Below are 115,343 nucleotides of genomic sequence, written 5' to 3' on the forward strand. Positions count from 1 at the left end.
CACGCCGACAACCCGGTCGACTGGTGGCCCTGGTGCGACGAGGCGTTCGCCGAGGCCCGCCGGCGCGACGTCCCGGTGCTCATCTCGGTCGGCTACGCCGCCTGCCACTGGTGCCACGTGATGGCCCACGAGTCGTTCGAGGACGAGACGGTCGGCGCGCTGGTCAACGCCGGCTTCGTGGCGATCAAGGTGGACCGTGAGGAACGCCCCGACGTCGACGCCGTCTACATGACCGCCACCCAGGCGATGACCGGCCAGGGCGGGTGGCCGATGACGGTCTTCGCCACCCCCGACGGCACCCCGTTCTTCTGCGGCACCTATTTCCCGAAGCCCAACTTCGTCCGGCTGCTGGAATCGGTAGGCACCGCGTGGCGGGAGCAGCGGGAGGCCGTACTGCGGCAGGGCGCCGCGGTGGTCGAGGCCATCGGCGGCGCCCAGGCCGTCGGCGGCCCCACCGCCCCGCTCACCGCCGGACTGCTCGACGCCGCCGCCGACCAGCTCGCCGCCGAGTACGACGAGACCAACGCCGGCTTCGGGGGCGCACCGAAGTTCCCCCCGCACATGAACCTGCTCTTCCTGCTCCGGCACCACCAACGCACCGGCTCGACGCGCAGCCTGGAGATCGTCCGGCACACCGCCGAGGCGATGGCCCGGGGCGGCCTGCACGACCAGCTCGCCGGCGGGTTCGCCCGCTACTCGGTGGACGCCCACTGGACGGTGCCGCACTTCGAGAAGATGCTCTACGACAACGCCCTGCTGCTGCGGGTCTACACCCAGCTGTGGCGGCTCACCGGCGACCCGCTGGCCCGCCGGGTGGCCCGGGACACCGCCCGGTTCCTCGCCGACGAACTGCACCGCCCCGGCGGCGGTTTCGCCTCCGCGCTCGACGCCGACACCGACGGGGTGGAGGGCCTCACCTACGTCTGGACCCCCGCGCAGCTCGTCGCGGCGCTCGGCGAGGACGACGGCCGCTGGGCCGCCGACCTGTTCGACGTCACCGAGGTCGGCACCTTCGAACCCCGCCCGGCCGCCGGCTCGGACGCGGCCGGGCACGGCACCGCCGGCACCAGCGTGCTGCGGCTGGCCCGGGACGTCGACGACGCCGACCCGGAGATCAGGGACCGCTGGCGCAGCGTGGTGGGCCGGCTGCTGGCCGCCCGGGACACCCGCCCCCAACCGGCCCGCGACGACAAGGTGGTGGCCGCCTGGAACGGCCTGGCGATCACCGCGCTCGTCGAGTTCCTCCAGGTCGTCGCCGTCCGGGTGACCTCCGACGACGAGGACGCCAACCTGATGGACGGGATCGCCATCGTCGCCGACGGGGCGCTGCGCGACGCCGCCACCCACCTGGCCGACGTGCACCTGGTCGACGGCCGGCTGCGGCGGGCTTCCCGGGACGGCGTCGTCGGCGAGCCGGCCGGCGTGCTGGAGGACTACGGCTGCGTCGCCGAGGCGTTCTGCGCGCTGCACCAGCTCACCGGCGAGGGACGCTGGCTGGAACTGGCCGGTGGCCTGCTCGACGTCGCGCTGGCCCGGTTCGCCGCCCCCGACGGCGGCTTCTACGACACCGCCGACGACGCCGAACGCCTGGTCGCCCGGCCGGCCGACCCGACCGACAACGCCACCCCGTCGGGCCGGTCGGCGGTCGCGGCGGCGCTGACCGCGTACGCGGCGTTGAGCGGGGAGAGCCGCTACCGGGAGGCGGCCGAGGCGGCCCTGTCCACGGTCGCGCCGATCGTCGGCCGGCACGCCCGGTTCACCGGGTACGCGGCCACCACGGGCGAGGCGCTGCTCTCCGGGCCGTACGAGATCGCGGTGGTCACCGACGACCCGGCCGGGGACCCGCTGGTCGCCGCCGCGCACCGGCACGCCCCACCCGGCGCGGTGGTGGTCGCCGGCCGGCCCGACCAGCCCGGCGTGCCGCTGCTCGCCGACCGCCCGCTGGTCGACGGGCGGCCCACCGCGTACGTCTGCCGGGGGTTCGTCTGCCAGCGGCCGGTGACCTCGGTCGACGACCTGGTCGCCCAGCTCGGCTGAGCCCGCCCGGAGTCCTCCGGCTCCCGACGGCCTCCGGCGGCCGGGCCGGCGGTCGGGCGTGGCCGTCCGACCGCCGGGGGTGGCCCTCGGGTCGGCCGGCGGGCCGGCCCGGTTAGGCTGGCGGCGCTATGGACTCCCGTACCGGTCTGCCCGTCGTCGGCATGGTGGGTGGCGGCCAACTGGCCCGGATGACCCACCAGGCCGCCATCGCCCTCGGCCAGTCACTGCGTGTGCTGGCGCTCGCCCCCGACGACGGCGCCGCGCTCGTCGCCGCCGACGTGCAGTACGGCGACCACACCGACGTCGCCGCGCTGCGTACCTTCGCCAAGGGCTGTGACGTGGTCACCTTCGACCACGAGCACGTCCCGACCGAGCACATCCGCACCCTCGCCGCCGAGGGCGTGAAGCTGTTCCCACCCGCCGACGCGTTGCTGCACGCCCAGGACAAGCGGGTGATGCGGGAACGGCTCGGCACGCTGGGCGCCCCCAACCCGGCCTGGCGGCCGGTGGACGACCCGGCCGACCTGCTCGCCTTCGGCGCGGAGCACGGCTGGCCGGTGGTGCTCAAGGCGGCCCGGGGCGGCTACGACGGGCGCGGTGTGTGGCTGGTCGACGACGCCGGGCAGGCCGCCGAGCTGGCCGCGACCCTGCTCGCCGGCGGCACCCCGCTGCTCGTCGAGGAGCGGGTGCCGCTGCGCCGGGAGCTGGCGGTGCAGGTGGCCCGCTCGCCGTTCGGGCAGGTCGCCGTCTATCCGGTGGTGGAGACCGTGCAGCGGGACGGGATCTGCGTCGAGGTGCTCGCCCCCGCGCCCGACCTGGTGGAGGAACTGGCCGTCGCCGCCCAGCAGCTCGCCATCGACCTGGCCACCGCGCTCGGTGTGGTCGGCCTGCTGGCGGTGGAGCTGTTCCAGACCGACGCCGGGCTCGTCGTCAACGAGCTGGCGATGCGCCCGCACAACTCCGGGCACTGGACCATCGAGGGGGCCCGGACCTCCCAGTTCGAGCAGCACCTGCGGGCGGTGCTCGACTACCCGATGGGGGACACCTCGCTCGCCGCCCCGGTGGTGGTGATGGCGAACGTGCTCGGCGGCGAGCCGGGCGGGATCTCCCTCGACGAGCGGCTGCACCACCTTTTCGCCGCCGAACCGGGTGCCCGGGTCCACCTGTACGGCAAGCAGGTCCGACCCGGCCGCAAGATCGGGCACGTCACGGTGCTCGGCGACGACCTGGACGACGTACGGGCGCGGGCGGCGCGGGCCGCCCGCTGGCTGCGGGAGGGGCACGGGTGAGCACCGTCGGGCTGATCATGGGCAGCGACTCGGACTGGCCGGTGATGAAGGCCGCCGCCGCCACCCTGGACGAGTTCGACGTCCCGTACGAGGTGGCGGTGATCTCCGCGCACCGCACCCCGGTCAAGATGATCGAGTACGGCCGGGACGCCGCCGACCGGGGACTGAAGGTCATCATCGCCGGGGCGGGCGGGGCCGCCGCGCTGCCCGGCATGGTCGCCTCCGTCACCCCGCTGCCGGTGATCGGTGTGCCGGTGCCGCTGAAGCACCTGGACGGGATGGACTCGCTGCTGTCCATCGTGCAGATGCCGGCGGGGATTCCGGTGGCCACCGTGTCGATCGGCAACGCCCGCAACGCCGGCCTGCTCGCGGTCCGCATCCTGGCCGCGACCGACCCGGCCCTGCGCGCCCGGATGACCGCCTTCCAGGCCGACCTGGAGGAGCTGGTCGCCGAGAAGGACGCCGCCCTCCGCGCCTCCCTGACCTGACCCTGGGGCGGGACCGCCCCCGGAGGCGGGCTGCCCGCGCAATGTGGCCGATGTTGCGGTATCCGACCCCGTCGTCACCGCAACGTCGCCCCAAGCGGGTCGATCACCGTGGCCCGCCCTGGGCCGTTCCGACCGGCACATGACCGCCCGGCCCGCGCCCGGCCGGGGTGCACCCGCCCACGATCACCCGGCCGGGAAGTGCACGTCCACGACCACCCGGCCCACTGAGCCCGACCACGTCCGACCCCGCCGTGACCCTCCGATTCATCTCATGGAGCGCAGGGCGGTCTGTAGCCGGTCCTGGGCGCGGCGGCGGCGTTCGTTGCTCGCCCCGAGCACCAGCAGCACCAGGCCGACCGGGATGAGCACCAGCCACGGGCCGAGGCTGAACAGGGCGTGCACCGCCGCGATCGCGGTCACCGCCGCGCCGACGATGACCGGGGCCTGCTGCCGGCTGGTCGAGCCGTACACCAGGACCGCGACCGCGCCGAGCAGCAGCAGCACCTGGCGCAGCATGCTGGAGTCGGTGGCCAGCACGATCGCCAGCGTCGGCACGAACGCCGCGATCAGCGCCGGGCCGTACGCCACCCAGCTCGACAGGTCGGGGCGGTCGCGTAGTTCGAGGATGCCGACCAGCAGGGCGAGCGCCGCGAACGGCAACGTGTACGCCTCGGGCAGCGCCACGTCGGCGACCAGCATCATGATCCACCAGGCGACGATCTCGCAGGCGACCACCGCCCAGAACAGGATCCGCCGTTCCACCGGTCGTCGCCCCGGTCGGATCGCGGCCACACCCAGCACGGCACCCCAGGCGGCGAGCAGGGCGGCGATGTGCCGGGGCGAGTCGAACGCCAACGCCAGGGCGATGAGCGCGGCGGCGTACCCGCTCCACTCGACCGTGGCGGCCTCCCGTTGCGCCTCGGGTCGCCGTAGCCGGGGCAGCGTCGCGGCGAAGACCTGCAACGCCGCGCCCACCGCGAGCACCCCGAACGCCGACCAGACGGCGGGGAAGCCGGCCACCAGACCGGCGGTGAGCACGAAGAGCTGCGCCATCAGCGAGGCGAACAGCCAGCCGAGGATGCGGGCCCGCCCGGTGGTGCCGAAGAGCGCGGCGACCACCCCGACGCCGACCGCGCCACCCAGGGTGAACAGGGTCAGCCCCTCGCTGGCGAGGCTGCCGGCGAGCCCCGCACCGCCACCGGCCAGCCCGATGACGAAGACCAGTACCCGGGCCAGCCGCAGCGACCGGGCCCGCTCGGCCAGCGGGGGCGGCGGGGTCAACGCGAGACCCAGCATCGAGATGGTGAAGACGGCGAGAGCGGCCAGGGCGTTCTGCGGCCACGCCATGCCCAGCGCGATCGGGGTGATCAGCAGCGTCACCGCGAGACCGGGCAGCACCACCGGCACCGCCCGGGACCGGCGGCCACCGGCCAGACCGATGGCGGCCAGCGCGGCGGTGCCGGTGAGCAGCAGCGCGGTGAGCACGTGCGTCGGGTCCACCAGTTCCGGTGGCGGGGTCCGCAGCTGCGGCGGCGGCCCCTGCCAGACGTGGGCGAGCATCCGGTGCGGCTCGACCAGCGCCACGAACAGCAGCGGCGCGAGGGACACCAGGGCCAGCACGGTGGGCACGGCCGCGGCGGCCAGCGCCCCGGCGGCCGGGTCGATCCGCCAGCGTCGCTGCGTACCGTCGTCAGGCAGCCGGCGCAGCGCACCGTCCAGCAGGACCGCCCAGCGGCGGGTCGGCTGGGCGGACCCGACCGGTGGCACGGTCGCCGCCCTGACCAGTTCGGCGAGGACGCCGAGCAGCGCCGCCGCGGCGGCGAACACCCCGGAGGGTAGGTCGACGAAGATGGCGGCGACGGCGCTGACGGTCGCCCCACCGGCGACCGCCGCGCTCGCGTACGGCAGATACTGCGGGACCTGCCGGCGGACGGCGGCCACCGCGGCGAGCCCGAAGCTGGACGCGGCCAGCGCGGCGGTCAGCACCACCTGTGCCCCGTGGCCGAACTCGGCGGCCAGCGCGGCCACCGCGCCGGGGAGCGCGAGCAGCGCGGCGGCCGTCGCCAGGCCACCGATCTGCACCAGGTGCGGCGGCATCCCCTCGGTCTCGACGTCCTCGACCAGCGAGGGGGCCAGGGAACGGGCCATCGCCGCGACGGTCAGGCCGATCAGCGCGATGCCGCCCAGGGCGAGCGCGGTGGTCCACGGGCGGACCAACCCGGCCCCGGCGGCGTGCAGCGCGACCACCCCGGCGACGGTGGCCCGGGACAGCCCGGCGCGGGGGTCGGCGGAGGCCACTGCGGCCGTGCCGAAGACGGTGGCGACGGTCAGCCCCACCAGGACGGGGGACCACCACGGCAGGTCGAAGGCGGCCGGGACGCCGACGGTGGCCAGCACCACGCCGATCCCTGCCACGTCGTACTTCCACGGGGTGGGGAGCAGGATCGCGGCGGCCAGCGCGAGCAGCGCCAGCGCGACGGGGGCCTGCCAGGTCGATCCGCCGGTCGGCGCGGCCGGCCAACCGGTGAGGTCGCCCGCCCAGATCGGACCCGGGGTGGCGAGCACGCCCACCCCGCCGCGCAGCGCCGACCAGCCGGCCAGCACCCCGATCAGGGCGGCGCCGACGGCGATGCCGAGCACCGGCCCGCGTCGCCACTCCTCGGGCATCGCCCGCGCGGCGACGGCGACCACCAGCACCAGCACGGCGGCGACCGCGAGCTGCCCGCCGGGCGAGATGACCGCCGTGATCCGGGCGAGGGTGGCGATCAGCGCCGTGGTGACGGCGGCGGCGGCCAGGTCGGCACCGTCGAACGCCAGATCCGACGGGCGACGCGCGTCGATCCGGCCGGCGAAGAGCAGCAGCAGGGTGGCGACCAGCACCAGCCCGCCGAGCCAGGCATCGGCGGCCGTGCGGCCCGGGGCGAAGAAGGCGGCCCCGATCACCGCCAGCGCGCCCAGCCCGGTGCCGACGGCGTGCGGCAGGCTCAGGTGCCGCTGCGACACCTGCATCACCGCCGCGTAGCCGAGGGTGACGCAGACGGCGAGGAAACCCGCCGCCAGGATCGGCACCGTCAGCTCCCGCTGCACCGCCGGGGTGAGCACCGGCCCGGACGGCTCGGTGGCCGCGACGAACGCGGCGACCGCGCCGGGCAGCGCGAACGCCGCGCCGCCGGCCGCCCAGCCGGAGAGGACGTCGGCGGCGGCCGGGGCGATCCGTACCCGGGGCGCGAGCGCCACCAGTACGCCCGCCAGCATCAACGTCGCCAGGGTGGCGGCGGTCAGCGCCGGTCGGCTCAACGCGGCACCGGCCCCGAGGAACCCGACCACGGTGGCGGCTCCGGCGTGCACCACGGCCGCCCGGGTGGTGTCGGCCCAGAGCCCGGCGACGCCGATCGCGACCGCCGCCAGCACCATCGGCCAGGGTGCCGCCGCCCAGCCCAGCCCCAGCGAGGCGGGCACCGCCAGCGCGGTCAGCCCCGCGCCGACCACCGCGAACTCGCGGCGGATCTCCGGCGGCAGGGCGAGCACCGCCGCGATGGTGAGCAGCAGGGCGCTGGCGGCGAGCTGCCCGGCGGCCGGGCCGGCCGCCGCCGCCACCTCGCCGGGGAACGCGGCCAGGTCGGCCCGCCAGGCGGGCAGCGCCGCCTCGACCGGTGCCAGCCCGGCCCGCAGGGCGCCGCCGGCCACCACCAGGCCGCTGACGGTCAGTGCCGCGGCGGAGGCGAGCTGCGGCCCCCGCCGGGCGGCTTCCGGTACGGCCCGCACGGCCAGCCCGGTCAGCGTGATGACCGCGGCGATCAGCAGCAGTGCCCGGCCCGGGAAGGCCACCGAGGCGATCCGGCCCAGCGCGCCGATCACGGCCAGGGTGAGGATGCCGGCGCCCACGTCGGGCAACGGTGGGCGGCGCAGCAGCAGGGTGCCGGCCAGGCCCACCGCCGCGGCGAGCAGCAGCGCCGCGCCGGCAGCGGTGGCCGCCGGTACGGTCTGCGCCCGCAGCAGGGCGGTGACCGCGTACGCCAGGGCGAGGGCCACCGCCACCCCGTGCAGCAGCCAGGTCATCTGGGGCAGCCACGGCACCGGCCGGGGGACGCCGCCCGGGGTGGCCGCCGTGCCGTCGAGCACCTCGCCCGACTCCTCGGGTGCCCCCTCCGGCCGGCCGTCCGGGGCGACCCGCTGCCGGGGTGGCCCGGTGGGCCGGTCGGCGGTGGACTCCGGCGGGGCCGGCCGTTCCCGCATGATGCCGGAGCGGACCAGCGCGAGGTCGAGCACGGCCACCACGGTGAGCACCACCGCCCAGCCGGTCGCGCCGCTGATCCAGCCGTAGACGAGCAGCGGCACCACGGGTTGGGCGGCCAGCACCGCCGCGAACCGGGGTGCCCGCAGGCCGGTGCCCAGGGCGTAGGCGAGGGCGACGCCGGTGGTCAGCGCGAAGATCACCCCGGAGAAGACGGCCCCGGACGCGCCGATCCGGTCGACCGCCCACAGCGCGTACCCGGCCAGCGGCACCAGCAGCAGGCCGACCGTGGCGATCGTCTCGGCGGTGGAGGTCAGCCCCCGCCGGGCCAGCACCGGCGGGGCGAGCAGCAGCAGGACGGTGGCGACCAGCAGGATGCCGAGCCGGGCGAGGGCGTCCATCGAGCTGGTCGCGACGGCGGCGAAGACCACTGCGGCGACGGCCAGCACCAGCGCGCCCAGCCCGAGCGGGATGTTCTGCACCTCACGGGAGGAGGCCTCGGCCGGGTGTTCCGGGTTGTCCGCGCCCAGCCAGGTGGCGGTCCGGTACGGCGGTGGGAGCGGTGGTTCGTCGGGGCCGGCCGGCCCGGCGGGGGCGCCCTGCCGGGGCACCCGGGGCGGTGCCCCGGTGGTGGCGGTGGGCGGTCGCCGGTCCGCCTTGCGGCGCAGCACCCGGCGCGGCCGGGTGGCCTGCTTGATGCGTTCCTCACCGGCGTGGGCGAGGATGTCCCGCTGGAAGAGGGCGGCCTGCATCTTGGCGGCGATCTGCCGCTGCTCCCGGGCGATCTCGGCGTCGCGGGCCTTCATCTCGGCGATGGAGCGTTCGATCTCGGCGAGGTGATCGCGCCACTGCGGTTGCTCGGCCCCGCAGTTGGGGCAGCGGGCCGCCGGCTTGATCTGCCGCCCGCACGAGGAGCACTGGAAGCTCTCCACGACATCCCTCCACCCGGCCGGACGCACTGTGGACGCCGCCCCCACGCAGCATGCCCTGCGCGGGCGTGGATTTCGACACCTGCCGCTCCGTTAGGGGTACAAAAAACGCGCCGGCGCGGGAGGACCACCTCCCGCGCCGGCGCGTCGCGGTGTCGTCAGGGGCGGCCCATGCCCCGGTACTCCCAGCCGGCCTGGGTCCACAGTGCCGCGTCGAGGCAGTTGCGGCCGTCGACGACGCGTCGGCCGGCGGCCAGCTCGCCGAGGGCCACCGGGTCGGCGTTGCGGAAGTCGGCCCACTCGGTGAGTACGCAGACCAGGTCGGCCCCGGAGACGGCGTCGTTCATGCTGGGCTCGTAGACCAGCTCGGGGGCGATTCGGCGGGCGTTCTCGGCGCCCTGCGGGTCGTACACGTGCACGTCGGCGCCGGCCTTGGCGAGCAGCGCGGCGACCGCGAGCGCCGGGGCGTCGCGGACGTCGTCGGTGTTGGGTTTGAAGGTCGCGCCGAGCACCGCGATCCGGGTGCCGGAGAAGTCCGGGCCGGCCGGGCCGGAGCGGCGGCCGAGCAGGTCGGAGGCGAGCTGGAGGACCCGGGTGCGGCGACGCAGGTTGATCAGGTCGACCTCGTGCAGGAAGCGCAGCGCCTCGCCGGCGCCCAGCTCCTGGGCGCGGGCCTGGAAGGCGCGGATGTCCTTGGGCAGGCACGCGCCGCCGAAGCCGAGGCCGGCCTGGAGGAACCGGTTGCCGATCCGGGGGTCGTAGCCGATGGCGCGGGCGAGCTGGGTGACGTCGCCGCCGCTGGCCTCGCAGACCTCGGCCATCGCGTTGATGAAGGAGATCTTGGTGGCCAGGAAGGCGTTCGCGGCGACCTTGACCAGTTCGGCGGTGGCGAAGTCGGTGACCACCAGCGGGACCTCGCGGTCCTCGGTGGCGGCCAGGTCGAAGACGCCCTTGTGGGCGGCGTAGAGCATGGCGTTGGCCCACTCGCTCTTGACGCCGACCACGATCCGGTTGGGGCGCAGCACGTCGTCGACGGCGAAGCCCTCCTGGAGGAACTCGGGGCTCCAGGCCACCTCGACGGCCAGGTCGGTCGGGGTGTGCTTGCCGACGAGCTGCTCCACCCACTCGGCGGTGCCGACCGGCACGGTGGACTTGCCGACGATCAGCGCCTTGCGGGTCAGCTGCTGGGCCAGGGCGGTCACCGACGCCTCGACGTACGACAGGTCGGCGCCCATGCCGTCGGCCCGCTGCGGGGTGCCGACGCAGATGAAGTGCACGTCGCCGAACTCGGCGGTCTCGGCGATGTCGGTCGAGAACCGCAGCCGGCCGGCGGCCAGGTTGCGCCGTAGCAGCTCGTCGAGGCCCGGTTCGTGGATCGGCACCTCGCCCGCGTTCAGCTTGGCGATCTTGTCGGCGTCGACGTCGAAGCCGAGCACCTCGTAGCCCAGCTCGGCGTAGCAGATGGCGTACGTCGCGCCGAGGTAGCCGGTACCCAGGAAGGTCACCCGGGGACGCGGCGCACCCGAGGGGGGCGTCACCGGGGAGATGGTCGGCGCCGGCTGGATGTTCGGGTACGGGATCGTCACGCCTGTCTTCTCCGCTCGCACTGGCGGCGCTTCACTGCGTCGCAATCGGCTGCGGCGCCTGGCCGGGCACCGATGGAAAACCTGTCGTTCGGTCAGCGTAGTTGTGCGCTGTCGACGCCTGCCCGGCACGATCCTACCGGCCGGTAACGTGGTGGGGGGCCACGATGGCTATCCTTCAGTCTGCGGCAGTCGGCGGCCTGAAGACGGCACACAGACTGCGCATGATAGCGGTGAAAGGGGAGGGCCGACATGGCCGCAGAACAGACGTTCGACGTCTACCGGTTGCCCGAGGAGCACGACGCGGTCCGCGAGGCGGTCCGCGAGGTCTGTGCCGCCAAGGTGGCCCCGTACGCGGCCGAGGCCGACGAGACCGGGGAGTTCCCCACCTCGTCGTACGACGCGCTGCGTGCCGCCGATTTCCACGCCCCGCACATCCCCGTCGAGTACGGCGGCGCGGGCGCGGACGCCCTGGCCACCGCGATCGTCATCGAGGAGGTGGCCCGCGCCTGCGCGTCGTCGTCGTTGATCCCGGCGGTGAACAAGCTGGGCACGATGCCGTTGCTGCTGGCGGGTTCGGAGGAGTTGAAGCAGCGCTATCTGACTCCGGTGGCGGCGGGTGAGGCGATGTTCTCGTACTGCCTGTCCGAGCCCGAGGCCGGCAGCGACGCGGCCTCGATGACCACCCGGGCGGTACGTGACGGGGACCACTGGGTCCTCAACGGCGTGAAACGGTGGATCACCAACGCCGGGGTGTCGCAGTTCTACACCGTGTTCGCGGTGACCGACCCGACCGCCCGGTCCCGGGGCATCTCCGCGTTCGTCGTCGAGAAGTCCGACCCCGGCGTCAGCTTCGGCGCACCCGAGAAGAAACTCGGCATCAAGGGCTCCCCCACCCGCGAGGTCTACCTCGACAACGTCCGTATCCCCGCCGACCGGATCATCGGCGAGCCCGGCACCGGCTTCGGCACCGCGATGCGCACCCTCGACCACACCCGCGTCACCATCGCCGCCCAGGCCATCGGCATCGCCCAGGGCGCCCTCGACTACGCCAAGGGCTACGTGCGGGAGCGCAAGCAGTTCGGCAAGGCCGTCGCCGAGTTCCAGGGCGTCCAGTTCATGCTCGCCGACATGGGCATGAAACTCGAAGCCGCCCGACAACTGACGTACGCCGCGGCCGGGAAGTCCGAACGCGGCGACGCCGACCTCACCTACTTCGGCGCCGCCGCCAAGTGCTTCGCCTCCGACGCCGCCATGGAGATCACCACCGACGCCGTCCAACTCCTCGGCGGCTACGGCTACACCCGTGACTACCCCGTCGAACGCATGATGCGCGACGCCAAGATCACCCAAATCTACGAAGGCACCAACCAGGTCCAACGCATCGTCATGGCCCGCCAACTCCTCAAGGACTGACCGGCTGTCCCATGGCCCTTCCGGTCCGGACGCCTGCTGCGCAACTGGTCGCGCCGGACGGAAGCCGGGCCGTCCTGACAGCGACCCTGCCTTGGTCATCGGGGCGCGGGTGGGCCGGTCGGGCCGGCCCACCCGGCGGCGTCAACGGTTGTCGGTGCTGTTCTCCGGCTTCGCCCCGTAGCGCGGCGGCGCGGACCACGGCGACTCGCTGCTGGTCCGCCGGGGCAGCGGCTCGGTGGGGGTGTCCAGATCGGGGTAGCCCAGGGTGAGCGGGGCGGTGTCCGGCTCGCTGCGGGCCGGTGGGGGCGGCGGCCAGTCGCTCGTGGCGAAACTGGGCGGTGGCGGGGTGTCGTCGTCGGCCGGGGCCGCTTCCACGCCGGTCGCCGGCTGCGGCCAGCGCCGCCACCGCTGGGCGCTGAACACGGCCATCAGCAGCAGCAGACCGATCAGGAACAGGGTGCCGTCCTGCACCGGCTGGCGCAGCGGCAGTGGATCGCCGAGCACCTTCCAGTCGCCGGGAATCCGGTCGAGCACGGTGAACGGTGCGATGAACATCCCGACGTACGGGGTGACCAGCAGCAGCCCGGCGACGAGCGGGCCGACCGGCGAGGTGCGCAGGGTGCCGACCAGGCCGAGCAGGATGCCGGCGACGCCGAGGTAGACGGCCGGCTCGATCAGGTTGGCCGTGCTGTACGTGCCGATCTCCACCCAGCGGTCCACGGTCCGGCCCGACCCGTCCTGCCCGAGAGTGATCAACACCCACGTGACGGGCGCCACCACCAACCCGGCGAGGAAGCTCCAGAGATGTCGCATTGGCGCACCGTACCGTTTCTGCCATGACCGAGCACCCCACCACCCCTGCCGGCAAGCCGACGTCGTACTCCCGGGTCACGCTGAGTCGCATCATGACCGCTGTCGATGTCAATCTGTACGGGACCGTGCACGGTGGGGTGTTGATGAAGTTCGTCGACGACGTGGCCGGAGCGGCGGCGGCCCGGCACAGCGGCGGTACGGCGGTGACCGCCTCGATCGACGAGATCGTCTTCTCCGAACCCGTCCGGGTGGGCGATCTCGTGCACGCCCACGCCCAGGTCAACTGGACCGGCAACACTTCGATGGAGGTGGGCGTGAAGGTGGTCGCCGAGCGGTGGGACTCGGCCGAGGACGAGCCGGTCCGGGTGGCCACCGCGTACCTGGTGTTCGTCGGGGTGGACGTGGGCGGCGCGCCCCGGGCGGTCCGTCCGGTGCTGCCGGAGACCGCCGAGGACGAGCGCCGCTACAAGGAGGCCGAGATCCGCCGCGCCCACCGCCTCGCCAAACGCCGCGCGATCCAAGCCCACCGCGCCTCCTGACCCCTCGCACTCCCACCCGCTCCCCGGCCCGACCCGTCCGCACTCTCGCCCGGCCCCACCCTCCTGCCCGGCCCCGCTTTCGCCCCGCCCTGCTCCGCCCCACCTCTCGCCCGCCCTGCCCGCTCTAGCCCCGGTGATCAAGAGGTTTACGTCAGTCTCCGAGGCGAGATTGACGCTAACTTCTTGATCACCGGGGTGTGGTGCGGTGATCAAGAGGTTTGCGTCAACTTCGGGCTGAAAGCTGACCGGAATCTCTTGATCACCGAGCCCTGCCCAGTCCAGCCCGACCTCGGCACGCGCCCGGGTCGGGGTCGGGCCCGGGGGCTGTGTGTGCAGGTGGGGACGGATTGTGTGCGCGGGGCACGTTTCCGTGTCGGGCCCCGGTGTGGATGATGGCGCTGCGAGGTAGGCAAGATGGCGGCATGGCCGGGCACAGTGCCGTGTGGGCCTCAGGGAGGGTGGAGCGGTGGGTGACGTGCTGTGGACGCCGCCGGCGGACGTACGCGAACGGTCCCGGATCGGGGGCTACCTGCGGTGGCTGCGGGAGCACCGGGGGCTGGACTTCGCCGACTACGACGCGCTGTGGCAGTGGTCGGTCACCGACCTGGACGCCTTCTGGCGTTCGATCTGGGACCACTTCGCGGTGGTGGCGCACACCCCGCCGACGGCGACCCTGGGCGACGCGGCGATGCCCGGCGCCACCTGGTTCCCCGGCGCGACGCTCAACTACGCCGAGAACGTGCTGCGGATGCCCGGCCGGGCCGACGACGACCCGGTGGTGGTCGCGCACTCCCAGACCCGCCCGCCGGTCACCCTGACCGCCGCCGAGCTGCGGGAGCAGGTCCGCCGGGTGGCGGCCGGGCTGCGTCGGCTCGGCGTCGTCGCCGGGGACCGGGTGGCCGCGTACGCGCCGAACGTCCCCGAGACGTACGTGCTCCTGCTGGCGACCAGCAGCCTGGGGGCGATCTTCTCGTCCTGCGCCCCGGAGTTCGGCACCCGTAGTGTCGTCGACCGCTGGCAGCAGATCGCCCCGAAGGTCCTGGTGGCCGTGGACGGCTACCGGTACGGCGACAAGCCGGTCGACCGGCGGGCCGAGGTTGCCGCCATCCGGGCCGCCCTGCCGTCACTGACCCACACCGTCCACGTGCCCTACCTCCACCCCGGCTCCGCCGACGTACCGCAGGGGGGCCTGAGCTGGGCCGAGCTGGCGGCGGAGACCGACGAGCCGCTGGCCTTCACCCCGGTCCCGTTCGACCACCCGCTCTACGTGCTCTACTCCTCGGGCACCACCGGCCTGCCGAAGCCGATCGTGCACGGCCACGGCGGCATCCTGCTGGAACATCTCAAGATGCTGGCCCTGCACCACGATCTCGGTCCGGCCGACCGGTTCTTCTGGTTCACCACCACCGGCTGGATGATGTGGAACTTCCTGGTCTCCGGGCCGGCCGTCGGGGCGACGATCGTGTTGTTCGACGGCAACCCCGGTCATCCCGACCTGGGTGCGCTGTGGCGGCTGGCCGAGGAGACCGGCACCACCTACTTCGGCACGTCCGCGCCGTTCCTGCTGGCCTGCCGCAAGGCCGGCCTGGTACCGGAGGACGTCGCCGACCTGTCCGCGCTGCGCGGGGTCGGTTCCACCGGCGCACCGCTGCCCGCCGAGGGTTTCACCTGGGTGTACGACACCGTCGGCACCGACCTTCAGCTCCAGTCGCTGTCCGGCGGGACGGATGTCTGCACCGGTTTCGTCGGCGGGGTGCCGCTGCTGCCGGTACATGCCGGGGAGATCACCTGCCGGGCGCTCGGCGCGAAGGTGGAGGCCCGCTCGGCCGACGGCACCCCGGTCCTCGGCGAACTGGGCGAGTTGGTGATCACCGCGCCGATGCCGAGCATGCCGGTGGGGTTCTGGAACGACCCGGACGGCAGCCGCTACGCCGAGGCGTACTTCGACGTCTATCCCGGGGTGTGGCGGCACGGCGACTGGATCACCATCAACGAGCGGGGCGGCTGCGTGATCACCGGCCGCTCCGACGCCACCCTCAACCGGGGCGGCGTACGGCTCGGCACGGCCGAGTTCTACTCGGTGGTCGAGGGCCTCGACGAGGTGGTCGACTCGGTCGTGGTGCACCTGGAGGACGACGAGGGCGGCGCGGGGGAGCTGCTGCTGTTCGTGGTGCTCGCCGAGGGCCTGGAACTCGACGACGCGCTGCGGAAGAAGATCGCCCGGGAGTTGCGTACGGCGCTGTCGCCCCGGCACATCCCCGACGAGATCCACCAGGTCAGGGCGGTCCCGCGCACCCTGTCGTCCAAGAAGCTGGAGGTGCCGGTCAAGAAGATCCTCACCGGCACCCCGGTCGAGTCGGCCGCCGCGAAGGGCGCCCTGGCCAACCCCGAATCCCTGACCGCCTTCGCCGCTTTCGCCCAGACCCGCCCCACCCCGTAACCCCACCCGCCGCCCTGCTCCCACCCCACCGGCCCTCGCCTGCCCCGGCGATCTCGCCTGCCCCGGTGATCAAGAGCTTTACGTCACCCCACCCGCTGTCCCTGCCCCAAACCTCTTGATCACCGCACCTCAGCCCCGCCGGTGCCCGGTGATCAAGAGGTTTGCGTCATCCCATCCACGAATGTTGACGTAAACCTCTTGATCACCGGGGCCAGCGCGGCCGGGGCGAGGCGGGGCCAGCGCGGGGCGGGGCCAGCGCGGGCGGGGCGGGGCCAGGCCGATCCAGCCAGCCTCACAGGCAGGGCAGGGTGTGGGTGGTGCGTTCGGTGTCGGCGCGGCCGGCGAGGCGGGACGGGTCGGCGTTGCCGGTCAGCACGACCGTCGCCCGGCGGAGCAGCGGGGCGAGCAGCCAGTCGCGCGGGTCGGGGTGGACCGCCGCGTCGACGAGCAGCCGGTCGCCGGGGGAGATGCCGAGGGCCGTCGCGCGGGCGTCCGCCTCGGCCAGCAGGTCCGCGTCGGCCGGACCACCCTGGGTGGACGGCGTGAAGTGGTCACCGTGGGTGCGTACCTCGACCACGTAGTCGGCGAACCCGGCGGGGACCTCGCGCAGCGGGGCGGCGAACGGGGCGAGCGCCAGCGCGTAGCGGTCGCCCGCCGGCCAGGCGTCCACCTCGGCCACCCGGTCGGCGGCGGCGAAGAGCACGTCCACGGCACCCGGCTCGTCACGCACCGTCAACCCGGCGGACCAGCAGCCGAGCAGCACCGCGGCGGTCTGCCAGTGCGGCGGCAGCAGCACCCCGGCCGGGTCGCCGGGGCTCAGCGCCAGCTCGTCGACGAGCAGGTTGGCGGTCTTGGCCACCCAGTTCGCCAGGGTCGCGCCGGAGAGTTCGGTGCGTTCGCCGGTGGCGTCGTCGTACCAGGTCAGCAGGGGGCGGGCGGGGTCGGCCGCGATCGCGGCGGCGAACACCCGGGCAATGTTGTCGGCCATCGGCGCGAACGATACGCCCCTGCCGTCCGTATCCGATGGCGATGACAAGTCGGCGTACGGTCGGGTCGGAGTCAGCGTCCGCGCCGCGCTCCGGCGTAGGCTTGCCCGGAGTGTTGTTCCCCACAGACCCGCCACTGCAAGGAGTCGCCCCGTGACCGCCGGTCGCCCGCCCCGCGTGCTCATCGACGCCACGAGTGTCCCCGCCGACCGAGGCGGCGTCGGTAGATACGTCGATGGCCTGCTCGGGGCCCTCGGCACAGTGTGCGGGGAGACTGTCGACCTGGTCGTGGTGAGCCTCCGCACCGACCTGGAGCGCTACGCCCGGATGCTGCCCGGGGCCGAGGTGATCCCCGCCCCGGCCGCCGTCGCCCACCGCCCGGCCCGGCTCGCCTGGGAGCAGACCGGCCTGCCGCTGCTCGCCCAGCAGGTTGGTGCCGAGGTGCTGCACTCGCCGTTCTACACCTGCCCGCTGCGTGCCGGCTGCCCGGTCACGGTGACCGTGCACGATGCGACGTTCTTCACCGAGCCGGAGCACTACGACAAGTCCCGTCGGACGTTCTTCCGCAGTGCGATCAAGACGTCGCTGCGCCGGGCCAACCGGGTGATCGTGCCGAGCAAGGCCACCCGCGACGAGTTGATCCGGCTGCTCGACGCCGACCCGACCCGGATCGACGTGGCCTACCACGGGGTCGACCAGCAGGCCTTCCACGCCCCGGGCGAGGAGGAGAAGGCCCGGGTGCGGGCCCGGCTCGGGCTCGGCGGCAGCAGCTACGTCGCCTTCCTCGGGGCCAAGGAGCCGCGCAAGAACGTACCCAACCTGATCCGGGGTTGGGCGCGGGCGGTGGCCGACCGGGAGGACCCGCCGGCCCTGGTGGTCGCCGGCGGCCAGGGGCACGACGACGACATCGACCGGGCGGTGGCCGAGGTCCCCTCGCACCTGCGGCTGCTGCGCCCCGGCTACCTGCGCTACGCCGACCTGCCCGGCTTCCTCGGCGGCGCGCTGGTCGCCGCCTACCCGTCGTACGGTGAGGGGTTCGGTCTGCCGATCCTGGAGGCGATGGCCTGCGCCGCGCCGGTGCTCACCACGCCCCGGTTGTCGCTGCCCGAGGTGGGCGGTGACGCGGTCGCCTACACCAGCGAGGACCCGGACCAGATCGCCACCGACCTGGCCGCCCTGCTCGACGACGAGCAGCGCCGGTTGTCGCTGGCCAAGGCGGGCTTCGACCGGGCCAAGGAGTTCACCTGGGCGTCCAGCGCCGAGGTGCACATCGCCGCGTGGAGCCGGGCCCGTTCCTGAGTGGTCGCTGACGGTACGGCCGAGCCGCCATCCGACCTGGGACGGTTCGGGCATGATGTGCTGATGCTCTACGCCGTCATCCCGGCGGGTGGCAGCGGCACGAGGTTGTGGCCGCTGTCCCGCGCGGGGCACCCCAAGTTCCTCCACCCGCTCACCGGCACCGACGCGTCGCTGCTCCAGGCGACCGTCGACCGGCTGACGCCGTTGACCACACCGGAGCGTGTCCTGGTGGTCACCGGCGTCGCCCACGCGGCGGCGGTGGCCCGGCAACTGCGCGGGGTGCCTGAGGAGAACATCCTGGTGGAGCCGTCCCCCCGGGACTCCTGCGCGGCGATCGCGTTGGCGGCGGCGGTGATCGCCCGGCGCGACGGGTCGGCGGTGATGGGTTCGTTCGCCGCCGACCACCTGATCCGGGACCCGGCCGCCTGGGTGCGGACCGTCCGGGCGGCGGTCCGGGGGGCCGAGCAGGGTCTGCTGATGACGGTGGGGATCACCCCGACCCGGGCCGAGACCGGCTACGGCTACCTGGAGACCGGGGAGCCGACCGGTGACGGCCCGCTGCGCCCGGTGACCGAGTTCAAGGAGAAGCCGGCCGCGCCGGTCGCCGAGGCGTACCTGCGTTCGGGTCGGCACCTGTGGAACGCCAGCATGTTCGTCTGGCGGGTGGACGTCTTCCTCGCCGAGCTGGCCCGCCAGCAGCCGGACCTGCACGCCGGGGTGACCGCGATCGCGGCGGCCTGGGGCGGCCCCGAGCAGGACGACGTCCTCGGCACGGTCTGGCCGACGCTGCCGAAGATCTCCGTCGACTACGCGGTGATGGAGGGCGCGGCCACCGCCGGCCGGGTCGCCACCGTGCCGGGCGACTTCGGCTGGAACGACGTCGGCGACTTCCACACCCTCGGCGAGGTGCTGCCGGCCGACCCGGACGGCAACGTGGTGCTGGGGGCCGACGCCAAGCCGGGGGTGCTGCTGCACGACGCCCACGACCTGGTGGTGGTGCCGCAGTCGGGTCGGCTGGTGGCCGCTCTCGGGGTCCGTGACCTGATCGTGGTGGACACCCCCGACGCGGTGCTGGTGTGCCCCCGTGACCGGGCGCAGGACGTCAAGGCCCTGGTGGACGAACTGAAGGCCCGGGGCGAGGACGGACTGGTCTGAACCACCTGACGGCCTGACCCCCGCCCGGCGGCGGTACGCTCCGACCGCCGGGCGGCCCGGCCCCAGGCGGGGGCCTGAGCGCGGTCGGCGGGCCGGGGACGCGCGCCGTCGGGCCGGAGCGTCGTCGGCGGGGAGCCGGTCGGCGCGGTCAGCGGGGCCGGCGCGCGTGGACGGCCAGGGCCGGCGCGACGAGCTTGGCGGTCCCGCCGGCGAGCGGCTCCGGCAGCCGGTCGGTCGGGAACCAGCCGAGCGCCTCCGACTCGTCGCTGACCTGCTCGACCGCGTCCGGCGGGGCGAAGACCGCGAACCGGACGTCGTGGTGCAGCGAACCGCCCTGGCAGCGCACCGGGTGGATGTCCACGTCGATCGGTACGGGGTCGATGACCAGCCCGGGAATGCCGGACTCCTCGGTGGCCTCGCGTAGCGCCGCCCCGGCCAGCGTCGCGTCGCCCGGTTCGCAGTGCCCGCCCAACTGCACCCAGCGGTGCAGCTTTCCGTGCAGGCAGAGCAGCACCCGCTCCCCGGCGGCGTCGAGGATCAGCGCGCTGGCGGTGAGGTGACCCGGCAGGTGGTGACGGGTCAGCGCGACCGGGCCGTCGGCGAGCAGGTCGAGGGTGCGGTCCCGGGCCCCGGCGGCGGCCGGCCCGGTCGGCGTCCACCCGGTCAGCACCGCCACCGCGTCCGCGTGCAGCGGCGCGTTCCCGCCGGCACCGCCCGGCCCGGCGGGGTGGGGTGGGGTGGTCGCGGCGGCCGGGGGAGGGGCGGGGAATGCGTCGGGCATTCCGACACTCTACGAGCGCGCGCTCCGTACCCTGGCGCGGTGAGCCTGAGACTTCTGGAGTTCGTGGTCGCCGGCAACGAGGCCAGCGATCTGTTGCCGGTCCACTCCCGGTCCCTGCTGCGGGCGCACGACGCCGTACGTGGCTTCTGGACGGTGCTCGACGAGGGGCCGGTGGAACACTGCCTGGCCCTGCTGCTGGAACGTACCGACGGCGAGTGGGTCGCCCACCACGTGCCGGCCGACGCCGGAGCCGAGAACGGCCGCACCGAGGACGGTGAGGCGCTGGCCGCCCACGACGGCTGGGTGTACGTCTTCGGGTCGCACTTCGGTTCCAAGGCCGGCCCGCTGCGCCCCCGCCGGGCGTTCGTGGCCCGCTTCCGCGAGGACGACGCGGCCACGGGGACGCTGCCGGTGCAGGTGGTCCGCAACCGGTTCCGGGTGCACCGGGCGGTCAACGACGCACTGGTGAAGGCGGCGTTCACCCCGTTGCCGCCGGGTGACCGGGTGCGCCGGCGGTTCATCGGGGAGACGGTGGCCCGGGGCACCGCACGGGCCAAGTCCTGGGTACGCCGGCTGGCCGACGACGACCTGCCGCTGAACGTGGAGGCGGCGGCGTTCACCCCGGAGGGGACGGTGCTGCTGGGGCTGCGCTTCCCGGTGACCGTGGACGGGGAACCGGTCCTGGTGGAGCTGGCCGGGGTGCCGGAGATGTTCACCCCGGGCGGCGGCTGGCCGCGTGCCGGTCGGGCGTACGTGCTGACCGGGGTGACCCCGCCCGGTGCGCTTGTCGGCTTCCGCGCGGTCACCCCGACCGCCGACGGCGGGTACGCGGCGGTGGTCGGCTCGATCGACGCGCTGGGCAAGGGATCGGTGCTGCTGGACGACCACCCCACGGGCGGCGAGGTCACCTCGCGGCACGTCCGGTTCCGCTGGGAGCCGACCGACGACGGCCGGATCGCCGGCGAGGTGGTGGCCGAGCTGGCGCCGTTCCGGCATGTCGAGGGGGTGGCCGAGAGGGACGGACGCCGCTTCTACGTGACCGACGAGGACCACCGGGTGGCGCTCTGGATCGGCTGACCCCACCCGCTACAGGGGCGGTGGGGCCCGGGTGACACCTCTGCGGAACCAGGGCCGCAGACCCTCGTAGTGCCTCCCGGGCGCCACCTTTCGCGGGCCCCGGCCCGCCCGACCGGCAGCGGGAAGAACCCCGCGTGTCGTACCGGGCAGTAGGAGCATGCCAACCGGCGGGACGGGCGTCGAGGTCTTTCAGTCCACGCTTAAAAGTGGAGATAAATGCCGCCCGGTACAGTTCAGTGGGTCGGCGGGCCTCCCCCTGCCCCGCCCCAGGAGCGCTCCATGCTGACCATCCACTTCTCCCGGGAGGACATCCTCCGGACCCGGGTCGCCCCCGCCGCCGACCCGGTCTGGGAGCTGGTCCTCAGCCTGCACCTGCTCCAGGGGCGGACCCGCGACCCGCTGATGGCGCGCTGGCGTCAGGGGGTCGCCGCCGGGTTGCGCCGGGACACCGCCGCCGACCAGTTCCGGCTGCTGTTCGCGCTGAACCCGCCCCGGGGCTACTTCCCCGACTTCCTCACCCCCTACCAGAGCCTCGACGGTTTCGAGGCGGGCCTGGACGCCGTCCGGTCCACCCCGACCGAGCTGCTGCGCCGCGACCTGAACCTGCTGGCCGAGGCGAACCCGCTGCCGTCGTCGGCCGCCGCGCTGGCCCGGGGTGAGCCGGAGGTGCTACGCCACCTGACCGAGTCGATGACGCAGTACCGGTCGGTGGCGATCGACCCGTACTGGGGGCGGATCAGGGCCGCCGTGGAGGCCGACCGCGCGGTCCGGGCCCGGGCGTTGCTCGACGGTGGCGCGGAGGGGCTGCTGGCGAGCCTGCGGCCGGGCATGCGCTGGGACTCCGGCGTACTCCAGGTCGTGGACTATCCGAATCGGCGGGAGTTGCACCTGGACGGCCGGGGGCTGCTGCTGGTGCCGTCGTTCTTCTGCGCGCGTACCCCGGTCGCGCTGCTCGATCCGGCGCTGCCGCCGGTGCTGGTCTACCCGGCCGACCGGCTCGGCGGGTTGGACCCGCCACCGGGGGAGGGCGGCCGGCCCGCCGGGGACGGCGGCCGGGAGGCGCTGGCGGCGCTGCTGGGCCGCACCCGGGCGGCGGTGCTCGAAGCCAGCGACGACGGCGCGACCACCGGCGAGGTGGCCCGCCGGCTGCACATCTCGGCCGCTGCGGCCAGCCAGCACACCGCCGTGCTACGCAACGCCGGGCTGCTGGTCAGCCGGCGGGACCGCAACACGGTCCTGCACACCCTGACCCCCCTCGGCCGGGCCATCCTCGACGCCTGACCGCCCCCCGGTCAGGCGGCCGGGCGGCCGGAAGGCTCAATGGTGCGGAAACTGCGGTATCCCGTGGAGCGGATACCGCAGTTTCGCCGACCGCGACCCGATCACCGCCGGCCGGGCCGGCTGGTCACAGGGCCAGGCAGGCGCTGGCGATGCTGCCGGTCGGCGGCGGCAGCAGGGTGGACGGGACGCCCTCGGCGGCCAGCGCGATCCGCAGCCGGTGCAGGTCGGCACCGAAGCGCACCAGGTCGGGCTGGTCGACCGGGGTGGGTGCCGCGCCGAGCACCAGCCCGGTCGCCCCGGCCGGCCAGCCGTCGACGGTCGCCGCGAGACCGTCGCGTACCTCGTCGTCGGTGACATGGGTGAAGGTGGTGCCGGGGGCGACCACCTCGGCCACCGCGGCGATCGCCCGGTCGACGGCCGCCGGGTCGACCGGTGCCTCGCCGGGGCCGTCGGCAAGCGTCGCGGCGGCGCGCAGCCCGGCCGCCATCGCCTCGGCGGTGCCGAGCGAGAACAGGTCCAGTGCGCTCTCCCGCACCAGGGCGGCGGCTCCGACCCCGTCGTCGACCAGCCGGACCGCCGCCGGCCCGGCACCGTCGGCGGGCGGGGACGGTTCCGGCAGGTAGCCGCGCACCACCGCCACCGGCACCTGGTCGCACTTGCCCTTGATCAGTTCGCCCGCGCCGGCCAGTTCGTCGACCACCGCCATCTGGGTCAGTTGCAGCTCGTTGCCGTACGGGTCGACCTCGCCCCGGTGGTCCCGGATGGCGGCCATCCCGGCGACCCCGAGCGCCACGTCGGTCAGCCCGTTGCGCCAGGGCCGGCCCATCGTGTCGCTGATGATCACCGCGACGTCGATCCGGTAGCGGTCCCGCAGGGCGGCGCGCAGCGCGCGGGCCGACGCGTCCGGGTCGACCGGGAGCAGCACCAGCCGGGTCTTGTCGACGTTCGACGCGTCGATCCCGGCGGAGGCCATCACGAAGCCGTGGTGGGTCTGCACGATCCGGGTCTGTCCCCGGGTCGCCACCACCCGGGCGGTCTCGGCGGCCAGCACCTCGTCCCGGGCGGCGAGCCGTTCCGGCCCGTCGGCCGGCACGTCCACCAGCCGGCCCTCCGCCTTCGACACGATCTTGCTGGTGACCACCAGCACGTCGCCGTCGCGCAGCCACGGCGCGGCCGTGCCGATCAGCACCGCCAGGTCGTCGCCCTCGGTCACGTCGCCGATGCCCGGCACCGGCAGGATCTCCAGTCTCACACCAGCTCCAGCGCGGCCCGGACCATCGCCGTGGTCGCCGCCTCGTCGGTCATCCGCAGCGGGACCGCGCGGACGGTCACCCCGGGCACCGTCACCCCGTCGTCCTCGGGCGCGACCAGCCAGCCGTCGAGCAGGCCGCCCTCGCTGCGCCCGCCGTAGAGCCGGCCCACCCCGGCCGCGCTGCACTCGACGTCGAGGACCTCCAGGCAGCGGTCGGCCATCCCGCGTACCGGCGCGCCGCCGATGATCGGGGACACCCCGACGACCGGGGCGGGGCCGGTGGCGACGGCGTCACGCAGCCCGGGGACCGCCAGCACCGGCGCGATGCTCACCACCGGGTTGCTCGGCGCGACCAGCACCACGTCGGCGGCGGCCAGCGCCTCGGTCACCCCGGGGGCCGGCTTGGCGCTGTCCGCGCCGACGAAGACGAACCGGTCGGTGGGCACGCCCGCCCGGTACCGGACCCACCACTCCTGGAAGTGGATGGCCCGCCGGTCGCCGTCCAGGTCGACCACCGCGTGCGTCTCCAGCCGGTCGTCGGTGGCCGGCAGCAGCCGTACGCCGGGCTGCCAGCGGGCGGCCAGCGCCTCGGTGACCTGCGACAGCGGATACCCCGTGTTGATCATGGTGGTGCGCACCAGGTGGGTGGCGACGTCCTTGTCACCGAGGTTGAACCAGCCGGGCTCGGCACCGTACGCCGCCAGCTCCTGCCGGATGGTCCAGCTCTCGCCGACCCGCCCCCACCCGCGTTCCGGGTCGGCGCCACCACCCAGGGTGTACAGGACGCTGTCCAGGTCGGGGCAGACCTTGAGGCCGTGCAGGTAGAGGTCGTCGCCGACGTTGACCACGGCGGTCACCTCGGCGCCCACCTCACGGGCGTACGCCCGGACGCCGAGCAGGAATCGGGCACCCCCGATTCCGCCGGTCAGAACCACGATGCGCATGTCGTCCATCCTCCCGTACGGGACGTGTCCCGCCGCCGGGCGGCCCGGGAGACTAGGCTCACGTCGGCCTCTGTCCGTTTCGCCCCCGAGGGAGAGTTCGTGACCAGCCCCGCCGAGCCCGCGTCGCACGACGCGTCGCAGGCCCGCCAGATCACCGCACCCCTGCGCGAACTCGCCGCGCTCGTCCTGCTCGGCGCGAACGCCGTGCTGCTCTTCGTCGGGTTCGTCCGGCTGCTCGTGCCGACGTCGGACTACAGCACCTTCTCGGGGCGGGCGGGGAGCGAGTTCTTCGCCTTCGTCGGCGTCGAGTCGACGGTGCTGCCGCTGCTGGCCGTGCTGCTGGTCACCCACCTCGCGCCGGTGTCCGGCCGGGCCCGGCAGTTCACCCAGCTCGCCATCGGCGAGTACGCCTTCGCCGCCCTGTTCGGCGTGTTGACCTTCCTGATCTGGCTGGTCGGCCGGCTGGCCGAGGCGGAGGTGCTGGACGCCCTGCTCGGCATGCTGACCCGGGCCGCCTGGTTCGCGCTGTTCGGGGTGGCCGCCTTCGTGGTCTACCGGATCTGGCGCACCCTCTACCACGTGCCGAAGCCGAAGCCGCAGCCCGGCGTCTACGGGCAGCCGCAGCCCGGCTGGCCGCAGCAGCAGGGCGGCTACCCGGGCGCCGGCTACCCGGGTCAGCCCGGTGCCGGGCAGTACGGCCAGCCCGGCTTCGCCCCGCCGCCGCAGTCGGCCCCGCCGTTCGGCACCCCGCAGTCCGCCCCGCCGTTCGGTGCCCCGCAGCCGGGCCCGTCGTTCGGTGCGCCGCAGTCCGGGCCGCCGGTGGTCCCGCCGTTCGGGCAGCCCCCGTCGGCCGACCCGACCCAGGCGATCCCGCGGCAGCCGGGCGAGCCGGCCACCGGTCCGGCGGACACCGACGGCGACCGCACCCGGACCTTCCGCAACGACGACCCGAACACCCCGCACTGAGCAACCCGGCCGGGTCGGTCGACGCGCCGCGGCGCGCTGTGCCGACCCGGCCGGCACAGCGCCGGGCGGGGAGATGTCACACCCGGCTCGCGTGCCTGCCGGATCGCCGCCGGAAGCGCCTAGGCTGGGCGGATGGTTGACCGCACCGATTCCGGCCCGACCCCGGCGGCTGTGCGTCGGGCGCTGCGCCGGGCCGCCACCGGGCGGGCGCTCGACGTCGACGAGGCCACCGCGCTGCTGACCGCCCGGGGTCCCGAACTGGACGAGCTGCTCCGGATCGCCGGGGAGGTCCGGGACGCCGGGCTGCGCGACGCCGGCCGGCCGGGCGTGGTGACGTACTCGAAGAAGGTCTTCATTCCGTTGACCCGGCTGTGCCGGGACCGGTGCCACTACTGCACCTTCGCCACCGTGCCGCACCGGCTGCCGGCGGCCTTCCTGGAAACCGACGAGGTGCTGGCGATCGCCCGGCAGGGCGCGGCGCTGGGCTGCAAGGAGGCCCTGTTCACCCTCGGCGACCGGCCGGAGGAGCGCTGGCCGGCGGCCCGCGCCTGGCTCGACGAGCGGGGCTACGACTCCACGGTGGACTACCTACGGGCCTGCGCGGTGGCGGTGCTGGAGGAGACCGGCCTGCTGCCGCACCTCAACCCGGGGGTGCTCTCCTGGTCGGAGCTGCAACGGCTCAAGCCGGTCGCGCCGAGCATGGGGATGATGCTGGAGACCACCGCCACCCGGCTCTGGTCGGAGCCGGGCGGCCCGCACTTCGGCTCGCCGGACAAGGAGCCGGCGGTCCGGCTGCGGGTGCTCGACGACGCCGGCCGGGTCGGGGTGCCGTTCACCACCGGCATCCTGATCGGCATCGGCGAGACGGCGGCCGAGCGGGTCGACGCGCTGTTCGCGATCCGCCGCGCGCACCGGGAGTACGGCCACCTCCAGGAGGTGATCGTGCAGAACTTCCGCGCCAAGCCGGACACCGCGATGGGCGGCCTGCCCGACGCCGAGCTGCACGATTTGGCGGCCACCGTGGCGGTGGCCCGGCTGCTGCTCGGCCCGAAGGCCCGGCTCCAGGCCCCGCCCAACCTGATCGAGGACGAGTACGACCTGCTGCTGCGGGCCGGCATCGACGACTGGGGCGGCGTCTCCCCGCTCACCCCGGACCACGTCAACCCGGAGCGGCCGTGGCCGCAGCTCGACGAGCTGGCCCGGCAGACCGAGAAGTCGGGCTTCACCCTGCGCGAGCGGCTGACCATCTACCCGGAGTACGTCCTGGCGGGCGACCCGTGGCTCGATCCCCGGCTGTCGCCGCACGTCGCCGCCCTCGCCGACCCGGCGACCGGGCTGGCCGTCGAGGCGGCCCGGCCGGTGGGCCGCCCGTGGCAGGAGCCGGAGGAGGTCTTCGGCGGCGGCCGGGTGGATCTGCACGCCACCATCGACACCACCGGCCGTACCGACGACCGGCGGGGCGACTTCGACAGCGTCTACGGTGACTGGGCGGAGGTCGCCGGCAAGGTGAGCCCCGCCGCGTCGGCCGGGCCGGCGGTGGTCGGCGACGGCGATCTGCGGGCGGGGCTGCGGCTGGCGGCCGACGATCCGGCGGCGCTGCTGGAGCCCCGGCACGAGGCGTCGGCGCTGGCGCTGTTCGGTGCGGACGGCCCGGCCCTGGACGCGCTGTGCCGGCTCGCCGACGACGTGCGGCGGGACACCGTCGGCGACGACGTCACCTACGTGGTCAACCGCAACATCAACTTCAGCAACGTCTGCTACGTGGGCTGCCGGTTCTGCGCGTTCGCCCAGCGGGAACGGGACGCCGACGCGTTCCGGCTGTCGGTGGAGCAGGTGGCCGACCGGGCCGAGGAGGCGTGGGCGGCCGGCGCGGGCGAGGTCTGCCTCCAGGGCGGCATCGACCCGAAACTGCCGGTGACCGGGTACGCCGACATCGTCCGGGCGATCAAGGCCCGGGTGCCCGGCATGCACGTGCACGCCTTCTCCCCGATGGAGATCGTCACCGCCGCCGCCAAGGCGGGTGTGCCGGTGCGGGAGTGGCTGTCGATGCTGCGCGAGGCCGGCCTGGACACCATCCCGGGCACCGCCGCCGAGATCCTCGACGACGACGTGCGCTGGGTGCTCACCAAGGGCAAACTGCCGGCCGCCGCCTGGGTCGAGGTGGTCTCGACCGCGCACGAGCTGGGCATCCGCTCCAGCTCCACGATGATGTACGGCCACGTCGACCACCCCGGGCAGTGGCTGGCGCACTTCCGGGTGCTGGCCGGGGTGCAGGACCGTACCGGCGGCTTCACCGAGTTCGTGGCGCTGCCGTTCGTGCACACCAACGCGCCGATCTACCTGGCCGGCATCGCCCGCCCCGGCCCGACCTGGCGGGAGAACCGGGTGGTGCACGCGATGTCCCGGCTGCTGCTGCACGGGCGGATCGACAACATCCAGTGCTCCTGGGTGAAGCTCGGCGACGAGGGCACCGTGGCGATGCTGCGGGGCGGCTGCAACGACCTGGGCGGCACCCTGATGGAGGAGACGATCTCCCGGATGGCGGGGTCGGGCAACGGGTCGGCGCGTACCGAGGAGCAGTTGCGGGCGATCGCCGCCGCCGCCGGACGCCCGGCGCGCAAACGGACGACGGCGTACGGTCATCCGTCGCGATGACATCGAACCTTTCGCGCGTGCGGGCCGTACCAGTGTTCGCCGGCGGCGGTTGAGGCGAGGGCCGCCGCCGGCGACCTCGCGCTCCACACCGCGCGCGCTCACGCGCCGCCGGAGGAAAGGTTCCCCATGACGAGCGAAGTGCGGAAGCGTTCCTGGCCGCGACTGACCCGCCGGCAGACACTGACCGCTGCGGCGAGTGCCACGCTGGGTGCGGCGGCCCTGACGGTCACCGGTGTGTCGGTGGCGCAGAACTCCCCGGCGGCGGCCGGCGCGGAGGGCCCGATCGTGGTCCACCTGCGGGACGCCAGGTCCGGGACGATGGACGTCTTCGTCGGTTCGTCCCGGATCGAGGTACGCGACCGGGGGCTGGCCGACCGGTTGCGTCGCGCCGCCGGGCGCGGCTGACCTGTCCGCCGTCCCGGCGGGCCGCCCCGTCCGCCGTCAGCGGGCGGCCTGACCCGTCCGTTTCCGCCGCGCGGCGCCGACCTGCCGCGTTCCTTCCCCTTCACCGCCAGGCGCAGGCTCCCGCGCCCGGTTCGTCATGCCCTGATTCCTCATGATCCCGCAAAGGTTGGTCCGCCATGTCGTCCCACCGCGAAGCGCCGGAAATAAGCAAGGACCCGGTCGCCGACAGTTCCGACCTCTACGCCTTCGTCAGCCCCGACCGGTCCGACTCGGTGACGTTGATCGCCAACTACGTGCCGTTGCAGCTCCCCTCGGGCGGCCCGAACTTCTTCGAGTTCGGCGACGACGTGCGGTACGAGATCCATATCGACAACGACGGTGACGGCCATCCCGACGTGACCTACCGGTTCGAATTCCGTACCGAGATCACGAACCAGAACAGTTTTCTCTACAACACCGGCCCGATCGACTCGCTGGACAGCAAGAACTGGAACCGGCGGCAGTTCTACCGGTTGACCCGGGTGACCGACGGCAAGGAGCACGTGCTCGCGCACAAGCTGCCCTGCCCGCCGTGCAACGTCGGGCCGCTGTCCATCCCCAAGTACAACGACCTGGTCCGGCAGGCGACGTTCAAGCTGTCGACCGGGGAGAAGGTGTTCGCCGGGCAGCGCGCGGACGGCTTCTTCGTCGACCTGGGCGCGATCTTCGACCTGGGCACGCTGCGCCCGTTCCAGCAGTTGCACGTGGCCGGCAAGAAGCTGTTCAAGGCCGAGGGCGAGCCGGTCAACGCGGTGGACCGGATGAACGTGCACAGCATCGCGGTGCAGGTGCCGCTGAGCAAGGTGCGCCGCCGGGCCAACCGGTACGGCGTGGGTGACCGGGCCTCGACGATCGGGGTGTGGACGACCGCCTCCCGGCAGCAGGTGAAGGTGCTCGGCGACAAGGTCGCGGCGGACGCGGCGGTCGGCCCGTGGACCCAGGTGTCCCGGCTGGGCAACCCGCTGTTCAACGAGGTCATCGTGCCGATGTCCAAGAAGGACCTGTGGAACACGCTGCCCCCGACCGAGGACAAGCGGTTCGCCCGGTTCGTCGAGCAGCCGGAACTGGCGGCGCTGCTGCCGGTGCTCTATCCGGGGGTGTTCCCCAACCTGGACGCGCTGAACAAGTCCAAGAAGCCCCGGGCCGACCTGCTCGCCATCCTGTTGACCGGTATCCCGTCCGGGCTGATCGACGGCTTCACCAACCTCACCGGTGACGTGCAGGCCGACATGCTGCGGTTGAACACGGCGATCAAGCCGAGCAGCAAGCCCAACCAGTTCGGTCTGCTCGGTGGGGACCTGGCCGGTTTCCCCAACGGCCGGCGGGTGGTCGACGACGTGGTGAGCATCGCGTTGCGGGCGGTGGCCGGGGTGACCGTGCCGCTGGTGGACAAGAAGTTCAAGCCGGACGCGGCGGCCGGCGCGGTGACCCCCGGGTTGAGCGCCGCCGACGTGACCGCGCCGTTCCTGCGGGACTTCCCCTTCCTCGGTACGCCGTACGACGGGTTCAACAACCCGCCCGCGGCGAACTCCTGACCGGACGGAGCGCGGCGTGAACGGACACCACCATCATCACCACCAGTACGGGCCGACGGAGAGTGGCACCGTGATGCTCGACGTCGGCGGGGAGATGGGTGCCCTGATCATCTACACCGGACGTGACCTGCACGGCCGGGAGATCGAGATCAGCCGGGTCGACCAGGACGGCACGGTGCGGACGCACTCGGCCGTCCGGGAGCGGATCGTCCGGGACGGGGTGTTCCACAGTGCCGTCTACCCCGATCTGACGGCGGGTCTCTATACCGTCTGGTGGGACGAGGAGACGCCCGCCGGAACGATCTCCGTCAACGGTGGGGCGATCGCCGAATTCGTCTGGCCGAGCAGCCCACCCCGGTCGACCTGAGCGCCGCGCCAGGCGTACCGACCCGAGCGCCCCGTCCACATTGTGGACGGGGCGCTGTCGGCATTTCCGGCTGGACGGGCGGTCCGGGGCCAACCGCGTTAACCTGTCCCCCACCATGCTCATGATCTTGGCGAGAGGGTCGGACGGGGCGTCCGGCGGCGTTCCCGGGTGTCGTCCGGGGTGGCGACGCCACGGCAGAAATCTGGGGCAACTCGCCGGAGAGGGCGTTACTCGCCCGGGGTCTGAATCGATAGGGCAGGTTGCGAGGGCCGGGTGGTCCGGTGACCGTCCGGCGGCGTGTCGGGAGGGCGACTCCATTATCAAGTTCGGCTTGACGGCGCACGCATTACACGCGTGTAATTTCGATGGGGTTGTTCGCGCGGAACGCAACAAATAGGGACCGGACGGACAAGCACGCCTTTCGCGTGGGGGGTTGCAGCGGCGGTGACGTCGGTGCGCGACAAGGAGGCATCTGATGGACGGCCAGCTTGAGGTGGCCGACCTGCTCGGAAACGCGCCGGAGTGGCAGGAGCGGGCACTGTGCTCGCAGACCGACCCGGAAGCGTTCTTTCCCGAGAAGGGCGGCTCGACCCGCGAGGCGAAGCGGATCTGTTCGCGGTGCGAGGTCAAGACGGAATGCCTCGAATACGCTCTCGGGCACGACGAGCGGTTCGGGATCTGGGGTGGGCTCTCCGAGCGGGAGCGGCGCAAGCTCAAGCGGCGGGCCGCCTGAGTCGACGGGTCGGGCCGGGGCGGTGGGGGCCGCCCGGCTCACGCCCGACGGGGGTCGCGGGGGTGACCGACGTCGGGCCGGTGGCCGGCCAAGGGGGGCCGGCCACATCCACGGGGGAGCGGCCGGTCCGCCGGTCAGGCCAGTTCGTCCGGGTCGACCCCGAGCAGGTTCGCCACCTGCTCGATGATCACGTCATGAACCAGGTCGGCCAGGTCCTCGCGGTCCATCGCGCGGAACTCCAGCGGCCGGCGGTAGAGCACGATCCGGGGCGGCACCTCCTGCCGGCCGGGCCGGCCGGGCAGCAGCCGGGCCAGCGGCACCTCGCCGTCCTCCAGCACGTCGGAGTCGTAGACGTTGAGATCCGGGGGGACGTCCTCGACGGCGAACTCGACGCCGGCCAGTTCCTTGGCGAACCGGCGTTCCAGCGTCTCCACCGTGTCCAGCACCAGGTCGTCGAAGATCTCGGCCTTGGTCCGGGCCAGCGGCACGGTCGCCGGCACCAGCCGCCCGCGCAGGCCACGTCCGTGGCGGTCGCGGTGGTTGCGCCGGCCGGAGCCGGGGCGGCGGTGTTCCGGGCTCGTCATGAGCCAAAGGGTAGCCCTCGGCCCGCCCCGGCCCGTGGCGGCGCGCGTCGACGGGCGCGGCGGGAGCACCAGGTGCGAATTGTGATCACGGTGACGGGCGTGTCGCAAAGCGAACCGGTGCGCCGGACCCGGTAATGGGGATACCCTGCCGCACGTGAGGTCACCACGGCGCTGCTCCCGTAACGGCTGCCCCCGGCAAGCGGTCGCCACATTGACCTATGTCTACAACGAGTCGACGGCGGTGGTGGGCCCGCTGGCGGCGTTCGCCGAGCCGCACACGTACGACCTGTGTGAGCAGCACGCGCGGAGCCTGACCGCCCCCCGGGGCTGGGACGTCGTCCGGCACGAGGGCGAGTTCGAACCGCCGCCGCCCACCACCGACGACCTGGTCGCCCTGGCCGAAGCCGTCCGCGAGGCGGCCCGCCCGGTCGCCCCCCGCCCGCCCCAGGACGACCACGACCCCCACCACCCCAACCCCCAGACCCCTCCCACCGGCCGCCGAGGCCACCTCCGCGTAATCCCCCCAACCACTAACCCCCCCCGCCTCCCTCCCTCCCTGCCCCGCCTCCCCGCCCGGATCTCCCCGGTGATCAAGAGGTTTGCGTCATGGTTGATCTTCAGACTGACGCAAACCTCTTGATCACCGGGCGTCAGCGGCGGGTGTGAGCGGGCGGCGGGGGCGGGGAGGGGGAGGGGTCAGTGGCCCAGGAGGGGGAGAGGGCGGTGGCGCGGCGGGCGGGGCGGCCGGTGCGGCGTTCGACCCCGTCGGCCGAGGACATCACCCGCAGACCGGCGTTGATCGCCAGCCAGCGCAGCGGTTCCGGCTCCCAGCGGGGGGAACGGTGGCCCACCCACGGCAACGCCGTCAGCTCCGACTCCACGCCCCGGACCAGGTCGGCGAGGGTACGGCCGGCCAGGTTGCTCGTCCCCACCCCGTCGCCGACGTAGCCGCCGGCCCAGGCCAACCCGGTCGACCGGTCCAGCCCGACCGAGGCGGACCAGTCCCGGGCCACCCCGAGCGGGCCGCCCCAGGCGTCGTCGACCGGCACGTCCGGCCCGAGCACCGGGAAGAGTTCCCCGAGCGTCCGGCGCAGCGCGGCGAAGACCCGGGGCTCCCGGTCGTAGCCGGGGGAGACCCGGGAGCCGAAATGGTACGGGGCACCCCGCCCGCCGAAGGCGAGCCGCCCGTCGGCCGTGCGCTGGCCGTACACGACGAGGTGCCGGTAGTCGGAGAAGGTCTCCCGGTCGGCCAGCCCGATCCGCTCCCACGTGCGCGCTGGCAGCGGCGCGGTCACCACCATCAGCGAGTACACCGGGGCGACGGTGCGCCGGTGGCCGGGCAGCGCCGGGGTGTACGCCTCGGTGGCCCGCACGACCACCTCCGCCCGTACCGTGCCGTGCGGGGTGACCACCGCGCCGGGCCGGATCGCGGTGACCGGGGAACGCTCGTGCAGCCGCACCCCGAGCCGGCACACGGCACGGGCCAGGCCCCGGACCAGCTTCGCCGGGTGCAGGGCCGCGCAGTGCGGGGTGTACGTGCCGCCGCGTACCCCCTCGGCGGCGCACCGGGCGGCGGCCCCGGCGGCGTCGAGCAGCACCAGGTCGTCGGGGTCGAGCCCGTGCTCCCGGGCCTCGGCGACGGCGGTACGGGCCCGGCCGAGCTGCACCTCGGTCCGGGCCAGCAGCACCGTCCCGCCGTGCCGCCAGTCGCAGTCGATCCCCTCGGCGGCGACCACCCGACCGACCTCGGCGACGGTGTCCCGCATGGCCCGCTGCATCGCCAGCGCTGGCTCCCGGCCGTGCCGCCGGGCCAGCGCCGGCAGCGCGGTGGGGAACAGCGCCGAGCACCAGCCGCCGTTGCGCCCGGACGCGCCGTAGCCGGCGATCTCCGCCTCCAATACGACGATCCGCAGCGTCGGATCGGCGCGGGCGAGGTAGTACGCCGTCCACAGCCCGGTGTAGCCGGCACCGACGACCACCACGTCGGCGTCGGTGTCGCCGGGCAACGCCGGACGCGGGGTCAACGGTTCGTCCACCGTGGACAGCCAGTGGGACAGTTCCTGGTAGCGCATGTGCGGCTCCGGGGGAAGCACCGGTGGTCTACAGGCGGGACCACGCCTCGGTGAGGACGGCGCGCAGGATCTGCTCCATCTCGTCGAACTGCTCCTGCCCGGCGGTCAGCGGCGGGGCGAGCTGGACCACCGGGTCACCCCGGTCGTCGGCCCGGCAGTAGAGCCCGGCCGCGAACAGCGCCGAGGACAGGAAGCCGCGCAGCAGCCGCTCCGACTCGGCCTCGTCGAAGGTCGCCTTCGTCGCCTTGTCCTTGACCAGTTCGATGCCGTAGAAGTAGCCGTCACCCCGGACGTCGCCGACGATCGGCAGGTCGGTGAGCTTCTCCAGGGTGGCCCGGAAGGCGCCCTCGTTGGCCCGGACGTGGCCGATCAGGTCCTCCCGGGCGAACACCTCCAGGTTGGCCAGGGCCACCGCGCAGGACACCGGGTGACCGCCGAAGGTCACCCCGTGGGCGAACATGCCGGTCTCGGTGAGGAACGGCTCCATCAGCCGGTCGCTGGCGATCATCGCGCCCAGCGGGGCGTAGCCGGAGGTGATGCCCTTGGCGGTGGTGACGATGTCGGGCTGGTAGCCGTACCGGGCGGCACCGAAGTACTCGCCGAGCCGGCCCCACGAGCAGATCACCTCGTCGGAGACGAGCAGCACGTCGTAGGCGTCGCAGATCTCGCGTACCCGCTGGAAGTAGCCGGGCGGCGGCGGGAAACAGCCGCCGGAGTTCTGCACCGGCTCCAGGAACACCGCCGCCACGGTGTCCGGCCCCTCCCGTTCGATGGCCCGGCGGATCTCGTCGGCGGCCCAGACGCCGAACGCCTCCGGCGAGTCGCCGTGCTCGGGGGCCCGGTAGAAATTGGTGTTCGGCACCTTGATCCCGCCGGGCACCAACGGCTCGAAGTCGCTCTTGATGCCGGGCAGGCCGGTGATCGACAGCGCGCCCATCGAGGTGCCGTGGTAGGCGAGGTACCGGCTGACCACCTTGTGCTTGTTCGGCCTGCCGACGCGCTTGAAGTAGGCGCGGGCCAGCTTCCACGCCGCCTCGACGGCCTCCGAGCCGCCGGTGGTGAAGAAGACCCGGTTGAGGTCGCCGGGCGTCAGCGAGGCGATCTTCTCGGCCAGCTCGACGGCCTTCGGGTGGGCGTACGACCAGAGCGGGAAGTACGCCAGCTCACCTGCCTGCTTCGCGGCGGCCTCGGCCAGCTCGGTACGCCCGTGCCCGGCGTTGACGACGAACAGCCCGGCGAGCCCGTCCAGGTAGCGGCGACCCTGCGCGTCCCAGACGTACGTGCCCTCGCCGCGCACGATGGTCGGCACCTCCCCGGCGGAGTAGCTGGCCATCCGGGTGAAGTGCATCCAGAGGTGGTCGGTGGCGTCGGCAGCCATTGTCAGCCCCATCGGGTCTCGGGCCGGTCAGGAGGGGGAACCGGCCGCTCTGCCCTCGGTTATCCCACAGTCCAACCGCGAAATGCAAGCCTTATTCGGGTCAGGGGCGACGGATTCGGCGGGTGTGTGGGGGTGGCGCAACGGATTCCGCACTCGCTGGATCTCGTGGCTGGTCGGGTCGGGAGGCGTGATCGACTCACTTTCGGCCCCGTGGCGGGGTCCGGGTGCGGGGATGCCGCTACCTCGGCCCACGGGAGTGGACCAACGGGCTCAGGCCGTACCCCAGCTGTAGGTCTGCTTGCGGAGCTTGAGGTAGACGAACGCCTCGGTGGCGAGCACCCCGGGCACCGAGCGCAGCCGTTGCAGGATCTCCAGCAGGTGGGCGTCGTTGCGGCAGACCACCTCGGCGAGCAGGTCGAACGAGCCGGCGGTGATCACCACGTAGTCGATCTCATCGAACCCGGCCAGCCGGTCGGCGACGGCCTCCAGGTCGCCGTCGGTCCGCAGGCCGATCATGGCCTGCCGGGGGAAGCCGAGCTGGAGCGGGTCGGTCACCGCGACGATCTGCATCACCCCGGCGTCGAGCAGTCGCTGCACCCGCTGGCGGACCGCCGCCTCGGAGAGCCCGACCGCCTTGCCGATCGTCGCGTACGGCCGGCGGCCGTCCTCCTGCAACTGTTCGATGATCTGCTTCGCCACGTCGTCCAACAGCGCGTGGCTGGCACCCTCACGCACCGCGACGCGTCGCCCGCCGGTGCCGTGCTCCTGCTGCCGGATCGTCATCGATCGCTCCCCATGTCCGTTTCCCCGGGTCGAGCCTAGTGGCACCCGCGCAGTCTGGCGTAATTCGTCGTCACAGCCTATTCCAGCAACGGAATCCCTTGTGGGGCCGGTGACCTCATGCCAGGATCAGTCGTCTCAGGCACCCGACCCCTCCCGCCGGCGCCGCACCCCCGTCCCCGCCGCCGACGGACGACCCCCTAGGAGTCGTCACATGCGTACTCCCCTCCGGCCCCTCACCCGGCGTGGACTGCTCACCGGCACCCTCGGATCGGCCGCCCTGCTCGCCACGGGCGGCAGCCTCACCGGCTGCGGCACCAAGGCGGCCACCCAGACGGAAGCCGGCTGCAAGAGCGACGACCTGTCCGCCACGGAGAAGACCCTCGCCTTCTCCAACTGGCCGCAGTACATGGACGTGGACGACAAGGACGCCGCCAAGCGCCCCAGCCTGGACGCGTTCGTCGCCGCCAGCGGCATCCAGGTCACCTACACCGAGGACATCAACGACAACAACGAGTTCTTCGGCAAGGTGCAGAACCAGTTGGCCGGCTGTCAGAGCACCGGGCGGGACATCATCGTCCTCACCGACTGGATGGCCGCCCGGATGATCCGGCTCGGCTGGATTCAGAAACTCGACCCGGCCAAGCTGCCGAACGTGGCCGCCAACCTGCTGCCGTCGCTGCGCGGACGCTCCTTCGACCAGGAGAACCGGGTCGCCATCCCGTGGCAGTCCGGCCTCGCCGGGCTGGCCTACAACGGCAGCGTCACCGGGGAGATCCGCACCGTCGACGAGCTGCTCACCCGATCGGACCTCAAGGGCAAGGTGACCGCCCTGTCGGAGATGCGGGACACCATGGGCCTGCTGCTCCAGTCCAACGGGCACGACCCGTCGAACTTCACCGCCGCCCAGTTCGACGACGCCCTCGCCAAACTGCGCCGGGCCGTCGAGTCGAAGCACATCCGCCGGTTCACCGGCAACGACTACGCCCCCGACCTGGCCAAGGGCGACATCGCCGCGTGCGTCGGCTGGTCCGGCGACGTGATCCAGTTGGCGGGCGACAACCCCAGGGTCAAGTTCGTCGCGCCGGACTCGGGGGTGATGCTGTTCAGCGACAACATGCTGGTGCCGAACAGGGCCACCCACCGGGGCAACGCCGAAGAGCTGATCAACTACTACTACCAGCCGGCGGTGGCGGCGAAGCTCGCCGCGTACGTCAACTACATCTGCCCGGTCAAGGGCGCCCAGGCCGAGATGGAGAAGACCGACCCGGAGCTGGCCGCCAACCCGCTGATCTTCCCGGACGACGCCCTGCTGGCGAAGTCCAAGGTCTTCATGGCCCTGGACGAGAAACAGGAAAAGGAGTACGAGTCCAAGTTCCAGCAGGTCATCGGGGCGTGATCGGGATGGCGAACGAGGCGCCCGCCGGTGACCTGCGGCTGGCCGACCTGACCAAACGGTTCGGCATCTTCACCGCCGTCGACGACCTCAGCCTGACCGTCCCGCAGGGGTCCTTCTTCGCCCTGCTCGGGGCGTCCGGCTGCGGCAAGACGACCACCCTGCGGATGATCGCCGGGCTGGAGGAGCCGACCAGCGGGCAGGTGCTGCTGGGCGACCGGGACATCAGCCGGCTGCGGCCGTACAAGCGGCCGGTCAACACGGTCTTCCAGAGCTACGCGCTCTTCCCGCACCTGGACATCGCCGAGAACGTGGCCTTCGGGCTGCGGCGGCGGGGCATCCGCAAGGTCGACGACCAGGTCCGGCGGATGCTGTCCCTGGTCCAGCTCGACGGCTACGGCCGCCGTCGCCCGGCCCAGCTCTCCGGCGGCCAGCAGCAGCGGGTCGCGCTGGCCCGCGCCCTGATCAACCACCCGCAGGTGCTGCTGCTCGACGAGCCGCTCGGCGCGCTCGACCTGAAGCTGCGCCGGCAGATGCAGATCGAGCTGAAACGCATCCAGACCGAGGTCGGCATCACCTTCGTGCACGTCACCCACGACCAGGAGGAGGCCATGACGATGGCCGACACGGTCGCGGTGATGAACGCCGGGCGGATCGAGCAGCTCGGCGCACCGGCCGAACTCTACGAGTACCCGGCCACCGCCTTCGTGGCGAACTTCCTCGGCCAGTCCAACCTGCTCGCCGCCGAGGCCGCCGGCCCGGCCGGGTCCGAGGTGCCGGTCACCGCGCACGGCGCGCGCTTCTCGGTGCCCGTCGACCGCGCCCGCGCCGACCGGGGCCCCGTCTACCTGGGGGTACGCCCCGAGAAGCTGCACCTGGCTGAGGCCGCCGACCAGGTGCCCGCCGGCCACCAGCAGGTCGCGGGGGTGATCACCGACGCCTCGTACGTGGGGGTGAGCACCCAGTACCTGATCCGGACCGGGTGGGGCAGTGAGCTGTCCGCGTTCGCGGCGAACAGCGGCGTCGGCGGGCAGCACCCGGTCGGCGCGTCGGTGGTGGCGCACTGGGACCCCCGGCACGCCTTCCTGCTGCCCCGCGAGCCGGGCCAGGACGACCGCACCACCCCGCTGCTCGACGAACCGGTCAAGGTGCCGTCGTGACCGCACTGGCGCAGCTGGGCGGCGGGACACCGGCGACCGGGGCACCGCCACCGGCCCGGCCCGGTCGGCACCGGCTGCTGCCGTACCTGCTGCTGTTGCCGGGGGCGGCCTGGCTGCTGCTGTTCTTCGCCGTGCCGCTGGTGCAGCTCGCCGCCGCCAGCCTCTACGACCCGACCGGTTCGCTCTCCACCGGGTACGTGCTGACCTGGGCGTTCGGCAACTATCCGGAGGCGTTGCAGGCGTACGCGCCGCAGTTCGCCAGGTCGTTCGGCTACGCCGGGGCGGCGCTGGTGCTGGCCCTGCTGCTGGGCTACCCGCTGGCGTACGCGATCGCGCAGAAGGCCGGCCGGTGGAAGAACCTGCTGCTGGTGTGCGTGGTCGCCCCGATGTTCATCAGTTTCCTGGTGCGCACCCTGGCCTGGAAGACCATCCTGTCGGACAACGGCGCACTGGTCGGGCTGCTACGCGACGTACACCTGCTCGGCCCGGACGGGCGGCTGCTCGCCACCCCCGTCGCGGTGGTGCTCGGGTTGACGTACAACTTCCTGCCGTTCCTGGTGCTACCGCTGTACGCGAGCCTGGAACGGCTCGACTACCGGCTGCTGGAGGCGGCCAGCGACCTGTACGCCAGCCCGCTGCACGCCTTCCGGAAGGTCACCCTGCCGCTGTCGATGCCCGGCCTGATCGCCGGCACCCTGCTCTTCTTCATCCCGGCGACCGGCGACTACATCAACGCCGAACTGCTCGGCACCCCCAACGAGTACATGATCGGCAACGTCATCGACTCGGCGTTCCTGGTCCGGCTGGACTACCCGCAGGGTGCCGCCCTGTCGTTCCTGCTCATGGCGGCGATCCTCGCGGTGGTCTTCGTCTACCTGCGCAAGGCCGGCACGGAGGATGTCCTGTGAGCGCGAGGAGTGCAGCGCAGCGGAGCCCCGCAGTCGCGAACGAAGGTGGGTTCCTGTGAGCGCGAGGAGTGCAGCGCAGCGGAGCCCCGCAGTCGCGAACGAAGGCAGGCTGCCATGAGGGTGTCGCGGTGGTTGGCCGACCGGTGGGTGATGATCGTCGCCCTGCTGGTGCTCGGCTACCTGTTCCTGCCGATCGCCGTGGTCGCCGGCCTCTCCCTCAACCGGCCGTCCAGCCGGCTGTCGTACGACTTCAACGAGTTCACCCTGGACAACTGGCGGCAGCCCTGCGCCACCCCCGAGATGTGCGACGCGGTGGTCCGCAGCGTGCAGATCGGTTTCCTCGCCACCGTCGGGTCCACCGTGATCGGCACGCTGATGGCGTTCGCCCTGGTCCGGCACCGGTTCCGGGGACGCGGCGGGATCAACCTGCTGATCTTCCTACCGATGGCGACGCCGGAGCTGGTGCTGGGCACGTCGCTGCTCGCCCTGTTCGTCTCCGCCGGGGTGCCGCAGGGTTTCTGGACCGTCGTCATCGCGCACGTGATGTTCTGCGTGTCGTTCGTGGTGGTGACGGTCAAGGCCCGGCTCGCCGGGATGGACCGGCGGCTGGAGGAGGCCGCGATGGACCTCTACGCCAGCGAGTGGCAGACGTTCCGGCGGATCACCCTGCCCCTGGTGCTCCCCGGCATCGTCGCCGCCGCCCTGCTGGCCTTCTCGCTCAGCTTCGACGACTTCATCGTGACGAACTTCAACGCCGGCACCACCGTCACCTTCCCCATGTACGTCTGGGGTGCCGCCCAGCGGGGCATCCCACCGCAGGTCAACGTGATCGGCACGGCGATGTTCGGCATCGCCCTGCTGCTCGTCGGGCTGAGCACGCTGCGCGGTCGACGGGCCCGACGGGCCGCGCTCCCGGTCGCCGACACGACCGCCCGACGGGCGACAGGCCCGTCGTGATCCTCCCGCATACCGGCCGGGCGCTCGTCGAGGCGACGCCCGGCCGGTACGCGCACCACCGCCCCGACCCTCCCCGTCCGGCCGCCGACATCCACCTCACCCGCTGGTCGCCGGCCCGCGCCGACGCGCACGACGACCGGCGTCAGCACTGGCTCCGTACGTTCGATCGTCTTGGTTTGGGGTTCGATTCCTGATGCGTATCCTGCTCGTCGGTGCCGGCGGGGTCGGCTCCGCCGCCGTCGCCATCGCCGCCCGCCGTTCCTTCTTCGACACCGTCGTCGTCGCCGACTACGACCCGACCCGGGCCGAGCGGGCCGTCGCCGGACACGGGGACCGGTTCGTCGCCGCCCGGGTCGACGCCGCCTCGGCGGACGCGGTCGCCGCGCTCTGCCGGGAACACCGGATCACCCACGTGCTCAACGCCGTCGACCCGCGTTTCGTCATGCCGATCTTCGACGGGGCGTTCGCCGCCGGGGCGGACTACCTGGACATGGCGATGTCGCTGTCCCACCCGCACCCGGCCCGGCCGTACGCCGAGACCGGGGTGAAGCTCGGTGACGCGCAGTTCGCCGCCGCCACCACCTGGGCGCGCGCCGGCCGGTTGGCGCTGTGCGGGATCGGCATCGAACCGGGCCTGTCCGACGTGTTCGCCCGGTACGCCGCCGACGAGCTGTTCGCCGACATCGACGAGATCGGCATCCGTGACGGCGCGAACCTCACCGTCGACGGCTACGACTTCGCCCCGTCGTTCTCCATCTGGACCACCATCGAGGAGTGCCTCAACCCGCCGGTGATCTGGGAGCGGGACCGGGGCTGGTTCACCACCGAACCGTTCAGCGAACCGGAGGTCTTCGACTTCCCGGCCGGCATCGGCCCGGTCGAGTGCGTCAACGTCGAGCACGAGGAGGTGCTGCTGATCCCGCGCTGGGTCCGGGCCCGGCGGGTCACCTTCAAGTACGGCCTCGGCAACGAGTTCATCGAGGTGCTCCGGGCCCTGCACAAGGTCGGCCTCGACTCGACCACCCCGGTGTCGGTGCGCGGCGTGCAGGTCTCCCCCCGCGACGTGGTCGCCGCCAGCCTGCCCGACCCGGCCACCCTCGGCGACCGGATGCGCGGCAAGACCTGCGCCGGCACGTACGTCACCGGCACCGGCGTCGACGGCCGGCCCCGGAAGGTCTACCTCTACCACGTCGTCGACAACGAATGGTCCATGCGGGAGTACGGCCACCAGGCGGTGGTCTGGCAGACCGCCGTCAACCCGGTGGTGGCGCTGGAACTGCTCGCCACCGGTGGCTGGTCCGGGGTCGGGGTGCTCGGCCCGGAGGCGCTGCCGCCCCGCCCGTTCCTCGACCTGCTCACCACCTACGGCTCCCCCTGGGCCATGGAAGAACGCTGACCCCCCGCCCCGCCCCACCCCGCGCGCCCCCGCCCCGCCCGTCGCTCGCGCCCCCGCGCCCGTGGGTCTGTCAAACGAACGGCTCTGTCTCACATTCGGTGGTGACCGAGGGTGGTCGATGTCGTTGAGACCATGTGTGCAAGATCGATGATCTTATGAAGATGGCGTTCTCGGGGTTGTCCCCGCTGGTGATCGATGACGTCACGGACGAGGGCGAGCAGATTCTGGTGCGGGCTCGGACCCCTGAGACGCCTGTGGCCTGTCCGGGCTGCGATGCGGTGACGGGCCGGGTGCACGGGTATCACCAGCGGACTCTCGCGGACGTGTCGGTCGATGCCCGGCCGGTGGTGCTGCGGGTACGCGTGCGCCGTCTGGTCTGCCCGACGCGGGGCTGCCGCCGCACGTTCCGCGAACAGCTTCCGGGTGTTCTGGAGCGTTACCAGCGCCGCACACCCCGACTGATCTCCCAGGTCGCTGCGGTGGTGCGCCATCTGGCCGGCCGGGGCGGCGCTCGCCTGATGTCGGTCCTGGCGATGGTCGTCATGTCCCGACACACCGCCCTGCGGTCGCTGCTACGCATTCCGCTGCCCGAACGGAGAGTTCCCCGCGTGCTCGGGGTCGACGACTTCGCGCTGTGCCGTCGCCAGCGTTACGCCACCGTCCTGATCGACGCGGTCACCCGCCAGCGCGTCGACGTGCTGCCCGACCGCAAGGCCCACACGTTGGAGACGTGGCTGCGGGAGCATCCCGGTGTCGAGGTGGTGTGCCGGGACTCCTCCGGCGCCTACGCCGAGGCGATCCGCCGTGCCCTGCCCGCAGCGGTGCAGGTCGCCGACCGTTGGCATCTGTGGCACAACCTCGCCGAGGCCGTCCGCAAAGAGGTCACCGCGCACAGTATGTGCTGGGCCGCCGCCGGCCTGCCGCCCCAGGAGGGTAAGCGGGCGGTGACCACCCGGCAGCGGTGGCAGCAGGTCCACGACCTGCTCGACAAAAGAGTCGGCCTGCTCGAATGCGCCCGCCGGCTCAACCTCGGCCTCAACACCGTCAAACGCTACGCCCGGATCAGCGAACCCGAACGCCTGGTTCGCGCACCGCAGTACCGACCTACCCTCGTCGACCCCTACCGCGAGCACCTACAGCGCCGCCGCCAACAAGATCCCGCCATCGGCGCCACCCAACTCCTGACCGAGATCAGAGAACTCGGCTACACCGGCAGCCTCAACCTGCTCTACCGCTACATCACCCAAGGCCGGGTTGAAGCCGACCGCCCAGCTCTGTCGCCCAGGCGTCTGACCCGCTACCTCCTCACCGACCCTGACCAGCTCACAGAACACCAACGGACGCTCGTCGACGCCCTCACCGCCGCCTGTCCACAGATGACCGCGCTGACCGGCTTCATCGGCTCGTTCGCCGCGCTCCTCACGCCAGCAGCCGGCAACGACGACCGTCTCGACTCGTGGATCGCCGAGGTCAAGGCCACCGACCTGCCCTACCTGCACACCTTCACCCGCGGCCTCGGCCTGGACCGCGCCGCTGTCAACGCCGCCCTGACCCATCCCTTCCACAACGGCGGCACCGAAGGCGTCAACACCAGAACCAAACTGATCAAGCGACAAATGTACGGACGCGCCGGGTTCGACCTTCTGCGACACCGCATCCTGCTCGGCTGACCGGCACGCACCGTCACCACCGAATGTGAGGCAGAGCCGTTCGTTTTACAGTCCCTCGCCCGTCGATCATGGAGTTGTGGTGGGCGATTGGTTGGGTTCCACGACTTTTGCGGGGCACCACAACTCCATGATCGACGGGGTGGAGCGGGGTGGGGTGGGGTGGGGGCTGTGGATGGGGTGGGGGGTGTGGGTGGGGCGGGGTGGGGGTTGTCCACAGGGGGTGGTGGGGAGGTGGGGTGGTGGGCAGGGTTGGTGGGTGTGGCGGGGCGGCTGATTCGGTACTCGGAGTTGTTGTCGGCTGGATGGAGTCGGGAGGGGGTTCGGCGGGCGGTCGGTGCGGGGGAACTCCGCCGGTGGTCGCGGGGGGTCTACGGGCCGGGGGGCAGCCGGCCGCCGGGGAGTGTGCGGCCGGCGGGGAGTGGGCGGCGTCCGAGGGGTGTGGGTGGGGCGGCTGGTGAGGAGGGCGTCCGATGGCAGGCGCTCCTGCGTCGGCTTCCGGAGGGGGCGGTCGTCGGCTTCCATTCGGGTGCTCGACTGCACGGGTTCGGTGCCGTACCCAGCGAGGATCTCCACGTGATCGTGCCGGCCGGTGCGAGGGTGCCGCAGGTCCGGGGAGTCGTGGTGCATCAGGCGGTGCTTGCCGTACCTGAGCCGGTGTTGCTGGCCGGCCTGCCGTGCGCACCTGCGGATCGATGTGCGGTGGACCTGGCCCGGACGGTCGCCCGGCTGGACGCACTGCCACTTCTCGACCTGTGCCTGCGGGTCGGAGCCTGCCGCCCCGAGGAGTTGGCTGCCGAGCTCGCCCGACACGCGCGGTTGCGGGGCGTCGACCAGGCGCGGCAGCTGGTGCGGCTCGCCGACCCCCGGTCGGAGTGCCGGCAGGAGAGCCAACTCCGGCTTGTCCTGATCGACGGTGGGCTGCCGACACCGGAACCGCAGATCTGGGTGTCGGACGACGAGGGTTTCCGGCGCTACCGACTGGACCTCGGGTACCGACGGTCCCGGGTCGGCATCGAGTACGACGGGCTGTCCCATCTCGACCGCGACCGTCTGAACCACGACCGTGCCCGGATGAACTGGCTGGCGGCCCGCGGCTGGCGCATGCGCCACTTCACCGCCCGCGACCTCTACCACCGCCCCTCCCTCATCACCACCCAGATAGCCGCCCTCCTCCGCCCCTGACCCACCCCGACTAGTCGATCATGGAGTTGTGGCGGGGGAAAATCAGCATCAAAGGGTCGGAAAGGCCACCACAACTCCTTGATCGACAGCGGAAGTGGGGGATGGGGGCGGGTTGGGTTGAACGGGGGGCGGGTTCGGGCCGTACCAGGCAGTGCAGGTAACGACGACGACGGGAGACGTGGTGAAGGTGCAGCGCAAGCACGTACTGGCGGCGGGGGTGGCGGTGGTCGCCACGGCGGTGGTCGCGGTGGGGACCGGGTTCGGGTTCGCCGACACCACGTCCGCCCGGCCGAGCCTCTGCTCCGGCCCGGTCACCTTCTCCGCCGAGGCCGGCGCGCCCGCCGTGACGAGTGACCGGTTCCCGGTGGGGACACGGTTGCGGGTGACGAACCTGGACAACGGGAAGGTGGCGACGCTGTCGGTGAGCGGGCCGTCGGGCAGTTGCGTGCTGCTCAACGCCGCCGCGATGGAGCTGCTCCGGGAGCCCGGCAAGAACGTGATCCGACGCAACGTGGTCGAGCGGGTCGGTGCCGACGCGCCGGCCGCCCCCGCTCCCGGCGAGACCCGGCCCGGCGCCGCCCAGCCCCCGGCGGCCCAGCCCCCGGCGACCGGCGTGGCGGCCCGGCCCGCCGCGTGCAGCGGCTCGGTCACCTTCTCCGCCGAGGCCGGCGCACCCGCCGTGACGAGTGACCGGTTCCCGGTGGGGACACGGTTGCGGGTGACGAATCTGGACAACGGGAAGGTGGCGACGCTGTCGGTGAGCGGGCCGTCGGGCAGTTGCGTGCTGCTCAACGCCGCCGCGATGGAGCTGCTCCGGGAGCCCGGCAAGAACGTGATCCGACGCAACCTCGTCGAGCTGGTGCGCTGACCGCACCGGGCCGGATGGCACCCCGGGCAGGCCCCGGGTCGACGGTGCCCGTGGTGTGCCACGGTCGGGGCGGTGGACGTCAGCCGAAGGCGGCGTCCAGGATGTCCAGCCCACGGGCCAGCTCGTCGTCGGAGATCACCAGCGGCGGCAGGAACCGCAGCACGTTGCCGTAGGTGCCGCAGGTGAGGGTGAGCAGGCCGGCGGCGTGGCAGGCCGCCGAGATTGCGCCGGCGGCGGCCGGGTCGGGGACCAGGCCGCCCGGCCGGACCAGCTCCACGGCCAGCATCGCGCCCCGGCCGCGTACCTCGGCGATCCGGGGGTCGCGGGCGGCGACGGCCCGCAGCCGGTCGGCGAGCACCGACCCGATCCGCCGTGCGGCGGCGGCCAGGTCCAGCTCCCGCATCGTCGCGATGCTGGCCAGGGCCGCCGCGCAGGCGATCGGGTTGCCGCCGTAGGTGCCGCCGAGACCGCCGACGTGCACCGCGTCCATCAACTCCGCCCGGCCGGTCACCGCCGCCAGCGGCAAGCCCCCGGCGATGCCCTTGGCCAGGGTGACCAGATCCGGCACCACGCCCTCGTGCTCGCAGGCGAACCAGTCACCGGTGCGGCAGAAACCGGTCTGGATCTCGTCGGCGACGAACACCGCCCCGGCCGCCGTCGCCCACTCGCGCAGCGCCGGCAGGAAACCCGTCGCCGGTACGACGAAACCGCCCTCGCCCTGGATCGGCTCGATCAGCAGCGCGGCCACGTTCTCCGCCCCGACCTGCTTGTCGACCAGATCGAGCGCCCGCGCCGCCGCCTGCGCCCCGGACAACCCGCCGTCACGCAGCGGGTACGACATCGGCACCCGGTGGATCTCCCCGGCGAACGGCCCGAACCGGTGCTTGTACGGCATGTTTTTCGCGGTCAACGCCATGGTCAGGTTGGTCCGGCCGTGGTAGGCGTGCTCGAAGACCACCACCGCCTGCCGTCCGGTGGCGTGCCGGGCGATCTTCACCGCGTTCTCCACCGCCTCGGCACCCGAGTTGAACAGCGCCGACCGCTTCGCGAACGCACCCGGGGTCAGCGCGTTGAGCTGCTCGCAGACCGCCACGTACGACTCGTACGGCGCGACCATGAAACAGGTGTGGGTGAACCGTTCGACCTGGGCCCGTACCGCCTCGACGACGCGCGGGGCGGCGTTGCCGACGCTGGTGACCGCGATGCCGGCGGCGAAGTCGATCCACTCCCGCCCCTCGACGTCGACGATGGTGCCGCCGCTGGCGGTGTCCACGTACGAGTGGATCACGCTGCCGACGCCCCGGGCCACGGCGGCACCCCGCCGCCGGTGCAGCTCCGCGCTGGAAACCATGGGGATCAGCCCTCGATGTGGTGCATGACGTGCTTGATCCGGGTGTAGTCCTCCAGGCTGTAGACCGACAGGTCCTTGCCGTGACCGGAGTGCTTGAAACCGCCGTGCGGCATCTCCGAGACGAACGGGATGTGGGTGTTCACCCAGACACAGCCGAAGTCGAGCCGGCGGGTCATCCGCATCGCCCGGCCGTGGTCGCGGGTCCAGACCGAGGCGGACAGGCCGTAGTCGACGCCGTTGGCCCAGCGCACCGCCTCGTCCTCGTCGGTGAACCGCTGCACCGTGATGACCGGGCCGAACACCTCCTGCTGGATGATCTCGTCGGCCTGGCGTACCCCGGAGACCACGGTGGGGGAGTAGAAGTAGCCGCGCCCGCCCACCCGCGCCCCACCGGTGTGCAGGTCGGCGTGGTCGGGCAGCCGGTCGACGAAGCCGCTGACCCGGGCGAGCTGGTTGGCGTTGTTCAGCGGGCCGTAGAGCACGTCGGCGTCGTCCGGGGCGCCGGTGCGGGTGTTGCGGGCCTGCTCGGTGAGGGCCGCCACGAAGTCGTCGTGCACGCCGGGGCCGGCCAGCACCCGGGTCGCGGCGGTGCAGTCCTGGCCGGCGTTGAAGTAGCCGCCCGTCGCGATCGCCTCGGCCGCCGCCGCGACGTCGGCGTCGTCGAAGACCACCACCGGGGCCTTGCCGCCCAGCTCCAGGTGGGTCCGCTTGAGATCCGGGGCGGCGGCGGACGCGACCTCCATGCCCGCCCGGGTCGAGCCGGTGATCGACACCAGCTGCGGGGTCGGATGCGCCACCAGGGTACGGCCGGTGTCCCGGTCGCCGCAGACCACGTTGAACACCCCCGGCGGGAAGAACTCGGCGGCGATCTCGGCCAGCAGCAGCGTCGACACCGGCGTGGTGTCCGACGGCTTCAACACCACCGTGTTGCCGGCCGCCAACGCCGGGGCGATCTTCCACACCGCCATCATCAGCGGGTAGTTCCACGGGGTGACCTGCGCGCAGACGCCGATCGGCTCGCGCCGCACGTACGAGGTGTGCCCCGCCAGGTACTCCCCGGCCGAGCGGCCCTCCAGCAGCCGGGCCGCCCCGGCGAAGAAGCGGAACTGGTCCACCGCCGGCGGCAGCTCCTCCTCGGCGGTGAGCTGGCGCGGCTTGCCGGTGTTGCGTACCTCCGCGTCGACCAGTTCGGCCGCCCGGGACTCCACCGCGTCGGCGAGCTTCAACATCGCCCGCTGCCGTTCGGCCGGGGTGGTGTCCCGCCAGGTCTCGAAGGCGGTGGCGGCGGCCCGCATCGCCGCGTCCACGTCGGCCGGGCCGGAGACGGGTGCCTGGGCGAAGACGTCACCGGTGCAGGGGTCGATCAGGTCGGCGTGACCGCCGTCCACCGGGTCGACGTACGCGCCGTCGACGAAGTTGCGTAGCTGCTGCTGGTCGCTCATGGTGAGGTCTCTCCAGGGGTGGCTGGGAGTGGAGTCAGCGGACGTATTCGCAGTCTGACTGCCATCTTGGCTACTGAATTCGCGGCAGACAAGGGCTTGGGCGACTGTTTCCGTGCGAGTGCCTGTCGTCTACGCTGCCGACGTGGAGCCGAGAGCGTTCTGGGTCGCCGGTCGGGCCGTGCACGGCGACGACGAGGTGACCGTCACCCACCCGTACGACGGTCGGGCGGTCGGGCGCACCAGTTGGGCCACGCCCGACCAGGTCGAGGAGGCCGTCGCCGCGGCGGCCCGGGTGGCGGCGCGGGCCGCGGCCCTGCCCGCGCACGTGCGGGCGGCGGCCCTGGACCACGTGTCCCGGGAACTCGCCGCGCGGGCCGCCGAGGTGGCCGACCTGATCACCGCCGAGAACGGCAAACCCGTCACCTGGGCGCGGGCCGAGGTGGGCCGGGCGGTGTCCACGTTCCGCTGGGCGGCCGAGGAGGCCCGGCGGTTCTCCGGCGAGTTGCAGCGGCTCGACACCGACCCCGCCGCGACCGGCCGGATCGCCCTGGTCCGACGGGTGCCCCGGGGGCCGGTGCTCGGCATCACCCCGTTCAACTTCCCGCTCAACCTGGTCGCCCACAAGGTCGCCCCGGCCCTCGCGGTCGGTGCGCCGATCATCGTGAAGCCGGCCCCGGCGACCCCGCTGTCCGCGCTGCTGCTCGGCGGGATCCTGGCCGGCACGGACCTGCCGGCCGGCATGGTGTCGGTGCTGCCGCTGCCCAACGACCGCACCGCCGCCCTGGTCGACGACCCCCGGCTGCCGGTGGTGTCGTTCACCGGCTCCGGGTCGGTCGGCGCGCAGATCCGTGGCCGGGTGCCCCAGAAACACGTCACCCTGGAACTCGGCGGCAACGCGGCGGCGGTGATCTGCGCCGACTGGGCCACCGACGACGACCTGGACTTCGCCGCGCAGCGGATCGCCACCTTCGGCAACTACCAGGCCGGACAGTCCTGCATCGCCGTGCAGCGGGTGTTCGTGCACGAGCGGCACCACGACCGTTTCCTGCCCCGGCTGGTCGCCGCCGTGCGGTCGCTGCGCACCGGCGACCCGGCCGCCGAGCAGACCGACGTCGGGCCGCTGGTCTCCGTCGAGGCCGCCCAGCGGGTCGAGGCGTGGGTGGACGAGGCCGTCGCCGCCGGGGCCACCGTCGAGGTCGGTGGCCGCCGCGCCGGGGCCAGCTACCCGCCCACCGTGCTGACCGGGGTGCCGCCGTCGGCGAAGGTCTGCGCGGAGGAGGTCTTCGGGCCGGTGCTGGTGGTGGCCCCGGTGGACAGCGACGACGCCGCGTTCGCCGCCGTCAACGACTCGGCGTACGGGTTGCAGGCCGGGGTGTTCACCCACCGGCTCGACGTGGCGTTCACCGCCGCCCGGGTGCTGGAGGTGGGCGGGGTGATCGTCGGCGACGTGCCGTCGTACCGGGCCGACCAGATGCCGTACGGGGGCGTCAAGGGCAGCGGGGTCGGCCGGGAGGGCGTGCGGTCGGCGATGGACGACTACACCGAGCCGAGGGTGCTGGTGCTGACCGGGATGCCACTGTAGGCCCCGGAGAGGTGGGGAGAGCGGGCGTGGCGGTGAACCGGGTCGAGCCGGTCGGGTGGCCGGAGCACGGGGACGCCGGGTCGCCGGGGTTGACGGTCGCCGGGGCGGTGGCCGTACAGGACCGGTTACGGCCCCGGGTGGACCTGGTCGGGCCGGGCCCCCGCCGGCCCGCGACGGTCGCCGGCCTCGACGTGGCGTACGCGCCCGACGGTGACCTGCTCGCCGCGGCGGTGACCGTGCTCGACACCGCGACGCTGGAGGTGGTGGACCACGCGGTCAGCGTGGGCCGGCCCGCGTTCGGGTACGTGCCGGGGCTGTTCGCCTTCCGTGAGCTGCCCGCCCTGCTGGCCGCCCTGGACCGGCTGACCACCCGCCCCGAGCTGCTGGTCTGCGACGGGCACGGGGTGGCCCATCCGCGCCGTTTCGGGTTGGCCTGCCACCTGGGCGTGGTGACCGGGCTCCCCGCGATCGGGGTGGGCAAGACCCCGCTGGTCGGCGGGTGGACCGGGCCGGGCCCGTACCGGGGGGACACCGCCGCGCTGGTCGACGCCGGTGAGGTCGTCGGCCGGGTGCTGCGTACCCGGGACGGGGTGAAGCCGGTGTTCGTCAGCGTCGGGCACCGGATGGGACTGGACAACGCCGTCGCGCAGGTGCTCGCGTTGACCCCGCGGTACCGGCTGCCGGAGACCACCCGTACCGCCGACCGGCTCTGCCGCGCGACCCTCGCCGCCGCCGCCACCGGCCGGGCCCGCGCCGCCGGCTGAGGGGCGCGGGCCCGGCCGGACCTGGGCGGGGGTCGGGTCGAGGGGTAATGCTGCCCACATGCGGGGCGCTCTGTCACCGGGTGCCCTGTCGCGCTGGTAGTAACCTGGCCGGCGGCCCCCGCCGGGGCGGAGGGGGAGGTGGGAGATGTCCGTGCGTCGGCAGGTGGCGCGGGTGGTGACCGTCGGTGCGCTGCTCGGTGGCCTGGTGACGGTCGGCGCGCTCCCCGCCCACGCGGACGAGGACCGGGTGCGGGTGCGTGCTCCGGGCGGCTTCTCCGCCGGCGGCTCCCCGGGCGGGATCGCGATCGAGGTGCGCAAACGCACCGACGGGTGCGTGCTGCTGCGGACCGGGCTGGGGCTGAGCCTGGCCGGGGTCGGCGCGGACCAGGTGCGGGTGGAGGTGAACGTCGGGGGGCGATGGTCCACTGTGCCCGTCTCCGGTGGCGGTGGCGTGCTCCAGGTCTCCCGTACCTCGTCGGCGGGTCCGCCGTTGTGCAAGGGAAAGAGCAGCACGGTCCGCTACCGGGTGGCGTTCCTCGCCGGGGCGCCGGCGGGCCGGCTGGATGTGGTCGGTGAGGCGACGACCGCGGTCGGCCGGCTGATCGGCCGGGGCGCCGACACGTCCCGGGTCGGCGGCCGGGCCGCCGGCTCCCCGACGCCGGCTCCCACCCCGACCAGGAAGCCCACGCCCACCCCCGACGCGACCACGCCGGCGCCCGCGCCGACGACGGCGGTCGCCGGGGCCGCGCTCGCCGCCCCGGCGGCCGGCCCGACCGGCACCGCCGCCGCAGAGACCTCCGGAGGATCCATGACCATGTTTGCCGGCATCGCCCTGGTGATCCTGGGTGCCGGGCTCATCGCCCTGCTGATCTTCCGGTCCCGCGCCGACCGGGCCGCGGTCGACCCGGGCCGGGCCGCCGACCCGGTCGACCTCCCGGTCCTGCCGCAACCCCGCAACCCCGGCCCGACCACCTACCGCTCCGGGGGCACGGCGGCGGCCCCGGCCCCCTCCGGCCAGGTGTACGGGCAGCCGCAGCCGTCCGCGCCCGCCCGCCCCGGCGGCCTGTACGGGGCGCCGGCCGCCTACCCGACGGTGACGCCCACCCCGCGCCCGGCCGGCGGGGTGTACGGCAGCCGCCCGGCCTCCGCCCCGCCCGCCCAGAGCGGTCCGGTCTCCGCGCCGCCCGCCCCGGCCGCCGCCCCGCCCGCGCCGACCCCGCCGGTCTCCGCCCCGCCCGCCCCGGGCCGGCCGGCGTCACCACCCGCCACCGGCGGCGAAGCGACGACGATCATGCCCGAGCTCCCCGGCTAGGAGGGGACGGACGCCACCGCTCCGATACGCTCAGGGTCGTTGACGACCCCTGTCGAGGAGCTGAAACCGGTGTCTGACCTGTCCCAGATCGTGAAGGCGTACGACGTCCGTGGGACGGTGCCCGACCAGTGGGACGAGCGGGTCGCCGAAGCCCTCGGCGCCGCCCTCACCCGGGTGCTCGACGATGCCGGCGAGCCGGGCGGGGCCGTGCTGATCGCGCACGACATGCGGGCCACCGGCCCGGGGCTGGCCGCCGCCTTCGCCGACGGCGTGCGGGCCGAGGGGCGGGCCGTGATCGAGCTGGGGCTCGCCTCCACCGACATGCTCTACTACGCCTCCGGCGCGCTCGGCCTGCCCGGGGCGATGTTCACCGCCAGCCACAACCCGGCGCAGTACAACGGCATCAAGATGTGCCGTTCCGGGGCCCGCCCGATCGGCCAGGACAGCGGCCTGGCCGACATCCGGGCCCGGGCCCAGGCGCTGCTGGACGCCGGCACCCGCCCGGCCGCCGCGTCGCCGGCCCCGGCCGACCGGCGCGACCTGCTCCCCGACTACGCGGCCCACCTGCGCAAACTGGTCGACCTGTCGGCCATCCGCCCGCTCAAGGTGGTGGTGGACGCCGGCAACGGGATGGGCGGCTACACGGTGCCGAGCGTGCTCGGCGACGCGGCGTTGCCGGCCCTGCCGCTGGAGATCGTGCCGCTCTACTTCGAGCTGGACGGCACCTTCCCCAACCACGAGGCCAACCCGCTCGACCCGAGGAACCTGGTCGACCTCCAGCGGGCCGTGGTGACCCACTCCGCCGACCTCGGCCTGGCCTTCGACGGCGACGCCGACCGGTGCTTCGTGATCGACGAGCGGGGCGAGCCGGTCTCCCCGTCGGCGATCACCGCCCTGGTCGCCGCCCGCGAGCTGGCCAAGCACCCGGGGTCCACGGTGATCCACAACCTGATCACCTCCCGGGCCGTGCCGGAGATCATCCGCGAGCACGGGGGCGTGCCGGTGGTGGCCCGGGTGGGGCACTCCTTCATCAAGGCCGAGATGGCCCGGACCAACGCGATCTTCGGCGGGGAGCACTCCGCGCACTACTACTTCCGGGACTTCTGGTTCGCCGACACCGGCATGCTCGCCGCCATGCACACCCTGGCCGCCCTCGGTGAGCAGTCCCAGCCGCTGTCCCTGCTGGCCAGCGTCTACGAGCGGTACGTCGCCTCCGGCGAGATCAACTCCACGGTCACCGACCAGGCCGCCCGGGTCGCGGCGGTGCGGGCGGCGTACCCGCAGGCGGAGGCCGACGAGCTGGACGGGCTCACCCTGCGGTTCCCCGACGGGGCCTGGTTCAACCTGCGCGCGTCCAACACCGAACCGCTGCTGCGGCTCAACGTCGAGGGCCCGACCGAGGAGCGGATGACCTCGCTGCGCGACGAGGTGCTGGAGCGGGTTCGCCGATAGGATCCCCTCCGCCGGTCGGCACCGCCGACCGGCACAGACCACACACGTGGAAGGAGCCGCGCCGTGGCCCTGGACCCGCAGTTGCTCGAAATCCTCGCCTGCCCGGACACACACCACGCACCGCTGGACTACGACGCTCAGGCCCAGACCCTCACCTGCACGCAGTGCGGTCGCATCTTCGAGGTGCGCGACGACGTGCCGGTGCTGCTGCTGGACGAGGCTCGTGGCGGGCCGGAGGCGCAGCGGTGATGGACGGAACGGCCGGCGTCAGCGGCCGGCGGGTGGCCGACGAGTCGATCCTGGACGACCCGGACGCGGTCGCCGCCCACGACCCGGGCGGCATGCTGCGCTTCACCGCCTCGGCAGGGGCCCAGGTGCGGGAGTCCGCCGCGCTGGCCGCCGAGGCCAACCTGGCGCTGCTGGAGGACGAGGGACGCCCGCGTGCGGTCGTCATCGCCGGCATCGGCACCGCCGGGCGGACCGGGGACGTGCTGGCCACGGTCGCCGGGCCGCGCTGCCCGGTGCCGGTCATCCCGCACCGCAGCGCCGGGGTGCCCGGCTGGGTCGGCGCGGCCGACGTGGTGATCGCGGTCAGCGCCTCCGGCCGTAGCCCGGAGGCGTTGGGCGCCGCCGAGGCCGCGCACCGCCGGGGGGCCCGGTTGGTCGCGGTCGGCGCGCCCGACTCGCAGTTGCAGTCGGTGGCCGAGCGGGCCCGCGCGCCGTTCATCCCGGTGCCCCGCCGGGCCCCGGCCCGGGCCAGCCTCTGGGCGCTCACCGTGCCGGTTCTGCTCGCCGCCCGTACGCTCGGCCTGGTGAAGGTCAACGAGGCGGATCTGGCCGAGACGGCGGCCCGGCTGGACGCCGACGCCGACCGGTGCCGGTCGACCGCCGAGTCCTTCGTCAACCCGGCGAAGTCGCTGGCCCTCGGGCTGGCCGGGTCGATCCCGATCGTCTGGGGCTCGTCCCCGCTGGCCACCGTGGCGGCCCGCCGCTTCGGTGACACGCTGTCGGCCAACGCCCGGTACCCGGTGGTCACCGGGGCGCTGGGTGAGGCCGGTCGGGGCCGGGTCGGCCTGCTCGACGGCGTCTTCGGCGGCCTGGTGGAGTCGACGCGGGACATCTTCGCCGACCCGGACGAGGTCGAGCCCGATCCGACCCGGCTGCGGCTGGTGCTGCTGCGCGACGGCGGCCTCAACGCCGACGACGACACCGACGAGCCGCTGGCCGTCGAGGAGCGTCGCGCCGACGCGGTGCAGACCCTCGCCGAGCGGCGCGGGGTGCGCTGCGACGTGGTCACCGCCGAGGGCGGCTCCGCGCTGGAACGGCTCGCCTCCCTCGTCGCGGTGCCCGACTTCGCGTCGATCTATCTGGCCCTGGCCCATGGGCTGGACCCGATGGCCGTTCCGGCCGTCACCGAGATGAAGGAGCTGTCGAACCAGTGAGCGCGAACGGCGGTACCAAGGCGATCATCGCCGCCCTGCTGGCGAACATCGGTATCGCCATCACCAAGTTCATCGCGTTCCTGCTGACCAGTTCGTCGTCGATGCTGGCGGAGTCGATCCACTCGGTGGCCGACTCGGGCAACCAGGCGCTGCTGCTGCTCGGCGGCAAGCGGGCCAAGCGGGCGGCCACCCCGCAACACCCCTTCGGGTACGGCCGGGAGCGCTACATCTACGCGTTCATCGTGTCGATCGTGCTGTTCAGCCTCGGTGGACTGTTCGCGCTGTACGAGGCGTGGCACAAGGCGGCCGACCCGCACCCGATCACCTCGTGGCAGTGGGTGCCGGTGACGGTGCTGCTGGCCGCGATCGTGATGGAGGGCTTCTCGTTCCGTACGGCGATCAAGGAGTCGAACCACACCCGGGGCAACCAGTCCTGGGTGAACTTCATCCGTCGGGCCAAGGCGCCGGAGCTGCCGGTGGTGCTGCTGGAGGATTTCGGCGCGCTGGTCGGCCTGGTGCTCGCGCTGTTCGGCGTGGGGATGACGCTGATCACCGGCAACGGCATGTGGGACGCCGCGGGCACCGCGATGATCGGCGTCCTGCTGGTGATCATCGCGGTCGTGCTGGCGATCGAGACGAAGAGCCTGCTGCTCGGCGAGGGTGCCGACCCGGGTGAGGTGGCGACCATCGAGCGGGCCGTCACCGACGGTCCCGAGGTCGAGCGGATCATCCACATGAAGACGCTCTACCTCGGCCCGGAGGAGCTGATGGTGGCGGCGAAGATCGGCGTGCCTGCCTGGGAGAGCGCCGAGGAACTGGCCCGGGGGATCAACGCGGTCGAGGCGCGCATCCGCGCGGCCGTGCCGATCGCCCGGGTGATCTATCTGGAGCCGGACATCTACAGCGTCGCCGCCGAGCGGGCGGGCACCGGCACGGCCGCGCCCACCGCGGCGGCACCGGCGTCGGGCGGGTCGAGTGAGGTGGCCGGGCGGGCCGGAGGCTGACCGTGGAACTGCTGTACGGGTCGATCCGCGACTACGCCTGGGGGTCCCGCTCGGCGCTCGCCGAGTTGCAGGGGCGGCCGGCGCCGACCGACGGCCCGGAGGCGGAGCTGTGGCTGGGCGCCCACCCGGGCGGCCCGGCCATGGTCGACCGGGACGGCGAGCGGGTGAGCCTGACCGACCTGCTGGTCGCCGAGCCGGACCACTGGCTCGGTGAGGAGGTGGTCGGCCGGTTCGGCACCCGGCTGCCGTTCCTGTTGAAGGTGCTCGCCGCGGACGCCCCGTTGAGTCTCCAGGCCCACCCCGACGCCGAGCAGGCCCGCGCCGGCTACGCCGCCGAGCAGGCTGACGTCGGGCAGGCCGATGCCGGGTGGGCCGACGGGGTGGCGGGGCGGGCGCGGGGGCCGCGCAACTACGTCGACCCGTACCACAAGCCGGAGTTGCTCGTCGCGTTGACGCCGTTCGACGCGCTCTGCGGGTTCCGGGACCCGCGGGTGTCGGCGACGGCGTTGGCCGGGTTCGGCGTACCGGAGCTGTCGCCGGTGGTGGCCGCGCTGCGGGCGGGGCCGGCGGGGCTGCGGGAGGCCGTACGGTTGCTGTTGACCTGGCCGGACGCCGACCGCGCCGGGCTGGTCGAGGCGGTGCGCACGGCGGACGCCGCCGGGCCGGACGCGGAGCTGGCCCGGGACCTGGCGACCCGCTACCCGGCCGATCCGGGGGTGCTGGTGGCGCTGCTGCTGCACCACGTGCGGCTGACGCCGGGGGAGGCGATCTGGATGCCGGCCGGCAACCTGCACGCCTACCTGAGCGGCGCCGGCGTGGAGATCATGGCGGCCAGTGACAACGTGCTGCGCGGCGGGCTCACCCCGAAGCACGTGGACGTCGACGAGTTGCTGCGGGTACTGCGGTTCGAGGTGCTGGACGATCCGGTGCTCGTCGCCCGGCCGGTGACGCCCGGGGTGGTCTGCTGGCCGGTGCCGGTGGACGACTTCGCGCTGCACCGGGTGACGGTGGACGCGGCCGGGCCGGAGGTCCGGCTGCCGCTGCCCGGCCCCCGGGTGGTGTTCTGCCACCACGGCAAGGTCGGGGTGGACGACGGGGTGGGGGCGGTGATGCTCGGTCCGGGGCAGGCCGCTGTGGGGACGGCCGCCGGTGCGGCGCTGGTCCTGTCCGGTACGGGCACGGCGTTCGTCGCCACGTGCGGCGGCTGACGGCGTCACGCGCGGCGACCTGCGCCACGCCGCAAGTCCGACTTTCCCGAATTGCTTGACTAGTCCGTGTCGCACGGTAACCTCATGAGTACGCAGCGTTGTCGCGACGAAGGTCCGGCGGCGCGCGGGGGTAACCAAACCGGGGGGATGCACGGGGCGGCCGGCAGGTGGACGGAGGTTTCGTCCCACGCCGACCGCCCCGTGCGCTGTCTCCAGGCGGCCCACAGTGCGCCGCGAGGGGGCCGGCGTAAGGTGGATGGTCGCGCAGCCATCGTTCGACAGGAGCCTTCATGACCAGCACCCTCCCGGCGTCATCCAGCGACGCCCGGCCGAGCGCCCTCGCCGAGGGCGACTACAAGGTGGCGGATCTGTCGCTCGCCGAGTTCGGGCGCAAGGAGATCCGCCTCGCCGAGCACGAGATGCCCGGCCTGATGGCGATCCGCCGCGAATTCGCCGACGCCCAGCCCCTCGCCGGCGCCCGGATCACCGGTTCGCTGCACATGACCATCCAGACCGCCGTCCTGATCGAGACGCTGGTCGCCCTCGGCGCGCAGGTCCGCTGGGCGTCCTGCAACATCTTCTCCACCCAGGACCACGCCGCCGCCGCGATCGTGGTCGGCCCCGAGGGCACCCCCGACGCGCCGTCCGGCGTCCCGGTCTACGCCTGGAAGGGCGAGACGCTGGAGGAGTACTGGTGGTGCACCGAGCAGGTGCTCGCCTGGCCGGACGGACAGGGCCCGAACATGATCCTCGACGACGGCGGTGACGCCACCCTGCTGGTGCACAAGGGCGTCGAGTTCGAGAAGGCCGGGGCCGTCCCGGCGGTCGAGTCCGCCGACTCCGAGGAGTACGCGGTCATCCTCCAGGTGCTGCATCGCAGCCTCGCCGAGGACAACCAGCGCTGGACCCGGATCGCCGCCGGCATCAAGGGCGTCACCGAGGAGACCACCACCGGCGTGCACCGGCTCTACGAGATGCACCGGGCCGGCACCCTGCTCTTCCCGGCCATCAACGTCAACGACTCGGTGACCAAGAGCAAGTTCGACAACAAGTACGGCTGCCGGCACTCGCTGATCGACGGCATCAACCGGGCCACCGACGTGCTGATCGGCGGCAAGATGGCCGTCGTGCTCGGCTACGGCGACGTGGGCAAGGGCTGCGCCGAGTCGCTGCGCGGCCAGGGCGCCCGGGTCGTGGTGACCGAGGTCGACCCGATCTGCGCGCTCCAGGCGGCGATGGACGGGTACCAGGTCGCCACCCTGGAGGACGTGGTCGAGCAGGCCGACATCTTCATCACCGCGACCGGCTGCTTCGACGTCATCACCAACGAGCACATGGCCCGGATGAAGCACCAGGCCATCGTCGGCAACATCGGCCACTTCGACAACGAGATCGACATGGCCGGCCTGGCGAAGCGCTCGGACGTCACCCGGGAGAACATCAAGCCGCAGGTCGACGTGTGGCGCTTCGACGACGGCCACGCCATCATCGTGCTCTCCGAGGGCCGCCTGCTGAACCTGGGCAACGCCACCGGCCACCCGAGCTTCGTGATGTCGAACTCGTTCGCCAACCAGACGATCGCCCAGATCGAGCTGTACACCAAGACCGACGAGTACCCGGTCGGCGTCTACGTGCTGCCCAAGCACCTGGACGAGAAGGTCGCCCGGCTGCACCTGGACGCGCTCGGCGCCCGGCTGACCGAGCTGACCAAGGAGCAGGCCGCCTACCTGGGCGTCTCGCCCGAGGGCCCGTTCAAGCCGGAGCACTACCGCTACTGAGCACCCCGGACGGACGAGGGGGTCGGCCACCACGTGGCCGGCCCCCTCACCCGTGTGCGGGTCGGCCCGGAGCCGGGGCCGCCGGGGTCAGGACGCGCCGGGGCCGGGCGGGGGTCAGGACGCGCCGGGGCCACGGCGGGTGGGGCGGACCCAGGTCCACACGCACCAGGCGAGCCAGGTCAGGGAGACGGCCACGGCCAGCGGGCGCAGCCGCAGGACGCTGAGCACGATCACCAACGCGAGGACGGCCAGCCACGGGCCGAAGCCCCTCACCGGTGCCGTCCCGGCCGACGGTGGCGTGGCCCACACGGGTCGGAAGTCCCTGGTGCGGGGGTGTCCGCCGGGCGGAGGGTGGGGATGCGGGGCGCGTCGTTCACGGGGCGTCCTGTCCTGGGGGTACGTCGAATCCTGCCACGTCGGGCGGCGGGTCGGCACCCCCGGCCGGCGGGTCCAGGCCGACCCTTCCGACCAGGGTGAAGCTGTCAAGAACGACTTGACGGAACCCCCGATCAGGAGGAAGGTATGGCTGCCCTAAGTTGCCTGAGGCAAGTCTGACCCACGACACGGAGCACCGATGTTCGCCACGTACCTGATCGGCCTGCGGGAGGGCCTGGAGGCGACGCTCGTCGTCAGCATCCTGGTCGCCTTCCTGGTCAAGTCGCAGCGCCGGGACCGGCTGCCGCAGGTGTGGGTCGGCGTCGGGCTCGCCGTGGCGCTCTCGGTCCTGTTCGGCTGGCTGATCGAGTACACCTCGACCTCGCTGCTGGCCCGCTCCGAGGACCGGGAACTGTTCGAGGCCGTCACCTCGGTCGCCGCCGTGGTCTTCGTGACCTGGATGATCTTCTGGATGCGGCGGGCCGCCCGGACGATCGCCGGTGAACTGCGGGGCAAGCTGAGCGAGGCGCTCGCGGTCGGCTCGCTCGCGGTCGCCGGGATGGCCTTCCTCGCGGTCGTCCGGGAGGGCCTGGAGACCGCGTTGATCTTCTACTCGGCGGCGCAGAGCGCGACCGGCGGCACCGGCTCCGGGCCGCTGCTGGCCCTGATCGGCGGTATCGCCACCGCCGTCGGGATCGGATTCCTGCTCTACCGCAGCGCCCTGCGGATCAACCTGTCGACGTTCTTCACCTGGACGGGCGCGCTGCTGATCCTGGTCGCCGCCGGCATCCTCAAGTACGGCGTGCACGACTTCCAGGAGGCCGGGGTGCTGCCGGGCCTCAACGACCTGGCCTTCGACATCACCGGCGTGCTCGACCCCGGCACCTGGTACGCCGCCCTGCTCGCCGGGATGTTCAACGTCACCGCCGCGCCGAGCGTGCTGGAGACGGTCGCCTGGGTCGCGTATGCCGTCCCGGTGCTGGTGCTGTTCCTGCGCCGGCCGGCCGCCCCGGTCAAGCCCGCGCCGGCCGCCACCCCGCCGACGCCCGGGCCCGCCCCCACCACCGAGGCCGACGCCACCGCTGAGCAGGACGGCCCCGCCGCCGTGCAGCCGGCCGGGTCGCGGCGCGTCTGATCCACCGTCCTCTCCAAGGAGACAAGCAACGATGCGTACCACCCGTTTCCTGGTGCTCGCCGCCGTCGGCGCGCTGGCCGTCACCGGTGTCACCGCCTGTGGCAAGGACGACCGGTCCGACGCCGGCGCCGGCAACTCGGTCAAGGTCAAGGCCACCGACAGCGTGTGCGAGGTCGACGTCACCGAACTGGAGGCCGGCCAGGCGACCTTCACCGTGACCAACTCCGGCAGCAAGGTCAACGAGTTCTACGTCTACGCCGCCGGTGACCGGGTGATGGGCGAGGTGGAGAACATCGCCCCGGGCCTGAGCCGGGAGCTGCGGGTGGAGCTGCCCGCGGGAACGTACGAGACGGCCTGCAAGCCCGGGATGAGCGGCCGGGGCATCCGGGGAGCGCTGAAGGTGAGCGGCACCGCCGCGACCGTGGCCCCGGACGCCGCGCTGACCGAGGCCACCGCCAGCTACCAGCGGTACGTGACCAGCCAGACCGCCGCCCTGCTGACGAAGACCGAGGAGTTCGTCACTGCGGTCAAGGCCGGTGACGTGGCCAAGGCCAAGGCCCTGTACCCGGTGGCCCGCACCTACTGGGAGCGGATCGAGCCGGTCGCGGAGAGCTTCGGCGACCTCGACCCGAAGATCGACGGGCGGGAGGAGGTCATCGAGGAGGGCATGGAGTTCACCGGCTTCCACCGGATCGAGAAGGACCTCTGGACCACCGGCGACATCAGCAAGGACGGCCCGATCGCCGACCGGCTGCTCGCCGACGTCAAGGAGATCGTGACCCGGGCCAACGCCGAGAAGCTCACCCCGCTCCAGCTCGCCAACGGGGCCAAGGCGCTGCTCGACGAGGTGGCCAGCGGCAAGATCACCGGCGAGGAGGAGCGGTACTCGCACACCGACCTCTGGGACTTCAACGCCAACCTGGAGGGCTCCAAGGCGGCCGTCGCCGCGCTGCGGCCGGCCCTGGAGCAGCGGGCCCCGGAGCTGGTCGCCCAGCTCGACAAGGAGTTCACCGCCGTGGAGGCGGCGCTCGGCAAGCACCGCGACGGCGACGGCTGGAAGCTGCACACCCAGCTGAGCAAGGCCGACCTCAAGGAGCTGTCGGACAGCATCAACGCCCTCGCCGAGCCGGTCAGCAAGGTCGCCGCCGCCGTCGCCCGGTGACGACGGGTCAGCACGGCCGTCGTCCGGCGGCCGGTCCCTCCCAGGAGAGTCGATGAGCGAGCAGAGCAGCACCGCCGGCCGGGGACGCCGCCGGCTGTCCCGCCGGCGGGCGATCACCCTCGCCGGGGTCGGGGTCGCCGGAGTCGCCGGGGTGGCCGCCGGAGCGGGCGCGCTGGCCCGCGACGGCGACCGGGCCGCCGCGTACGACGGGGCCGCCGGGGCGGTGCCGTTCCACGGTGAGCACCAGGCCGGGATCACCACCCCGGCCCAGGACCGGCTGCACTTCGTCGCCTTCGACGTGATCACCAAGGACCGGGACCGGCTGGTCGCGATGCTCCAGGAATGGACGGCCGCCGCCGCCCGGATGACCGGCGGGAAGGACGCCGGGGTGATCGGCGCGGTGGGCGGCATTCCGGAGGCCCCGCCGGACGACACCGGCGAGGCGTTGGGCCTGCCCCCGTCGCAGCTCACCCTGACCGTCGGCTTCGGCGCCACCCTGTTCCGCGACGCACAGGGCCGGGACCGGTTCGGCCTCGCCGGCCGGCGGCCCGCCGCCCTGGTCGACCTGCCGCACTTCGCCGGGGACGCGTTGCGCCCGGAGATCTCCGGTGGCGACCTGTGCGTACAGGCGTGCGCGAACGACCCGCAGGTGGCGGTGCACGCCATCCGCAACCTGGCCCGGATCGGCATGGGGGTGGTCAGCGTCCGCTGGTCACAGCTCGGCTTCGGGCGTACCTCGTCGACGTCGCGGGACCAGGCGACCCCGCGTAACCTCTTCGGTTTCAAGGACGGCACCGCCAACCTCAAGGCCGAGGACGCCGGGCTGCTCCGCGAGCAGCTCTGGGCCCAGCCGGAGGACGGCGCGGACTGGATGACCGGCGGGTCCTACCTGGTCACCCGCAAGATCCGGATGCAGATCGAGACCTGGGACCGCAGTTCGCTTGCCGAGCAGGAGCAGATCGTCGGCCGGACCAAGGGCAGCGGCGCGCCGCTGGGCCGCCGGGACGAGTTCGACGAGCCGGACTTCGCCGCGAAGGGCGACGACGGCCAGCCGGTGATCGCCGTGGACTCGCACGTGCGCCTCGCCCACCCCACCCTGAACGACGGCGCCCGGCTGCTGCGCCGGGGCTACAACTACGTCGACGGATCGGACGGGCTCGGCCGGCTCGACGCCGGGCTGTTCTTCATGGCCTACCAGCGGGACCCACGCCGGCAGTTCGTGCCGATCCAGACCCGGCTCGCCCGCAACGACGCGATGAACGAGTACCTGCGGCACGTCTCCAGCGGCCTGTTCGCCTGCCCACCCGGGGTCCGCGACGCCGCCGACTGGTGGGGCCGCGCCCTGTTCGGCTGAACGGCGGCCGGCCGCGACGAACCGGTCAGGCCGGGCGGTCCGGCGACGCCGACCGGAGCACCGGCCCGGCCGGTCGTACCCCGACCGGGGCCGGCGGGTCGACGGCGGGGGTGGCCGGGGCCGGGTCGGGCCAGAGAGCGGCGGTGAGCGCCCGCTGGTGGCGCAGCCGCAGCGAGCCGCGCCGGTTGCGTTCGGCAAGGACCGCCGCCAACAGCAACGGCTCCGGTACGCCCGGCGGCGGCGTCGGGGCGGTCACCGCCGCCACCTCGCGCCACAACTCCCGGGCCAGCCGGCTGCGGTACGGCTCGACGATCTGCTGCCCCCGGGTCAGGTACTGCCGCACCGCCAGGGCCAGCGCGTCGTCCAGCCGGGTCAGGTCCAGCGTGGCGGCCCAGCCGGCCAGCGGCGCGACGATCCCCGGGGCCGGCCGCCACGGGTGCGTGGTGCGGGTGTGCACCACCATCGTGCCGGCCACCAGGTCACCCAGCCGTCGGCCACGCGGGTCGGTCAGCATCACCGTCGCCCCGGCCACCCAGCTCAGCAGCGGCAGCACCAGCCCCGGCCACTCCACGGCCGCCCCGACCAGCGCCCGGGTCAGCGACTGACGCCACTGCACCGGCCCGCCGTCGGCGCTGACCACCCGCAGCCCCACCGCGAGCTTGCCGGGCGTCCGGCCGTGGTTGAGACGTTCCCACAGCACCGGATAGCCGACCACCACCAGCACCAGGCCGAGGGTCTCCAACGCGCCGGTCAGGGCCCGGTCCACCACCTGCTCGGGAAGCACGATCAGTACCAGCGGGGTCAGCGTCAGCGCCAGCAACGCCGCGCAGAACAGTTGCCCGACGATGTCGATCAGCAGCGCCAGCACCCGGGACCCGAGCCGCGCCGCCCGGACGTCCAGCGCGACGGCCTCGCCGCTGACCAGCCCCGCGTCCGCCCAGCGCCCCGCCGGGTCGACGCCGGCCGGGACAGTGCCGGCCGGCACCGGTGGTTGCGCGCTCACCCGGACAGTGAACACTATGGTCGCCGGACGGGGGAGGACCAGTGGATCTCGACGCGTACGTCGCCGAGCACAGCCACGAGTGGCGACGGCTGGAGCTGTTCTGCGACCGTCGCCGGCTCGACGTCGACGAGATCGACGAGATGATCGTCCTCTACCAGCGCACCGCCACCCACCTGTCGGCGCTGCGCAGCCGGGCACCCGACCCGGCCCTGGTCAGCCGGCTCTCCCAGCTCGTGCTGCGGGCGCGGGCCCGGATCACCGGCCGGCAACGGGCCTCCTGGTCGGCCGTCGGGCGGTTCCTCACCGTCGGGTTCCCCGGCGCGGTCTACCGGGCCTGGCCGTGGTGGTGCGCGGTGGCGACCGGGTTCAGCCTGCTCAGCGGCTTCCTCATCTGGTACGTCGCCGGTAACCCGGGCACCGCCGCCGCGTTCATCGGCCCGGACGCCGCCGCCGACCTGGTCGACTCCGGATTCGCCGGCTACTACACCGAGTTCTCCGCGCCGACCTTCGCCTTCCACCTGTGGACCCACAACGCCTGGATCGCCGCCCAGTGCCTCGCCGCGGGGGTGCTCGTCGTGCCGGTGCTCTACCTGTTGTGGCAGAACGCGCTGAACATCGGGGTGGTGGGCGGCGTGATGGTCTCCTACGGCCGCTCCGACGTCTTCTTCGGACTGATCACCCCGCACGGGCTGCTGGAGCTGACCGGGGTCTTCGTGGCCGCCGGGGTCGGACTGCGGACCGCCTGGGCGTGGATCTCGCCGCCGGAGCACCTGGGCCGGGGCCGGTCGGTCGCCGAGGCGGGCCGGTCGGCGATCCTGGTCGCGGTGGGTCTGGTCGGGCTGTTCGCGGTCTCCGCGCTGCTGGAGGCGTTCGTCACCCCGGCACCGGTGCCGGTGGTGCTGCGGGTCGGCGTCGGCGCGACGGTCTGGCTGGGCTTCTTCGCCTACGTGGTGCTGCTCGGCCGGCGGGCCGTCGCCGCCGAACGGGCACCGGCCGAGCGCACCGACCCGTGGCTGGCCGAACTCTGGCCGTCGACGGACCCGGCCCGCGCCTGGCAGCCCACCTCCCGCCCACCCCGCTGACCTGCCCGGGTCAGAGCTGACCGAGGGCCTTGAGCCGGAGGTAGGTGTCGGCCAGGGCCGGGGCGAGCCGGTCCGCCGGGGCGTCCACCACGGTCACGCCGTACCGGCCGAGGACGGCGCGGACCCGGTCCCGCTCGGCGAGCGCCCGCCAGCCGGCCGCGGCGGCGTAGGCGTCCTCGGGGCGTACCGGGGGGCCGGTGGTCAGCGCGGTGAGCGCCGGGTCGTGCACGGCCGCCACCACCACCCGGTGCCGGGCGGCCAGCCGGGGCAGCACCGGCAGCAGCCCCTCGGCGAGCGCCCCGGGCTCCAGCGCGGTCAGGAGCACCACCAGGCTGCGTCGCCGGTGCCGCCGCAGGATCTCCGCGACGATCAGGTCGAAGTCGGTCTCCACCAGCGCCGGGTGCACCGGCGCGAGGGCGTCGACCAGCCGGTGCAGCAGATCCCGCCGCCCGGTGCCGGTGACCGTGGCCCGGATCGTGGCGTCGGCGGCCAGCAGCTCGACCCGGTCGCCGGCCCGGGCGGCCAGCGCGGTCAGCAGCAACGCCGCGTCGATGGCGGCGTCCAGCCGGGGTACGTCGCCGACGCGTACCGCCGAGGTGCGGCCGGTGTCCAGCACGCACACCAACCGCCTGTCGCGTTCCGGCCGCCAGGTGCGGACCAGCACGTCGGAGCGGCGGGCGCTGGCCCGCCAGTCGATGGAGCGGACGTCGTCGCCGACCACGTACTCGCGCAGGGTGTCGAACTCGGTGCCCTGGCCCCGGCCCCGGGTGACCTGGGTGCCGTCGATGACCCGCAGCCGGGACAGCTTCTCGGGCAGGTGCCGCCGGGAGTCGAACCGGGGCAGCACCCGCAGCGTCCAGCCGGGGGCGGCGGGACGCCCGGCCCGCTGCCGGAACGCCAACCCGAGCGGCCCGAGCGAACGCACCGCCACCGTCACCGCCGGCCGGTCGCCGCGCCGGGTGGGGGTGAGCCGGTTGGGCAGCACCAGCACCCCGCCCGGCCCGACCCGGGACACCCGGTCCGGCGGTACGTCCGGACGGGCCCCCGCCGACGGCACCCACACGTCGCGCACCTGGGCGCGCAGCGTACGGCCGGAGGTGTTGGCCAGGCGCAGCGTGACGGTCGCGGGGTGGCCGAGCCGGACGGCCCGGTCGCCCTCACGGTCGACGGTGAGCCCGTGCAGCGGGGCGGCGAGCGCCCAGTCCACGGCGGTCAGCAGCAGCACGACGGCGGTCATCACGGCGACGGCGGGCACCGGGTCCGGCCAGAACGGCAGGGTGGGCACGCCCGCCAGCAGCAGGACGGCCGCCCGCCAGGTCATCGCGGGGTCGGCACGGTGGCCAGCACCGTGTCCAGCACCGCGTCGACCCCGACCCCCTCCAGCTCCACCTCGGGGCGCAGCCGCAGCCGGTGCCGCAGCGTCGGGCGGGCGGTGGCCTTCACGTCGTCGGGGGTGACGTGGTCCCGGCCGGCCAGCCAGGCCCACGCCTTCGCCGTGCTGAGCAGCCCGGTGGCCCCCCGGGGCGACGCGCCCAGCTCCAGGGCGGGGGTGGCCCGGGTGGCCCGGCACAGGTCCACGATGTAGCCGAGCACCGGCTCGGCCACGTGCACCCGGCCGACCGCCTCCCGGGCGGCGGCCAGGTCGGCGGCGTCGGCCACCGGGCGTACGCCGGCCGCGCCGAGGTCACGCGGGTCGAAACCGGCGTGGTGGGCGCGCAGCACCCCCAGCTCCTCGTCCCGGTTGGGCAGCGGCACGGTCAGCTTGAGCAGGAACCGGTCGAGCTGCGCCTCGGGCAGCGGGTAGGTGCCCTCGTACTCGACGGGGTTCTGGGTGGCGGCCACGATGAACGGGTCCGGCAGCGGCCGGCGGGCGCCCTCGACCGACACCTGGCGCTCCTCCATCACCTCCAGCAGCGCCGACTGGGTCTTCGGCGGCGTCCGGTTGATCTCGTCGGCGAGCAGCAGGTTGGTGAAGACCGGCCCCTCCCGGAAGGTGAACGCGGCGGTGCGCGGGTCGAAGATCAACGAACCGGTGACGTCGCCGGGCATCAGGTCGGGGGTGAACTGGACCCGCTTGGAGTCCAGGTCCAGTGCGGTGGCGACGGTACGGATCAGCAGCGTCTTCGCCACCCCGGGCACCCCCTCCAGCAGGACGTGGCCCCGGCAGAGCAACGCGATCACCAGGCCGGTGACCACCGAGTCCTGACCGACGACCGCCTTGGCCACCTCGGTGCGCAGCCGGTGCAGGGCGGCCCGGGCGTCGTCCGGGCCGGCCGTGGGCTCGGCGGTGGTGGCGGGTCGGGTCACCGGGGGTCTCCTTCGGTCGGACGGCCGGGCGCTGCCGCCACGGTACGGGTCAGCCGGTCCAGGGACCGGGCCAGCTCCAGCAGTTCGGCGTCGGTCTGCGGCACCGCGCCGAAGAGCAGCTCGTGGATCTGCTCCGGGGTGCCGCCGGCCGGCCCGGCCACCCGGGCCGCCACCTCCGCCGGCCCGAGCGTCGCGGGCAGGTCGAGCCGCCCGCGCAACCGCCCCGACGCGGCGGTACGCAGGGTCGCGGCGGCCGGACCCCGGGCCCGGGCCCGCTGGTAGAGCCGGGCCCGACCGAGCACGGTCTCGGCGGAGCGGACCTCGACGGGCAGCGGCTCGGTCACCGGCGGGCCGAGCCGGCGGGCCCGCCACAGCACGATCAGCAGGGCGACCAGGGCGAGCTGGAGCAGCAGCGCCCAGAACCAGGGCGGGAAGGCGTCCAGCAGCGGATGGTCGTCAGGCGGTGGGGGACCGGCGGAGTCGGGGGCGTCGCCCGAACCGTCGCCGTCGCCGGTGGCGGTGCCGGGGCCACCCGGACCGCCCTCGCCGGTGCCGTCGCCGTCGTACCCGGTGGACCCGCCGGGGGTGGGTGACCACGCGGGCTCGCCGGTGCCGCCGGGCCGGCCGAACGTCGGCGCCGGTGCCGGGCCGTCCAGGTCCAGCCAGACCACCCGCCCGTGGACGCCGAGCAGGCCGGTGGCGAGCGCCTCGTTGCCGTGTTCGGCGATCCGGTCGTTGCGGAACGGGTCGCTGGCGCCGATCACCACCACCTCGGCCCGGCCGGGCAGCCGGACCAGGCCGTCGGCGTAGCAACGGTCGAGGGCGGTCGCCGTGCCGGGGGCGGCGGCGTACCGCTGGAGCGCGGCGGCGGCGACCCCGGCCCGGGTCGCCTCGGTCACCGCGCAGGGCCGGCCGCCGGCCGCCGGGTCGACCGCCCGGGTGGCCCACCGGCGGTCGGTCGGCACCAGCGGCAGGCCGGCGGATTCGAGCACCCGGCGGGACGGGTCGACGAGGACCAGCCGCCGGCCGGCGGGCAGTTCGCCCAGCGCGCCGAGGGTGTCCGGGTGCAGCAGCTCCGCCGCCGGGACGAAGAGGGTGGCCGGGCCACGGTCGAGGCCGAGCAGGGCCGGCAGGAGGTCGGTCTCCCGCGTGACGGTGACACCCCGGGCGCGCAGCGCGTCGGCGAGGCGGCTGCCCCCGTCGTCGTCGGTGGCGACCGGGGAGAGGAAACCGGGGTCGCCCGGGTCGGGCTGGTCCAGCGCGTGGGCGGCGATCGTGCCGGCGAGCAGGGCGGCGGCCAGCGCCAACGGCACGATCACCCGGTGCCGGCGTCGTCGCCGCACGGGCGCGGCCGGTGGCGGGCCGCCCGCAGTCGAGGGGGCCGGGCCGCCGACCGTGGCGGTGGCGGGGCCGGTCACCGGGCGCCCCCGTCCGGCGGTGGGGTGGCGAGCGCCCGGTCCAGGTCGTCGGCGAGTTCCCGCATCCGTCGGTCGTGGTCGGCGGCGGCCGGGCGCTGGGCGTACCACAGCTCGGCGAAGATGGCCCCGGCGGCGCGCAACGGCGGGTCGACCGGGGGCCGGGCGCGGGCCGCCGCGTCGGTCAGTTCGGTGACGGTCATCCCGGGCCGGGGGGCCACCGCGCCGACCGCGACCAGCCGGCGGACCATGGCGCGCAGCCGTTCCCGGACGGCTTCGGCGTACCGGCCCTCGGCCGCCAGCCGGTCGGCCAGGGACCGCGCGGCGTCGGCGGGCAGGCCGTCGTCGGCGGTGCGGGGGCGGGGCAGCGCCACCGCGACCGGCCCGTCGGCCTTCCGGCGTCGCCGCCGGGGCAGCCGCCACCGGGGCAACCGGAGGCGGGGCAGCCGGGGCAGCCGGCGGGGCACCCAGGCCGGGAAGTGGTACCAGGCGAGCGCGACCACCCCGGCCAGCAGCACCACCAGCAGCGCCACCAGCGGCAGCGGCAGCACGTCGCCGAGCGCGGCGACGGCCTCCGTCCACCACCGGCTCACCGGTCGACCGCCGGCAGGCCGGCCGCGACGAGCCCGGCGGGGGGACGGGCGAGCTGGATGTCCAGCCCCTCGGTGCGCATCCGGGCGTCCAGGTGGATCACCGCGTCCAGGCAGGCCAGGGCGGGGTAGGCGACGCTGTTCACCGCGCCGAAGGCGAGCATGGTGGCGGCGACCCGCACCGCCGGGTCGGCCAGGTCGACCAGGTGCAGCGACTCGACGCCGAAGAAGAGGCCGAGGGCCAGCCCGACCCGCAGCACCCACCAGCCGAGGTAGCCGAGCAGCCGGACGGCGGCGGCCCGGCCGCGTACCGCGACGCGGAGCGCCCGGGGCACCGCCGACACGCCGGGCACCCGGTCCAGCACCACCGCCGCGGCGACCGAGCCGAGCAGCCCGTAGCCGACCAGCCAGGCCGGGCCGAGCAGCGCCGCGATCAGCATCAGCAGGCCCACCGCCGGGGCGAGCAGCAGGGTGACGCCCCAGCGGGCACCGGCCGGGCGGAGCAGTTCCGTCACCCCGGCCCGGCGACCGAGCAGCGCCGCGCCGGCCGCCCGCGCGGCCGGGTTGCCGAGCAGCAGGACGATCACCGCCTCGGCGGCGGCGCCCACCGCGAGCAGTTGCCACCACAGCGGGAACGCCCCGCTGTCGCTCCACCACACCGGGGGCAGCGCGTCGGCGAGCCGGCGCAGCGGGTACAGCAGCAGTTGTTCACCGGCGGCGAGCAGGACGCCCAGCGGGATCAGCACCCGGCCCTGGCTGCGCAGCAGCAGGACGGCCGAGTCGAGCAGTTCGCCGACGGTGAGCGGACGCCGGGGGAGCACGGCGGTCGGGCCGACGTCGGGCACGCGTACTCCTGCGGATGGTGGCTGGCGGGCGGCGACCTGCCCGGGGATCATGGTGACACGGCACGACCGGCCGGGTGGATCCGCCGGGCGGCCCACGCGATGCGGTCATCGGGGGAGATATCGCGCGTGGGGCGTGCGGCGGTACCTCTCCCGGCAGTACCGTGCCATCCAGACGCCGATCCCACCAACTGAACGGGGATGGAAACATAAACCCCATGAGAGCCCGGGTACTGGTGGTCGACGACGACCCCGCGCTCGCCGAGATGCTCGGCATCGTCCTGCGCAGCGAGGGTTTCCTGCCCTCCTTCGTCGCCGACGGGGAACGGGCGCTGGCCGCGTTCCGGGACAGTCGCCCCGACATCGTGCTGCTCGACCTGATGCTGCCCGGAATGAGCGGTATCGACGTGGCGCGGGCGATCCGCGGCGAGTCGGGCGTGCCGATCGTCATGCTGACCGCCAAGAGCGACACCGTCGACGTGGTGCTCGGCCTGGAGTCCGGCGCCGACGACTACGTGGTCAAGCCGTTCAAGCCCAAGGAGCTGGTGGCCCGGATGCGGGCCCGGTTGCGCCGGGGCGAGGACGTCGCGCCGGAGATGCTGACCATCGGCCCGCCCGGCAACCAGATCACCATCGACGTGCCGGCGCACACCGTCAGCCGCGACGGCGAGGAGGTGAAGCTGACGCCGCTGGAGTTCGACCTGCTGGTCGCGCTCGCCCGCAAGCCGCGTCAGGTCTTCACCCGGGAGGTCCTGCTGGAGCAGGTCTGGGGCTACCGGCACGCGGCGGACACCCGGCTGGTCAACGTGCACGTGCAGCGGCTGCGCGCCAAGATCGAGCCGGACCCGGAGCGGCCGGAAATCATCCTGACCGTGCGGGGCGTGGGCTACAAGGCGGGTACCGGATAGCCTGGGCTGCACCGTGACCAGTGCACCCGACCCCACCCCCGAGCACACCGCCGGCTGGCGTCCCGCCGCGCGGGCGCTGCGGCGCGTGCTGGTGGGGCGCGCGCTGCGGGTGACCGCCGGCCTGCGCCAGACCTGGCGACGGTCGTTGCAGGTCCGGGTGGTGACCATCACCCTGGTGGTGTCCAGCCTGCTGGTCGGCGGCTTCGCGTACCTGATCGCTGACAAGATCACCAACATCCTGCTCGACAACGCCGAGACCGACGTGCTGCTGCGGCTGCGCAACGGCAGCGACTACTCGGCCAAGCAGTTCTTCCTCTACAGCCAGCCGCAGGAGGCGCAGCTCCAGGACACCATCGAGGGCACGGTCAACTACCTGGCCGGGGGCGACCCGCAGCAGACCAGCGGGGTGGTGGTCGCGATCACCGCCGACAACTACGCCGGCATCATCGAGACCCGCACCTCACCGGCGATGGACGTCCGCCCGCTGGTCAGCCGGGAGCTGCGGGCCGCCGTCGCCGACGGCAAGGTGGCCCACCAGATCCGCACCGGACGACTCACCGGCGAGCGGACGAAATACCTGGTCTACGGCTCCCCGGTGCCGACCCGCTTCGGCCAGCTGGAGCTGTACTACCTCGTCCCGCTCAACCGCCAGGACGCCACCGCCGCCGACGCACGGGCCACCGTGCTGGCCACCGGGGTGGCCCTGGTGCTGCTGCTGGGCCTGCTCGCCGCCCTGGTCACCCGGCTGGTGGTGACCCCGGTCCGGGTCGCCGCGCGCACCGCCCAACGGCTCTCCGCCGGCCTGCTCGACCAGCGGATGGTGGTCGACGGCGAGGACGACCTCGCCCTGCTCGCCGCCTCGTTCAACCAGATGGCGACCAACCTGCAACGGCAGATCCTCCGCCTGGAGGAGATGTCCCGTCTGCAACGCCGGTTCACCTCCGACGTGTCGCACGAGCTGCGGACCCCGCTGACCACCGTCCGGATGGCCGCCGACCTGATCTTCGCCGAGCGCGACGAGTTCGATCCGGCGGTGGCGCGTAGCGCCGAGCTGCTCCAGGCGGAGCTGGACCGGTTCGAGGAACTGCTCACCGACCTGCTGGAGATCAGCCGTTTCGACGCCGGCTTCGCCATGCTCGACTCCGAGCCGACCGACCTGGTGCCGGTGGTGCACCGGGTCGCCGACCGCCTCGCCGGGCTGGCCGAACGGGTCGGCGTCACCATCGAGCTGGCCGTGCCGACCACGCCGGTGATCGCCGAGGTGGACCCGCGCCGGGTCGAGCGGGTGCTGCGCAACCTGGTCGGCAACGCGGTGGAGCACGGCGAGGCGAAGCCGGTGGTGATCACCCTCGGCGTCGACCGGACCGCCGTCGCGGTCACCGTCCGCGACCACGGTGTCGGGCTCAAGCCGGGCGAGGAGAAGCTGGTCTTCAACCGGTTCTGGCGGGCCGACCCGTCGCGGGCCCGGCAGACCGGCGGTACGGGGCTGGGCCTGTCGATCAGCCTGGAGGACGCCCGGCTGCACGGCGGCTGGCTGGAGGCGTGGGGCGCACCCGGGCAGGGGGCCCAGTTCCGGCTCACCCTGCCGGTCCGCTCCGGGGACCGGCTCACCACCTCACCGCTGCGGCTGGTGCCCGCCGACGCCACCCTGCCCTTCGGCGGCCCCCGCGACGGCGACCTGCTGGCCATCGGTCCGGCCGGCGGGGGTGTGCTGGCCATCGGCCCCGGGCCCGCCGGCACCGACGAGCGCGCCCAGGCCCGGTCGTGAGCCGGCTGCGGGCCCTGGCCGGGCTGCTCTGCGCCGGGCTGCTGGCCGCCGTCGCCGGCTGCGGCATCCCCGACCACACCGACGTGCAGGTCGACGGCTCCGGGCCGGCCGTGTCGGCGGGCGCGTCCAGCTTCGGTCGGGGCGAGCCCCCCACCCGGACGGCCAGCGGCGTCGACCGGGAGCTGTTCGTCCGCAACTTCCTGGCCGCCGCGGCCGGCGAGCCCGAGCGGGCGTACGCCCGGGTCAAGCAGTTCATCGCCCGGGAGGACCGCAACCGGCTCGCCGAGAAGCAGGGCAGCGAGGTCGCGATCAACGTGGTCCAGCTGACCGAGAAGCCGGTGATCACCGAGAACGCCAGTGGGCTGCTCACCGTACGGGTGCCGGTGCAGCAGGTGGGGGTGCTGCGGGCCAACGGGGTGCTCGGCCCGCCGGTGGTGACCGACACGGAATACCAGTTCTCGCTGCGCGGCTCCGCCGAACCGGGCCAGGAGGGCACCGCCGACGGCGGCTACTACGTCACCGATCCGCCCAGCGTGCTGCTGCTGGACACGCTGTCCCTGCGGCAGTACTACCAGACCCGTACGGTCTACTTCTGGAACTCCGACGCCACCCGGCTGGTCGCCGACCAGCGCTACCTGCCGCTCGCCGTGCCGTCCGAGCGGCTGGTCAGCGAGGCGGTCAAGTGGCTGATCGCCGGGCCGTCGGAGTGGCTGCGGCAGGGGGTGAGCGGCCTGCCGGACCGCACCGCCCTGATCAACAACGCGGTCAAGACCGACGGCCGGTGGGAGGTCAACCTCGACCTGCCCGGCGACGACCGGCGCAAGCTGGAGAAGCTCGGCATCCAGTTGGCCTGGTCGCTGTCCGACCTGGACGGGCCGCTCCAGCTCACCACCCGCAACCAGTCCCGGGTGACCATCGACGACCTCGCCGTGCACCGCCTCGCCAACCCGGTCTACCCGCTCACCGAGGGGCCGCAGCGGTTCACCGTCTACGCCGGGGCGATCCACCCGCTCGCCTTCGAGGCCGAGGCGATCGGCACCGTGCCGATCCGCACCGAGGACAACCACGACGTCGTCTCGGCCGCCGTGCGGCGGGCCGCCGAGGAGAAGACCCTCGCCGCCCTGGTCACCACCGCCCCGGGCGGCCGGCAGCGGCTGGTCACCGGCTCGGGGGTGGCCCCGGTGCAGGTGCTGACCCCGGGGGCGCAGACCTTCGCGGCGATCGGCCGGCCGGTCTGGCTGCGCCCGCTCGGCGCGGCCCAGCCGTACGGGCTGGTGGTGGCCGACGGGCGGCTCTACCGGTTCGACGACCGGGCCCGGATGGTGCCGGTGCCGGTGGGCGTGGCGGGTCCGGTCAGCGCGGTGGCCGCCTCGCTGGACGGGCACCGGATCGCGTTGATCGTCGGCGGTCGGCTCTGTCTCAGCGCGGCGAGCCTCGACGGCGGGGTGGTCTCGCTCGGGCCGGTACGGCAGGTCGCCACCACCCTGACCGATCTGTCGGCGGTGGACTGGGCGCAGGAGAACACCCTGGCCGTGGCCGGCTCCACCAACCGTTCCGCCGTGTACGAGGTGGGCGTGGACGGTGCGTTGCAGACCGCCCTGGTCACCGACGTGGGCGCCCGGGTGACCCATCTGTCGGTGTACCCGGCCAACCCGACGTACGTGCTGCCGACGGTGATGATGATGTACGAGGCCAACGGGGTCGCCTACCGCTACCGCTCGTCGTCGGCCGAGACGATCCGGAGCGAGCAGGTGCTGGACGTGCCGCCCCCGTCCGCCGGTGGCCGGGCCGGCAGTCCGACCGCGCCGTTCTTCCTGTTCTGAGCCGGCGGTGCGGGACGTGGGCGGGCTCTGGGCCGACCTGACCGATCTGGTCTTCCCGACCGGGTGTGCGGGGTGCGGCCGGCGGGACGGGCGCCTGCGTCAGGGCTGCTGCCCGCAGTGCGTACGCCGGCTCGCCGCGCTGCGCCCGGTGCCGGCGCGCCCCACCCCGGCCCCGCCCGACCTGCCCCCGTGCCACGCCCTCGGCCCGTACGCGGGGCCGCTGCGGGAGGCGCTGCTGGCGTACAAGGAACGGGGTCGGCACGGGCTGGCCCGGCCGTTGGGCGGGTTGCTGGCGGAGGTGGTGGCGGCCTCGGTGGGCGAGGCCCGGCCGGTGCTGCTGGTGCCGGTGCCGGACCGGGCGGCGGCGGCCCGGGAGCGCTACGGCGACCACCTGACCCGGTTGGCCCGGCACGCGGCGGCCCGGTTGCGGCGGGCCGGCTGGGACGTGCGGACGGCGGTGCCGGTGCGGGCGTTGCCCCGGCCGGATTCGGTGGAGCTGGACCGGGCGGGGCGGGCCGCGGCGGCGGAGTCGGCGTTCCGGCTGCGGGCCGGCTGGGCCGGGCGGGGTGCCGGTGGCCGGGCGGTGGTGGTGCTGGACGACATCCTGACCACCGGGGCGACCCTGGCGGCGGTGAGTCGGACTTTGCGCGCGGCGGGAATGACGCCATACGGAGCGGCCGTGCTGGGTGCAACGCAAAAACGGCGGCATTGGTGACGCTTCGTGTTTCTGTTTCACCCCATGGTGTTGGTTGCTGTTAATTCTCTGAGGGTTTCCCGCAACCGGGGGTGACTGTCAGCCGTACAGGAGTTAGCGTTTTCGTGTCGGGGGTAGGAAGGTTTCCCACCCGCCCCCGACGGTGGAAGGAGGCGTAGCCGTACCTGACCGGTCGACGCTCCCAGGGGCCCTCCCGAGGTCGCGCGGCCGGATTCGAAGATCAGCCGACCATCCGGAAAAGGGAGGTCACGTGGACATCGTGGTCAAGGGTCGAAACGTCGAAGTGCCGGACCATTACCGGGTACACGTAGCCGAGAAACTCGCGAAAATCGAACGCTACGATCACAAGCTCATCCGGGTCGATGTGGAGCTGTTCCACGAACGCAATCCCCGGCAGTCCGACACCTGCCAGCGAGTGGAGATCACCTGCGTCTCCCGGGGCCCGGTGATCCGGGCCGAGGCCTGCACGAACGACTTCTACAGCGCGCTGGACGCCGCGATCGCCAAGCTGGACACCCGACTGCGCCGGGCGGCCGACCGCCGCCGCGTACACCGGGGTCGGCACGCGCCGATCTCCGTCGCCGCCGCCACCGCCGGTCTGCCGGTGGCCGGGCTGGACGATGCGGGCGTGTCCGCCGGTGGCACGGCCACCGCCGTCGAGGAGCGTCCGGAGGAGCACGACGACCAGCCCTGGCACATCGCGCGGGCCAAGGTGCACCCGGCCGACCCGATGACCGTCGACGACGCCCTGTTCCAGATGGAACTCGTCGGCCACGACTTCTACCTGTTCCACGACAAGGAGTCCGGCCGCCCCAGCGTCGTCTACCGTCGCCACGCCTACGACTACGGCATCATCTCCCTCGACACCTGACCCCCAACCCTTCTCTCCCACCCCCGCCCGGCCCGCCTGGCGATGTCGATCAAGAGGTTCGCGTCAACTTTGGAGATCCAGTTGACGCGAACCTCTTGATCACCGTGGCGGGAGGGGGTGGAGGTCGGTGGGGAGGAGGGCCCAGAGAACGGTGTCGGGGCGGGGGCCGCCGGGGGTCGGGGCGGGGAACCGGGCGCGCAGCACGCCCTCCCGGTGAAATCCCGCCCGCTCCAGCACCCGCTGCGAGGCGGTGTTCCAGGTGGCCGTGCCGGCCCAGAGGCGGGCCAGGCCCACCGGCCCGCACGCCCAGCCGGCCAGCAGCCGGACCGCCCGGGTGGCCAGCCCCCGCCCCCGTGCCTCGGGCAGCAGGCTGTAGCCGATCATCGCCTGGCCGGTGGCCGGCTCGTCGTGGATCAGAACGCAACCGCCGACCACCGTGCCGCTCGCCGCGTCGCACAGCGCGAAGTCGGCCGCCCGGCCGGTCAGCCACTCGCTCTCGGCGACGGCGCAGCGCCGCGCGATGTCCGCCCTCGTCGGGGCGACCGGACGGACCCGGGTCGCCACCACCTCGGGGCGGCTGTGCAGCCGGTACGACGTCCCCGCGTCGGCCGGGGCGAGCCGGCGCAACGTCACCACCGTGTCGGAGAGCCGGCCGTCGGGCAGGTCCGGCAGCGTACGCCGGGCCGGGCCGGGTGGGTCGCCGGCGAGGCGTACCCAGGCGAGCAGGTCGTACGGGCTGCCGTCGCGGTCCAGGCCGGCGGACCGGCGTACCCCCTCGGGGTGGAAGCCGGCGGCCACCGCGACCCGCTGGCTGGCCGGATTCTCGGCCTGGATGAGCAGCTCCAGCCGGATCAGCCCGGCCCGGAACGCGGCAGCCGCCAGGGCCCGGGTGGCGACGGTGGCGACACCCCGCCGCCGGGAACCGGGCGACACCCAGTAGCCCAGCTCCGCCTGCCCCCGCCCCGGCACCACCTGGCTGAGGCCGACGCCACCGACAAGCCGGTCGCTGGCCGCGTCGACGATCGCGTACGCGGCCCCGCCGGCCCGCCACACCGCCGGGGCGCCCTCCCCGATCCACCGGTGTGCGTCGGCGGGCGTGTAGGGCTGCGGCATCGTCGGGTTGAACCGGAGGTTCACCGGGTCGGCGCAGCCGGCGGCGAGGTCGTCGGCGTCGTCGGGCCGGTACGGTCGCAGCCGCACCGGGCCGGCCTCGACGACCTCAGGGGTCACGTCGGATCCTCGCCGGGCCCGATGGTCCGCGGCGTCACGTCAGGTCGTCGGCGAGCAGCGCGCCGACCCAGGCGTCGACGCGTTGACCCCGCTGCGGCACCCCGCCCCGCAGGGTGCCCTCGACGGTGAAGCCGGCCTTCTCGGCGGCCCGCCGGGAGGCGGTGTTGCCGACGTGGGCCTTCCACTCGACCCGGGCCAGGTGGAGGCCGGTGACGCCCCAGGCGGCGAGCGCGCCGAGCGCGGCCGGCATCCAGCCCCGGCCCCGGGCGTGCGGCGCGGTCATGAAGCCGACCTCGGCCAGCAGCGGGTCGACGGGGTTCAGCCGCAGGTCGACGGTGCCGGCGAAGGCGTCGTCCGGGTCGGCCAGCACGAAGCACGCGCTGCTGCCCCGCGCCCAGGCCAGCCCGCCGTAGGCCAGGTAGCCCTCGGCGTCGGTGCGCTGGTAGGGGTGCGGCACGCTGGTCCACCGGACGGTGTCCGGGTCCTGGCAGGTGGCGACCACCCCGTCCAGGTCCCGTTCCTCCATCGGCCGCAGCCGGAGTTCGACGGCACCGGCGGTGGCGAACAGGACGGGCTGCGGCCGGCCGAACACGGCGGCCCGCCGGGCGTCCAGGGTGCCCGGCCCGGCCGGCCCGTCCGCCCCGACGGCCGGCACCTCCCCGGGCAGCATCGAACCGATCCAGCCCTCGACCCGGCCGTCCCCGGCGGGTCGGGCGAGCCGCAGCTCACCGGAGATCTGGAAGCCGGCCCGCAGGGCGACCAGCCGGGAGAAGTGGTTGCCGACCTCCGCCTGCCAGATCAGCCGACGCAGCGGCGACGTGTCGAAGGCCCAGCGGGCGACCGCCCGGGTGGCCCGTACGGTGACCCCCCGGCCCCGGGCCCAGGGGGCGGTCCAGTAGCCGATCTCGCCGGTCTCGACGTCCCGGTCGATCGCGACCAGGCCGCAGGAACCGAGCAGCTCGCCGGTGGCGGCGTCGCAGACCGCGAACGGCGCCCCGCTGCCGTCGGCCCAGGCGCGGGCGCTCACCTCGGTGACGAAGCCGTGGGCGTGTTCAGGCCGGTACGGACGCGGTACGGTGGTCCAGCGCTGGATGTCCGGGTCCTGGCAAGCCCGGTGCACGTCGTCCGCGTCCGAGGCGAGCCACGGACGCAGCAGTAGGCCGTCCTCGATGATCTCCACAGGCTCCATCCGAGTCATCGTGCCGGATCGTTCGCGGTGGGCGTAACCGGATAACCGCCGGGCGGCGGGTTGAGCCGAGCGTTATGTCGGTTTGGTCGGGTCGGACCGCCGCCACCAGTGACCATCGCGCCGACTGAGCGCCTACGATGGTTCGAGACTGTCTAGGGGAGCGTTGATCCGTGTCGATTCTGGAAAAGGTCCTCCGCGCGGGCGAGGGCCGCATGGTGCGCCGGCTGAAGGCCATCGCCGCCGCCGTCAACTCGATCGAGGACGACTACGTCAACCTCACCGACGACGAGCTGCGGTCACTGACCGACCAGTACCGGGAGCGGCTCGCCGACGGTGAGACCCTCGACGACCTGCTGCCCGAGGCGTTCGCCACGGTGCGCGAGGCGGCCGCCCGGGTGCTCGGCCAGCGGCCGTACGACGTCCAGGTGATGGGTGGCGCGGCGCTGCACTTCGGCAACATCGCCGAGATGAAGACCGGTGAGGGCAAGACGCTGACCTCGGTCATGGCCGTCTACCTCAACGCGCTGTCCGGCAAGGGCGTGCACGTGGTCACGGTCAACGACTACCTGGCCCAGCGCGACGCCGCCTGGATGGGCCAGGTGCACGAGTTCCTCGGCCTGACCGTCGGCGTGGTGCTGCCCAACCGGCCGGCCGCCGAGCACCGCGCCGCGTACGAGTGCGACATCACCTACGGCACCAACAACGAGTTCGGCTTCGACTACCTGCGCGACAACATGGCCTGGTCCCGCGACGAGCTGGTCCAGCGCGGGCACAACTTCGCCGTGGTCGACGAGGTCGACTCGATCCTGATCGACGAGGCGCGCACCCCGCTGATCATCTCCGGCCCCGCCGAGCACTCCGCCCGCTGGTACGGCGAGTTCGCCGCCGTGGTGGGCCGGCTCCAGGCCGGCAAGGACGGCGAGGGCGACTACGAGGTCGACTACGCCAAGCGCACCATCGCGGTCACCGAGCGCGGCGTGGCCAAGGTGGAGGACCGGCTCGGCATCGACAACCTCTACGAGTCGGTGAACACCCCGCTGGTCGGCTACCTCAACAACGCGATCAAGGCCAAGGAGCTCTACAAGCGCGACAAGGACTACATCGTCAGCGACGGCGAGGTCCTGATCGTCGACGAGTTCACCGGCCGCATCCTGCACGGCCGCCGCTACAACGAGGGCATGCACCAGGCGATCGAGGCCAAGGAGGGGGTGGAGATCAAGCAGGAGAACCAGACCCTGGCCACCATCACCCTCCAGAACTACTTCCGCCTCTACGAGAAGCTCTCCGGCATGACCGGTACGGCCCAGACCGAGGCGGGCGAGTTCAACAAGGTCTACAAGGTCGGCGTGGTGACCATCCCGACGCACCGGCCGATGGTCCGCGAGGACCGCGCCGACGTCATCTACAAGACCGAGAAGGCCAAGTTCAACGCGGTCATCGAGGACATCGCCGAGCGGCACCAGGCCGGCCAGCCGGTGCTGGTCGGCACGGTCTCGGTGGAGAACTCCGAGATCCTGTCCACGCTGCTGCGCCGCCGGGGCATCCCGCACTCCGTGCTGAACGCGAAGTTCCACGCCCGTGAGGCCGAGATCGTCGCCCAGGCCGGCCGCAAGGGCGCGGTCACCGTCGCCACCAACATGGCCGGCCGGGGCACCGACATCCTGCTCGGCGGCAACGCCGAGTTCCTCGCCGCCAGCGAGCTGCGCCAGCGCGGCCTCGACCCGGCCGAGCAGGAGGAGGAGTACGCCAAGGCGATGGAGGAGGTCCTGCCCACCTGGAAGCAGGCGTGCGAGGCGGAGGCCGAGGAGGTCGCCGCCGCCGGTGGGCTCTACGTGCTCGGCACCGAGCGGCACGAGTCCCGCCGGATCGACAACCAGCTGCGCGGTCGGGCCGGCCGGCAGGGTGACCCGGGCGAGTCCCGGTTCTACCTCTCGCTCCAGGACGAGCTGATGAAGCGGTTCCGGGCCGGCGCGGTCGAGGCGGTGATGGAGCGGTTCAACATCCCCGAGGACGTGCCCATCGAGTCGAAGATGGTCACCCGGCAGATCAAGAACGCCCAGGCCCAGATCGAGGGCCAGAACGCCGAGATCCGCAAGAACGTCCTCAAGTACGACGAGGTGCTCAACAAGCAGCGCCAAGTGATCTACGCCGAGCGGCTGCGGGTGCTCAACGGCGAGGACCTCTCCGACCAGGTCCGCAACATGATCGACGACACCGTGGGCGCGTACGTGGTGGGTGCCACCAGCGACGGTTACGCCGAGGACTGGGATCTCGACCAGCTCTGGGCCAGCCTCAAGCAGCTCTACCCGGTGGGTGTCACCGTCGAGGAGCTGGAGGAGGAGGTCGGCTCCCGGGCCGGCCTCGACCAGGACTTCCTGCTCGCCCGCCTCCGGGAGGACGCGAACGCCGCGTACGACCGGCGGGAGGAGAGCCTCGGCGAGGAGGCCACCCGCCAGTTGGAGCGGATGGTGCTGCTCCAGGTCATCGACCGCAAGTGGCGTGAGCACCTCTACGAGATGGACTACCTCCAGGAGGGCATCAGCCTGCGGGCGTACGCCCAGCGCGACCCGGTCATCGAGTACCAGCGCGAGGGCTTCGACATGTTCGCCACCATGATGGAGGGCATCAAGGAGGAGACGGTCGGCTTCCTCTACAACCTGGAGGTGCAGGTCCAGGAGCCGGAGCCGGAGGCCGAGGAGGTCCAGCTGCTGGAGAAGCCGGTCGAGATCCGGGCCAAGGGCCTCAACCGGGCGCCGCAGCAGCAGGGGCTGCAATACTCCGCTCCCACGATCGACGGTGAGGCGGGTGCCGGTGCGGTGGCCGTGGAGCGGCCCGAGCCCGAGCCGTCCGCGCCGGCGCTCGGCATCGGCGGTGGGCAGCCGCAGGCTCCGTCGCAGGCCCGACCCGCCGCCGGTGGGTCGCGTCGGCCGGCTGCCGCCGGGGCGAGCGGTCAGGCCGCCGCGGCCAGCACCGCCCGGCGGAACACCGGCCCGGTCGACCGGGCGGCCGAGGGTGGCCCGTCCCGCAACGCCCCCTGCCCGTGCGGCTCCGGCCGCAAGTACAAGCGCTGCCACGGCGCCCCCAACGGCGGCGCCTGACCCATTCCGGCCTGATCCGGGGACGCCCTCCCGCTCTGTCGAGCGGGAGGGCGTCCCCGTTCCCGTTCCGCCTCCCGTCCCCGCCCGCCCTCGCCCGGTGATCAAGAGGTTTGCGCCAGTTCGATCTTCAAGAATGACGCAAACCTCTTGATCAACACGGCCGGGCGGCCCACCCGGGCCGGGTGGGGGCGTCGGGTCGGGGCGGGTCAGATGACCTGGAGGGTGGTGCAGAGCCAGGTGCCCCGGTGGTGTTCGAGGCGCAGGGCCATCGCCCAGCTCCGGCCGCCGCCGGTGACCACGGCGGCCACCTCGACCGCCGCCGGGCGCGGCTGGCACACCCGCAGCCGGCGCAGGTGGACGGCGGGCCGGGTGGAGCGTCGGCGGACCGGCGGGGTGCGGGCGGCGGCGCGGGCGAGCTGCTCGGTCACCTCGACCGTGCGCCCCGGCTCGACCAGGGCCCGGATCTGGCCGGGTGGCCGGTAACCGTTGAGGATCTCCAGGCAGGTGCCGACGAACCGGTGGGCGGCCCGGGTCGCCTCGGGGGTGGTGGTGGCGGACGGCGGCAGGGGCGGGGCGGCCGGGTGCCCGGGTCGGGGCCGGGGATCGGGCCGACGGCCGGTCGGTCGGCCGACGGCGGACCGGCCCGTGCCGAACAGGTCGAGGGCGAGCTGTCCGGGTGGCCGGGGCCAGAGATCCGGCACCTCGTCGACGTAGGGCGGGTCGGCGACGGGGGCAGGGCGTAACCGGATCGGCGGCCGGGTCGGCCCCGGACGGCGGGAGTCGGCCATCGCTGCCCCCTCTTGTTTGCGTTTGCCTTCGTTTGCTTCCGACAGCGTCGATTGTCGGGCACGGCAACGCCCGGGGTCAATGGCTCAGCGGGATGGTCCGGTCACTCCGGGTCGCGGTCGGTGAGCGGGTTGCCGCGTACCCACTCGGCGGTCTCGGCGTACTTGAGCTGGATGTACTCCTCCAGCCGGGCCCGCTCCACCCGCCACTGTCCCCGTCCGCCGATCTTGATGGCGGGCAGCTCGCCGCTGCGTACCATGTGGTAGACCTGCGAGTCCGACACGTTCAGCTCGGCGGCCACGTCGGAGAGCAGGAGAAACCTCGGCTCCACGGAAACCCCTCGGCTTGGCGTCGTTCGGCCCAGTTTGCCACCGACAGCCTTCCCCGCCCAGCACCGCGCGTCCGACGGGTGCGGCGGCTTCCCCCGGGGCGGTGCGCGGTGTATGACGGTCTGGACGTACGGCATGATCGGCGTTCGGGGCGGCCACCCGCCGTCCCGGTGAGCGGAGACGACCAGGGGAGACGACGGTGGGCGACGAGCTGGTCCGGGTGTACGTACCGGCGACCGTGCCGATGCTGGCCCTGCTGCGGGAGCGGGGGCTGCCGGCCAGCGGCGGCCACGCGGTCACCCCCGGGCTGCGCGAGTGGTACGCCGAGGGCGACGAGGAGGAGTTGGAGTACGTCGCCTTCACCCGGGCCGCCCAGGACGCCCTGCAACTGCTCCGGGAGGACGCCGACGCGCCCCGCCGCCGGGTGGTGGTGTCGGTGGACCTGCCCGCCGGGGCCGTCGGCCGGGGTGACGGCGAACTGGGCTCCAGCGGGGTGGACCTCGACGGGCCGCTGCCGGCGTCGGCGGTGGCCGCGCTGCACGTGGACGGCACCGAGGCGGTCGGGGACGTGGCCGCCGCCGTGGACGTGGTGGTCGAGGCGCTCGCCGGTGACCCGGACGCCCAGTTCACGGTCGACGGTGTCGAGGACCACGAGCTGGAGTGGTACGACCCGTCCGAGTGGGAACTGCTGCTGCGTACCGCGTCCTGACCGGGCCGGGTCAGTCCCCGGCGGGGTGCTCCGGGTCGTCGTCGCGCGGGGCCGGGCCGAGGGTGCGGCCGAACAGGACGACGGTGGTCAACGCGCCCACGAAGAGCACCCAGATGCCGTTGTCGATCCGCGAGGTGCCCATGCTGGTCTGGGCCACCGCGTCCGCCTCGCTCAGCGCGCCCGCCAGATCCAGCAGGGTCCGCCCGCCGATCCGGATGATCACCTCGGTGAGCAGCAGGAGCAGGCCGGGCCCGGCCCCGGCGAGCAGGTAGGCGGGCCAGCGCGGGGCCGTGGCGTCGGGGGCGTGCCGGACGGCCCGGCGACGGGCCCAGGTGAGGTAGCCGAAGGCGAGCAGCCCGGCCACCAGCCCGCCGAGCAGCGACTCGGTGCGGGATACCCACTTCGCGGCGCCGACCAGCGACGCCTGGGAGTCGCCGGCGCCGAACAGGTCGAACAGCGGGTCCCGGGCCTGGCTGAACAGCACCACGAACAGCAGCGTGCCGAGGGCGGCGGTGACCACCGCGCCGACCGGGGCCGGGGTACGCGCCCCGGCGAGCGCCCCGCCGATGATGGCCGCCGCCGCGCTGGTGCCGGCGATGGTGTTGGTGGTGGCGTTGTCGGCGTACGTCAGGTTGATCGCCAGCGCGGTGCCCAGCCCGACCAGCATGCCGGCCCCGATCGCCGCGGCGAAGCGCAGCGCGGCCCGGTCGCCGAGCCGGCGGGCGGCCAGCTCGCTCGCGGCCAGCGCGACGGCCGCCCCGGCGACCAGGGCGGCGGAGATCACCCCGGGCAGGGCGAACGCGGACAGCGTGATCGCGGTGAGGCCGACCGCCGCCGAGTGGATCGCCTCCCGGGTGGACCAGAGCATCGCCGCCAGCCAGCCGAGGGCCAGCACCGCCAGCACGGGCGTGCCCGGGGCGTACCCGGTGCGCCCGGCCGGCTGCTCCGGCGACCGGTCGATGGACTCGGCCGTCGAGCTGCCGGGCTGGTTGCTCATCGTCTCCCCTTCGACACCGCGCCACCCCGGCACCGGGACGGGCCTCTCCCTCGCGAACTCGCGCGAACCAGCGTACGCGGACGGGCCGGACCGTCCCGGGCTGGGCGTGGAGGGCTCCCGGCCGGCCCGGGGCGCGGTACACCCGGTGCCGTCGCCGGGGCGTGCCGGCGGCGGCCGACCGGGTCGGTCCTCCTGCTTTTCTTCGTCCGGATCGTGCTTTCGGTGGGGAATCGTCACCGGACTGGGGGTGTTCGCCTCGTGATCCACGGTATGGGGCGGGCGGGGCGTGAGCCCCGCGAGCCGGGCGTGGGAGAATCGCCGGAGGTCCCGCCGCCGCGAACAGCCTCCCCGCGCGGTGTCCGGCGTCCGGCCGTCCGGTCGGTGCCTGCGGGTCCGATTTCGCCGCCGCTGTCGAGATCGCCCAGGAGCCTGTGATGGACGCCGTGTTCTCCGTACCCGAGCCGCGCAACGAGCCGGTACGCACCTACGAGCCGGGCAGCGCCGACGCCGAGCGGCTCCAGCGGAGGCTGACCGAGCTGGCCGCCGACCGGATCGACCTGCCGATGACCATCGCCGGCGAGCAGCGGATGGCCGGCGGCGACCCGATCGACGTGGTCCAGCCGCACCGGCACGCGCACATCCTCGGGGTCACCGGTCACGCCACCCACGACGACGCCCGCGCCGCCGTATGGGCCGCCAAGGACGCCGCGCCGATGTGGCGGGCGCTGCCGTTCGAGGAGCGGGCCGCGGTCTTCCTGCGCGCCGCCGAACTGCTGGCCGGCCCGTGGCGGGACACCCTCAACGCGGCCACCATGCTCGGCCAGTCCAAGACCGCCGTCCAGGCCGAGATCGACGCGGCCTGCGAGTTCATCGACTTCCTCCGGTTCAACGTGCACTTCGCCCGGGAGTTGCTGGCGGCCCAGCCGAACTCGTCGCCGGGGGTGTGGAACCGGTTCGACCACCGCCCGCTGGAGGGCTTCGTCTACGCGGTGACCCCGTTCAACTTCACCGCGATCGCCGGCAACCTGCCGTCCGCGCCGGCCCTGCTCGGCAACACCGTGGTCTGGAAGCCGGGCCCCACCCAGCAGTTCGCGGCGCACTTCACCATGCGGCTGTTCGAGGCGGCCGGCCTGCCCCCCGGCGTGATCAACATGGTCACCGGGCGGGGCGAGGAGGTCTCCGACGTGGTGCTCGCCGACCCGGACCTGGCCGGCATCCACTTCACCGGCTCCACCAAGGTCTTCCAGCAGCTGTGGCGCACGGTCGGCGAGAACATCGCCTCCTACCGGGGCTACCCCCGGCTGGTCGGCGAGACCGGCGGCAAGGACTTCGTCGTCGCGCACACCAGCGCCGACGTCGACGCCCTGCACACCGCGCTGATCCGGGGCGCCTACGAGTACCAGGGTCAGAAGTGCTCGGCGGCCTCGCGGGCGTACGTGCCCCGGTCGCTGTGGGAGGGCGGACTGCGCGACCGGCTGGCCGCCACCGCCGACGCGTTGACCTACGGCGACGTGACCGATTTCGGCAACTTCGGCGGCGCGGTGATCGACGCCCGCGCGTTCGACCGGCACACCGCCGCGCTGGAGCTGATCGCCGGGGACGACAGCTGCCGGGTGCTGGCCGGCGGCACCGCCGACGACTCGGTCGGGTGGTTCGTCCGGCCGACCCTGTTCGAGTGCGCCGACCCGGCCCACGAGACGTTCACCACCGAGTACTTCGGGCCGATCCTCGGCGTGCACGTCTTCGACGACGCCCGGTTCGACGACGTGGTCGCCCAGGCCGAGTCGATCGCGCCGTACGCGCTGACCGGGTCGGTCTTCGCCACCGACCGCCGGGTGATCGACACGGTGGCCGAGCGGATGCGGTACGCGGCCGGCAACTTCTACGTCAACGACAAGCCGACCGGGGCGGTGGTCGGGCAGCAGCCGTTCGGCGGCGCGCGGGCCAGCGGCACCAACGACAAGGCCGGCTCGTGGCACAACCTGGTCCGCTGGATGTCGCCCCGGACCATCAAGGAGACGTTCGTGCCGCCGACCGACCACACGTACCCGCACATGGGCTGAACCGGCGACGGCCGGCGGTGGCGTGCGACGACGTCCCCGCCGGCCGGCCCCGCCCGACCCGGCGACGGGCCGGCACGCCTCCGGCGGTCGGGTCCGGGGCGGCGGTCGGGGTGGTCCTGGGAGCACTGTCGTCGGCCGACAGTGCACATTGGAAATCCTCCCGGGTGGCAAATCCGGAAATCCTGGACGCCGGGACGGCAAAGTGGCAGCTTAGACGGCATGGCGGATTCCGGAGTCAACCCCACCGCGGCGGCCCTGCTGGGTCTGTTGCACGAGGGGCCGATGACAGGTGGCCAACTGATGGCCGCCGCTGAGCGCCGACTGGCGCCGTACTGGTCGATGACACGCAGCCAGGTCTACCGTGAGTTGCCGGTGCTGGCTGAGCGTGGTTTCGTGCGGCTGGGCAAGCCCGGGCCGCGGATGAGTCAACCCTACGCGATAACCGCGGCCGGCAAGCGGACCTTCTCCCGCTGGCTGGCGGAGAATCCCGGTCGGGACACCATCCGCAACCCGATCGCCCTGCGCATCGCGTTCGGCAACCTGCACTCGGCCAGCCAGCTCAAGAACCTCTACACCTCGGCGAACGAGTACCACACCGAGGCCCTCGCCTACGTGCGCGAACAGGTCAAGACCGCCAAGAAGGAGGGTGACGAGTACGACGCCAGCGCGCTGGAGTTCGCCGTCGCCTACCACAAGGCCGCGCTGTCCTGGCTCAAGACCGCCCCGGTCGGCTGATCATCCGCCCTGGTAGGTGGTGTGACGTGAGCGGACCGCCGCACGCACAGTACGCTTGTCTGTCGTGACCGCTGCCGATTACGCCGAACAGCTCAAGGAACTCGACGCGACCCTGCGCAACATCGAGTCGGTGCTCGACCTCGACCGTCTGCGGGAGGAGAAGGCCCGGCTGGAGGAGCAGGCGTCCGCGCCGGATCTCTGGGACGACCAGGCCAAGGCACAGCAGGTGACCTCGCAGTTGTCGTACGTGAACGGCGAGATCAGCAAGCTGGGCAGCCTGCGGTCCGGGCTCGACGACGCCCGGGTGCTGCTGGAGTTGGCCGAGGACGAGGCCGACTCCGGGGCGCTGGGCGAGGTCGAGTCCGAGATCGCCACGCTGACCAAGGCCATCCAGGAGATGGAGGTCCGCACCCTGCTCTCCGGCGAGTACGACTCCCGGGAGGCGCTGGTCGCCATCCGGGCGGGCGCCGGCGGGGTGGACGCGGCCGACTTCGCCGAGATGCTGCTGCGGATGTACCTGCGTTGGGCCGAGCGGCACGGCTACCCGACGGAGGTCTACGAGACCTCGTACGCCGAGGAGGCCGGCCTCAAGTCCGCCACCTTCACCGTCAAGGTGCCGTACGCCTACGGCACGCTCAGCGTCGAGTCGGGCACCCACCGGCTGGTCCGGATCAGCCCGTTCGACAACCAGGGCCGCCGGCAGACCAGCTTCGCCGGGGTGGAGGTGCTGCCGGTCACCGAGCAGACCGACCACATCGACATCCCGGAGAACGAGGTCCGGGTGGACGTCTACCGGTCCTCCGGGCCGGGTGGGCAGAGCGTCAACACCACCGACTCGGCGGTGCGGCTCACCCACATCCCCACCGGCATCGTGGTGACCTGCCAGAACGAGAAGTCCCAGCTCCAGAACAAGGCCTCCGCGATGCGGGTGCTCCAGTCCCGGCTGCTGGAGCGCAAGCGGCAGGAGGAGGAGGCGAAGCTGGCCGGCCTGAAGACCGGCAGCACCAGCTCCTGGGGCGACCAGATGCGCTCGTACGTCCTGCATCCTTATCAGATGGTGAAGGATCTGCGAACCGAGCAGGAGACCGGCAATCCGTCCTCGGTCTTCGACGGTGAGCTGGACAGCTTCATCGAAGCCGGTATCCGCTGGCGCAAGCAGCAGCAGCTCGCCAACGACGCTGCGTGATCGATCGTGAACGGGGCGCGTCGTCGATCCCGGGTTGACCGGGCGAATCGATGACGCGCCCCGCATCGGCGGGGCGTGCCACTTGGCTCTGCGGTTACACCGCGTAGACTCACCACCCGTGATTCAGCTTGAGCAAGTGACGAAGACGTACCCGAAGGCGTCCCGGCCTTCGCTCGACAACGTGTCCGTCTCGATCGAGAAGGGCGAGTTCGTCTTCTTCATCGGGCCATCCGGCTCCGGCAAGTCCACGATCATCAAGATGCTGCTGCACGAGGTCGCCCCCAACAAGGGCCGGGTCATCGTCAACGGCAAGGACGTCACGTCGATGCGCTCCTGGAAGCGACCCCACTTCCGGCGGTCCATCGGCTGCGTCTTCCAGGACTTCCGGCTGCTGCCGAACCGCACCGCCTACGAGAACGTGGCGTTCGCCCTGGAGGTGATCGGCAAGACCAAGGCGGTGGCCCGCCGGGTCGTGCCCGAGGTGTTGGAGCTGGTCGGTCTCGGTGGCAAGGAGCACCGGTACCCGCACGAGCTCTCCGGTGGCGAGCAGCAGCGGGTCGCGGTGGCGCGGGCGTTCGTGAACCGTCCGCTGATCCTGCTGGCGGACGAGCCGACCGGAAACCTGGACCCGGACACCTCGATCGAGATCATGCGCCTGCTGGACCGGATCAACCGCACCGGCACGACCGTCGTGATGGTCACACACGACTCCAACATCGTGAACCAGATGCGCCGTCGCGTCGTCGAGATCGAAAGCGGCCGCATCGTGCGCGACCAGGCCCGCGGCGTCTACGGGTGAGCCGGCGCTCCACCCCTGCCGTACGACCTGACGACGAACACCTCACGCCGGAGAGCCGGAGGAACACCCGATGCGGATGAAGTACGTCCTGTCCGAGGTACTGGTCGGACTGTGGCGCAACGTCACCATGACCGTCGCGATGATCATCACGATGGCGGTCTCGCTGACCATGCTCGGCGCCAGTGGCCTGATGTACAAGCAGGTCGGCGACATGAAGGACCTCTACTACAAGAACGTCGAAGTCTCGATCTTCCTGAAGACCGACGTCACCGAGCAGCAGCGCACCGACCTCGACGCCAAGCTGAAGAGCGACCCCCTGGTCAAGGAGGTCCTCTACGTCAACAAGGACGAGGCGTACAAGACCTTCAAGGAGATGTACCAGGACGCGCCCGACCTGGTGAACGCCGTGAAGCCGGACCTGCTCCCCGAGTCGTTCCGGCTGAAGCTGGTCAACCCGGAGCAGTACAAGAACATCTACGACCAGTACCAGGGCACCGAGGGCGTCGACGTGATCGTCGACCAGAGCCGGCTGCTGGACAAGATCTTCAACGTGCTCACCGCGATCCAGAACATCGCGCTGGCCGCCGCCGTGGTGATGGCGATCGCCGCGCTGCTGCTCGTCGCGAACACCATCCAGGTGGCCGCGTACAGCAAGCGGCGTGAGGTCGCGGTCATGAAGCTGGTCGGCGCGTCGAACTGGTTCATCCAGGCGCCGTTCGTGCTGGAGGCGGTGGTCGCCGGCCTGATCGGCTCGGTGCTGGGCCTGATCGCGCTGATCGGGGCGAAGCAACTGCTGTTCAGCGGCTCGTTGAAGGCGCTGGAGGGGCTGCTCTCGCCCGTCCAGTGGTCGGACATCTTCCTGATGTTCCCGCTGATGGCCGGCGTCGGTGGCCTGATCAGCGCCGCCACCGCCTGGGTCACGCTCCGCTTCTACCTGCGGGTCTAGTCACGCTTCCACCTGCGGGTCTGTTCACCGCAGGGCTCTCCGTGGGGACCCTCCCGGGCCGGGAAGAAACGGCGCGGGAGGGTCCTTGTCGTTCGGGTAGCATGATCCCCGCTCACCGGCCGGGTGGTCGGTGCGCGTAGTGGAAGGGGGGTGGCGCCGGATGCCACGGGAAAAGGGTCGCAAGGTGGTCGCCTCCAATCGGAAGGCCCGCCACGACTACGCCATCCTCGACACGTACGAGGCGGGCATGGCGTTGACCGGCACCGAGGTCAAGTCGCTGCGCGCCGGCCGGGCCTCGCTGGTCGACGCGTTCGCCCAGGAACGTGACGGCGAGCTGTTCCTGCACGGCATGCACATCCCGGAGTACACCCAGGGCACCTGGACCAACCACGAGCCCCGGCGTACCCGCAAGCTGCTGCTCAAGCGGCTGGAGATCGACAAGTTGATCGGCAAGACCCGCGAGGGTGGCCTGACCATGGTCCCGTTGCAGGTCTACTTCTCCGACGGCTGGGCCAAGGTGGAGATCGCCCTGGCCAAGGGCAAGAAGTCGTACGACAAGCGGCAGGACCTCGCCAAGCGGGACGCCGACCGGGAGATCGCCCGGGTGTCGGGTCGGCGCGGCAAGGGGATGGACGACTGATTCATCCCGTTTGTCCAGGTCGGCGCGCCGGCCCGGGGCTCGGGATGAAACCCGTTGCGGCAGGCGTTAGTCTGGTCAGTGCCGCCACAACCGGCGGCCCGTCGAGGGGGTGACTGGTTTCGACTTCGTACGCAGCGACAGGGGAAGCGAGCCGAGGAAGCCGACGTCGTCTCGAGAATCGGTCGTCGGAAACCAATAAGCGCCAAGAACAATCGCGCTGACTTCGCTCTCGCCGCCTGAGGCGAGTAGCAAGTCTGTCGGCCTGGGAGCGCCTTCGACCCAGTTAGCCGGCATCAGCTAGAAGGCTGGCCAATCGGACCCGGTCGCGGGGTCCGTGCGGCGAGATCAATCAGCGACTGGGCCCGTCACACCAACTTGCTCGCGTGAGCGGTGGGGCCGAGTAGAGGCATAGCGAGCTGCGCTCGGAGAAGCCCTGACAAACCGGCGAAGGACCCGGGTTCGATTCCCGGCACCTCCACCACCTCGATATGCGCCCCGGTCCCCAAGGACCGGGGCGCATCACTGTTCCCCCTCCCGGCCGTCCCGCCTCCCCTGGTCCACCCCCGGGCTGGCCTCGTCCGCCCCGCTGTTCCGCTCCGCCTTGATCCGCCCCGCCCCGCCTCGCTTCGCCCCGCGCCTCGCCCCGCGTCGCTTCGCCCCGCCTCGCCTCGTTGATCAAGAGGTTTGCGTCAAGGTTGGAGATCAACTTGACGCAAACCTCTTGATCAACGGGGCCGGGCCCGGGCGCATGGTCCTGATCAACGGGGCGGGTCCGGGTGGGACGGGCGGGGCCAGTTGCTGGGAGGGAGGGAACCGGGAGGGGGCGGGTGGGCGTCTCAGGGGGATGCGGCGAATCGTAGGGCTGGCGTGGGGGTTGGGGCTCCTGGTGGCGGTGGGTGGGTGTGCGGCAGCCGGGTCTGTGCCCGGTGGGGCGGGGGACGGTGGGGCGGTCGGGGGTGATCCGGGGCGGCAGCGGGAGGCGTTCGACGAGCGCGCCGCCGAGGTCGCCGGGGCGTGGCGGCCCGGCCCCGACTGGTCGAGCGGGTACCTGCCGTTGCAGGACGCCACGGTGCTCACCGGCCAACCCGGCTTCGACGCCGGCACCGAGGCGGCCTTCCGCGCCGGCTGGTACCGGGACCAGATCGCGCTGCCGACCGACGTACCCGCCGACGGGGCGATCCGGTTCCCCGACGGCGCCCTGACCGTTCCCCTGATCAGCGCCGCCGAGGCGTACCGGCAGCTCGACCAGGGGGACCCGCCGCCGTGCGAGGGGCGACCCCGGGGACCACGGACCCCCGAACCCACCGTCGGCGCCCGGCCGGACGATCCCGTCTCCACCCAGGCGGCCTGCATCCCGCTCACGGTCACCGGGGCCACCCTGGGCACCGCCGAGGTGCGTACCAGCCGGGGGGTCGCCGCCGTACCCGCCTGGATCTTCACCGTGGCGGAGCTGACCAGCCCGGTGGCCCGCCTGGCGGTGGCGCCCCGGGCGGTCACCGCCGCCCCGGGGCCCGCCACCCCGAACCGGCCCCTGCCGGCCGGGGTGGCCGGTGCCGACCAGCTCCGACGGGTCGACGGCGCCCGGCTGACGTACACGGTGGGCATGGGTGCCTGCGACAGCGGGCCCACCGCCCTGGTGCGGGAGAGCGGCGACGTGGTGGTGGTCGGCGGCGGGGTGGCCCGGGGCGCCGGGGAGTGCATCGACCTGGCGGTGCTCAAGCCGGTCACCGTGACGTTGGCGGCCCCGCTCGGCAAACGCCCGGTGCTCGACGTCGCCACCGGCCGGGTGCTCACCCTCACCACCCACTGACACGCCCGACCGTCCTCGCACCCGGACTCCCCGTTCGGACGTCTCCCGCCCGTGTTGATCAAGAAGTTCGCGTCACATCGCCCGCCCAGGATGACGTAAACCTCTTGATCAACGCGGGTGAGCGGGGCGGGGCGGGGCGAGGCGAGGCCGGCGGGGCGGGGGCGGAGGGTGGCGGGGGGATCAGAGGAGGGTGGGGATGGTGGTGCTGATCGGGGTGGGGAGCACGGTGGGGACGTCGGCGCGTAGTGCCTCGGTGAGCGCGTCGGCCAGGTCGGGCAGCGCGTCGACGACCCGGGTGGCGCAGCCGTAGCCCCGGGCGATGGCGGTGAGGTCCAGGCCCGGCAGGTCCAGGCCGGGCACCCCCGGGGTGGACTTCAGCTCGGCGAACGCCTTGAGGATGGCGTACTGCTGGTTCACCGGGACCAGGACGACCACCGGCAGCCGCAGCCGCGCGGCGGTCCACAATGCCTGTACGGAGTAGTGGAAGGAGCCGTCCCCGATCACCGCGACCACCGGCCGGCCCCGCCCGGTGTCCCGCTCGGCGAGGGCGATGCCCACGGCGGCGGGCAGCCCGTAGCCGAGCCCGCCGCTGGCCATGGTGAAGTACGACGCCGGGCGGGTCACCGGGAGCCGACGCCGCAGCGCCGCGAGGTTGGACGGTGACTCCTGCACCAGCACCCCGTCGGCGGGCCAGCAGGCGGCCAGCGCGGCGAAGAGCGCGTCCGCGTCGGGCGGGTCGCCGGTGCCGGGCGGTTCCGGCGTCGGGCGGGGCGGCGGCGTCGGCCGGTCGGCCGCCGGCAGCAGGTCCAGCAGCGCGGCCAGGGTCAGCCCGGCGTCACCGAGCAGGCTGTCGCCCACCGGGGCCCGCGCCGCCTCGTCCGCGTCGTCGGTGACGTGCAGCAGCCGGGCCCCGGGCGGCAGGTGGTCGCCGGGCACGTGCGGGTAGTAGCGGAACACCGGCGCGCCGACCACCAGCACCACGTCGTGCCCGGTGAGCTTCTCGGCCAGCGGGGCGATCGCGTACGGCAGCACCCCCCGGTAGTGCGGGTGGTGCTCCGGGAAGGCGGCCCGCTCCGGCGCCGGCGCGGACCAGACCGGCGCGGCGAGCCGCTCGGCCACCGCCGCCGCCACCGGCCAGGCGGCGGCCCGGTCCACCGCCGCGCCGAGCACCAGCACCGGGTTGCGGGCGGCGGCGAGCAGCGCGGCGAACTCCCGCAGCCGACGCGGGTCGGGGGCGAACCGGGTGGCCACCGTCCGCACCTGCGGCGGCGGGTCCGCCGGCTGGTGCCAGTCGTCCAACGGCAGGGAGAGGTAGACCGGGCCGCTCGGTGGTTGGGCCGCCGTGGCGTACGCCCGCATGAACGCCGCCGGAACGTCCTGCGCCCGCACCGGCTCGTGGCTCCACTTCACGTACGGCTGGGGCAGCTCGGTGGGGTGCCGGTTGGCCAGCCGGGGCTCCATCAGCAGCATCTCCCGGCTCTGCTGCCCGGCGGAGACGATCAGCGGCGTCCGGTTGTGCCAGGCGGTGACCAGGTTGCCCATGCCGTTGCCGGTGCCCGGGGCGGTGTGCAGGTTGACGTGCGCCGGCCGGCCGGTGGCCTGGGCGTACCCGTCGGCCATGGCGACCGCCGACGCCTCGTGCAGGGCGTGCACGTAACGGAAGTCGGCCGGGAAGTCCTGGAGGAACGGCTCCTCGGTCGAGCCGGGGTTGCCGAAGACCGTGGTCAGGCCGAGGGCGCGGAGCAGGTCGTAGGTGGTCTCCCGGACGGTCGCCATCGCCCTCCGCCTCCGTGTCCCCGGCCCGTCCGGTGTCCGCCGGGACCGGACCCCTGACCTGCCGAATCTATCGGGCGGCAGGCGGCGCTCCGCGCGCTTTGCCGGCGATTGCCCTGTCCGGGGGCGTGCCGGGCGCGCGTCGCGCCAGCTGTACGGCGACGGGTCAGGGGAGGGGGAACGGGGTGCGGATGCCGTCCAGCGCGTGCCCGCAGGGGCAGTCGCGGTCGGTGGGCAGGGCGGCCACCGCGTCCAGCAGCACGCCGCGCAGCCGGTCGGTGTTCTCGCCGAAGACCCGGAACACCTCCTCCTGGGTGACCGAGTCGCCCGCCTCCACCCCGGCGTCCAGATCGGTGACCAGGGCGATGGAGGTGTAGCAGAGGGCCAGTTCGCGGGCGAGCACCGCCTCCGGGTGGCCGGTCATGTTGACCACCGTGCCGCCCATCGCGGCGTACCAGCGGGATTCCGCACGGGTGGAGAAGCGGGGCCCCTCGACCACCACCACCGTGCCGCCGTCGACCGCCGGCACGTCGCGCCCGGCCGCCGCGCCGAGCAGGGTACGCCGCCCCACCGGGCAGTACGGGTCACCGAACGCCACGTGCACCGCGCCCTGGTCGTAGTAGGTCTGCACCCGGCCGCTGGTGCGGTCGATCAGCTGGTCGGGCACCACGAACGTGCCGGGGCCCAACTCGGGACGCAGCCCGCCGACGGCACAGGGGGCGAGCACCTGGCGTACTCCCAACGTGCGCAGTGCCCACAGGTTCGCCCGGTACGGAATCAGGTGCGGGGGGTGGCGGTGATCACGCCCGTGCCGGGGCAGGAAGGCCACCGACCGGCCGCCCACGGTGGCGATGGTGAGCACGTCCGAGGGGGCGCCGTACGGGGTCTCGACCTGGTGTTCCGTGGCGTCGTCGAGGAGCGCGTACAGCCCCGAACCGCCGATCACCGCGATGTCCGCCGTCGGTCCCATCGATCCTCCCTCGACCGCCCTCGATCACCTGTCGGTCAGACCTTAGCCACCGCACCGGGTGCAGGCTATGGTGCCAGGCATGGCGGTGAGAGCACAGATGGTCGGTGGTGCCCGGTTGTCGGACCCGGTGCGCGGCTGACGATGTCCGAGACGCAGGGGGAGGGACCGGCGATCAGCGGTCGTGCCGTGGAGTCGATGACGGGGCGGCTGCTGGTCGCGACGCCGGCCCTCAAGGACCCGAACTTCGATCGTACGGTGGTGCTGCTGGTCGCCCACGAGGCCAACGGGGCGCTCGGGGTGGTGCTCAACCGGGCCACCGAGGTGGCCGTCGCGGACGTCCTCGGCGAGTGGAGCGATCTCGCCCGGCACCCGGCGGTGCTCTTCGAGGGCGGCCCGGTGCAGCCGGAGTCGGCGATCTGCCTGGCCCGGATGCGTCATCCGATGCGCCGGCTGAAGGGTTTCCAGCCGATCTCCGGCGCGGTCGGCACCGTCGACCTGTCCTCCGATCCGGAACGGATGCGCGACAGCATCGGCGGCATCCGGGTCTTCGCCGGCTACTCCGGTTGGGGGTCCGGGCAACTGGAGCAGGAGATCGAGGACGGCTCCTGGTTCGTGCTCGACGCGCTGCCCGGTGACGCCTTCGTCGACCGCCCGGACGACCTCTGGCCGATGGTGCTGCGCCGGCAGGGCGGCATGATGGCGGCGGTCGCGCACTTCCCGCCGGACGTGGCGTTGAACTGATCCGCCGGGGACCCCCGCGAGATGACCATGCTCGGCCGCGTGTGTATAGTTCTCTCCGTGCCCGGGCGACCGGGGACGACCGCAAGGGGCCGTGGCGCAGCTGGTAGCGCACCACACTGGCAGTGTGGGGGTCAGGGGTTCGAGTCCCCTCGGCTCCACCCTTGAGGCAACAGGTCAGCGGCCTGGTCGAGCATCGACCGGGCCGCTTTTCCGTGTCCGGCCCCGGCTGACGACGCCGTCCCGGGCCAGGGGCGGCGTGAGTCGACGGGCTGACGATGTCGGCCACCCCGGCGTCGGCTGGGGTCGGTAACGCGGGGTGGCCGGTCGTCGTGACTACGCCCGTACCGGGCCGGCCACCCGCGCGATGGGGTGTGGGGACCGGCCCACCTGCCCGGCTGGGGTCGCGGGGGTGGGCGGGTCTCCTGCGCCGGGGCCGGCGGGACGGCGGAGGGGCCGTCCCGGGTGCGGGGCGAGGGGCTGCCACAGCTTCCGGGGTGCTGGGGTCACCGACGACGGGCGGCTCGGCCACGGTGTGGACAGGAGCGGCCGACGCGGCCGGATCTGGGCAGGGTGCGCCGGGGCGCGGAGTTGCCGATCAGAACGGGACGAGCGCCTTGCCCGCGCCGGTGCCGGGGCGGATGGCGGGGAACTCCGGTCCCTTCCAGTGGCCGATCGGCGCGCGGGAGATGGCGGGAACGGCCGCGACGGGCTCTTCCACGCTCATGTCCACTCCCGGGGGCCGACGGCATCTGGTGGAGAAGCTAGCCGCCGCTGTGGGCCCGGTCAACCAGGGGAGACGTATCGTTACCTGCGCGTTCGCCGGTGCGGCCGAGGTGCCGGCACCCGTCGTGTTGACGCAATGCGAGATAACATTCCGCATCTTGACAGGGGTTTTCGTGCCCCGTACCTTCGCTGCAAGTCGGCGAGGCGTCAGGGTGCTGCTGGGGTGCAGCCCGACCGCCCGAACCGACCGTGACCAGCGTTGCCCGGCCATGCCGTGACGCCGTCTGCGGTTCTCGCGGCCCTGATTGATCTCTCCCAATCTGGCAATTCAGGCATTCAGCACCATCACCAGTCGATGCAGTTCGCGTCGGACCCGCGCCGCAGCAGCCAGGCGGCCGTATCCGTCGCGGCGGAGCCGTCCCTTCGTATCCACCGAACGCCCCCACCCCTGCCACCGCCGGCATCGGCGGCGGGAGACGTCGGGGGCACGCGCGAAGCACATAGGAGCATCACGATGAACACACGACGTACCGGTGCGATGGTCGCCCTCGCCGCGCTGCTCTTCACGAGCGCCTGCGGGGGCGCCGAAGGCGCTGCGGACAACGCGGACGGCACCACGAAGGTCTCCGTCACGACGTTCGGCTGCGAAATCTGGAACACCTGGGCGATCGGGAAGGGCGTCTACGGCAAGCACCGCCTCGACGTCGAACTGGTCCGCTCCGGGGGCGGCTCGGCGGCGGTCGCCGCGGTCCTGTCCGGCGCGGCCGACTTCGGCTACGTCAACGGCTACACCGCGATCAACGCCTACAACACCGGCTTCCCGATCCAGATGGTCTCCGGGGTGAACGTCAACGCGCTGCCGCCGGCCAAGCCCGCGCAGGGCGTCTTCGTCGGCAAGGACTCCCCGATCAAGACAGCCGCCGACCTCGCCGGCAAGAAGATCGCGGTCAACGAGATCAACGGCATCAACCAGATCGTCACCGCGAGCTGGCTGAAGGCCAACGGCGTCGCTCCGGACAGCGTCAGCTTCGTGGCGCTGCCCTTCGCCGAGCAGGTCCCCGCCGTGCTCAGTGGACGGGTCGACGCCGCCCAACTGGGCTACTCGCTGCTGGGCAACAACAACGACAACGTACGCAGCCTGGCCGACCCCTTCGCCAGCAGCGACAAGATCTACATCGCGACCTACATCGCCGCCAAGAGTTTCGTCGGCAAGGGCGACGCCGCCAAGCGCTTCCACGAGGCGATCACCGAGACCGCGCAGCAGCTCAGCGACCCGGCCAACACCGACGAGGCGTTCCGGTTGCTCTCCGAGTGCCAGAAGGTGCCGGCGGAAACCCTTGCCGCACAACCGCAGAACGCCCTCGAAGCGGCGGTCGACGTCGCCGCGCTGGACCGGATGGCCCAGCAGATGGTCGACCTGAAGATGCTCCAGAAGAAGCCCGACCTGGGGCCCTTCGTCACCGACTTCGCGCGGTCCTGAACTGTCCTGTCGTCCCGGTAGGCGGGCCACCATGAGGGGAGAGGACGTGACATGGCGTCGGACGTCCACGTGATTGACCAGGTCGAGGCGGACGCCCGACCCACCGGCGGGCCCGTCGCGGCCCGCCGGTGGGGCCCCACACCCGACTGGGTGCTGGGAGCGGCGGGCGTGGTGACCATGTTCGTGCTGTGGGACCTGGTGGTCCGGACCGGGGCGGTCTCGGTGGACTCCCTGCCGTACCCGGTGGACACCCTGCAACGCGCCGGCGAACTGCTCGTCGACGCGACGTTCCTGACCGAGGTGGCGCAGACCCTGTGGGCGTGGCTGCTCGCCATGCTCGCCGCCAGCGCCGTCGGCATTCCGCTGGGGCTGACCCTGGGCTACTTCTCCGCCCTCTACCGGCCGTCGTCCTCGGTGGTGCACGCCGGCCGGTCGATCCCCTCCTCGGCGTTCCTGCCGATCGCCATCCTGATGTTCGGCCTGGGCACCCAGATGAAGGTGTCCCTGGCGATCTACGCGATCTTCTGGCCGATCCTGCTCAACGCGATGTACGGCGTCCGCGACACCGAACCGCTGATGCTGGCCACGGGGCGCAGCATGGGGTGGACGCGTACCCGGCTGCTGACCCGGGTGGTGCTGCCGTCGGCGGCCCCGTCCATCGCCACCGGGCTGCGGGTGGCCAGCTCGACGGCGCTCATCGTGGTGCTCTCCGCCGAACTGCTCGGTGCCACCAACGGGGTGGGAACGGTGATCACCACGTACCAGCAGGCGCAGCGACCCGACTTCGTCTACGCGGGCATCCTGCTCGTCGGCCTGCTCGGGATGGGCCTCTACTACGGCTTCAACCTGGTCGAACGCCTGGTGGTGCCGTGGGGCCAGGCACAGCGGGAGGGTGGACGATGAGCGGGCAGGGGCTGAGTCGGCCGGTGGTCACGTCGGCGCTGGCGGTGGGACGCGGGGTGCGGTCGCTGTGGCTGCTCGCCCTGCTGCTGGTGGTGTGGGAGGTCGCCGCCCGGATGGTGGGCTCCCTGTTCGTACCGCCGGTGTCGCAGATCTTCGGAGCGTTCGTCGACACCTGGCTGTCCGCGTCGCCGTCGTCGCTGTTCCTCAGTTCCCAGTTCCGGGCCGACGTCCTGCCGAGCCTCGTCCGGCTCGGCCTGGGCTACGGCGCGGCGACGGTGCTCGGCGTCGGCGGAGGCATCCTGATCGGGGTGTGGCGGCCGGCTGGCGCGTTCTTCAACCCGCTGATCCGGCTGGGCATGTCGGTGCCCGTCACCGCCCTGCTGCCCATCGCCATCGTGCTGTTCGGCATCACCAGCGGGATGAACGTCTTCCTCATCGCGCTGGGCTGCCTCTGGCCGATCCTGATCAACACGTACGACGGTGTCCGGGGCATCGACCGTACGGTGGTCACCGCCGCCCGGAGCCTGCGACTGACCCGGCGTCGCTACTTCCTGCGGGTGCTGCTGCCCGGCGCCAGCCCCGCCATCTTCGCGGGGATGCGGATCAGCATCGGGATCGCGCTGGTCCTGATGGTGATCTCCGAGCTGTACGCCGCCACCGCCGGACTCGGGTTCTACATCGTGAGCCAGCAGCGGCTGTTCCAGTTCCCGCAGCTGTGGTCGGCGATCGTCCTGCTGGCGCTGCTGGGCATCCTCTTCAACGCCGTCTTCGCCCTGGTCGAGCGGGTGCTGCTGCGGTGGCACCGCAACGTGCGCCCCGACAGCGCGGAAAGCCACTGACCGACACCACGTAGGAGCCTCGGATGAACCCCGTGACGACCCGACCGCAGCAGCCCGGCACCACCCTCGACACCCCCGTGCTCGACGTGCAGGAGCTGAGCAAGTCCTACCGGTCCCGCAAGGGCGACGTGCCCGCCGTACGCAGCATCGAGTTCGCCGTCCACGCCGGGCAGTTCGTGTCGGTGGTGGGGCCCTCCGGCTGCGGCAAGACCACCCTGATGATGTGCATCGCCGGGCTGCTGCCCATCTCCGGCGGCGCGGTCATGTTCCGGGGGGAACGCATGTCCGGCCCCCGCGACGGCGTGGCGGTGGTCTTCCAGGACTACAGCCGCTCGCTGTTCCCCTGGTTGACGGTCGAGAAGAACGTCGCCCTCCCGCTGCGCGACCGGGGTCTGCCCCGCGCCGAGATCCGGCAGCGGGTGCAGGAGTCGCTGGAGATGGTGGGCCTGGCCCACGCCGCCGGGTTGCACCCGTGGCAGCTCTCCGGCGGGATGCAGCAGCGGGTCGCCATCGCCCGGGGGCTCGCCGTCCGGCCGGAAATGCTGATCATGGACGAGCCGTTCGCCTCGGTGGACGCCCAGACCCGGGCCAGCCTGGAAGACCTGCTGCTCAAGGTCTGGGCGGAGACCGGTACGACGGTGCTGTTCGTGACCCACGACATCGACGAGGCCGTGTACCTGTCCGACCGGGTGGTCGTGCTGTCGCAGGGCCCGTCGGTCGTCGTGGCGGACCTGCCGGTCACCCTCGACCGCCCCCGCGACCAGATCGCGACCAAGCAGACCCCGCTCTTCGGTGAACTCCGCGAGCACGTCTACTCCCTGGTCATGGCCTCACAGCGACGGACCTCCCTGTCGGGGGAGCCGAGCTGACCGGGTGAACCGGGTCGCGCTGACGCGGCGGCGGGACGGGCCCCTCAGGGCCCGTCCCGCCCTTCTGTAGCGCTCTACTGCTCAGGATGCGCTGGGACTCGCCATGCGAGAACGACCGGTTCAGGGCCTGGGTGCTGGAGCTGAGCTGCGGACGAATTTCCCGTTCGACGCTTCCCCGACTCGCTGAGGCGACAGCTGACGGCTGTAACCCGCACCGGCGAGACACTGACCGTCACCGGCCCCACCGGGGCACAGGTTCAGTCCACCTACGACGACCTGGACCGCCAGACGACCCAGACCCGCGTCGAGCGGTATCCGGTCAACCGGAACCTCGTCACCAAGCTTGGTTACGACGACGCCGCGAATCTGACCTCCATCACGTCACCGACCGGCGCGGTCACGAGCAACACCTACAACTCCGTGGGCGACCTCATTCGCACCACTGCCCCGAACGGCGCGGTCACCCACTTCGGATACGACTACTTCGGGCGGAAGGTCCGGGTTTCCGACGGGCTGGGGCGAACCACCCGCGCCAGCTACGACCTGTTCGGCAACCTGACGAGCGACGCCAATCTCAACGCCGACGGGGACGTGCTGCGTACCCAGAGGTACGGGTACGACGAGGCCGGCAACATGGTCTCCTCGAAGGACCCCTACAACGTCGTCACCACCTACGAGTACGACACCGCGAACCGCCTGGTCAGGCAGATCGAACCAGTAACCGACACCGAATCGATCACCACCAGTTTCGGGTACGACGCGGCAGGTAACCGCACCCGCTACACCGACGGACGCGGCAACGCCACCATCTACACCTTCAACACTCTCGGCCTGCCAGAGTCAGCCATCGAGCCAGCCACGAGCAGCCACCCCACCACCCCCGACCGCACCTGGACCGTGGGCTACGACGCCGAAGGCCGCGCCACCCGCATCAGCGCCCCCGGTGAGACCAGCCGCCAGCGCACCTACGACGCCGCCGGACGACTCACCGCCGAAACCGGCTCCGGCGGGGAGTCCACCACCGCCGCCCGCAGCCTCGGCTACGACAAGGCCGGCAGACTCACCAGCGTCAGCGCGCCCACCGGCACGAACACCTACACCTACAACGATCGCGGTGCGGTGCTGTCGACCTCCGGCCCCTCGGGTGCTGCGACCTTCGGCTACGACGACGACGGGCAGATGACCACCAGGACCGACGTCACCGGCACCGCCACCTTCGGCTACGTCAAGGGCCGCCTCACCTCCCTCACCGACTCGATCACGGAACAACGTCAGAACCTGACGTACGACGCCGCAGGCGAGGTGAAGACGATCGACTACGGTGCCGGGCGCATCCGTACGTTCGGCTACGACGACTTGGGCCGGGTCAACAGCGACACCCTGAAGAACGCCGCCAACGCCGTCGTCGCCTCCGTCGCCTACGGATTCGACCTGAACGGTCATCTGACCAGCAAGGACACCACCGGCACCGCTGGTGCCGGCAACAACACCTACACCTACGACAAAGCCGGCAGGCTCACCGGCTGGACCAGCCCGGCGGGCACCATCACCTACGCCTGGGATGCCAGCGGCAACCGGATTCGCGCCGGCAGCAAGACCGCCACCTACGACGCACGCAACAGGCTGCTCACCGACAGCGACTACACCTACACCTATTCACCGCGCGGCACGCTCCGGTCGCGCACCAGTTCCGGCCTCAGCGAGCAGTACGCCTTCGACGCCTTCGACCGTCTCACCACCGCCATCACCCAGACGTACCAGTACGACGGCCTGGACCGGGTGGTGTCCCGCACCGGTACCACCTTCACCTATGCCGGTCTCGGCGACGACGTCGTCGCCGATGGCGTCGAGTACTTCGCCCGCGGTCCTGCGGACGAACTGCTGGCCACCGGGCAGGGCTCGGACGAGCAGCTCTCACTCACCGACGCCCACGGCGATGTCGTCGCCGCGTTCGATCCCGCCAGCACCAGCCTGACCACGCTGAACGACTCCACCTCGTACGACCCGTTCGGCAAGAAGATCACCAGCATCGGAGACACCGGCAACCTCGGCTTCCAGGGTGACTGGACCGACCCACAAACCGGTCAGGTCGACATGGGTGCCCGGTGGTACGACCCGGGAACTGGCGCCTTCACCTCCCGCGACAGTGTCGACTACACCAGCGGTGACTCCATCCTCGCGAACCGGTACGCCTACGCCGCTGGCGCGCCCCTGGACTTCGACGACCCTGACGGTCACTGGCCCAAGTGGCTCAAGCGGGCCGCCCGATCGGTCAGCAACGGTTACCACGCCGCCACGAACTTCGTCAGCAGCACCGCTTCCTGGGCATGGAATTACGGAACCCGACTCTGGAACCAGGGGATCTCCGCCCTCAGGTCATTCGGGCAGATGCTCTACAACGGTGCCACCAGGCTCTACAACAAGGCCAAGACCGCCGTCGAGAACACCTATCGCCACATCAAACAAGGCGTCACCAACCTCCGTACCAATGCCACCAACTGGGCCAAAGAACAAGCCCGCGCCGCGGCGCAACGAATATACGAAGCCAAGAAGGCGGTAACCAACGCCGCGAAGGCCGCTGTCCGGCAGGCGATCAAGTTCACCAAGTTGCCGGTCGTGGCCGCGCTCACCAAGCCGCTCCTGGCGGGAGTCAAGCTGGTGTCCGGCGGCATCAAGGTCATGGCAAGCGTCGTCGCCGTCACGCAGCAAGCCATCCGTGACCCCGACAAGTTCCGGCAGAAGCTGTTCCTCGAAGCAGCTCAACGCCTTGCCCCACTCGTCGAGGGCGCCAACGAGATGTGGGACAAGGCGACCCAGTTCGTCGAGGACCACGCCGCTGAGATCGCCGGCATCGCCGTCGCCTGCGGTGCCCTGGCCGGAGCGGTCGGCTCCGCCGTCACCGGATACATGAACGGCAAGCGCGGATGGGATCTTGCCGGCGAAACCGCGCTCGGTGGGCTCTTCGGTGCCGCTGGTGGGGCTGCCGGGGCTGTCGGAGGCGCGGCCCTCGGTGCAGGGCTCCGCGCTCTGGGCGGGGGAATGAGAGCGGCCGGCGGTAAGGCCGTCAGCGCAGGTCTCGGTGAAGCACGCACCATCGGACGCGGGCTTATGGGCCGGAGCGGCGGCTGCCTCGGCCCCGGCAACAGCTTCACGGGCGACACGAAGGTCCTGATGGCCGATGGCAGCCACAAGCCGATCCGTTACGTGAAGCTCGGCGATAGGGTCCTGGCCACCGACCCCACCACGGGGCGGACCGCGCCGCGAGTAGTCACCGCTCTGATCGTCGGTAGCGGCACCAAGCAACTCGTCGACATCACCGTCACCGTGGATGGCCCCCGGGGCAGCGGCCGCGCCGAGACGATCACCGCCACCGCCGGGCACCCCTTCTGGATCGCTGACCAGCACCAATGGCGAGAGGCCAAGGATCTCAAGCCCGGCTACACCTTCGAGACCGCCGACCATCGACCAGCAGCCGTAGCGGCCACACACCACCGCACCCAACCCGAGGTGGTACACAACCTCACCGTCGACACCCTCCACACGTACTATGTGGTGGCCGGTACAACACCGGTCCTCGTCCATAACTGCGGTACGAGCTACACGCATGTCGCCCTTGGCCTCCGGGCGCACGGGCTCCGTGAGTCCGCTGAGGCGAACGGGCATACTCATTTTCTCGACGACACATTGGAAGATGCGTTGGCAAATGTTCGGGATGTGGCCAATAGCCACCCTGGCGCCACCATTCATGTGCGCATGGATGGATTTAAGATGAGCAATGGGCGCGCGAGTGCGTCGCCGGCGGAGTTGTTCGAGGACGCATATCGCGAGGGTGGTGGTGATAATTGGTTTACCACCCAGCGGGAGATGAACATTCTGGGCCGCTCAGTGCGGCTCGGAAACCGAGAATGGGAATCGATCAGATTTACGATGGACGGCAAGAGTGTTAACTTCCCGCGACCTGGATTTCTTGGAGGGTAGCATGCATAAAATTGCGACCTGGGAGCGGGATTTTAGAGTCTGGGACTACTCGGTTAGCTACTCGCGACTGCTTTTGCGGAGCCTCCGTGATTCGAGCCCCAAGCGCGTGGACGTCCTATTTTCCAACGTTGTTGTTATGTATCTGCCGACCAGCTTTGAGCGACTGCAAATAGGTGTGGCGGAAGGGCGGCCTTCCGGGGCGGCCGAGCTTCCAGATTCAGCTATTGGAAATTGGTTTGTGATAAACGGTGGCGAGTCATACGTGTTCGCCACTCACTGTCAATGGCATGAGGATGACGGGAATTTCAAGTCACCATCCAAATTTGGGCCTTTTAGTAGGACGGAATAGCGGTCTGGTGAAAAGGTTGGACCTGGATCGCGCCGGCGCGGTCCGATGCTGCTGCGGGTGTGCAATTGTGTCAGCGATGTCTGAGGCTGGCACATTCTCGTCGTCCAGGTTGGACGCATTTGATCGATCATGAAGTCAATGATGACGACTTCATGTGTGAGGTGGGGTGTGGTGATGGAGAGGGCAAGGTGGCCCAGGTGGAGGTGCGATTTCTTCCGAGCACAGGCGGGCGGGGCGTAACCGACAGACCCGGTCCGACGCGGACCGTTCGTTCTCCCTGCGTGTGGTCAGCACCGCTGAGCCAGGGAGTTGCATGTCCCACGTCCGCATGGGGAGGGGTCCCGACGGACCCCTCCCCTCAGTGTCGGGCCGTCACGATCTGATCAGGGTCACCTGCACCGTTTCGTCCGGGCTCTGCCCGGCTGCGTTGCCGAATCCGACAGTGAGCGTCACGTCGAGCCGACCTGTCCTGACCAGGGTCTGCCGGTACGCGGGCGCCACCGTCACGGTCACCGTCACCGTGTTCGCCTTGGCCACCTCCCGGCTGACCGCGCTGACCTTCTCCCCGCTGAGGGTGAGGGTGCCGGCGGTGTTGACCGTCGCGGTGAGCGTCGCCGTACCCGAGGTGGGGTCGGCTTCCACCTTGTCGATCCGTACGGTCGGGGCCGGGGTCGCCGGGTCGACCGTGCCGACGACCGGCTTGGACAGCGTCGACTGCCCGGACGAGTCGACCACCATCGCCTGGAACCTGACCTGCTTGCCGGCGTCCTTCACTGCCGGTGTCCAGGCGAACAGGTAGGGGGCGGTGGTGCTGGTGCCGACCAGGGTGCCGTTGACGAACAGGCTCGTCGAGGCGACGGCGTGGTCGTCGGTGCCCCGGATCAGCGGGTGCACCGTCGACCCGACCCGGAGCACCGCGCCGCGTCCCGGGTCGGCCACCTCGGCCGAGGGCGCGGCGTCGGCGACCCGGTCCACCGTGGTCGGCACCGCCGGGGGTGGCGTCGGCCGGCGCTTGGTGACGGTGACCGTGGCGCTGCCCGTGCTGTCCGCGCCGGAGATCGCCTCGACGCCGGTGGCCGGGACCGCCGGTCCGCCCGGCACCGGTTGCCCGCTGCCGAGGTAGCTGCCGGTCAGCGCGAACGGGGCACCCTCGCGTACGGCGGTGTTGTCGGCGTTGGCGTTGTAGACGGCGAACCCGTTGCCGGTGAGGACGTTGCGGAAGCCGGTGAGCGCCCCGGCCGTCTCGGTGCCGGCGTCGGTGAGCAGGATGCCGTACGACCGCTGGGGTGCGGGCGGGTAGTAGTTCCCGGTGATCCGGCTGGTGTTCACGAAACCGCTCGTCCCGCTGGCGTACTGGATGCCGGTCTGCGGGAACCGGCTGTTCGGCTCGCCGGTGACCACGGTGTCGGTCACGTACCCGTGCTGGCGGATGCCGGAGCGGACGGTGGTGTCGGGGGTGCCGTCGCGGCCCCGCGCGCCGTCGAAGAGGATGCCCCCGGACTGGTAGCCGCTGACCACGCTGCCGGTGACGGTCAGCTCGCTCTCGACGGTGCCGGTGCCCGCCCCCCGGATGATGCCGGTCTGGACGATGCCCCAGCCGTGCGGGTGCGCGGTCAGTTCCTCGTCGGTGGTCGCCACCCGCAGCGGGCCGACGACGCTGTCCGCGACCCGGCCGGCCGCGCCGAAGAACGCGATGCCCGCCTCGGCCCAGACGTCGCCGGAGGTCACGGTCACGCCGGAGAGGTCGAGGAACATCTCGTTGGTGTCGGTCGAGCCGAGCGACTGCCGGGACACGGTGATCACGTTGCCGCCGCCGTCGCGCAGGTACGGCTGGTCGCCGGCCAGGTTCCCGAGCGACTGGTCCGGCTTGATGGTCACCTTGTCCGCGCCGGCCCCCTTGATCTTCAGCGGCTTGGTGATGGTCAGGCCGTTGCGCGCCCCGCTCTGCACGGGGTTGGACGCGTGGTTCACCGGGGTCGACGACTCCTGGTAGACCCCTGCGCAGACCACGATCGTGTCCCACGGCGACGCGTGGTCGACGGCGGTCTGGATCGACGTGAACTGGGCGTTCGGGCACTGCGTGCGGTCGTCGTCGACCGTCCACGTGGTGTTGCCCTGCGGGTTCGCCACCGGGTCGACGAGCGCGACGTTGCCCGGGGTGTTGTCGTAGCCGGCGAGGTAGGTCGCCGGGTCGGGGCCGCCGAGGGCGGACGGGCCGTGACCCGCGCCGTCGGCCCGGTCGCCGTCCGACAGGAGCTGCGCCCCCGCGTCGGATTCCTGGAAGCGTACGTCGGCCAGCTCGATCGAACCGGACTTCGGCATGTCGCCCACCCCGAACCGGAGTTCGAGCTTCGCCAGCGCGCCGACGTCGACGCCCTGCGCCGCGAACTCGGCGAGCGGGACGCGGATCTGGTCGAGGACGATGTGGGTGTTCGGGGTGTTCGTGCCGGTCGACATGTGCAGGGCGTTGCCCCAGCGGGGGTCACCGGCGTCGACGGTCCCCTCGCGGCCGGCGGCGTCGCGCAGCGCGATCACGAACCGCTGGGTCGTCGAGGCCGGGTCGTACGAGGTGGGCTTCTCGTTGGGCCAGACCGGGTTCGTCGGGGTGCCGTTGACGGTGGTGTCCCTGGTGTTGTCGCCCCGGTTGTCGGCACCCGGGTTGCGGGTGTCGAAGAAGTTCACGGCGGCGCTCAGCGCCAGCGCCCGCAGGTGCCGTACGTCGCCGGACGCGGCCGGGATCGCGGCGGTCAGCGACGCGGTCGAGCCCGGCTCCCAGGCGAGGGTGAGCTGTCGACCGTAGGAGTGGTTGACCGGGCTGTTCTCCCGGGTGCCGTTCTGCCCGCCGAGCGCGCCCGCCGCCGGCAGCGGGCAGGGCTTGGCGGCGGTCGGCAGCCCGGTCTTGCCGAGCTGTGCCGGGGCGAAGTCCTGCGGCTCCGGGTTGCACCAGTCGTACCCGCCGGGGGTGGTCGCCGGTTTCGGGGTGACCCCGGCGGCCTGCGCGTACGGGTCGGCGAAGCCGTTGCCGGTCAGGGTTCCGCCGAGGGCGTTGCGGGTCAGCGGGTTGGCCACCTCGGGCCGGATCACGTCCACCCGCTCCTGCGGGGCGGCGAAGTAGCTGGTGTTGACCCGCTCGTCGCACCCGATCGCGGTGCCGGACGGGCTGGTGGGGCAGGCCGACGCCGGCACCTGGAGGCCACCCGGGGTGTTCGCCAGCTCCCCGGTCAGGTAGGGCTGGAACGCGCCCTCGCCGCCGACGTAACGGCGGAAGAAGGCGGCCATCGTCGCCAGCCCCAGCTTCTCCTGGTCGCCCATCCGCGCCGCGTCGCCGGAGAACTTGGTGTTCACGGCGGGGTTCAGCGGGTCGGAGTTGTCGATGGCGTAGTTCAGGGCCGGGTCGGTGTAGCTGGCCGCGCCGCTGAGCCGCAGATTGTGCGGGTGGATGTTGTTGGTCGCGAACGGCGCGGAGTTGCCGCACGCGGCGTCGTTGTTGGCCTGGCCGTCCGCGCCGCCGTCGGCGTACCAGACGGTGTTGTACCAGTTGTGGATCGCGCCGAGGTGCTCCACCTGGATGCGGGGGAAGGGGTCCCCCGGGTTGACGTACTGGCTGCGCTCGAACAGCCGCGCGCCCTGGAGGTTGGAGACGTCGCCGTCGCACATCGGCAGGATCGTCAGGTACGGCATCCCGTACGGGGCCTTGCGCTCGTAGTCCACCGGGGCGAGCGAGATGACCCCGCGCAGCGGGTACCGCGGGCCGTCGGTGCGGATGCGGTTGTAGTCGATGAAGCTCGACACCGCGTCACCGCCGCGCGAGTGTCCCATCAGGCCGATGCGGGTCAGGTCGAGGCGGCCGGCGAGCATGGTGCCGACGGTGGTGTGTTCGTCGACCGGCAGGCCGCCGGGGCGGTTCGCCGCGCTCAGCGCGTCCAGGGTTGCGGCGATGAGCATCCGGCGGCTGTGCATGCCCTTGCCCTTGTTGCCGTCCTGCCGCATCATCAGCTGGTCCTGGGACACCGAGAAGGTGGTGTAACCCCAGGTGGCGAGGTTCTCCGCCAGGTAGGCGTAGCCGTTCTCGTTGTGCTTGAACTGGGCGCAGGTGAGCTGGGCGGTGTTCTGGCCGGAGTCGCACGAGCCGTGGTTGCCGTGCACCAGCACGAGCACCGGCGACGGCGTGGTGCGCCGGCTGAAGTCCGGCGTGTGGAGCTGGCCCCGGATCTCGATCTGCTCCGGTGCCTGCGCGGTCCCGGCCGTCGGGTCGGCGCCGGAGGAGTTCGGTTCCTGGATGCTGGCGAGGCCGAACTTGGCCTCCTGGACGGCCCGGTGGCCGAAGGGGCCGCGGGCCGTCGGGTCGGGCAGGTCGGTCGTGGCCGCCGGGGGCGGCGCGGCGGCGGTGGGTGACGCCGCCGAGGCCGGTGCCGCCAGTGCCACCGGGGCCGTCACCGCGACGATCACCGAGAGGAGTATCGGCATACTCCTCGATGTTCGTACCTTCAAAGCTGTCTCCCTGGAGCGAGTTGAGCATTCAACGGTCGGGAACGTTAACCAGCTCTCGTTTCTCCGACGTTTCCTGCGGCAGGCGTTTCGCGGGTCGGCCGAACCCTTCCCTACCAGGGGAAATGCGCCCTCGACGGGAACCCGGCGGCAACTCTGACGATTGGGACTCCGGCCTTCTTCGTGACTCATTTCCGGGTCACGGAACGGCGGGACGGATGCCCGCTCCGGGTCGCCGCCAATGGTGGGGATTTCGACGGTTGCGGCTACCGGAGAGGTCGCGCCGTCGCTATCGGTGGACCGGCGGTGGGCCACCGGAGGTGAGGTCTCCCGGGATTACGGATGGGTCGCTAACCACCCAACACGCTTATCACGGGCAAGTCGTGCGCCACTGTGTGGAGGCGGCCAAGCGGTGCAGTACGGACAAGTGCCCGGCGGGCCGGCGCGGGCCGCGTGAGAGTTTCCTGCTGAGTGACCAGACAGTGATGTAATCGAAACATGACTATTGGTGGCCGGGTCCGGAGCCGGTAGCATCCACATTCGTGGCGGTCGCTGGACACGATTGTGCCGGCGGTGTCACGAGCGGCTGTCGACCATTTGGTCGAATGCTGCCCAGGATCTGCCGGCCCCGGTACCGGGCAACTGTGGCCGAGCGGTTCGTCCCGCTTCCGGCTCGCCGTAGAGCCGTGTGAACGGTGGCCGGTGCCCCAATTCGGCCGGGCCCCGTTCTGGAAACAAACATTCATGGCGGCTGCGCCAGAACGAGGGAGAAATGGTTGCCATCCGGCAGGTCTCGGCGGACCAGAACAGCGAGTTGGCCGCCTGCGTCAAAGCCTGGCGGCACCGGCTTCCGCCGGATGACCACCAGGTCGCCCGAAGACGTCGGGGACGTCGGTCCAACGTCACCCAGGAGGAGATCGCGGAACTCGTCGGGGTGAGCGTCGTCTGGTACAGCAACCTCGAACGCGGCGTACGCGCCAACTACTCGGACGCCTTCCTCGACGCCGTCGCCGGGGCGCTGCGACTCGACCGGCACGAGCGGGAACTGCTCTACCTGCTCGCGATCGGCCGGATGCCCTCACCCGCGCCGGCCGGCACCTCCCCGACCGTCCTCGGCACCGCCCTGCGCCAGTTCGTCGAGGGGCAACGCTGGGCGACCTACGTGCTCGACCGGTACGCGCGGGTGGTGCTGCACAACGAGGTGTGCGAGTCATACTATCCCTGGCTACGCACCGATCCCAGCTATCCGCGCTGGCTGTTCACCGACGCGGACGCCCGTCGACGGCTGGTCAACTGGGACACCGACTGGGCGGCGCCGCTGCTCACCCAGATGCGCATCGCCCAGGCGCTGCACCCGCAGGACGCCGGGATCGCCGCGCTCGTCGACGCCTGCCTGGAGACCAACCCCGAGGCCCGCTGCCTGTGGGCCGCCCACCCCGCGTCCGGGCGTACCCTGCGGTCACGGCGTGGCATCCGGCTGGCCAGCGACCACCGGACGACCCTGGTCGACGTGGTCACCCTCACCGACCCGAGCGCGAGCGACCTGCAGATCGTGTCGCTGATTCCGGTGGCCGAAGCCGCGTAGCCGCCGTTCCCGCGTCCCCTCCGCCGTCGGTGAATTGCACCCCGGCCGGTCCGGCCCGCCCCTGTGTCCCCGGTGAGGGGCCCCAACTGTCAGTTTAGGAAAGTGGCAATTTCTGGCCGCCGTCCGCACCGCCGGGCAGGATTCTCCACGCCGCTTCCGGAGGCTTTGTGGACTCCTGCGGCCATCGATGCGGACCGGAGGCGGACATGAATCCATTCGACGATGCGGACGGCACGTTTCTGGTGCTGGTGAATGCCGAGTCGCAGCACTCGCTGTGGCCGGAATTCGCCGAGGTGCCGGCGGGCTGGACCGTGGCATGGGGACCGGGCGGTCGGGACGAGGCACTCCGGTACGTGGAGGAGAACTGGCAGGACATGCGGCCGAGAAGCCTCGCTCTCGCGATGGCCCGGGCCGATGACGCCACCCTTCGTACCGAGTAATAGCACCACCGATTCGCCGTGGCGCAGCAGGTGCACCTTCTGTCAGGAGAGTTTCGTATGGCTGAGGACAATCGGCGCTGGCCGTTGAGCAGCGAGCAGCAGCGGCTGTGGTTCCTCGACCGGCTGACGCCGGCGAGTGCCGCGTACCACGTCCCGGTCTCGTGGTGGTTGCGGGTCGACGTGCCGCTGCCGGCGGTCGTCGCCACCGTCGGCCGCCTGCTGGCCCGGCACGACGCGTTGTTCCTGGCCTTCGACGAGGTCGACGGCGAGCCCGTGCAGCGGCTGGTGTCCACCCGCGAGGTTCCCCTGACGGTCCACGACCTCACCGACCACCCCGCCGCCGAGCGCGACGCGCGGACCGCCGAGGTGGTCCGGGAGGTGTCCCGCGCCCCGTTCGACCTGCGCGTCGGGCCCCTGGTCCGGGCGGCCGTCTTCGCGGTCGACGGCCAGGTGCGGCTGCTCCACCTGACCTTCCACCACATCGCCGTCGACGGTCTCTCCCTGGAGATCATCGAACGCGAACTCGCCGCCGGCCTGAGCGACGCCGCCGGCCTCGCCGACGCCGCCGGGCCGTGGGATGCCGTCGGGGCCGGTGCCAGCGGCGGGCCGGAGGACGCCGCCGGGTCGGCTGTGCCGGCCTACGTCGAGCACTGCCTCCGGCAGCAGCGGTGGTTGGCCGGACCGCAGGCGCAGCGGGAACTCGACAGCCGCGTCGAGCAGTTGCGGGGCGCGCCGGAGCTGCTCGAACTCGGGCGGGACCGCAACCGGCCCCGGGACTTCAGCTACCGCGGTGCGACCCTGCGGTTCACCGTGCCGCCGCAGCTCCGCGACCGGGTGCGGGAGCTGGCCGGACGGCACGGGGTCACGCCGTACGTGGTGCTGCTGGCGGCCTTCACCGTCTTCCTGCACCGGCAGACCGGTCAGACCGACGTGGTAGTCGGTTCGCCGGTCGCCGGTCGGGGGGACAGCCGGTTCCTGGACGTGGTCGGGTTGTTCGCCGGCACGATGGTGTCCCGCACCGACCTGAGCGGCGAACCGTCGTTCGGCACCGTCGTGGCGCGTACCCAGGAGTCGGTGCTGGCCGCCCTGGAACACCTGGACGTGCCGTTCGACCACCTGGTCAACCGGCTGGTGCCGCAGCGGGTGCCGAGCCACGGCCCGCTCGTGCAGGTGCTGTTCGCGTTCCACGAGAACGGGCCGGGTGCGGTCGGCGGGTCGTTCCTGAGCCGCGAGTTCGTGCCGACGGACACCGCGAAGCTGGACCTCACGTTCACCGTCTACGACGTCGCCGGCCGGTACGACGTCGAGATCGAGTACTGCACGGACCTGTTCCTGCCCGCCACGGTCGAGCATTTCTTCCGGCACTGGTCGAGCCTGCTGGGCGGCGCGCTCGACCGGCCCGACCTGGCGATCGGGCAGCTCGCGGCGATGGACGACGCCGAACGCGCGCTGGTGCGGTCCTGGACCACACCGTCGCCGGTGGACCTTCCCGCCGGGGATTTGGTGCATGAGTTGGTGGGGCGGTGGGTGGTGGGTTCGCCGGGTGCGGTGGCGGTGGTGTGTGGGGAGGTGGTGTTGACGTATGGGGAGTTGGGGGTGTTGTCGGATCGGGTGGCGGGGTTGTTGCGGGGGTTGGGTGTGGGTGGTGGTGGGTTGGTGGGGGTGTGTGTGGGGCGGTCGGTGGATGCGGTGGTGTGGTGTTTGGGGGTGTTGAAGGTGGGTGCGGCGTATGTGCCGTTGGATGTTGATTATCCGGTGGAGCGGTTGTCGTTGATGTTGGTGGATTCGGGTGTGCCGGTGGTGTTGGGTGGTCCGGGGTGGCGGGGCGGTTGCCGTCGGGTGGGTGGCGGGTGGTGGAGGTGGACGCCGAGGGGTCGGCGGTGGGGGAGCCGGCCCCGGTGGACGGGGCGTCGGCGTCGTCGGTGGTGACGGGGGACAGTGCGGCGTACGTGATCTACACGTCGGGCTCGACCGGCCGGCCCAAGGGCGTCACGGTGACCCACCGCAACGCCGCCCGGTTGTTCGCCTCGGCGGCCCGGGACTTCCGCTTCGGCCCGGACGACGTCTGGTCGATGTTCCACAGCATGTCGTTCGACGTCAGCGTCTGGGAGATCTGGGGCGCGTTGAGCACCGGGGGCCGGCTGGTCGTGGTGCCCTACTGGGTCTCCCGCAGCCCCGACGACCTGTACGCGCTGGTCCGGGACGCGCAGGTGACCGTGTTCAGCCAGACGCCGTCGGCGTTCGTCCAGTTCGAGGCCGTTGACGCGCGCCTGCGCGACCCGCTGCGGCTGCGCTACGTCATCTTCGCCGGTGAGGCGCTGGAACGCGGCTCGGTGCGCCGGTGGACGCAACGGCACGGCGCGGACCGCCCCCGGCTGGTCAACATGTACGGGATCACCGAGACCACCGTGCACGACACCTACCGCGAGATCGTGCCGGACGACCTGGACCGGGCGCTCACCCAGATCGGCCGGCCGCTGGCGGACCTGGCGATCCACGTCCTGGACCGGTACCTGCGGCCCTGCCCGGTCGGCGTCACCGGGGAGATGTACGTCGGCGGTCCGGGGGTGGCCCGGGGCTACCTCGGCCAACCCGGCCTGACCGCGGGACGCTTCGTGGCGGACCCGGTCGGCGCCGAGCCGGGCGCCCGCCTCTACCGCAGCGGCGACCTGGCCCGGTGGCGTCCGGACGGGACCCTGGAGTACGCGGGCCGCGCCGACAGCCAGGTCAAGATCCGCGGCTTCCGGGTGGAGCTGACCGAGATCGAGGCGACCGCCCACCAGTTCCCCGGCGTCACCGGCGCGGCGGTCACCATCCGCCCCGACGACGCCGGGGCCCCGCAGCTCATCGCGTACGTGTCGGGGGAGGCCGGGGCGGCGGTGCCGGTCGCGGACCTGCGGCAGTGGCTGGCGGACCGGCTGCCGGACTACATGGTGCCGGCGCGGTTCGTGGAGCTGGCGGCGATCCCGCTGACGCCGAGCGGCAAGACCGACCACCGGCGGCTGCCCGACCCGGACGAGGCCCGCCCCGCCGGCAGCGGTGACTACGTGGCGCCGCAGGGGCCGGTCGAGCGGCGGCTCGCCGAGATCTGGGTCGAGGCGCTCGGCCCGGTCCAGGTGGGCCGGCACGACAACTTCTTCCACCTGGGCGGCGACTCGATCCGCAGCATCCGGGTGCTCGGCGCGGCCCGCGCCAGCGGCATCTCCTTCGCGTTGCAGGAGCTGTTCCACCGGCCGACGGTCGCCGAACTCGCCACCGTCTGCACGGTCGTCGACCTGCCCGACGCCCCGGTACGTCGACCGTTCGAGCTGGTCGCCGCCGCCGACCGGGCGCACCTGCCGGACGGTCTCGTCGACGCGTACCCGATGACGGCGTTGCAGGTGGGCATGGTCTACGAGATGACCCGTGA

91 protein-coding genes, 1 tRNA gene, 1 other RNA gene and 1 pseudogene (2 of these 94 cut by a window edge) are annotated in these 115,343 nt (G+C 72.7%); 65 read left to right on the top strand and 29 right to left on the bottom strand.

From position 1 onward, the window contains the following. The 3 genes from FJK98_RS04970 to purE all read left to right on the top strand — a co-directional run. A protein-coding gene (locus tag FJK98_RS04970) for a thioredoxin domain-containing protein (RefSeq protein WP_145917976.1) crosses the window boundary here: on the top strand, positions 1-2,037 show its 3' portion. 42 nt of this gene lie to the left of the window's left edge; only the last 2,037 of its 2,079 coding nucleotides appear in the window; the start codon falls outside the window, past its left edge; the stop codon is at positions 2,035-2,037. 128 nt (positions 2,038-2,165) lie between these two features. After that, on the top strand, positions 2,166-3,326 hold the full coding sequence (locus tag FJK98_RS04975; protein ID WP_145917977.1) for a 5-(carboxyamino)imidazole ribonucleotide synthase: 1,161 nt from the start codon (positions 2,166-2,168) through the stop codon (positions 3,324-3,326). Next, the gene (gene purE / locus FJK98_RS04980) at positions 3,323-3,814 is read left to right on the top strand and encodes a 5-(carboxyamino)imidazole ribonucleotide mutase (RefSeq protein ID WP_145917978.1); all 492 of its coding nucleotides are present in this window, start codon (positions 3,323-3,325) and stop codon (positions 3,812-3,814) included. The genes FJK98_RS04975 and purE overlap by 4 nt, the downstream gene beginning before the upstream one ends. 264 nt (positions 3,815-4,078) lie before the next feature. On the opposite strand, the gene FJK98_RS04985 is transcribed toward purE, so the two are convergent. Together FJK98_RS04985 and FJK98_RS04990 are read right to left on the bottom strand one after the other, a co-directional pair. Further along, complete coding sequence (locus FJK98_RS04985; RefSeq protein WP_145917979.1) at positions 4,079-8,980, bottom strand: SCO7613 C-terminal domain-containing membrane protein; 4,902 nt, start codon at positions 8,978-8,980, stop codon at positions 4,079-4,081. 155 nt (positions 8,981-9,135) lie between these two features. Next, on the bottom strand, positions 9,136-10,563 hold the full coding sequence (locus FJK98_RS04990; RefSeq protein WP_145917980.1) for a UDP-glucose/GDP-mannose dehydrogenase family protein: 1,428 nt from the start codon (positions 10,561-10,563) through the stop codon (positions 9,136-9,138). Positions 10,564-10,812: 249 nt separating this feature from the next. On the opposite strand from FJK98_RS04990, the gene FJK98_RS04995 reads away from it, so the two are divergent. Beyond that, complete coding sequence (locus FJK98_RS04995) at positions 10,813-11,976, top strand: acyl-CoA dehydrogenase family protein (protein ID WP_145917981.1); 1,164 nt, start codon at positions 10,813-10,815, stop codon at positions 11,974-11,976. Positions 11,977-12,117: 141 nt separating this feature from the next. Here FJK98_RS04995 and FJK98_RS05000 read toward each other — a convergent pair whose 3' ends face one another. Beyond that, positions 12,118-12,789 carry a hypothetical protein gene (locus tag FJK98_RS05000; protein ID WP_145917982.1) on the bottom strand — a complete coding sequence of 224 codons (672 nt, stop codon included), beginning with the start codon at positions 12,787-12,789 and terminating at the stop codon, positions 12,118-12,120. A gap of 23 nt (positions 12,790-12,812) precedes the next feature. On the opposite strand from FJK98_RS05000, the gene FJK98_RS05005 reads away from it, so the two are divergent. Then, positions 12,813-13,328: an acyl-CoA thioesterase gene (locus tag FJK98_RS05005; protein ID WP_145917983.1), complete on the top strand. Its 516-nt coding sequence runs from the start codon at positions 12,813-12,815 to the stop codon at positions 13,326-13,328. 466 nt (positions 13,329-13,794) lie between these two features. After that, on the top strand, positions 13,795-15,768 hold the full coding sequence (locus FJK98_RS05010) for an acetoacetate--CoA ligase (RefSeq protein ID WP_145917984.1): 1,974 nt from the start codon (positions 13,795-13,797) through the stop codon (positions 15,766-15,768). Positions 15,769-16,060: 292 nt separating this feature from the next. Here FJK98_RS05010 and FJK98_RS05015 read toward each other — a convergent pair whose 3' ends face one another. Continuing rightward, positions 16,061-16,756: a TIGR03089 family protein gene (locus tag FJK98_RS05015; protein ID WP_145917985.1), complete on the bottom strand. Its 696-nt coding sequence runs from the start codon at positions 16,754-16,756 to the stop codon at positions 16,061-16,063. Between the two features lie 151 nt (positions 16,757-16,907). Between FJK98_RS05015 and FJK98_RS05020 the strand changes: the two genes are divergently transcribed. Further along, on the top strand, positions 16,908-18,053 hold the full coding sequence (locus FJK98_RS05020) for a glycosyltransferase family 1 protein (protein WP_145917986.1): 1,146 nt from the start codon (positions 16,908-16,910) through the stop codon (positions 18,051-18,053). Positions 18,054-18,116: 63 nt separating this feature from the next. After that, on the top strand, positions 18,117-19,208 hold the full coding sequence (locus FJK98_RS05025; RefSeq protein WP_145917987.1) for a mannose-1-phosphate guanylyltransferase: 1,092 nt from the start codon (positions 18,117-18,119) through the stop codon (positions 19,206-19,208). Between the two features lie 148 nt (positions 19,209-19,356). On the opposite strand, the gene FJK98_RS05030 is transcribed toward FJK98_RS05025, so the two are convergent. Further along, on the bottom strand, positions 19,357-19,989 hold the full coding sequence (locus tag FJK98_RS05030) for an NUDIX hydrolase (protein WP_145917988.1): 633 nt from the start codon (positions 19,987-19,989) through the stop codon (positions 19,357-19,359). A gap of 39 nt (positions 19,990-20,028) precedes the next feature. On the opposite strand from FJK98_RS05030, the gene FJK98_RS05035 reads away from it, so the two are divergent. After that, entirely contained in the window at positions 20,029-21,066 is a 1,038-nt protein-coding gene (locus tag FJK98_RS05035; RefSeq protein ID WP_145917989.1) for a DUF4185 domain-containing protein, read from the top strand. A gap of 279 nt (positions 21,067-21,345) precedes the next feature. Continuing rightward, positions 21,346-22,347, top strand: coding sequence for a helix-turn-helix transcriptional regulator (locus tag FJK98_RS05040; RefSeq protein ID WP_145917990.1), 1,002 nt, complete (start codon positions 21,346-21,348; stop codon positions 22,345-22,347). 124 nt (positions 22,348-22,471) lie between these two features. Here FJK98_RS05040 and FJK98_RS05045 read toward each other — a convergent pair whose 3' ends face one another. Both FJK98_RS05045 and cofD read right to left on the bottom strand, forming a co-directional pair. Further along, positions 22,472-23,599, bottom strand: a complete 1,128-nt coding sequence (locus FJK98_RS05045; RefSeq protein ID WP_145917991.1) for a coenzyme F420-0:L-glutamate ligase — start codon at positions 23,597-23,599, stop codon at positions 22,472-22,474. Further along, entirely contained in the window at positions 23,596-24,543 is a 948-nt protein-coding gene (gene cofD, locus FJK98_RS05050) for a 2-phospho-L-lactate transferase (protein WP_145917992.1), read from the bottom strand. Before cofD ends, FJK98_RS05045 begins: the two co-directional genes overlap by 4 nt. A 99-nt stretch (positions 24,544-24,642) precedes the next feature. Here cofD and FJK98_RS05055 point away from each other — a divergent pair, with 99 nt between their 5' ends. The 6 genes from FJK98_RS05055 (at position 24,643) to FJK98_RS05080 (ending at position 31,243) form a co-directional block, all read left to right on the top strand. Next, the gene (locus FJK98_RS05055) at positions 24,643-25,509 is read left to right on the top strand and encodes a hypothetical protein (protein ID WP_145917993.1); all 867 of its coding nucleotides are present in this window, start codon (positions 24,643-24,645) and stop codon (positions 25,507-25,509) included. Positions 25,510-25,641: 132 nt separating this feature from the next. Next, complete coding sequence (locus FJK98_RS05060) at positions 25,642-28,164, top strand: bifunctional FO biosynthesis protein CofGH (RefSeq protein WP_145917994.1); 2,523 nt, start codon at positions 25,642-25,644, stop codon at positions 28,162-28,164. Positions 28,165-28,290: 126 nt separating this feature from the next. Continuing rightward, positions 28,291-28,569, top strand: coding sequence for a hypothetical protein (locus FJK98_RS05065; RefSeq protein ID WP_145917995.1), 279 nt, complete (start codon positions 28,291-28,293; stop codon positions 28,567-28,569). A 176-nt stretch (positions 28,570-28,745) separates the two neighbouring features. Then, entirely contained in the window at positions 28,746-30,143 is a 1,398-nt protein-coding gene (locus FJK98_RS05070; RefSeq protein ID WP_145917996.1) for a DUF4331 domain-containing protein, read from the top strand. Positions 30,144-30,216: 73 nt separating this feature from the next. Beyond that, on the top strand, positions 30,217-30,510 hold the full coding sequence (locus FJK98_RS05075; RefSeq protein WP_145922575.1) for a phospholipase: 294 nt from the start codon (positions 30,217-30,219) through the stop codon (positions 30,508-30,510). Positions 30,511-30,985: 475 nt separating this feature from the next. Beyond that, on the top strand, positions 30,986-31,243 hold the full coding sequence (locus tag FJK98_RS05080) for a WhiB family transcriptional regulator (RefSeq protein ID WP_007455784.1): 258 nt from the start codon (positions 30,986-30,988) through the stop codon (positions 31,241-31,243). A 134-nt stretch (positions 31,244-31,377) separates the two neighbouring features. Here the strand turns inward: FJK98_RS05080 and FJK98_RS05085 are convergent, their stop codons facing one another. Then, entirely contained in the window at positions 31,378-31,827 is a 450-nt protein-coding gene (locus FJK98_RS05085; protein ID WP_145917997.1) for a metallopeptidase family protein, read from the bottom strand. A gap of 154 nt (positions 31,828-31,981) precedes the next feature. Here FJK98_RS05085 and FJK98_RS05090 point away from each other — a divergent pair. Continuing rightward, positions 31,982-32,356, top strand: a pseudogene (locus tag FJK98_RS05090) (DUF3499 domain-containing protein); the annotation flags it as partial. 121 nt (positions 32,357-32,477) lie between these two features. Here FJK98_RS05090 and FJK98_RS05095 read toward each other — a convergent pair. From FJK98_RS05095 to FJK98_RS05105, 3 genes are all read right to left on the bottom strand, one after another. Next, positions 32,478-33,899, bottom strand: coding sequence for an FAD-binding oxidoreductase (locus tag FJK98_RS05095; RefSeq protein ID WP_145917998.1), 1,422 nt, complete (start codon positions 33,897-33,899; stop codon positions 32,478-32,480). 28 nt (positions 33,900-33,927) lie between these two features. Next, positions 33,928-35,277, bottom strand: a complete 1,350-nt coding sequence (locus FJK98_RS05100) for an aspartate aminotransferase family protein (protein ID WP_145917999.1) — start codon at positions 35,275-35,277, stop codon at positions 33,928-33,930. A gap of 270 nt (positions 35,278-35,547) precedes the next feature. Then, a complete protein-coding gene (locus FJK98_RS05105) occupies positions 35,548-36,060 on the bottom strand; it encodes an Lrp/AsnC family transcriptional regulator (RefSeq protein ID WP_145918000.1) in 513 nt (170 codons plus the stop codon). 211 nt (positions 36,061-36,271) lie between these two features. On the opposite strand from FJK98_RS05105, the gene FJK98_RS05110 reads away from it, so the two are divergent. From FJK98_RS05110 to FJK98_RS05155, 9 genes are all read left to right on the top strand, one after another. Beyond that, entirely contained in the window at positions 36,272-37,456 is a 1,185-nt protein-coding gene (locus FJK98_RS05110; protein WP_145918001.1) for a spermidine/putrescine ABC transporter substrate-binding protein, read from the top strand. Between the two features lie 5 nt (positions 37,457-37,461). After that, on the top strand, positions 37,462-38,613 hold the full coding sequence (locus FJK98_RS05115) for an ABC transporter ATP-binding protein (RefSeq protein ID WP_145918002.1): 1,152 nt from the start codon (positions 37,462-37,464) through the stop codon (positions 38,611-38,613). Between the two features lie 5 nt (positions 38,614-38,618). After that, positions 38,619-39,521 carry an ABC transporter permease gene (locus tag FJK98_RS05120; RefSeq protein ID WP_145922576.1) on the top strand — a complete coding sequence of 301 codons (903 nt, stop codon included), beginning with the start codon at positions 38,619-38,621 and terminating at the stop codon, positions 39,519-39,521. 114 nt (positions 39,522-39,635) lie between these two features. Continuing rightward, positions 39,636-40,478, top strand: coding sequence for an ABC transporter permease (locus FJK98_RS05125; protein WP_145918003.1), 843 nt, complete (start codon positions 39,636-39,638; stop codon positions 40,476-40,478). Next, entirely contained in the window at positions 40,475-40,672 is a 198-nt protein-coding gene (locus tag FJK98_RS05130; RefSeq protein WP_145918004.1) for a hypothetical protein, read from the top strand. The genes FJK98_RS05125 and FJK98_RS05130 overlap by 4 nt, the downstream gene beginning before the upstream one ends. Next, on the top strand, positions 40,672-41,874 hold the full coding sequence (locus tag FJK98_RS05135) for a saccharopine dehydrogenase family protein (protein ID WP_145918005.1): 1,203 nt from the start codon (positions 40,672-40,674) through the stop codon (positions 41,872-41,874). The genes FJK98_RS05130 and FJK98_RS05135 overlap by 1 nt, the downstream gene beginning before the upstream one ends. A gap of 155 nt (positions 41,875-42,029) precedes the next feature. Next, the gene (locus FJK98_RS05140; protein WP_168222384.1) at positions 42,030-43,544 is read left to right on the top strand and encodes an ISL3 family transposase; all 1,515 of its coding nucleotides are present in this window, start codon (positions 42,030-42,032) and stop codon (positions 43,542-43,544) included. A gap of 621 nt (positions 43,545-44,165) precedes the next feature. Next, a complete protein-coding gene (locus FJK98_RS33840; protein WP_228544131.1) occupies positions 44,166-44,726 on the top strand; it encodes an endonuclease domain-containing protein in 561 nt (186 codons plus the stop codon). A gap of 181 nt (positions 44,727-44,907) precedes the next feature. Further along, complete coding sequence (locus FJK98_RS05155) at positions 44,908-45,594, top strand: hypothetical protein (protein WP_145918008.1); 687 nt, start codon at positions 44,908-44,910, stop codon at positions 45,592-45,594. A 79-nt stretch (positions 45,595-45,673) separates the two neighbouring features. On the opposite strand, the gene gabT is transcribed toward FJK98_RS05155, so the two are convergent. Both gabT and FJK98_RS05165 read right to left on the bottom strand, forming a co-directional pair. Beyond that, a complete protein-coding gene (gabT, locus tag FJK98_RS05160; RefSeq protein WP_145918009.1) occupies positions 45,674-46,945 on the bottom strand; it encodes a 4-aminobutyrate--2-oxoglutarate transaminase in 1,272 nt (423 codons plus the stop codon). 5 nt (positions 46,946-46,950) lie between these two features. Continuing rightward, the gene (locus FJK98_RS05165) at positions 46,951-48,387 is read right to left on the bottom strand and encodes a gamma-aminobutyraldehyde dehydrogenase (RefSeq protein ID WP_145918010.1); all 1,437 of its coding nucleotides are present in this window, start codon (positions 48,385-48,387) and stop codon (positions 46,951-46,953) included. 142 nt (positions 48,388-48,529) lie between these two features. Between FJK98_RS05165 and FJK98_RS05170 the strand changes: the two genes are divergently transcribed. The 9 genes from FJK98_RS05170 to ahcY all read left to right on the top strand — a co-directional run bounded on the left by FJK98_RS05170 (position 48,530) and on the right by ahcY (position 58,929). Next, positions 48,530-49,969, top strand: coding sequence for an aldehyde dehydrogenase family protein (locus tag FJK98_RS05170; RefSeq protein WP_145918011.1), 1,440 nt, complete (start codon positions 48,530-48,532; stop codon positions 49,967-49,969). A gap of 89 nt (positions 49,970-50,058) precedes the next feature. Beyond that, on the top strand, positions 50,059-50,733 hold the full coding sequence (locus FJK98_RS05175) for an endonuclease V (RefSeq protein WP_145922578.1): 675 nt from the start codon (positions 50,059-50,061) through the stop codon (positions 50,731-50,733). Between the two features lie 145 nt (positions 50,734-50,878). Further along, positions 50,879-52,045 carry a hypothetical protein gene (locus FJK98_RS05180; protein ID WP_205789397.1) on the top strand — a complete coding sequence of 389 codons (1,167 nt, stop codon included), beginning with the start codon at positions 50,879-50,881 and terminating at the stop codon, positions 52,043-52,045. Positions 52,046-52,114: 69 nt separating this feature from the next. Continuing rightward, on the top strand, positions 52,115-53,497 hold the full coding sequence (locus FJK98_RS05185; RefSeq protein ID WP_145918012.1) for a phosphomannomutase/phosphoglucomutase: 1,383 nt from the start codon (positions 52,115-52,117) through the stop codon (positions 53,495-53,497). 63 nt (positions 53,498-53,560) lie between these two features. Then, positions 53,561-53,746 carry a Trm112 family protein gene (locus tag FJK98_RS05190; protein ID WP_088642951.1) on the top strand — a complete coding sequence of 62 codons (186 nt, stop codon included), beginning with the start codon at positions 53,561-53,563 and terminating at the stop codon, positions 53,744-53,746. Continuing rightward, a complete protein-coding gene (locus tag FJK98_RS05195) occupies positions 53,743-54,939 on the top strand; it encodes an SIS domain-containing protein (protein WP_145918013.1) in 1,197 nt (398 codons plus the stop codon). Before FJK98_RS05190 ends, FJK98_RS05195 begins: the two co-directional genes overlap by 4 nt. Beyond that, positions 54,936-55,943, top strand: a complete 1,008-nt coding sequence (locus FJK98_RS05200) for a cation diffusion facilitator family transporter (RefSeq protein ID WP_145918014.1) — start codon at positions 54,936-54,938, stop codon at positions 55,941-55,943. Before FJK98_RS05195 ends, FJK98_RS05200 begins: the two co-directional genes overlap by 4 nt. A gap of 2 nt (positions 55,944-55,945) precedes the next feature. Further along, positions 55,946-57,151, top strand: coding sequence for a mannose-6-phosphate isomerase, class I (gene manA, locus FJK98_RS05205; RefSeq protein WP_145918015.1), 1,206 nt, complete (start codon positions 55,946-55,948; stop codon positions 57,149-57,151). A gap of 290 nt (positions 57,152-57,441) precedes the next feature. Beyond that, positions 57,442-58,929 carry an adenosylhomocysteinase gene (gene ahcY, locus FJK98_RS05210; protein WP_145918016.1) on the top strand — a complete coding sequence of 496 codons (1,488 nt, stop codon included), beginning with the start codon at positions 57,442-57,444 and terminating at the stop codon, positions 58,927-58,929. A 114-nt stretch (positions 58,930-59,043) separates the two neighbouring features. Here the strand turns inward: ahcY and FJK98_RS33080 are convergent, their stop codons facing one another. After that, positions 59,044-59,202: a hypothetical protein gene (locus FJK98_RS33080; protein ID WP_168222385.1), complete on the bottom strand. Its 159-nt coding sequence runs from the start codon at positions 59,200-59,202 to the stop codon at positions 59,044-59,046. A 301-nt stretch (positions 59,203-59,503) separates the two neighbouring features. On the opposite strand from FJK98_RS33080, the gene efeU reads away from it, so the two are divergent. The 3 genes from efeU to efeB are packed head-to-tail and all read left to right on the top strand — an operon-like array spanning position 59,504 to position 62,955. Beyond that, positions 59,504-60,439 (top strand): iron uptake transporter permease EfeU, encoded by a 936-nt coding sequence (efeU, locus tag FJK98_RS05215; protein WP_145918017.1) that lies wholly within the window; start codon positions 59,504-59,506, stop codon positions 60,437-60,439. A 31-nt stretch (positions 60,440-60,470) separates the two neighbouring features. Further along, positions 60,471-61,601 (top strand): iron uptake system protein EfeO, encoded by a 1,131-nt coding sequence (gene efeO / locus FJK98_RS05220; protein WP_145918018.1) that lies wholly within the window; start codon positions 60,471-60,473, stop codon positions 61,599-61,601. Positions 61,602-61,653: 52 nt separating this feature from the next. Then, complete coding sequence (gene efeB / locus FJK98_RS05225; protein ID WP_145918019.1) at positions 61,654-62,955, top strand: iron uptake transporter deferrochelatase/peroxidase subunit; 1,302 nt, start codon at positions 61,654-61,656, stop codon at positions 62,953-62,955. Between the two features lie 25 nt (positions 62,956-62,980). Here the strand turns inward: efeB and FJK98_RS05230 are convergent, their stop codons facing one another. Continuing rightward, a complete protein-coding gene (locus FJK98_RS05230; protein WP_240762605.1) occupies positions 62,981-63,958 on the bottom strand; it encodes an RDD family protein in 978 nt (325 codons plus the stop codon). Positions 63,959-63,999: 41 nt separating this feature from the next. Between FJK98_RS05230 and FJK98_RS05235 the strand changes: the two genes are divergently transcribed. Next, positions 64,000-65,040 (top strand): stage II sporulation protein M, encoded by a 1,041-nt coding sequence (locus FJK98_RS05235; protein WP_145918020.1) that lies wholly within the window; start codon positions 64,000-64,002, stop codon positions 65,038-65,040. 10 nt (positions 65,041-65,050) lie between these two features. Here FJK98_RS05235 and FJK98_RS05240 read toward each other — a convergent pair whose 3' ends face one another. Genes FJK98_RS05240 through FJK98_RS05260 form a run of 5 tightly spaced genes read right to left on the bottom strand, consistent with a single transcriptional unit; the run spans position 65,051 to position 70,197 of the window. Beyond that, complete coding sequence (locus FJK98_RS05240; protein ID WP_145918021.1) at positions 65,051-66,361, bottom strand: DUF58 domain-containing protein; 1,311 nt, start codon at positions 66,359-66,361, stop codon at positions 65,051-65,053. Beyond that, positions 66,358-67,347 (bottom strand): MoxR family ATPase, encoded by a 990-nt coding sequence (locus tag FJK98_RS05245; protein ID WP_145918022.1) that lies wholly within the window; start codon positions 67,345-67,347, stop codon positions 66,358-66,360. The genes FJK98_RS05240 and FJK98_RS05245 overlap by 4 nt, the downstream gene beginning before the upstream one ends. Next, on the bottom strand, positions 67,344-68,765 hold the full coding sequence (locus FJK98_RS05250) for a DUF4350 domain-containing protein (RefSeq protein ID WP_240762607.1): 1,422 nt from the start codon (positions 68,763-68,765) through the stop codon (positions 67,344-67,346). The genes FJK98_RS05245 and FJK98_RS05250 overlap by 4 nt, the downstream gene beginning before the upstream one ends. Then, positions 68,762-69,355, bottom strand: coding sequence for a DUF4129 domain-containing protein (locus FJK98_RS05255; RefSeq protein ID WP_145918023.1), 594 nt, complete (start codon positions 69,353-69,355; stop codon positions 68,762-68,764). The genes FJK98_RS05250 and FJK98_RS05255 overlap by 4 nt, the downstream gene beginning before the upstream one ends. After that, complete coding sequence (locus tag FJK98_RS05260) at positions 69,352-70,197, bottom strand: hypothetical protein (RefSeq protein WP_145918024.1); 846 nt, start codon at positions 70,195-70,197, stop codon at positions 69,352-69,354. The genes FJK98_RS05255 and FJK98_RS05260 overlap by 4 nt, the downstream gene beginning before the upstream one ends. 215 nt (positions 70,198-70,412) lie before the next feature. Between FJK98_RS05260 and mtrA the strand changes: the two genes are divergently transcribed. From mtrA to hpf, 5 genes are all read left to right on the top strand, one after another. Beyond that, on the top strand, positions 70,413-71,102 hold the full coding sequence (mtrA, locus tag FJK98_RS05265) for an MtrAB system response regulator MtrA (protein ID WP_067306208.1): 690 nt from the start codon (positions 70,413-70,415) through the stop codon (positions 71,100-71,102). A gap of 76 nt (positions 71,103-71,178) precedes the next feature. Continuing rightward, the gene (gene mtrB, locus FJK98_RS05270; protein WP_370517065.1) at positions 71,179-72,870 is read left to right on the top strand and encodes an MtrAB system histidine kinase MtrB; all 1,692 of its coding nucleotides are present in this window, start codon (positions 71,179-71,181) and stop codon (positions 72,868-72,870) included. After that, the gene (locus tag FJK98_RS05275) at positions 72,867-74,693 is read left to right on the top strand and encodes an LpqB family beta-propeller domain-containing protein (RefSeq protein WP_145918026.1); all 1,827 of its coding nucleotides are present in this window, start codon (positions 72,867-72,869) and stop codon (positions 74,691-74,693) included. The genes mtrB and FJK98_RS05275 overlap by 4 nt, the downstream gene beginning before the upstream one ends. Before the next feature lie 7 nt (positions 74,694-74,700). Continuing rightward, positions 74,701-75,408: a ComF family protein gene (locus FJK98_RS05280; protein WP_145918027.1), complete on the top strand. Its 708-nt coding sequence runs from the start codon at positions 74,701-74,703 to the stop codon at positions 75,406-75,408. A 250-nt stretch (positions 75,409-75,658) separates the two neighbouring features. Beyond that, positions 75,659-76,279: a ribosome hibernation-promoting factor, HPF/YfiA family gene (gene hpf, locus FJK98_RS05285; RefSeq protein WP_145918028.1), complete on the top strand. Its 621-nt coding sequence runs from the start codon at positions 75,659-75,661 to the stop codon at positions 76,277-76,279. A gap of 99 nt (positions 76,280-76,378) precedes the next feature. On the opposite strand, the gene FJK98_RS05290 is transcribed toward hpf, so the two are convergent. Together FJK98_RS05290 and FJK98_RS34615 are read right to left on the bottom strand one after the other, a co-directional pair. Further along, the gene (locus FJK98_RS05290; RefSeq protein WP_145918029.1) at positions 76,379-77,509 is read right to left on the bottom strand and encodes a GNAT family N-acetyltransferase; all 1,131 of its coding nucleotides are present in this window, start codon (positions 77,507-77,509) and stop codon (positions 76,379-76,381) included. 34 nt (positions 77,510-77,543) lie between these two features. Next, positions 77,544-78,698 (bottom strand): GNAT family N-acetyltransferase, encoded by a 1,155-nt coding sequence (locus tag FJK98_RS34615; RefSeq protein ID WP_145918030.1) that lies wholly within the window; start codon positions 78,696-78,698, stop codon positions 77,544-77,546. Between the two features lie 170 nt (positions 78,699-78,868). On the opposite strand from FJK98_RS34615, the gene secA reads away from it, so the two are divergent. Further along, positions 78,869-81,796: a preprotein translocase subunit SecA gene (gene secA, locus FJK98_RS05300; protein ID WP_145918031.1), complete on the top strand. Its 2,928-nt coding sequence runs from the start codon at positions 78,869-78,871 to the stop codon at positions 81,794-81,796. A 206-nt stretch (positions 81,797-82,002) separates the two neighbouring features. Here secA and FJK98_RS05305 read toward each other — a convergent pair whose 3' ends face one another. Then, positions 82,003-82,584 (bottom strand): Rv3235 family protein, encoded by a 582-nt coding sequence (locus FJK98_RS05305; protein WP_145918032.1) that lies wholly within the window; start codon positions 82,582-82,584, stop codon positions 82,003-82,005. Positions 82,585-82,685: 101 nt separating this feature from the next. Further along, positions 82,686-82,913 carry a helix-turn-helix domain-containing protein gene (locus tag FJK98_RS05310; protein WP_067306191.1) on the bottom strand — a complete coding sequence of 76 codons (228 nt, stop codon included), beginning with the start codon at positions 82,911-82,913 and terminating at the stop codon, positions 82,686-82,688. A 197-nt stretch (positions 82,914-83,110) separates the two neighbouring features. Here FJK98_RS05310 and FJK98_RS05315 point away from each other — a divergent pair, with 197 nt between their 5' ends. Further along, positions 83,111-83,620 (top strand): hypothetical protein, encoded by a 510-nt coding sequence (locus tag FJK98_RS05315; RefSeq protein WP_145918033.1) that lies wholly within the window; start codon positions 83,111-83,113, stop codon positions 83,618-83,620. Positions 83,621-83,630: 10 nt separating this feature from the next. Here the strand turns inward: FJK98_RS05315 and FJK98_RS05320 are convergent, their stop codons facing one another. Beyond that, positions 83,631-84,617, bottom strand: coding sequence for a hypothetical protein (locus tag FJK98_RS05320; RefSeq protein ID WP_145918034.1), 987 nt, complete (start codon positions 84,615-84,617; stop codon positions 83,631-83,633). Between the two features lie 434 nt (positions 84,618-85,051). Here FJK98_RS05320 and pruA point away from each other — a divergent pair, with 434 nt between their 5' ends. The 8 genes from pruA to FJK98_RS05360 all read left to right on the top strand — a co-directional run bounded on the left by pruA (position 85,052) and on the right by FJK98_RS05360 (position 92,796). Continuing rightward, the gene (gene pruA, locus FJK98_RS05325) at positions 85,052-86,680 is read left to right on the top strand and encodes an L-glutamate gamma-semialdehyde dehydrogenase (protein WP_145918035.1); all 1,629 of its coding nucleotides are present in this window, start codon (positions 85,052-85,054) and stop codon (positions 86,678-86,680) included. A gap of 219 nt (positions 86,681-86,899) precedes the next feature. Next, on the top strand, positions 86,900-87,415 hold the full coding sequence (locus tag FJK98_RS05330) for a PadR family transcriptional regulator (protein WP_145918036.1): 516 nt from the start codon (positions 86,900-86,902) through the stop codon (positions 87,413-87,415). A gap of 64 nt (positions 87,416-87,479) precedes the next feature. Further along, positions 87,480-88,601 carry a peptide chain release factor 2 gene (prfB, locus tag FJK98_RS05335; protein ID WP_088642976.1) on the top strand — a complete coding sequence of 374 codons (1,122 nt, stop codon included), beginning with the start codon at positions 87,480-87,482 and terminating at the stop codon, positions 88,599-88,601. A 118-nt stretch (positions 88,602-88,719) separates the two neighbouring features. Continuing rightward, on the top strand, positions 88,720-89,400 hold the full coding sequence (gene ftsE / locus FJK98_RS05340) for a cell division ATP-binding protein FtsE (RefSeq protein WP_088642977.1): 681 nt from the start codon (positions 88,720-88,722) through the stop codon (positions 89,398-89,400). 70 nt (positions 89,401-89,470) lie between these two features. After that, the gene (gene ftsX / locus FJK98_RS05345; RefSeq protein ID WP_088642978.1) at positions 89,471-90,346 is read left to right on the top strand and encodes a permease-like cell division protein FtsX; all 876 of its coding nucleotides are present in this window, start codon (positions 89,471-89,473) and stop codon (positions 90,344-90,346) included. 160 nt (positions 90,347-90,506) lie between these two features. Next, entirely contained in the window at positions 90,507-90,986 is a 480-nt protein-coding gene (gene smpB, locus FJK98_RS05350) for an SsrA-binding protein SmpB (RefSeq protein WP_067306250.1), read from the top strand. Between the two features lie 105 nt (positions 90,987-91,091). Further along, positions 91,092-91,467: a transfer-messenger RNA gene (gene ssrA / locus FJK98_RS05355) on the top strand. 363 nt (positions 91,468-91,830) lie between these two features. Then, complete coding sequence (locus FJK98_RS05360) at positions 91,831-92,796, top strand: hypothetical protein (protein WP_145918037.1); 966 nt, start codon at positions 91,831-91,833, stop codon at positions 92,794-92,796. A 180-nt stretch (positions 92,797-92,976) separates the two neighbouring features. Here the strand turns inward: FJK98_RS05360 and mdlC are convergent, their stop codons facing one another. After that, complete coding sequence (mdlC, locus tag FJK98_RS05365; RefSeq protein WP_145918038.1) at positions 92,977-94,572, bottom strand: benzoylformate decarboxylase; 1,596 nt, start codon at positions 94,570-94,572, stop codon at positions 92,977-92,979. A gap of 163 nt (positions 94,573-94,735) precedes the next feature. Beyond that, positions 94,736-95,539: an S-methyl-5'-thioadenosine phosphorylase gene (locus FJK98_RS05370; RefSeq protein WP_145918039.1), complete on the bottom strand. Its 804-nt coding sequence runs from the start codon at positions 95,537-95,539 to the stop codon at positions 94,736-94,738. Positions 95,540-95,680: 141 nt separating this feature from the next. Here FJK98_RS05370 and FJK98_RS05375 point away from each other — a divergent pair, with 141 nt between their 5' ends. After that, on the top strand, positions 95,681-96,280 hold the full coding sequence (locus tag FJK98_RS05375) for a YqgE/AlgH family protein (protein WP_088642982.1): 600 nt from the start codon (positions 95,681-95,683) through the stop codon (positions 96,278-96,280). A gap of 85 nt (positions 96,281-96,365) precedes the next feature. Beyond that, a tRNA-Ala gene (locus FJK98_RS05380) sits at positions 96,366-96,438 on the top strand. 437 nt (positions 96,439-96,875) lie between these two features. Here the strand turns inward: FJK98_RS05380 and FJK98_RS34500 are convergent. After that, a complete protein-coding gene (locus FJK98_RS34500) occupies positions 96,876-97,004 on the bottom strand; it encodes a hypothetical protein (protein WP_255470128.1) in 129 nt (42 codons plus the stop codon). 513 nt (positions 97,005-97,517) lie between these two features. Here FJK98_RS34500 and FJK98_RS05385 point away from each other — a divergent pair. From FJK98_RS05385 to FJK98_RS34620, 5 genes are all read left to right on the top strand, one after another. Further along, positions 97,518-98,483, top strand: a complete 966-nt coding sequence (locus FJK98_RS05385) for an ABC transporter substrate-binding protein (protein ID WP_168222386.1) — start codon at positions 97,518-97,520, stop codon at positions 98,481-98,483. A 51-nt stretch (positions 98,484-98,534) separates the two neighbouring features. After that, complete coding sequence (locus tag FJK98_RS05390) at positions 98,535-99,386, top strand: ABC transporter permease (protein WP_145918041.1); 852 nt, start codon at positions 98,535-98,537, stop codon at positions 99,384-99,386. Then, a complete protein-coding gene (locus FJK98_RS05395; RefSeq protein WP_145918042.1) occupies positions 99,383-100,225 on the top strand; it encodes an ABC transporter permease in 843 nt (280 codons plus the stop codon). Before FJK98_RS05390 ends, FJK98_RS05395 begins: the two co-directional genes overlap by 4 nt. Positions 100,226-100,248: 23 nt before the next feature. Beyond that, on the top strand, positions 100,249-101,094 hold the full coding sequence (locus FJK98_RS05400) for an ABC transporter ATP-binding protein (RefSeq protein ID WP_145918043.1): 846 nt from the start codon (positions 100,249-100,251) through the stop codon (positions 101,092-101,094). A gap of 420 nt (positions 101,095-101,514) precedes the next feature. After that, a complete protein-coding gene (locus FJK98_RS34620; protein ID WP_305070089.1) occupies positions 101,515-105,072 on the top strand; it encodes an RHS repeat-associated core domain-containing protein in 3,558 nt (1,185 codons plus the stop codon). A 721-nt stretch (positions 105,073-105,793) separates the two neighbouring features. Here FJK98_RS34620 and FJK98_RS05410 read toward each other — a convergent pair. Continuing rightward, positions 105,794-109,888 carry an Ig-like domain-containing protein gene (locus tag FJK98_RS05410; RefSeq protein WP_145918045.1) on the bottom strand — a complete coding sequence of 1,365 codons (4,095 nt, stop codon included), beginning with the start codon at positions 109,886-109,888 and terminating at the stop codon, positions 105,794-105,796. A gap of 793 nt (positions 109,889-110,681) precedes the next feature. On the opposite strand from FJK98_RS05410, the gene FJK98_RS05415 reads away from it, so the two are divergent. The 4 genes from FJK98_RS05415 to FJK98_RS05430 form a co-directional block, all read left to right on the top strand. Beyond that, complete coding sequence (locus FJK98_RS05415) at positions 110,682-111,494, top strand: helix-turn-helix domain-containing protein (RefSeq protein WP_145918046.1); 813 nt, start codon at positions 110,682-110,684, stop codon at positions 111,492-111,494. A gap of 206 nt (positions 111,495-111,700) precedes the next feature. Further along, a complete protein-coding gene (locus tag FJK98_RS05420; RefSeq protein ID WP_145918047.1) occupies positions 111,701-111,934 on the top strand; it encodes an MbtH family protein in 234 nt (77 codons plus the stop codon). 57 nt (positions 111,935-111,991) lie between these two features. After that, entirely contained in the window at positions 111,992-113,863 is a 1,872-nt protein-coding gene (locus FJK98_RS05425; RefSeq protein WP_145918048.1) for a condensation domain-containing protein, read from the top strand. Further along, positions 113,752-115,343, top strand: the start of a protein-coding gene (locus FJK98_RS05430; RefSeq protein ID WP_145918049.1) for a non-ribosomal peptide synthetase. Its footprint extends 4,738 nt past the window's final position; the window shows 1,592 of its 6,330 coding nt (coding positions 1-1,592); its start codon is at positions 113,752-113,754; its stop codon lies off the right edge, out of view. Before FJK98_RS05425 ends, FJK98_RS05430 begins: the two co-directional genes overlap by 112 nt.

The organism is Micromonospora sp. HM134 (assembly GCF_007833915.1).
In the GTDB taxonomy this organism is placed as follows: Bacteria; Actinomycetota; Actinomycetes; order Mycobacteriales; family Micromonosporaceae; genus Micromonospora; species Micromonospora wenchangensis.

What these genes read in the sequence shown, in the direction of transcription:
- FJK98_RS05070 (WP_145917996.1), top strand. Translation starts at nt 28,746, where the DNA reads ATGTCGTCCCACCGCGAAGCGCCGGAAATAAGCAAGGACCCGGTCGCC.
- efeB (WP_145918019.1), top strand. Translation starts at nt 61,654, where the DNA reads ATGAGCGAGCAGAGCAGCACCGCCGGCCGGGGACGCCGCCGGCTGTCC.
- FJK98_RS05400 (WP_145918043.1), top strand. Translation starts at nt 100,249, where the DNA reads ATGAACCCCGTGACGACCCGACCGCAGCAGCCCGGCACCACCCTCGAC.
- FJK98_RS05030 (WP_145917988.1), bottom strand. Translation starts at nt 19,989, where the DNA reads ATGCCCGACGCATTCCCCGCCCCTCCCCCGGCCGCCGCGACCACCCCA.
- FJK98_RS05085 (WP_145917997.1), bottom strand. Translation starts at nt 31,827, where the DNA reads ATGACGAGCCCGGAACACCGCCGCCCCGGCTCCGGCCGGCGCAACCAC.
- FJK98_RS05320 (WP_145918034.1), bottom strand. Translation starts at nt 84,617, where the DNA reads ATGAGCAACCAGCCCGGCAGCTCGACGGCCGAGTCCATCGACCGGTCG.
- FJK98_RS05110 (WP_145918001.1), top strand. Translation starts at nt 36,272, where the DNA reads ATGCGTACTCCCCTCCGGCCCCTCACCCGGCGTGGACTGCTCACCGGC.
- FJK98_RS05305 (WP_145918032.1), bottom strand. Translation starts at nt 82,584, where the DNA reads ATGGCCGACTCCCGCCGTCCGGGGCCGACCCGGCCGCCGATCCGGTTA.
- pruA (WP_145918035.1), top strand. Translation starts at nt 85,052, where the DNA reads ATGGACGCCGTGTTCTCCGTACCCGAGCCGCGCAACGAGCCGGTACGC.
- FJK98_RS05330 (WP_145918036.1), top strand. Translation starts at nt 86,900, where the DNA reads ATGGCGGATTCCGGAGTCAACCCCACCGCGGCGGCCCTGCTGGGTCTG.
- FJK98_RS05080 (WP_007455784.1), top strand. Translation starts at nt 30,986, where the DNA reads ATGGACGGCCAGCTTGAGGTGGCCGACCTGCTCGGAAACGCGCCGGAG.
- FJK98_RS05370 (WP_145918039.1), bottom strand. Translation starts at nt 95,539, where the DNA reads ATGGGACCGACGGCGGACATCGCGGTGATCGGCGGTTCGGGGCTGTAC.
- FJK98_RS05000 (WP_145917982.1), bottom strand. Translation starts at nt 12,789, where the DNA reads ATGCGACATCTCTGGAGCTTCCTCGCCGGGTTGGTGGTGGCGCCCGTC.
- FJK98_RS05065 (WP_145917995.1), top strand. Translation starts at nt 28,291, where the DNA reads ATGACGAGCGAAGTGCGGAAGCGTTCCTGGCCGCGACTGACCCGCCGG.
- cofD (WP_145917992.1), bottom strand. Translation starts at nt 24,543, where the DNA reads ATGCGCATCGTGGTTCTGACCGGCGGAATCGGGGGTGCCCGATTCCTG.
- FJK98_RS05360 (WP_145918037.1), top strand. Translation starts at nt 91,831, where the DNA reads ATGCGGCGAATCGTAGGGCTGGCGTGGGGGTTGGGGCTCCTGGTGGCG.
- efeU (WP_145918017.1), top strand. Translation starts at nt 59,504, where the DNA reads ATGTTCGCCACGTACCTGATCGGCCTGCGGGAGGGCCTGGAGGCGACG.
- FJK98_RS05410 (WP_145918045.1), bottom strand. Translation starts at nt 109,888, where the DNA reads ATGCCGATACTCCTCTCGGTGATCGTCGCGGTGACGGCCCCGGTGGCA.
- FJK98_RS05140 (WP_168222384.1), top strand. Translation starts at nt 42,030, where the DNA reads ATGAAGATGGCGTTCTCGGGGTTGTCCCCGCTGGTGATCGATGACGTC.
- FJK98_RS05395 (WP_145918042.1), top strand. Translation starts at nt 99,383, where the DNA reads ATGAGCGGGCAGGGGCTGAGTCGGCCGGTGGTCACGTCGGCGCTGGCG.
- FJK98_RS05125 (WP_145918003.1), top strand. Translation starts at nt 39,636, where the DNA reads ATGAGGGTGTCGCGGTGGTTGGCCGACCGGTGGGTGATGATCGTCGCC.
- gabT (WP_145918009.1), bottom strand. Translation starts at nt 46,945, where the DNA reads ATGGTTTCCAGCGCGGAGCTGCACCGGCGGCGGGGTGCCGCCGTGGCC.
- FJK98_RS34500 (WP_255470128.1), bottom strand. Translation starts at nt 97,004, where the DNA reads ATGAGCGTGGAAGAGCCCGTCGCGGCCGTTCCCGCCATCTCCCGCGCG.
- FJK98_RS05105 (WP_145918000.1), bottom strand. Translation starts at nt 36,060, where the DNA reads ATGACGATCCGGCAGCAGGAGCACGGCACCGGCGGGCGACGCGTCGCG.
- FJK98_RS05015 (WP_145917985.1), bottom strand. Translation starts at nt 16,756, where the DNA reads ATGGCCGACAACATTGCCCGGGTGTTCGCCGCCGCGATCGCGGCCGAC.
- mdlC (WP_145918038.1), bottom strand. Translation starts at nt 94,572, where the DNA reads ATGGCGACCGTCCGGGAGACCACCTACGACCTGCTCCGCGCCCTCGGC.
- FJK98_RS05135 (WP_145918005.1), top strand. Translation starts at nt 40,672, where the DNA reads ATGCGTATCCTGCTCGTCGGTGCCGGCGGGGTCGGCTCCGCCGCCGTC.
- FJK98_RS05005 (WP_145917983.1), top strand. Translation starts at nt 12,813, where the DNA reads ATGACCGAGCACCCCACCACCCCTGCCGGCAAGCCGACGTCGTACTCC.
- FJK98_RS05100 (WP_145917999.1), bottom strand. Translation starts at nt 35,277, where the DNA reads ATGGCTGCCGACGCCACCGACCACCTCTGGATGCACTTCACCCGGATG.
- FJK98_RS04995 (WP_145917981.1), top strand. Translation starts at nt 10,813, where the DNA reads ATGGCCGCAGAACAGACGTTCGACGTCTACCGGTTGCCCGAGGAGCAC.
- FJK98_RS34615 (WP_145918030.1), bottom strand. Translation starts at nt 78,698, where the DNA reads ATGGAGCCTGTGGAGATCATCGAGGACGGCCTACTGCTGCGTCCGTGG.
- ftsX (WP_088642978.1), top strand. Translation starts at nt 89,471, where the DNA reads ATGCGGATGAAGTACGTCCTGTCCGAGGTACTGGTCGGACTGTGGCGC.
- FJK98_RS05165 (WP_145918010.1), bottom strand. Translation starts at nt 48,387, where the DNA reads ATGAGCGACCAGCAGCAGCTACGCAACTTCGTCGACGGCGCGTACGTC.
- smpB (WP_067306250.1), top strand. Translation starts at nt 90,507, where the DNA reads ATGCCACGGGAAAAGGGTCGCAAGGTGGTCGCCTCCAATCGGAAGGCC.
- FJK98_RS05390 (WP_145918041.1), top strand. Translation starts at nt 98,535, where the DNA reads ATGGCGTCGGACGTCCACGTGATTGACCAGGTCGAGGCGGACGCCCGA.
- efeO (WP_145918018.1), top strand. Translation starts at nt 60,471, where the DNA reads ATGCGTACCACCCGTTTCCTGGTGCTCGCCGCCGTCGGCGCGCTGGCC.
- ahcY (WP_145918016.1), top strand. Translation starts at nt 57,442, where the DNA reads ATGACCAGCACCCTCCCGGCGTCATCCAGCGACGCCCGGCCGAGCGCC.
- FJK98_RS05240 (WP_145918021.1), bottom strand. Translation starts at nt 66,361, where the DNA reads ATGACCTGGCGGGCGGCCGTCCTGCTGCTGGCGGGCGTGCCCACCCTG.
- FJK98_RS05115 (WP_145918002.1), top strand. Translation starts at nt 37,462, where the DNA reads ATGGCGAACGAGGCGCCCGCCGGTGACCTGCGGCTGGCCGACCTGACC.
- FJK98_RS04975 (WP_145917977.1), top strand. Translation starts at nt 2,166, where the DNA reads ATGGACTCCCGTACCGGTCTGCCCGTCGTCGGCATGGTGGGTGGCGGC.
- FJK98_RS05385 (WP_168222386.1), top strand. Translation starts at nt 97,518, where the DNA reads ATGAACACACGACGTACCGGTGCGATGGTCGCCCTCGCCGCGCTGCTC.
- FJK98_RS05025 (WP_145917987.1), top strand. Translation starts at nt 18,117, where the DNA reads ATGCTCTACGCCGTCATCCCGGCGGGTGGCAGCGGCACGAGGTTGTGG.
- FJK98_RS05180 (WP_205789397.1), top strand. Translation starts at nt 50,879, where the DNA reads ATGTCCGTGCGTCGGCAGGTGGCGCGGGTGGTGACCGTCGGTGCGCTG.
- FJK98_RS05060 (WP_145917994.1), top strand. Translation starts at nt 25,642, where the DNA reads ATGGTTGACCGCACCGATTCCGGCCCGACCCCGGCGGCTGTGCGTCGG.
- FJK98_RS05040 (WP_145917990.1), top strand. Translation starts at nt 21,346, where the DNA reads ATGCTGACCATCCACTTCTCCCGGGAGGACATCCTCCGGACCCGGGTC.
- FJK98_RS05420 (WP_145918047.1), top strand. Translation starts at nt 111,701, where the DNA reads ATGAATCCATTCGACGATGCGGACGGCACGTTTCTGGTGCTGGTGAAT.
- FJK98_RS05075 (WP_145922575.1), top strand. Translation starts at nt 30,217, where the DNA reads ATGCTCGACGTCGGCGGGGAGATGGGTGCCCTGATCATCTACACCGGA.
- FJK98_RS05375 (WP_088642982.1), top strand. Translation starts at nt 95,681, where the DNA reads ATGTCCGAGACGCAGGGGGAGGGACCGGCGATCAGCGGTCGTGCCGTG.
- FJK98_RS05425 (WP_145918048.1), top strand. Translation starts at nt 111,992, where the DNA reads ATGGCTGAGGACAATCGGCGCTGGCCGTTGAGCAGCGAGCAGCAGCGG.
- mtrA (WP_067306208.1), top strand. Translation starts at nt 70,413, where the DNA reads ATGAGAGCCCGGGTACTGGTGGTCGACGACGACCCCGCGCTCGCCGAG.
- FJK98_RS05415 (WP_145918046.1), top strand. Translation starts at nt 110,682, where the DNA reads ATGGTTGCCATCCGGCAGGTCTCGGCGGACCAGAACAGCGAGTTGGCC.
- FJK98_RS05095 (WP_145917998.1), bottom strand. Translation starts at nt 33,899, where the DNA reads ATGCGCTACCAGGAACTGTCCCACTGGCTGTCCACGGTGGACGAACCG.